The sequence below is a fragment of the Capnocytophaga bilenii genome (genome assembly GCF_017565765.1).
Classification (GTDB): Bacteria; Bacteroidota; Bacteroidia; order Flavobacteriales; family Flavobacteriaceae; genus Capnocytophaga; species Capnocytophaga bilenii.
Window position 1 is genome coordinate 36,606 of record NZ_JAGDYP010000004.1, and the last position, 115,343, is coordinate 151,948.

At 39.6% G+C, this 115,343-nt stretch carries 93 protein-coding genes, 2 tRNA genes, 2 rRNA genes, 1 pseudogene and 1 other annotated feature (1 of these 99 only partly in view); of the genes and pseudogenes, 70 read left to right on the forward strand and 28 right to left on the reverse strand.

Features of this window, described 5'->3' with window-relative positions; all coding sequences use genetic code 11:
• The first annotated feature begins 35 nt into the window (after nt 1-35).
• Nucleotides 36-670: a sequence feature (16S ribosomal RNA rRNA prediction is too short), on the forward strand.
• A gap of 87 nt (nt 671-757) precedes the next feature.
• The 4 genes from J4N46_RS06105 to rrf all read left to right on the forward strand — a co-directional run bounded on the left by J4N46_RS06105 (nt 758) and on the right by rrf (nt 4,276).
• A tRNA-Ile gene (locus tag J4N46_RS06105) sits at nt 758-831 on the forward strand.
• Between the two features lie 105 nt (nt 832-936).
• Nucleotides 937-1,010, forward strand: a tRNA-Ala gene (locus J4N46_RS06110).
• A 207-nt stretch (nt 1,011-1,217) separates the two neighbouring features.
• Nucleotides 1,218-4,061 (forward strand): 23S ribosomal RNA (locus J4N46_RS06115).
• 105 nt (nt 4,062-4,166) lie between these two features.
• Nucleotides 4,167-4,276 (forward strand): 5S ribosomal RNA (gene rrf, locus J4N46_RS06120).
• A gap of 413 nt (nt 4,277-4,689) precedes the next feature.
• Here rrf and J4N46_RS06125 read toward each other — a convergent pair.
• Nucleotides 4,690-6,966: a TonB-dependent receptor gene (locus J4N46_RS06125; RefSeq protein ID WP_208058568.1), complete on the reverse strand. Its 2,277-nt coding sequence runs from the start codon at nt 6,964-6,966 to the stop codon at nt 4,690-4,692.
• Between the two features lie 338 nt (nt 6,967-7,304).
• Between J4N46_RS06125 and dtd the strand changes: the two genes are divergently transcribed.
• Nucleotides 7,305-7,757 (forward strand): D-aminoacyl-tRNA deacylase, encoded by a 453-nt coding sequence (gene dtd, locus J4N46_RS06130; RefSeq protein ID WP_208058569.1) that lies wholly within the window; start codon nt 7,305-7,307, stop codon nt 7,755-7,757.
• A gap of 37 nt (nt 7,758-7,794) precedes the next feature.
• Here the strand turns inward: dtd and J4N46_RS06135 are convergent, their stop codons facing one another.
• From J4N46_RS06135 to J4N46_RS06155, 5 genes are all read right to left on the reverse strand, one after another.
• Nucleotides 7,795-8,235, reverse strand: a complete 441-nt coding sequence (locus J4N46_RS06135) for a septal ring lytic transglycosylase RlpA family protein (RefSeq protein ID WP_208058570.1) — start codon at nt 8,233-8,235, stop codon at nt 7,795-7,797.
• Nucleotides 8,236-8,261: 26 nt separating this feature from the next.
• Entirely contained in the window at nt 8,262-9,668 is a 1,407-nt protein-coding gene (locus J4N46_RS06140) for a PorP/SprF family type IX secretion system membrane protein (protein ID WP_208058571.1), read from the reverse strand.
• A gap of 9 nt (nt 9,669-9,677) precedes the next feature.
• Nucleotides 9,678-12,893, reverse strand: a complete 3,216-nt coding sequence (locus J4N46_RS06145; protein WP_236013856.1) for a T9SS type B sorting domain-containing protein — start codon at nt 12,891-12,893, stop codon at nt 9,678-9,680.
• A gap of 324 nt (nt 12,894-13,217) precedes the next feature.
• Nucleotides 13,218-14,342 carry a beta-ketoacyl synthase N-terminal-like domain-containing protein gene (locus J4N46_RS06150; RefSeq protein ID WP_208058573.1) on the reverse strand — a complete coding sequence of 375 codons (1,125 nt, stop codon included), beginning with the start codon at nt 14,340-14,342 and terminating at the stop codon, nt 13,218-13,220.
• 46 nt (nt 14,343-14,388) lie between these two features.
• On the reverse strand, nt 14,389-14,598 hold the full coding sequence (locus tag J4N46_RS06155) for a hypothetical protein (RefSeq protein ID WP_208058574.1): 210 nt from the start codon (nt 14,596-14,598) through the stop codon (nt 14,389-14,391).
• 135 nt (nt 14,599-14,733) lie between these two features.
• On the opposite strand from J4N46_RS06155, the gene J4N46_RS06160 reads away from it, so the two are divergent.
• From J4N46_RS06160 to J4N46_RS06235, 16 genes are all read left to right on the forward strand, one after another.
• Nucleotides 14,734-15,066, forward strand: coding sequence for a PadR family transcriptional regulator (locus J4N46_RS06160; protein WP_009414953.1), 333 nt, complete (start codon nt 14,734-14,736; stop codon nt 15,064-15,066).
• Between the two features lie 6 nt (nt 15,067-15,072).
• Nucleotides 15,073-16,563 carry a PspC domain-containing protein gene (locus tag J4N46_RS06165; protein ID WP_208058575.1) on the forward strand — a complete coding sequence of 497 codons (1,491 nt, stop codon included), beginning with the start codon at nt 15,073-15,075 and terminating at the stop codon, nt 16,561-16,563.
• A 757-nt stretch (nt 16,564-17,320) separates the two neighbouring features.
• Entirely contained in the window at nt 17,321-17,950 is a 630-nt protein-coding gene (locus tag J4N46_RS06170) for an NAD(P)H-dependent oxidoreductase (RefSeq protein WP_208058576.1), read from the forward strand.
• 8 nt (nt 17,951-17,958) lie between these two features.
• A complete protein-coding gene (locus J4N46_RS06175) occupies nt 17,959-18,318 on the forward strand; it encodes a DUF1016 N-terminal domain-containing protein (protein ID WP_236013858.1) in 360 nt (119 codons plus the stop codon).
• 946 nt (nt 18,319-19,264) lie between these two features.
• Complete coding sequence (rpoC, locus tag J4N46_RS06180) at nt 19,265-23,551, forward strand: DNA-directed RNA polymerase subunit beta' (protein WP_208058577.1); 4,287 nt, start codon at nt 19,265-19,267, stop codon at nt 23,549-23,551.
• A gap of 3 nt (nt 23,552-23,554) precedes the next feature.
• Entirely contained in the window at nt 23,555-23,866 is a 312-nt protein-coding gene (locus J4N46_RS06185; RefSeq protein ID WP_208058578.1) for a DUF3467 domain-containing protein, read from the forward strand.
• Nucleotides 23,867-23,940: 74 nt separating this feature from the next.
• A complete protein-coding gene (gene metF / locus J4N46_RS06190) occupies nt 23,941-24,894 on the forward strand; it encodes a methylenetetrahydrofolate reductase [NAD(P)H] (protein WP_208058579.1) in 954 nt (317 codons plus the stop codon).
• A 41-nt stretch (nt 24,895-24,935) separates the two neighbouring features.
• The gene (locus J4N46_RS06195; RefSeq protein WP_236013859.1) at nt 24,936-25,724 is read left to right on the forward strand and encodes a carboxypeptidase-like regulatory domain-containing protein; all 789 of its coding nucleotides are present in this window, start codon (nt 24,936-24,938) and stop codon (nt 25,722-25,724) included.
• 115 nt (nt 25,725-25,839) lie between these two features.
• A complete protein-coding gene (locus tag J4N46_RS06200; protein WP_009414943.1) occupies nt 25,840-26,592 on the forward strand; it encodes an alpha/beta fold hydrolase in 753 nt (250 codons plus the stop codon).
• 10 nt (nt 26,593-26,602) lie between these two features.
• The gene (gene yihA / locus J4N46_RS06205; protein ID WP_208058581.1) at nt 26,603-27,205 is read left to right on the forward strand and encodes a ribosome biogenesis GTP-binding protein YihA/YsxC; all 603 of its coding nucleotides are present in this window, start codon (nt 26,603-26,605) and stop codon (nt 27,203-27,205) included.
• 62 nt (nt 27,206-27,267) lie between these two features.
• Nucleotides 27,268-28,173, forward strand: coding sequence for an alpha/beta fold hydrolase (locus J4N46_RS06210; RefSeq protein ID WP_236013875.1), 906 nt, complete (start codon nt 27,268-27,270; stop codon nt 28,171-28,173).
• 30 nt (nt 28,174-28,203) lie between these two features.
• Nucleotides 28,204-29,478 carry an MFS transporter gene (locus J4N46_RS06215; RefSeq protein ID WP_208058583.1) on the forward strand — a complete coding sequence of 425 codons (1,275 nt, stop codon included), beginning with the start codon at nt 28,204-28,206 and terminating at the stop codon, nt 29,476-29,478.
• A 35-nt stretch (nt 29,479-29,513) separates the two neighbouring features.
• Entirely contained in the window at nt 29,514-30,308 is a 795-nt protein-coding gene (locus J4N46_RS06220) for a DUF5672 family protein (protein ID WP_208058584.1), read from the forward strand.
• Nucleotides 30,298-31,275 carry a hypothetical protein gene (locus tag J4N46_RS06225; RefSeq protein WP_208058585.1) on the forward strand — a complete coding sequence of 326 codons (978 nt, stop codon included), beginning with the start codon at nt 30,298-30,300 and terminating at the stop codon, nt 31,273-31,275. Before J4N46_RS06220 ends, J4N46_RS06225 begins: the two co-directional genes overlap by 11 nt.
• Nucleotides 31,272-32,237, forward strand: coding sequence for a hypothetical protein (locus J4N46_RS06230; protein WP_009414937.1), 966 nt, complete (start codon nt 31,272-31,274; stop codon nt 32,235-32,237). The genes J4N46_RS06225 and J4N46_RS06230 overlap by 4 nt, the downstream gene beginning before the upstream one ends.
• Nucleotides 32,224-33,267 (forward strand): glycosyltransferase, encoded by a 1,044-nt coding sequence (locus J4N46_RS06235; RefSeq protein ID WP_236013861.1) that lies wholly within the window; start codon nt 32,224-32,226, stop codon nt 33,265-33,267. Before J4N46_RS06230 ends, J4N46_RS06235 begins: the two co-directional genes overlap by 14 nt.
• Here J4N46_RS06235 and J4N46_RS06240 read toward each other — a convergent pair.
• The 4 genes from J4N46_RS06240 to J4N46_RS06255 form a co-directional block, all read right to left on the reverse strand.
• The gene (locus tag J4N46_RS06240) at nt 33,262-34,626 is read right to left on the reverse strand and encodes an O-antigen ligase family protein (RefSeq protein WP_236013863.1); all 1,365 of its coding nucleotides are present in this window, start codon (nt 34,624-34,626) and stop codon (nt 33,262-33,264) included. The two genes, J4N46_RS06235 and J4N46_RS06240, sit on opposite strands and share 6 nt — an antisense overlap.
• A gap of 99 nt (nt 34,627-34,725) precedes the next feature.
• Nucleotides 34,726-35,814: a DNA polymerase IV gene (dinB, locus tag J4N46_RS06245; RefSeq protein ID WP_262897138.1), complete on the reverse strand. Its 1,089-nt coding sequence runs from the start codon at nt 35,812-35,814 to the stop codon at nt 34,726-34,728.
• Between the two features lie 5 nt (nt 35,815-35,819).
• Nucleotides 35,820-36,914 (reverse strand): DNA-processing protein DprA, encoded by a 1,095-nt coding sequence (dprA, locus tag J4N46_RS06250; RefSeq protein WP_208058587.1) that lies wholly within the window; start codon nt 36,912-36,914, stop codon nt 35,820-35,822.
• Nucleotides 36,907-37,551: a DUF2461 domain-containing protein gene (locus J4N46_RS06255; protein WP_208058588.1), complete on the reverse strand. Its 645-nt coding sequence runs from the start codon at nt 37,549-37,551 to the stop codon at nt 36,907-36,909. The genes dprA and J4N46_RS06255 overlap by 8 nt, the downstream gene beginning before the upstream one ends.
• 144 nt (nt 37,552-37,695) lie before the next feature.
• On the opposite strand from J4N46_RS06255, the gene J4N46_RS06260 reads away from it, so the two are divergent.
• The 14 genes from J4N46_RS06260 to J4N46_RS06325 all read left to right on the forward strand — a co-directional run bounded on the left by J4N46_RS06260 (nt 37,696) and on the right by J4N46_RS06325 (nt 56,012).
• On the forward strand, nt 37,696-38,217 hold the full coding sequence (locus tag J4N46_RS06260) for an RNA polymerase sigma factor (protein WP_208058746.1): 522 nt from the start codon (nt 37,696-37,698) through the stop codon (nt 38,215-38,217).
• Complete coding sequence (locus J4N46_RS06265) at nt 38,204-38,869, forward strand: hypothetical protein (protein ID WP_208058589.1); 666 nt, start codon at nt 38,204-38,206, stop codon at nt 38,867-38,869. The genes J4N46_RS06260 and J4N46_RS06265 overlap by 14 nt, the downstream gene beginning before the upstream one ends.
• Before the next feature lie 45 nt (nt 38,870-38,914).
• Nucleotides 38,915-39,955 carry a TonB-dependent receptor gene (locus J4N46_RS06270; protein ID WP_208058590.1) on the forward strand — a complete coding sequence of 347 codons (1,041 nt, stop codon included), beginning with the start codon at nt 38,915-38,917 and terminating at the stop codon, nt 39,953-39,955.
• 167 nt (nt 39,956-40,122) lie between these two features.
• The gene (locus J4N46_RS06275) at nt 40,123-40,695 is read left to right on the forward strand and encodes a hypothetical protein (protein ID WP_208058591.1); all 573 of its coding nucleotides are present in this window, start codon (nt 40,123-40,125) and stop codon (nt 40,693-40,695) included.
• Nucleotides 40,696-40,792: 97 nt separating this feature from the next.
• The gene (glgP, locus tag J4N46_RS06280) at nt 40,793-45,031 is read left to right on the forward strand and encodes an alpha-glucan family phosphorylase (RefSeq protein ID WP_236013865.1); all 4,239 of its coding nucleotides are present in this window, start codon (nt 40,793-40,795) and stop codon (nt 45,029-45,031) included.
• A gap of 189 nt (nt 45,032-45,220) precedes the next feature.
• Nucleotides 45,221-46,585 carry an OmpA family protein gene (locus J4N46_RS06285; RefSeq protein WP_208058592.1) on the forward strand — a complete coding sequence of 455 codons (1,365 nt, stop codon included), beginning with the start codon at nt 45,221-45,223 and terminating at the stop codon, nt 46,583-46,585.
• 101 nt (nt 46,586-46,686) lie between these two features.
• Nucleotides 46,687-48,468, forward strand: coding sequence for an excinuclease ABC subunit UvrC (uvrC, locus tag J4N46_RS06290; RefSeq protein WP_208058593.1), 1,782 nt, complete (start codon nt 46,687-46,689; stop codon nt 48,466-48,468).
• A 44-nt stretch (nt 48,469-48,512) separates the two neighbouring features.
• Nucleotides 48,513-49,490 (forward strand): DUF438 domain-containing protein, encoded by a 978-nt coding sequence (locus J4N46_RS06295; protein ID WP_208058594.1) that lies wholly within the window; start codon nt 48,513-48,515, stop codon nt 49,488-49,490.
• Complete coding sequence (locus tag J4N46_RS06300; RefSeq protein WP_208058595.1) at nt 49,490-50,191, forward strand: class I SAM-dependent methyltransferase; 702 nt, start codon at nt 49,490-49,492, stop codon at nt 50,189-50,191. Before J4N46_RS06295 ends, J4N46_RS06300 begins: the two co-directional genes overlap by 1 nt.
• A 200-nt stretch (nt 50,192-50,391) precedes the next feature.
• Nucleotides 50,392-51,360 carry a tryptophan--tRNA ligase gene (trpS, locus tag J4N46_RS06305; protein ID WP_208058596.1) on the forward strand — a complete coding sequence of 323 codons (969 nt, stop codon included), beginning with the start codon at nt 50,392-50,394 and terminating at the stop codon, nt 51,358-51,360.
• 1 nt (nt 51,361) lies between these two features.
• Entirely contained in the window at nt 51,362-52,321 is a 960-nt protein-coding gene (locus J4N46_RS06310; RefSeq protein ID WP_208058597.1) for a Gfo/Idh/MocA family oxidoreductase, read from the forward strand.
• Nucleotides 52,318-53,733: an SPOR domain-containing protein gene (locus tag J4N46_RS06315; RefSeq protein ID WP_208058598.1), complete on the forward strand. Its 1,416-nt coding sequence runs from the start codon at nt 52,318-52,320 to the stop codon at nt 53,731-53,733. Before J4N46_RS06310 ends, J4N46_RS06315 begins: the two co-directional genes overlap by 4 nt.
• 5 nt (nt 53,734-53,738) lie before the next feature.
• Complete coding sequence (locus J4N46_RS06320) at nt 53,739-54,371, forward strand: 7-carboxy-7-deazaguanine synthase QueE (RefSeq protein WP_208058599.1); 633 nt, start codon at nt 53,739-53,741, stop codon at nt 54,369-54,371.
• A 21-nt stretch (nt 54,372-54,392) separates the two neighbouring features.
• Nucleotides 54,393-56,012: a S8 family peptidase gene (locus J4N46_RS06325; protein ID WP_009415246.1), complete on the forward strand. Its 1,620-nt coding sequence runs from the start codon at nt 54,393-54,395 to the stop codon at nt 56,010-56,012.
• A 5-nt stretch (nt 56,013-56,017) separates the two neighbouring features.
• On the opposite strand, the gene J4N46_RS06330 is transcribed toward J4N46_RS06325, so the two are convergent.
• Nucleotides 56,018-57,445 (reverse strand): ATP-dependent DNA helicase, encoded by a 1,428-nt coding sequence (locus J4N46_RS06330; protein ID WP_236013867.1) that lies wholly within the window; start codon nt 57,443-57,445, stop codon nt 56,018-56,020.
• Between the two features lie 120 nt (nt 57,446-57,565).
• On the opposite strand from J4N46_RS06330, the gene J4N46_RS06335 reads away from it, so the two are divergent.
• Genes J4N46_RS06335 through J4N46_RS06355 form a run of 5 tightly spaced genes read left to right on the forward strand, consistent with a single transcriptional unit; the run spans nt 57,566 to nt 62,014 of the window.
• Entirely contained in the window at nt 57,566-58,237 is a 672-nt protein-coding gene (locus tag J4N46_RS06335; protein ID WP_009415244.1) for a PDDEXK family nuclease, read from the forward strand.
• Nucleotides 58,212-59,054, forward strand: a complete 843-nt coding sequence (locus J4N46_RS06340) for a DUF3822 family protein (RefSeq protein ID WP_009415243.1) — start codon at nt 58,212-58,214, stop codon at nt 59,052-59,054. The genes J4N46_RS06335 and J4N46_RS06340 overlap by 26 nt, the downstream gene beginning before the upstream one ends.
• Before the next feature lie 20 nt (nt 59,055-59,074).
• Nucleotides 59,075-59,800, forward strand: a complete 726-nt coding sequence (locus J4N46_RS06345) for a glycerophosphoryl diester phosphodiesterase membrane domain-containing protein (RefSeq protein ID WP_009415242.1) — start codon at nt 59,075-59,077, stop codon at nt 59,798-59,800.
• 8 nt (nt 59,801-59,808) lie between these two features.
• Nucleotides 59,809-60,525, forward strand: a complete 717-nt coding sequence (locus tag J4N46_RS06350) for a DUF4197 domain-containing protein (protein WP_009415241.1) — start codon at nt 59,809-59,811, stop codon at nt 60,523-60,525.
• 28 nt (nt 60,526-60,553) lie between these two features.
• A complete protein-coding gene (locus J4N46_RS06355; protein WP_208058600.1) occupies nt 60,554-62,014 on the forward strand; it encodes an MFS transporter in 1,461 nt (486 codons plus the stop codon).
• Between the two features lie 47 nt (nt 62,015-62,061).
• Here J4N46_RS06355 and J4N46_RS06360 read toward each other — a convergent pair whose 3' ends face one another.
• The 3 genes from J4N46_RS06360 to J4N46_RS06370 form a co-directional block, all read right to left on the reverse strand.
• Nucleotides 62,062-62,598 carry an isochorismatase family protein gene (locus J4N46_RS06360; protein ID WP_208058749.1) on the reverse strand — a complete coding sequence of 179 codons (537 nt, stop codon included), beginning with the start codon at nt 62,596-62,598 and terminating at the stop codon, nt 62,062-62,064.
• A 10-nt stretch (nt 62,599-62,608) separates the two neighbouring features.
• The gene (thrA, locus tag J4N46_RS06365) at nt 62,609-65,023 is read right to left on the reverse strand and encodes a bifunctional aspartate kinase/homoserine dehydrogenase I (protein ID WP_208058601.1); all 2,415 of its coding nucleotides are present in this window, start codon (nt 65,021-65,023) and stop codon (nt 62,609-62,611) included.
• A gap of 206 nt (nt 65,024-65,229) precedes the next feature.
• Nucleotides 65,230-66,072, reverse strand: coding sequence for a hypothetical protein (locus J4N46_RS06370; protein ID WP_208058602.1), 843 nt, complete (start codon nt 66,070-66,072; stop codon nt 65,230-65,232).
• A gap of 331 nt (nt 66,073-66,403) precedes the next feature.
• Between J4N46_RS06370 and J4N46_RS06375 the strand changes: the two genes are divergently transcribed.
• The 14 genes from J4N46_RS06375 (at nt 66,404) to J4N46_RS06440 (ending at nt 76,886) form a co-directional block, all read left to right on the forward strand.
• A complete protein-coding gene (locus J4N46_RS06375; protein WP_208058603.1) occupies nt 66,404-68,458 on the forward strand; it encodes a M3 family metallopeptidase in 2,055 nt (684 codons plus the stop codon).
• Nucleotides 68,459-68,494: 36 nt separating this feature from the next.
• Nucleotides 68,495-68,914 carry a 2TM domain-containing protein gene (locus J4N46_RS06380; protein ID WP_208058750.1) on the forward strand — a complete coding sequence of 140 codons (420 nt, stop codon included), beginning with the start codon at nt 68,495-68,497 and terminating at the stop codon, nt 68,912-68,914.
• Nucleotides 68,911-69,402: a dihydrofolate reductase gene (locus J4N46_RS06385; RefSeq protein WP_208058604.1), complete on the forward strand. Its 492-nt coding sequence runs from the start codon at nt 68,911-68,913 to the stop codon at nt 69,400-69,402. The genes J4N46_RS06380 and J4N46_RS06385 overlap by 4 nt, the downstream gene beginning before the upstream one ends.
• A gap of 44 nt (nt 69,403-69,446) precedes the next feature.
• Complete coding sequence (locus J4N46_RS06390) at nt 69,447-70,235, forward strand: DUF2797 domain-containing protein (RefSeq protein WP_208058605.1); 789 nt, start codon at nt 69,447-69,449, stop codon at nt 70,233-70,235.
• A gap of 85 nt (nt 70,236-70,320) precedes the next feature.
• Complete coding sequence (locus J4N46_RS06395; protein ID WP_208058606.1) at nt 70,321-70,926, forward strand: superoxide dismutase; 606 nt, start codon at nt 70,321-70,323, stop codon at nt 70,924-70,926.
• A 152-nt stretch (nt 70,927-71,078) separates the two neighbouring features.
• Complete coding sequence (gene pncB, locus J4N46_RS06400) at nt 71,079-72,266, forward strand: nicotinate phosphoribosyltransferase (protein WP_208058607.1); 1,188 nt, start codon at nt 71,079-71,081, stop codon at nt 72,264-72,266.
• Complete coding sequence (locus J4N46_RS06405; RefSeq protein ID WP_009416515.1) at nt 72,263-72,424, forward strand: hypothetical protein; 162 nt, start codon at nt 72,263-72,265, stop codon at nt 72,422-72,424. The genes pncB and J4N46_RS06405 overlap by 4 nt, the downstream gene beginning before the upstream one ends.
• 30 nt (nt 72,425-72,454) lie before the next feature.
• The gene (locus tag J4N46_RS06410; RefSeq protein ID WP_208058608.1) at nt 72,455-73,000 is read left to right on the forward strand and encodes a Smr/MutS family protein; all 546 of its coding nucleotides are present in this window, start codon (nt 72,455-72,457) and stop codon (nt 72,998-73,000) included.
• A complete protein-coding gene (locus J4N46_RS06415; RefSeq protein WP_208058609.1) occupies nt 72,997-73,656 on the forward strand; it encodes an ABC transporter ATP-binding protein in 660 nt (219 codons plus the stop codon). The genes J4N46_RS06410 and J4N46_RS06415 overlap by 4 nt, the downstream gene beginning before the upstream one ends.
• A gap of 20 nt (nt 73,657-73,676) precedes the next feature.
• On the forward strand, nt 73,677-74,075 hold the full coding sequence (locus J4N46_RS06420; RefSeq protein ID WP_208058610.1) for a PepSY-like domain-containing protein: 399 nt from the start codon (nt 73,677-73,679) through the stop codon (nt 74,073-74,075).
• A gap of 74 nt (nt 74,076-74,149) precedes the next feature.
• Nucleotides 74,150-74,593: a PepSY-like domain-containing protein gene (locus J4N46_RS06425; RefSeq protein WP_208058611.1), complete on the forward strand. Its 444-nt coding sequence runs from the start codon at nt 74,150-74,152 to the stop codon at nt 74,591-74,593.
• Between the two features lies 1 nt (nt 74,594).
• On the forward strand, nt 74,595-75,029 hold the full coding sequence (locus J4N46_RS06430; RefSeq protein WP_208058612.1) for a PepSY-like domain-containing protein: 435 nt from the start codon (nt 74,595-74,597) through the stop codon (nt 75,027-75,029).
• Nucleotides 75,030-75,102: 73 nt separating this feature from the next.
• A complete protein-coding gene (locus J4N46_RS06435; protein ID WP_208058613.1) occupies nt 75,103-76,332 on the forward strand; it encodes a BaiN/RdsA family NAD(P)/FAD-dependent oxidoreductase in 1,230 nt (409 codons plus the stop codon).
• Between the two features lie 185 nt (nt 76,333-76,517).
• Nucleotides 76,518-76,886, forward strand: a complete 369-nt coding sequence (locus J4N46_RS06440) for a PUR family DNA/RNA-binding protein (protein ID WP_009416522.1) — start codon at nt 76,518-76,520, stop codon at nt 76,884-76,886.
• Nucleotides 76,887-76,965: 79 nt separating this feature from the next.
• Here the strand turns inward: J4N46_RS06440 and xerD are convergent, their stop codons facing one another.
• The 9 genes from xerD to J4N46_RS06485 all read right to left on the reverse strand — a co-directional run bounded on the left by xerD (nt 76,966) and on the right by J4N46_RS06485 (nt 88,042).
• Nucleotides 76,966-77,877, reverse strand: a complete 912-nt coding sequence (gene xerD, locus J4N46_RS06445; RefSeq protein ID WP_208058614.1) for a site-specific tyrosine recombinase XerD — start codon at nt 77,875-77,877, stop codon at nt 76,966-76,968.
• 272 nt (nt 77,878-78,149) lie between these two features.
• Entirely contained in the window at nt 78,150-79,223 is a 1,074-nt protein-coding gene (locus J4N46_RS06450) for a BT_3928 family protein (RefSeq protein WP_208058615.1), read from the reverse strand.
• Between the two features lie 93 nt (nt 79,224-79,316).
• Complete coding sequence (greA, locus tag J4N46_RS06455; RefSeq protein WP_034557550.1) at nt 79,317-79,790, reverse strand: transcription elongation factor GreA; 474 nt, start codon at nt 79,788-79,790, stop codon at nt 79,317-79,319.
• A 320-nt stretch (nt 79,791-80,110) separates the two neighbouring features.
• Nucleotides 80,111-80,863: a murein L,D-transpeptidase catalytic domain family protein gene (locus J4N46_RS06460; RefSeq protein WP_208058616.1), complete on the reverse strand. Its 753-nt coding sequence runs from the start codon at nt 80,861-80,863 to the stop codon at nt 80,111-80,113.
• Nucleotides 80,864-80,993: 130 nt separating this feature from the next.
• Entirely contained in the window at nt 80,994-83,108 is a 2,115-nt protein-coding gene (locus J4N46_RS06465; RefSeq protein ID WP_208058617.1) for a TonB-dependent receptor, read from the reverse strand.
• Nucleotides 83,105-84,634, reverse strand: a complete 1,530-nt coding sequence (locus tag J4N46_RS06470) for an LptF/LptG family permease (protein WP_208058618.1) — start codon at nt 84,632-84,634, stop codon at nt 83,105-83,107. The genes J4N46_RS06465 and J4N46_RS06470 overlap by 4 nt, the downstream gene beginning before the upstream one ends.
• A 19-nt stretch (nt 84,635-84,653) precedes the next feature.
• Nucleotides 84,654-85,295 carry a LolA family protein gene (locus J4N46_RS06475; protein WP_208058619.1) on the reverse strand — a complete coding sequence of 214 codons (642 nt, stop codon included), beginning with the start codon at nt 85,293-85,295 and terminating at the stop codon, nt 84,654-84,656.
• 426 nt (nt 85,296-85,721) lie between these two features.
• Nucleotides 85,722-86,969, reverse strand: coding sequence for a glutamyl-tRNA reductase (hemA, locus tag J4N46_RS06480; RefSeq protein WP_208058620.1), 1,248 nt, complete (start codon nt 86,967-86,969; stop codon nt 85,722-85,724).
• Between the two features lie 158 nt (nt 86,970-87,127).
• Nucleotides 87,128-88,042, reverse strand: coding sequence for a dimethylarginine dimethylaminohydrolase family protein (locus J4N46_RS06485; RefSeq protein ID WP_208058621.1), 915 nt, complete (start codon nt 88,040-88,042; stop codon nt 87,128-87,130).
• A gap of 576 nt (nt 88,043-88,618) precedes the next feature.
• On the opposite strand from J4N46_RS06485, the gene J4N46_RS06490 reads away from it, so the two are divergent.
• The 10 genes and pseudogenes from J4N46_RS06490 to J4N46_RS06535 all read left to right on the forward strand — a co-directional run bounded on the left by J4N46_RS06490 (nt 88,619) and on the right by J4N46_RS06535 (nt 98,589).
• Complete coding sequence (locus tag J4N46_RS06490; protein ID WP_208058622.1) at nt 88,619-90,166, forward strand: PSP1 domain-containing protein; 1,548 nt, start codon at nt 88,619-88,621, stop codon at nt 90,164-90,166.
• A complete protein-coding gene (locus J4N46_RS06495; protein WP_208058623.1) occupies nt 90,163-90,642 on the forward strand; it encodes a gliding motility lipoprotein GldH in 480 nt (159 codons plus the stop codon). Before J4N46_RS06490 ends, J4N46_RS06495 begins: the two co-directional genes overlap by 4 nt.
• Nucleotides 90,643-90,657: 15 nt before the next feature.
• The gene (locus J4N46_RS06500) at nt 90,658-92,967 is read left to right on the forward strand and encodes a penicillin-binding protein 1A (protein WP_208058624.1); all 2,310 of its coding nucleotides are present in this window, start codon (nt 90,658-90,660) and stop codon (nt 92,965-92,967) included.
• 144 nt (nt 92,968-93,111) lie between these two features.
• Nucleotides 93,112-94,464 carry a cytochrome ubiquinol oxidase subunit I gene (locus J4N46_RS06505; RefSeq protein WP_208058625.1) on the forward strand — a complete coding sequence of 451 codons (1,353 nt, stop codon included), beginning with the start codon at nt 93,112-93,114 and terminating at the stop codon, nt 94,462-94,464.
• Nucleotides 94,465-94,476: 12 nt separating this feature from the next.
• The gene (gene cydB, locus J4N46_RS06510; RefSeq protein ID WP_208058626.1) at nt 94,477-95,514 is read left to right on the forward strand and encodes a cytochrome d ubiquinol oxidase subunit II; all 1,038 of its coding nucleotides are present in this window, start codon (nt 94,477-94,479) and stop codon (nt 95,512-95,514) included.
• 94 nt (nt 95,515-95,608) lie between these two features.
• Nucleotides 95,609-95,914: pseudogene (gene rplU, locus J4N46_RS06515) on the forward strand (50S ribosomal protein L21); the annotation flags it as partial.
• Nucleotides 95,915-95,948: 34 nt separating this feature from the next.
• Nucleotides 95,949-96,209: a 50S ribosomal protein L27 gene (gene rpmA / locus J4N46_RS06520; RefSeq protein ID WP_208058627.1), complete on the forward strand. Its 261-nt coding sequence runs from the start codon at nt 95,949-95,951 to the stop codon at nt 96,207-96,209.
• A gap of 205 nt (nt 96,210-96,414) precedes the next feature.
• Nucleotides 96,415-96,957 (forward strand): DUF1599 domain-containing protein, encoded by a 543-nt coding sequence (locus J4N46_RS06525; RefSeq protein ID WP_034557574.1) that lies wholly within the window; start codon nt 96,415-96,417, stop codon nt 96,955-96,957.
• A gap of 40 nt (nt 96,958-96,997) precedes the next feature.
• Complete coding sequence (locus J4N46_RS06530) at nt 96,998-97,993, forward strand: NAD(P)H-dependent glycerol-3-phosphate dehydrogenase (protein ID WP_208058628.1); 996 nt, start codon at nt 96,998-97,000, stop codon at nt 97,991-97,993.
• Nucleotides 97,994-98,004: 11 nt separating this feature from the next.
• Nucleotides 98,005-98,589, forward strand: a complete 585-nt coding sequence (locus J4N46_RS06535; RefSeq protein ID WP_208058629.1) for a riboflavin synthase — start codon at nt 98,005-98,007, stop codon at nt 98,587-98,589.
• Here the strand turns inward: J4N46_RS06535 and J4N46_RS06540 are convergent.
• The 4 genes from J4N46_RS06540 to J4N46_RS06555 form a co-directional block, all read right to left on the reverse strand.
• Nucleotides 98,552-99,313, reverse strand: a complete 762-nt coding sequence (locus J4N46_RS06540; RefSeq protein ID WP_208058630.1) for a lysophospholipid acyltransferase family protein — start codon at nt 99,311-99,313, stop codon at nt 98,552-98,554. The genes J4N46_RS06535 and J4N46_RS06540 overlap by 38 nt on opposite strands.
• A 4-nt stretch (nt 99,314-99,317) precedes the next feature.
• Complete coding sequence (locus tag J4N46_RS06545) at nt 99,318-99,761, reverse strand: hypothetical protein (protein WP_208058631.1); 444 nt, start codon at nt 99,759-99,761, stop codon at nt 99,318-99,320.
• Nucleotides 99,762-99,885: 124 nt separating this feature from the next.
• Entirely contained in the window at nt 99,886-102,099 is a 2,214-nt protein-coding gene (locus J4N46_RS06550; protein ID WP_208058632.1) for an NADP-dependent isocitrate dehydrogenase, read from the reverse strand.
• Between the two features lie 99 nt (nt 102,100-102,198).
• The gene (locus J4N46_RS06555) at nt 102,199-102,369 is read right to left on the reverse strand and encodes a hypothetical protein (protein WP_208058633.1); all 171 of its coding nucleotides are present in this window, start codon (nt 102,367-102,369) and stop codon (nt 102,199-102,201) included.
• Nucleotides 102,370-102,621: 252 nt separating this feature from the next.
• On the opposite strand from J4N46_RS06555, the gene J4N46_RS06560 reads away from it, so the two are divergent.
• Nucleotides 102,622-104,793, forward strand: coding sequence for a TonB-dependent receptor (locus J4N46_RS06560; protein ID WP_208058634.1), 2,172 nt, complete (start codon nt 102,622-102,624; stop codon nt 104,791-104,793).
• Between the two features lie 149 nt (nt 104,794-104,942).
• On the opposite strand, the gene J4N46_RS06565 is transcribed toward J4N46_RS06560, so the two are convergent.
• Nucleotides 104,943-105,449, reverse strand: a complete 507-nt coding sequence (locus tag J4N46_RS06565) for a hypothetical protein (RefSeq protein WP_208058635.1) — start codon at nt 105,447-105,449, stop codon at nt 104,943-104,945.
• Nucleotides 105,450-105,813: 364 nt separating this feature from the next.
• On the opposite strand from J4N46_RS06565, the gene J4N46_RS06570 reads away from it, so the two are divergent.
• The 5 genes from J4N46_RS06570 to J4N46_RS06590 all read left to right on the forward strand — a co-directional run.
• On the forward strand, nt 105,814-108,429 hold the full coding sequence (locus tag J4N46_RS06570; RefSeq protein ID WP_208058636.1) for a DNA gyrase/topoisomerase IV subunit A: 2,616 nt from the start codon (nt 105,814-105,816) through the stop codon (nt 108,427-108,429).
• Between the two features lie 27 nt (nt 108,430-108,456).
• Complete coding sequence (locus J4N46_RS06575; protein WP_208058637.1) at nt 108,457-109,782, forward strand: ATP-binding protein; 1,326 nt, start codon at nt 108,457-108,459, stop codon at nt 109,780-109,782.
• A 152-nt stretch (nt 109,783-109,934) separates the two neighbouring features.
• Nucleotides 109,935-111,566 (forward strand): DUF6377 domain-containing protein, encoded by a 1,632-nt coding sequence (locus tag J4N46_RS06580; RefSeq protein WP_208058638.1) that lies wholly within the window; start codon nt 109,935-109,937, stop codon nt 111,564-111,566.
• 154 nt (nt 111,567-111,720) lie between these two features.
• A complete protein-coding gene (locus J4N46_RS06585; protein ID WP_208058639.1) occupies nt 111,721-114,702 on the forward strand; it encodes a SusC/RagA family TonB-linked outer membrane protein in 2,982 nt (993 codons plus the stop codon).
• Nucleotides 114,703-114,713: 11 nt separating this feature from the next.
• On the forward strand, nt 114,714-115,343 hold the 5' end (the start) of the coding sequence (locus J4N46_RS06590; RefSeq protein ID WP_208058640.1) for a RagB/SusD family nutrient uptake outer membrane protein. Its footprint extends 861 nt past the window's final position; the window shows 630 of its 1,491 coding nt (coding positions 1-630); it begins with the start codon at nt 114,714-114,716; its stop codon lies off the right edge, out of view.

Consider the following 115,343-nt stretch of genomic DNA (forward strand, 5'->3'; position numbering starts at 1 on the left):
TTGAGTGGCTAAGCGAAAGTGATAAGTATCCCACCTGGGGAGTACGCACGCAAGTGTGAAACTCAAAGGAATTGACGGGGGCCCGCACAAGCGGTGGAGCATGTGGTTTAATTCGATGATACGCGAGGAACCTTACCAAGGTTTAAATGGTGACTGACGTACTTAGAGATAGGTATTTCTTCGGACAGTTATCAAGGTGCTGCATGGTTGTCGTCAGCTCGTGCCGTGAGGTGTCAGGTTAAGTCCTATAACGAGCGCAACCCCTGCCATTAGTTGCTAGCGAGTAAAGTCGAGCACTCTAGTGGGACTGCCGGTGCAAACCGTGAGGAAGGTGGGGATGACGTCAAATCATCACGGCCCTTACATCTTGGGCTACACACGTGCTACAATGGTCGTTACAGAGAGCAGCCACTGCGTGAGCAGGCGCGAATCTATAAAGACGATCACAGTTCGGATCGGAGTCTGCAACTCGACTCCGTGAAGCTGGAATCGCTAGTAATCGGATATCAGCCATGATCCGGTGAATACGTTCCCGGGCCTTGTACACACCGCCCGTCAAGCCATGGAAGCTGGGGGTACCTGAAGACGGTTACCGCGAGGAGCTGTTTAGGGTAAAACTAGTGACTGGGGCTAAGTCGTAACAAGGTAGCCGTACCGGAAGGTGCGGCTGGAACACCTCCTTTCTAGAGAATAACCGAAATTGATGGAGAGTTAACTTATTCTTTAAATCTTGCTGGACAACAAAAAAAAGAAAAGCAGTCTCATAGCTCAGCTGGTTAGAGCGCTACACTGATAATGTAGAGGTCGGCAGTTCGAGTCTGCCTGGGACTACAAAAAAGGAAATTCTAGAAGCTGGGATTAATTATGAATTTTGGATTGAGGATTCTAAATTAATTCATAATTCATAATTCACCATTGAGGATTTAGAATTAAAAGGGGGAATTAGCTCAGCTGGCTAGAGCACCTGCCTTGCACGCAGGGGGTCAAGGGTTCGAATCCCTTATTCTCCACAACAATTCCCCTACAAGTACTTCTCCAAAAGAGAAGGTTAGGGTGAGGAAACAGTACATTGACATATTGGGATAAAGAGCATAAGAGATCAATAATAGATTATTGATAATCTAACGAAAAATATTAAAAAGAATCAAAGAGAACGAGGTACTTTTTTAATTTAGGATTCAGAATTTAGAATTTAGAATTAAAAGAGACTACAAGCGCGAAAAGTTATGTAAGGGCGTATGGGGGATGCCTAGGCTCTCAGAGGCGAAGAAGGACGTGATAAGCTGCGAAAAGTTGCGGGGATTGGCACATACGAGTTGATCCGCAAATATCCGAATGGGGCAACCCAGTACATTGAAGATGTACTACACCGATAGGTGGGCAAACCTGCTGAACTGAAACATCTTAGTAGGCAGAGGAGAAGAAAACAAAAGTGATTCCCAGAGTAGTGGCGAGCGAAATGGGAGCAGCCCAAACCCATATTGTTACGGCAATATGGGGGTTGTAGGACCCAGATATAGGTTGTAAAGCTGGATTAGAAGTGTTTGGAAAGGCACACCGTAGAGAGTGAAAGTCTCGTATAGGTACAGCTTTATAAATCTTATGGGTATCCTGAGTAGGTCGGGGCACGTGGAACCTTGACTGAATTAGCCGGGACCATCCGGTAAGGCTAAATACTCCTGAGAGACCGATAGTGAACTAGTACCGTGAGGGAAAGGTGAAAAGAACCGTGAATAACGGAGTGAAAAAGACCCTGAAACCATACGCTTACAAGCGGTCGGAGCGGCTTTTAGCCGTAACGGCGTGCCTTTTGCATAATGAGCCTACGAGTTACTGTTACCAGCGAGGATAAGTATTTCAGATACGCATTCGCAGCGAAAGCGAGTCTTAATAGGGCGGCAATAGTTGGTAGTAGTAGACGCGAAACCTGGTGATCTACCCTTGGGCAGGTTGAAGCGCTGGTAACACAGCGTGGAGGACCGAACTGGTTGTCGTTGAAAAGACTTCGGATGACCTGAGGGTAGGGGTGAAAGGCCAATCAAACTGGGAAATAGCTCGTACTCCCCGAAATGCATTTAGGTGCAGCGTTGATAAAAAGTTTAATAGAGGTAGAGCTACTGATTGGATGCGGGGGTTTCATCGCCTACCAATTCCTGACAAACTCCGAATGCTATTAAATGTTCATCAGCAGTGAGGGTATGGGTGCTAAGGTCCATATCCGAGAGGGAAAGAACCCGGACCATCAGCTAAGGTCCCCAAATATATGCTAAGTTGACCAAACGCGGTCTGACTGCACTGACAGCTAGGATGTTGGCTTGGAAGCAGCCATACATTTAAAGAGTGCGTAACAGCTCACTAGTCGAGCGGTTGGGCATGGATAATAAACGGGCATAAGCATATTACCGAAGCTATGGGGTTATACGATGTATATACCGGTAGGGGAGCATTCTATTGGCGTAGAAGCTAAAGGCGTGAGCCGTGGTGGAGCCTAATAGAAAAGAAAATGTAGGCATAAGTAACGATAAGGCAGGTGAGAAACCTGCCCGCCGAAAGATCAAGGTTTCCTCAGCTATGCTAATCAGCTGAGGGTTAGTCGGGGACTAACGCGAACCCGAGAAGGGGTAGTGGATGTACAACGGGTTAATATTCCCGTACCATTGGTTAGAATAAAGTGACGGAATGAGGTATCTACCGCGCAGAGACGGAATACTGCGTTTAAGGTGTTGTTATGGCACTAAAAGTACACTGAGGTTTCGGCTGAAGTGAGAGTAGAGATAACGTTTCCAAGAAAAGCGATAACTAATGCCCGTACCGTAAACCGACACAGGTGATTGGGAAGAGAATTCTAAGGCGCTCGAGAGATTCATGGCTAAGGAACTAGGCAAAATAGACCTGTAACTTCGGGAGAAAGGTCGCCTATCTTATGATAGGCCGCAGTGAAAAGGTCCAAGCGACTGTTTATCAAAAACACAGGACTCTGCAAAATCGAAAGATGAGGTATAGGGTCTGACACCTGCCCGGTGCTGGAAGGTTAAGAGGAGAGCTTAGTGGTAACACGAAGGTTTGAATTGAAGCCCCAGTAAACGGCGGCCGTAACTATAACGGTCCTAAGGTAGCGAAATTCCTTGTCGGGTAAGTTCCGACCTGCACGAATGGTGTAACGATTTGGACACTGTCTCGGCCATGAGCTCGGTGAAATTGTAGTATCGGTGAAGATGCCGATTACCCGCAGTGGGACGAAAAGACCCTGTGCACCTTTACTATATCTTCGTATTGGTCTTGGATAAGTGATGCGTAGGATAGGTGGGAGACTTAGAAGCGGCTATTCTGGTAGTTGTGGAGTCGTTGTTGAAATACCACCCTTTGCTTATCTGAGGTCTAACTTTGCATAGCGCAAAGGACAATTCGTGGAGGGTAGTTTGACTGGGGTGGTCGCCTCCAAAAGTGTAACGGAGGCTTCTAAAGGTTCCCTCAGCACGCTTGGTAACCGTGCGTAGAGTGCAATGGCATAAGGGGGCTTGACTGAGAGACTTACAAGTCGATCAGGTACGAAAGTAGAGCATAGTGATCCGGTGGTTCCGTATGGAAGGGCCATCGCTCAAAGGATAAAAGGTACGCCGGGGATAACAGGCTGATCTCCCCCAAGAGCTCACATCGACGGGGGGGTTTGGCACCTCGATGTCGGCTCGTCACATCCTGGGGCTGGAGAAGGTCCCAAGGGTTGGGCTGTTCGCCCATTAAAGTGGCACGCGAGCTGGGTTCAGAACGTCGTGAGACAGTTCGGTCTCTATCTACTGTGGGCGTTAGAAATTTGCGTGGTACTGACTCTAGTACGAGAGGACCGAGTTGGACGCACCACTGGTGTATCTGTTGTCTTGCCAAGGGCATCGCAGAGTAGCTAAGTGCGGATGGGATAAGTGCTGAAAGCATATAAGTACGAAACCCGCCACAAGATTAGATTTCTTTTAAGGGTCGTGGGAGATGACCACGTTGATAGGTTACAGGTGTAACGGTGGTAACATCATAGCCGAGTAATACTAATAACCCGTAGACTTTTTGCGCAGCCTTCTTTTTAAGAGGAGTAGTTAGTTAAAGATATGCTTTTTATCCTTGTATGTTAAAATATTATGGGCTATTGATTAATATAAAATATAGTCTAAAAGATTTAAGGTGGTTATAGTCAAAGGTCTCACCTCTTACCATTCCGAACAGAGCAGTTAAACCTTTTAGCGCAGATGGTACTACGGTTACGTGGGAGAGTATGTCGCCGCCTTCTTATAAAAGAGCAATTCAGTAATGAGTTGCTCTTTTTTTATTTGTGAATGGTGAGTGCTGAATTTTAAATTGAGGTCAGCCGTGCTTTACTGCAAAAACCTTTTAAATTACTTCTTTAGGAGCATTTGTAGCAAAGTATTAAACAGCGTGTTTTTAGGCTGTAAAATTGCGGTTATTTTATCGTCAAATAGAGGGCTTTATAACACGTTAAAAATTAAGAGAGATATAATTCAATTTTTCACTCACATAAGCTTACCAACATCAAACTCTGTTTCACTCTCTATAGATTTATAATCGAGCTTGTGTAGCAAATATTTTTAGTCATTATGCTCTAGATTCTTTATTTAGTGCAATAAAAAAATGAGGCTATCTTTTCAAAAGACAGCCTCATTTTTTTTGTTTATTACTATAAGGTTAGAACTGGTAGCCCACCCCACCTAATACGCTGATAGTAGCAGCTGGCATAATACCACCCCAAGCATTATGGCGTGTAGTGAAGTATTTGCGGTTGAGCAAGTTCAGAGCATTAAGGTTGAAGTTCCACTGCTTGTAGCTGTAATTAGTTGTAGCGTTAAGCAAGAAAAACTTCGGAATCAAACCTACATTGCCGTTAGCAGAACTCAAAGTATTTGCAAGGTCTGAATATTGCGAACTCACAAAGTTGCCATATACATTGGTAGTAAGAGTACCTTCGCCTACTCCACATTGGTATTTAGCTCCTGCCGTAGCGGTGTAGCGAGGTGCGTAAGGAATGCGGTTTCCTTTGTACATACCATACTCTATGGTAGCCCTTTGTATTGCACCATTACCATAGAGTTTTAATCCCGATACAGGATAAATAGCAGCACTTACTTCTATCCCTTTGTGTAGTGCTTTTCCTCCGTTGTTTAGCAAACCACTTTCGCGGAATAATTTATGGTTGAAATCTAATATATAAGCAGCCAATTCTACTTCTAACCATTGTGCAGGCTGCGAGCGTAGCCCTATTTCGTAATTGTTAGAAGTTTCAGCATCAAGGTCGCCATTAGTTTCAAAAGCCGAACGTATTTGCGGCATTTTATAACCTTTAGAGTAAGTAGCATAAGCACGATACTGCTCAGAGAATTTGTAGAACAAACCTAATGAGTAGATAAAAGCATCTTCATTGCGATTATCCCAATTATTTTTGAAATAATCTTCTTTGTCGTAATTTACAAAAGTATATCGCACACCAGGGTTGATATTCAGCTTGTCAGTCAAGCGAAACTCATCAAACACATATCCCTCTACTACTGCCACAGTGTTGGCAGAGTTAGCCGTAGTTTTACCCCCTTTTTTGCCCATTTCAGTACCCTCTACCGATACCTCGTGAGTAATATCCGTATGCAGACGAATACCTGCCAAAAACTTATTTTTCTTGCCAAAAAGGTCGTTTGTACGTTCGTAGTCAGAGAATAAGCCCACCGTAGGAATATCGCGCAAAGCAGCTATAAATTTGCGTTTAGCAGCATTAGTATTGCGGTTGTCCAACCACCAATCCCTTTTTAGATAACTTCCATATATAGAAGTCGTCAGGCTATTTGTTTCGTCAAAACTACGCTTGTACGAAATAGCCGTACTAAAACGCCTTGCCTCAAAAAAGTCATTTGGATTTACCGACTGTTCAGGGTCTTGTTCCCATTGTGCTTGGCTGAGTCCACCCGGAGTCTCAGAGTATTCAGTAAAGCCATTCAAGAAGAAACGCCATTCGTTTTTCTCACCCACCTTAGCCGTTACGTTAGCCGTAAGGTCATTCACATTGTAGCGGCTACGCGATTTTCTAAAGCCATCACCTTGTCGGCGGTGGAAGCCAGCGTAATAATTCATAGCCCCTTCATTACTATTTCCTACCGTTTCTATCCCAACATTCAGCGCGTTGTGATTACCATATTGTAAGTTAACACCTGTATAAGGACGAGCGGCCCCTTTTTTAGTGATGATATTTACCACTCCACCTATACTACCACTTCCGTATAGTGCAGGCGAAGCCCCTTTTATTACCTCTACACTTTCAATAGCACCTACAGGCATCATATAATAGCCCCCCATATCCGAATAACTCTGTCCGATAGGTATTTTACCATCAATTACCACCAAAGTATTGCCATTGCGGCTAGGGTCTATACCGCGCAATCCTATACCAGGGCGCAACCCACGACCATCTTCATCTATATAGTTCACACCAGGCATAAAGCGTACCGCATCACCCACCGCAGGAATAGCCAATTCTTTTATTTGCGAAGCCGAAATAACATTTACAGTTCCCGCAAAATCTTTTATCTCCCGTTTGATACCAGTAGAAGTGATTGTTACTTCGCCCAACTCTTGTGCAGAAATCTTCATCTGTACACTGATAGACGAACGCCCGTTTAGAGCAATCTCTTGAGTTTGGTAACCCAAAAAGCGAAATACAAGTACCGCATTAGCTTCAGCTTTCAGTACAAAACGCCCCTCTTCATCAGTGATAACCCCACGGTGAGTACCTTTTACAGCCACACTTACCCCCAGCATAGGACTACCATCGGTATCAAGCACCTGCCCTTTTACCTCTATTTCTTCCTGCTGAAAGCGCGTTACGCTTTTGTTTTCAGTTGCCGAAGTCTTAGCTTCCGCCACCTGAGAGGTCATCATTGCTAATAGCAGACCGCCCAAAAATAGTGATTTGTTTTTCATAAAACAATATTTATAAATTACTTTTAGGGCGCAAAAATAAAAATTTTCTAAATAAAAACAATTATTTATATAGATTTTTTTTAAATAAGAAGACGTTATCATCTTAATATATCTCTTTTCTACCCCCAACAATAACCCAACGATAAAAGCCCGTGCACCTTCCACTGAAAGAAAAGTCCGCGAGCTGGCGCAGCGGAGTATGTGTTAAGGGGGGATGTTAATAATCAGTTAGTTACATAAATATTCTATTTATTACTAAGCTTGTTTTAAGCTAAAATAAAACTTTTCAGACAACCTCATCAAAAAAATAACTATATTTGCCTAAAAATAGGCATATTATGAGAACAGTCATTCAGAAAGTAACACAAGCTTCGGTAGTTATTGAAAATCAAATCGTAGCCTCTATTAATAAAGGATTATTAGTACTAGTAGGTATAGAAGACACCGACACCAATGACGATATAGCGTGGCTATCGGCTAAGATAGTAAATTTACGCGTTTTTGAAGATGATAAAGGAGTGATGAATCTCTCAGTAAAAGACGTTGATGGTCAGGTGCTTATTGTCTCGCAATTCACCCTCCACGCCGCTACTAAAAAAGGCAATCGCCCCAGCTATATTAGGGCAGCCCGTCCAGAAGTAGCTATCCCTATCTACGAAGCCTTTATAAAGCATACCGAGACACTCTTGGGCAAGCCCATTCCTACAGGGCAATTCGGAGCAATGATGCAAGTAAACCTATCTAATGACGGTCCCGTAACTATCCTGATAGACACTAAAAATAAAGAATAAAAAAATCCCTCTGAACGCATCGTCAGAGGGATTTTCCCTATTTTAGAATTTCTATATCTACCTGTAAGACCCCTTGGTTTTTATGTTCGCTAATTTCCATAAAAGCCTTTTTGCTCAAGTCTATTTCACGATCTTTGGTAAAAGGTCCTCGGTCATTAATCGTTACAATTATCGATTTTCCATTAGTACGATTCGTAACCTTTACTTCAGTACCAAAAGGCAGTGAGCGGTGTGCCGCTGTGAGCTTATAGTTGCTAAAAATAGCCCCGCTAGCAGTTTTGCGCCCGTTAAATTTGTCGTGATAATACGAAGCTGCCACATTGGTTTTATAAGTCCCAGCTTCTGCTGCAGCCTTGTGGGTAGCTGCTTTATAGCTTTTTGCCTTTGTGGGGTAGTGGTGAGGGCTGGCTGTTGTGCACGACTGCAACAACAGCACCCCCGCTACCGATAATATATTACGTATTATCTTCCTTTTCATTATTTCTACTTTTAAGTTTAAGTTTTTTATTTACCTACCTTTAGCACCCATACTTTAGAGTTTTTAAAGTTAGGGCGTTGTAGCAAGTTAATCATAGCTTCACCTGCTTCACCTCGTGTGGCATATGGTTTTTCTATATACACATAAGTCATATCATTTTCAGGGTGTTTAAATGTCAAAGCATTGATACCCAAATTTTTGATATTTCTAAGCATTTCAAAAGCTCCTCTTGGGTTTTTATACACACCCACTACCACATAGTGTCCTTCAGGAATACCCCAACCAGCAATTTTATCCACTACCAATGTCATACGCTCGTTTAGCTGTTGCGTAAGTGTTTTAGGTTTCTTAGGCGTTGCAGGTGGTGCAGGAGGTTCTGTAGTTGCCGTCTTAGTTTCTGCCACAGGTGTTACAGGTTTAGGCGCAGGAGCAGGAGGCGGAGTAGGTTTCGGAGGCTCTGCTTTAGGCGGTTTTATATGGTGTTTTCCACCAAATTGGTACGAGAGCATCACATCATAGCTCCCTCCCAGTTCAGCCACATAGTTAGCCACTGTTTGCTCGTAGCCAAAACCAATGCTAAAGTGATTAGCAATATTAAAACCTAAGCCACCAAAAATCCCATATTTTCGGTCATAGCCCACGTAACCCCAGCCCATTTTAGCATCCAGCATCGCGTGAGCCCCATATTGGAAGTTATCGTTGCTCTTTTTGCCTTTCCCCATAAGGGTAAGTACAGCATCTTCCAAAAAGTCACTATTGCTATCCAAAGCGTTGCGATACATAACGTGAGCCGTAAGCGATTTTTCATTGAAAGGTACTGCCATTTCACCGGTAGAAAAAGCGTAATCCAACAAGTTTTCAGCAGTAATACCAAAGTGAATTTCACCAAAGTTCATATCAAAACCTGGCTGAATATTGATGATATTAGCCCCCTTGCTATTCTCTATCAAAGGGTCGCTCACATTGCTGCGCACTTTGCTTTTATCAATACTTGTACGCGAAAAAGCTGCGTTGATACCCAAGCGCAAAAAGCTTTCATCGCCTATTTCCATTTGGTGTACAAAGTTACCCAAAATACCCGTATTGGCAAATATAGAAGCCGTACGTTGGAACAATAAGCCGTGAGCCATATCGTTTCCGTCATCGTGTACGTTCCTTTTACCAGCATCGCCCCCCCATTTGCGACCATAGGATAGCCCAAAGGTACTAAATTTATCATCTTTTACCCCCATCCATTGGCTGCGATAAAAGAGTGCCACTTGCGACTCGTTCTTGCCAAATATAGGAAAAGCAGGGTTCATCAGGTAAGTGTTATACTTCACAGCCGTATGCCCAGGCAGCTCATAAGGCAAATAATTTGCCGCATCTTGCCCCCACAACCACTGTGTGCAATATGCCAACACTACGATTGATATTTTACGAGTAATATTCATTTATATTTTTTATTTTAGTAGTGTAATCACACCTTTCTGTTTTTCACTGCCCCCTTCTATTACATAGATGAATTGCAATGAACGTTTGCCTAACTCCTTATAAGTATTTTCATCAGGCCAATTGTTTTGATAGTTGGCAGATGAGAACACCTCTTTGCCCTCTTGCGTATAGATAGTTACCGTTACATCAGGTTTGCAATACGCATCAGGAATTGTCCAAGTGTCGTTTACCCCATCACCATTGGGGGTTACTATATTAGGGATAATGGTAACTTCAAAAACATTCAGTTCAAAAGGCAGTTCATTTTTCCCTGCCGAAGGGCACGATTGTTCTTTTAGCGTATAGTTCCCTGCCATATTTTTAGAGTCTATGTTTAGCCTATTGCCATATATAGTAGTACCATTAGGCTTTGTCCATACAAAGTTGTTACCCCCTTCAGCGATGAGGTATTGCCCCACATTCACATCTATGTGGCGTTCGCGGTCAGAACTGTGTTGTGTAATTTCCTTACCGCGGTTGCCGGTAGCACTATATTGTACAATTTTCAGGTTGCCAGTGCGGTAATTTTCTATCTTGATGTGCGCACGCTTAGGGCAGCCTCCGTTATTAATTTCTAAGTAATATTCTCCCGTTGCCGATACAATAGCTGTAGGCAATTCGCTATTGATAGGCGTATCACTGCGGTAGTTAGCACTCGTTACTTTATACCATTTGTAAGAGAAACTATCCGCTGCCGATGAGGTAGGGTTAAAGCTTGTAGCCGCAACGGTAAGCGTAAGCGAACCACCAGTGCATAAGTAAGCCCTACCTTTAGTGCCTTCCGAAGTGCTGATTTCAAAATCAGGAATAGGCGTAAAAGCTATAATTTTAGAATCTGATACCTTGATGATACTTGTGTTGTAAGTTACGCGCACAGCATAGCGAGCCGAATCAGAATTACCACTGCGGTTTACCACCAATTGTGAGCGTGTTTCGCCAGCGATATTGTTGCCGTCTTTTGTCCATTGGAAGTTGAAGTACTGAAAGTCAGCTCTTTTTATCACTATCTCATTACCTGCACTACTTTTAGTAACAATTTGTTGTACTTCTAAAGTTGTCTGTGTGCGTGTTTCACAATTAGTCGTTGCCAAGGTGCCTACACGTATAGATTTAATGTCGGCTATTGTTTCAAAGTACACAGGAGTAAGCGTAATTTCGGTACCACAACCTCCCGTATCAGTAAGTTTCACTTGGTATATATCCACCCCCACAGGCGCACTGCTAATGGTAAGCCTTGCCGAAGTTTCACCAGGAATTACTACCCCGTTCTTTTTCCACTCAATAGTAGGAGTTACCATATTGTGTGATACTTGTAGCACGTTGGTCTTTCCGTTGTAATAAATTTCGTGGTCGTTAGTATCTACCCAATGTGCGGTTACCGTATTTTTTTTCACTACAATAGCTGCCGAAGTAGCAGGACAGCCCCCTGCATTAGCTGCCATATTTGCGTAGAATACCCCCGAAGAGTTCGCTACGTATTCCGTTTTTCCCTTGCCTTGTGCCACCTGCACATTGTCTTTAAACCAAGTGTAGATAGTATTGCTGTTAGCTCCCGTAGTAATGGTAAGGGTAGCTGTATCGCTACAATATTCCAATGATGAAGCTCCGCCGTTTATTTTTAGTGCATTAGCATCTTTCAGCTTTATATTTAACTCGTTAGAAGTCGGGATACTTGTATAGTTAGGCGCGGTAGTTTTTACGCGGTATTTGCCATTTTCAGCAGCACTGCTCAGGGTAATTTCAGTAGTATTAGTACCCACATTCGCGTAAGAGCCCGTTGTATTGCCTTCCCATTGGAAAGTAAAGAAAGAATAGTCCGAAGGGTCTACGCTAAGCTCTTGGCTACCCACCTGTGCCGTAATTTTATCAATGGTAAGCGTCATACGGTCGTAAGTACAATCCTGATAAGCCGATTTGTGTTTTACACTCACCTTGAAGTTAGTAGGCTGTGTAAGGTCAATTTCATTGGTAGTAATCGTAACAGGGCAACTACCTGTTTGGGTTACTTCCACCTTATATTTGCCCGCTGTTGTAGCCGAATAGGTGGCTGCTGTAACTCCCGCAATTTCGGTGCCGTCTTTAAACCATTTATAAGTAGGTGCTTGTGCCGTAGTACTCACCGTAAAGAGCCTTGTTTTACCAGGCATTAGTACGCCACCCCCGCTGCTTAGCAAGGTAGCCTGCACATTGTCTTTGCGGGTAATCTCAATTTCGTTAGAGCGCACATCGCAGCTTCCACCGCTACCCATTTGCACGTAGTATTTGCCCGCTTTATTGTTAGGAGCGGTAAAAGAATAGTTGTTATCCCCTTGTGTTTCACCCACTTTGGTGCCGTTATAGAACCAAGTGTATTTGCTACTGCTATTGGCAGGGGTAGCCGTAAGGGTAAAAGATTCGGTAGTACACACCGCTGCCGATGAAGTAGTGAGCGTAACTACTTGGTTGCCCGATACGTCTACTGTGGCGTTGTTAGAGCGTGCATTCACAGCCCCCGAACATTCACCATAGTCTATGATAGCGTAATACTTACCAGCAGTAGTAACGGTATAGGTAGTGCCAGCATCCGAAGCCAAAAGGGTGTCGTTACCTGGGGCACCTGGGTCTTTCATTTTATACCATTTGTAGCGGTAGTTAGTAGGTGTTTTACCACCAGGTAAGGCAGAAACTTTTATAGCTTGTGTATGCCCAGGGCAAAGTGTAACAGCCGCAGGCGATATGGTAAAAATACTAGTAACATCTTGAAAATGTACTTCAAATTCTTCACCTGTTTCTTTTTGTCCGTTGGGTAGGGGTATTTCCCATTGGGCAACCTTCTCTTGGGCAGGACTCGTACTTCTCACCCGCAATTTAAATTTCTTCCCTTGGGTAGTAGTAGGAAACTGAATATTGGTAACCACTTCACTACGTCCATTTTTGTTTTTAACACGTTGAAGCTCAACAGCATTCGTAAAATCACCATTAGCATCCGATAGCTCAATAATGTATTGGTTATCACCATTAGGGAATGGAGGCTGCCAAGCTATCGTTACTTTAAACGAGTTGAAAGTAGCACGAGGACAAGCGTATTTAGAAAAACCTAATTTCACTGATTTCAGCGTCCCTTGCGTTTGCCCATAAGCTACGCCCAGTACGCTAAAACAGCAAAATAGTACCAAAAAATAAGTTACGTAATTTTTTACTCTCATCTTTTCCTTTGTGTAATTTAAAAACATTGTTAAATGATATAAGGTATATTTGTCTACTATAATCGCACAAAAGTACAAAAAAAATATCATATAAAAAAATACACCTCTTTTTGTGCAAACCTATAATAGGCACTTTGCACTACACAAAAATAATGCCATACTGTTTTCTACTCTATTCTAATCAATTGTATATAAGTTGTTTAAAAAAATTATACTCAATACCTAAAACACACAAAGACACGCTACCTGCCTAAAAAACAGATAGAAAACTTATGTTTTTTTTAAATATAATTTATGAAATCTTTAAGAATAAAAAGGCTGTTTCTATTTTTTAACTTTTTGTCCCGCTTGGCAAATGATACTGATAGCGTTTCCCCCAAAGCCAACAGCGTTCAGCATAATGTATTCCAGTTTTTCGGGCACTTGTGCTGGTGCAGCAAGGTAAGGCACCCCCTTGAAGCTATCGGTTTGCAGCATCTCAATAGCCATTGCCAAACTCAAAGCACCACTTGCTCCATAGGTATGTCCGTGCTGCCATTTGTTGTTGGTAAGCAGCGGCATTTCAGCCCCAAAAACTGCCCCAATAGCATTGGTTTCGGCAATATCACCTTTAATGGTGCCAGTAGCGTGAGTGATAATCACATCAATACGGGGAAAACCAGCACTTTCCAAAGCCCGCCGCATTGCCTCCTGCAAGCAATACCCTTCAGCCGAAAGCGATACACTATGGGTAAGAGTTTCCGTAGCAAAGCCTATCCCCACGATATATGCCAAAGCCTCCTCACGCGCTTCAGCCTCTAAACCAAAACAAGCAGCTCCTTCGCCCAATACCATTGTATTTTGTTTTTTGTTCATATCCAAAGGGCGACAAGGGTAGGGTAGGGGCAAAGAGCTATATATTTTCAGAGCCTTCACCTGTGCAATCGTAAAAGGCGTAAGGGGTGCTTCACTACCGCCTACTAAAAATTTCCGTTCCATACCACTTTGCAACCACGCTGCCGCATTAGCCACCCCGTGTAAGGCTGTAGAACAAGTAATAGAATGCGACATACTAAAGCCTCCACAGTTTAAATCTTGAGCCACCCAGCTACTCACATTGCCCAAAGTAGTAGTAGGCGAAGCTAAGGTTTGGCAGTAGCCATTAGTAAGAAAATCAGAATGATGCAGTTCAAAAAGAGAAGTAGCCCCCCGTGACGAACCAATATTTACCCCAAAGCGTTCGCCCTGCTGCCATCCCGCTTTAGCCACAGCCATCCGTGCAGTGTGTAAGGCGTAGAGTACCGAAGGGTCTAAAGACTCATAAACCTTTTTAGAGAAGCGCAAAGCCTCGATAGTTTCTTTATCGCTAGCAGCGAGCGCCCCCACAGCAGTAGGAGTATCGCAAAGCGTATTGTTAAGACTTATACAAGGTGCCGCCAAGCGGTGATAACCCATTATAGAGATTTTCATAATCAGTTTAAAATTTTGCAGCAAAGATACGAAATAATGATGAATGCTAAATGCCCCCCAATTCACAATTCAAAATCTGCCAAACCTTCAGCGAAGGTTCAGCGAAGGATAAGCGAAGGATAAGCGAAGGATAAGCGAAGGATAAGCGAAGGATAAGCGAAGGAAAGTCGGCGAGCTGGCGCAGCGAGTATATGACAAAGATAAGGGGAATATAAGGGAAAGATAAGCGTTTTTTTACCCCCAATTCAAAATTCATAATTCACAATTTATAATTGATAATCAACTGCTTAAAAAAAACTTTACTATAACAACTAAAATTTTAACAGTACTATGTATTGCATAATACTATTTTTTACCTATATTTGCAGCAAATTTATAAATCCCTTTTACTATGGAAGAAATCAATACCGAAAAAATTAAGACCCAAATGCGAAAAGGCATCTTAGAAATGTGTATTCTTTCAGTCATTGATAAAAGCAAAGAAGCCTACGTATCCGACCTTATCGAAACGATGAAAAACGCAGATATGATAGTAGTGGAAGGCACACTCTATCCGCTACTCACCCGACTGAAAAACAGCGGCTTACTCAATTACCAATGGAAAGAATCACCCACGGGACCTCCCCGTAAATACTACGTACTTACCGACAGCGGCAAACTTTTCTTAAGCGAAACCCTAAAAGCGTGGAGCGAATTACAAACAATGATTAACAAAATAATTTAAAACACTATGGACAAAATCAAAAATATCAGCTTAGGAGGCTTTTCTTTTCTTATCGAAGAAAATGCCTATACCGCACTCAGTCAATACCTTGCTCAGGTGCGCCAACATTTGTTACACAACCCCGATCGCGATGAAATCATCTTTGATGTAGAACAACGTATGGCTGAGCTTCTCAAAGACCGCACCGCCAATCGTGAAGTGGTTATGCACCACGATGTGCTATACCTGATAGAAGTATTAGGCAAACCCGAACAATATGTGGAAGAAGAAGAACAGCAACAACCCGATAGCTCTGCTAATGCTACTTCGCAAACCTTTTCGGCTACCAAACCACTCTATCGCGACATAGACGACCGAAAAATAGGAGGCGTATTATCAGGCATTGCACATTATTTCAGCATCAACCCAACTAAATTGCGCATCGCCTTTGCGATACTTTTCGCACTTTTCTTTACCTCTGGAGGGCGATGGTTCTTACCTTTCCACTCAGTTAGTTTTGTTATGTTAGTCTTATATCTCATCTTTTGGATCGTTGTACCCGCAGCAGTTACTACCGCACAAAAGTTAGAGATGCAGGGCACAGCCGTTACCCTCGATTCCCTCGCTACTTATAAGGCAAACACTCCTCCGGCAACCCCTTCCAACAGCACCACTCCCAAACGCAATTCGCTGTTGCTTACAATCATTTTTGCCGTGTTGGCTCTGCCTTTGCTTTTCACCCTTGTAGCAGTAATTATGGGTATATTTGGGCTCACCTCTGCCAGCGGACTCTCGCTCTTGGTGCTTAACGATTACCTCCCTTTCCTGATAAGCAACTATACCCAGCGCATTATGCTCTATGGCAGCGTGTTTTTGCTGTTATTAGTACCTATTTCGTTGCTTATCCTTGTAATCGTTAGGCTCAGTTATAAGCGCTTTCGCAGCACACGTTTGTGGGGTATCCTCACGCTAGCAGCCTTCATCGGCGGACTTATAGGCTTGGGTATCAGCGGGACAACTATCGCCAAAAGTTTTTTAGTTCAGAATCACATCCAGCGCAAAATCAGTATCCCCACCACTGCCGATACGCTCTATCTCAGCATCAAAACCAAGCACGGCAATAGTTTAGCCCTAACGGTTGATACCGATACACTCTTAGTGCAACACGAGTCGTACCTACGCAGTATTTTGCCCACTAACGAAGCCGAACCCTACTTGCTATGCAATCAAACCGCTATGGGCAAAACACATAGCCAAGCCGCTCAAAACGCTAAGAATATTCGTATTCCGTTAGATATTAAGGATAACCATATTGCTATACCAGATTATTACGAGATTATTAGGGGCAACACCTACCGTGGTCAGAGCGTACACTACCAGTTATACCTTCCCGTAGGCAAGTATATAAAAAGTGCTAAAAAAGGCGAACAACCCTATACCAAATCCCCGCATCTCCTCCTCGAAGACGGTCTTTACCAAATGACTAAAGACTCACTACGATTAGTCAATAAGAAGTAAGACGCTCAAAAAAGCACATTACGCACAGAGGGTGTTAACATCCCCCCTTAACACATACTCCACTGCGCCAGCTCGCGGACTTCCTTCAAAAGGGGGGGAGATGCCGAAGTAGTACTTTTAAAGACTTTTTGGATAGCTTCAGTGGTAGGTGTGAGTAGGTACGAGCTACAAGCTCGCACTAGCGTGGAAGAAAAAAAAACTATACAATTTGTATTGTTTTTTTCGTGAAAAAGTTGTATATTTGCAGAGGTTTTTTTAAGTAAGTGTACATAGCTTAAAAATAACTGGGTCAGGGATTGTTTATTCTAGTTTTTTTGCTTATGAAAATAATACTTTTTGCTATAGTAAGTTTTTTGACAGCTTTTTTAGGGGTGTTTGTAAAAATAAACAACAAAGAGTTTAATACTCTTGCGAATATATCCCTATTAGTAAGCGTTGCAACTTTTTACTATGCTATCTATTTATTCCTTAAATATGTAAATAGTAAAAAGAGGGCTTGAGATAAGGTATTGGTAAACCTCATACCCCGTTAGCGCAAGCAGCAAGCTTGTGTCTTTCGCACACAGAGGCTGTCCGAAAAGTTTTGTTTTGTGAGGGCGATTGGCTGCAAGCTCGCACTAGCGGTGGATTTCTTGCTTCTGATTACCCACCCCGCACGCGAAATAACTACTATCATTGAAGACGACTACAAGCGTGCAGTAGCTCAGCAAAGCTATATTACGCGCATCAGGAAGTTGCGATACTTAAGATTCTTATTATGAAACCTTTAAAAAACATTTATCTGCTATTATTTTTCGTAGGATTTCCTTTTATACTGCTTTCGCAGCCTAAAAGAACTCATAAAATATTTTCGCAAGAAAGTAAGATTTTGGTCATCTCGGGACATCCTGATTTAGAAAAATCTAATGCTAATAAAATTATTCTGGAAAAATTGGAACAACACTACGGCAACCAAATTAGCATCCGACTATTAGATAAACTTTATCCTGATTATCAAATTGATATAAATGCGGAACAAGAGGCTATAAAAAACGCTGACTTCATCATCTTACAGTTTCCTTTCTATTGGTATAGCACGCCTGCTATCCTCAAAAAATGGATAGACGATGTGCTATATGATTATTTCCCTGGCAATAAGCTTTCGGGCGAATTTAAAGATAAGGTGCTCATTGCTTCTGTAACTATAGGTGGTTCTGAAAAAAGATATTCTTCGCCATACAAAACGGTGGAAACTTATCTTATTCCTTTACAAGAAACTTTTGAAATCATTGGCGCACAATGGGTTTCTCCTGTGTATTCATTTGGTACTGTTCCCTCCAACAAAAAACTATCGGAAACTGCTGAAAAGCATTTTGTAAAACTTACTAATTTAATAATGAGGCAATAACAGGTATAATGAACAATAGTCCAACTTTTTATACCTTTGCTGCTACGCAGATAAAAGAGGCTATACTGAGCAGTCAGTACACTGCTGCCAAACAAGTAAACGCTGTACAACTCTCGTTGTATTATGGTGTGGGGCGGTATGTGTCCCAAAATACTCGTGAAGGGGTATGGGGAACTGGAGCTATAAAAGCTATTTCTGACCAGCTTCATAAAGAATTACCAGGACTTCGTGGTTTCAGTGAACGTAATATCAAAAATATGCGAGCTTTTTATGAGGCTTGGCAGGAGCTGGATACTAATTCGGCAGCTACGGCTTCCGAATTACAAATAGCTGATAACAAAAGTCTTATCAATTCTCCAAGCATTTAAAAAGTGCTAAAAAAGGCGAACAGCCCAATACCAAATCCCCACATCTCCTCCTCGAAGACGGTCTTTACCAAATGACTAAAGACTCACTACGATTAGTCAATAAAAAATAAGACGCTCAAAAAAAGCACATTACACACAGAGGGTGTTAACATCCCCCCTTCAAAAGGGGGGAGATGCCGAAGTAGTACTTTTAAAGACTTTTTGGATAGCTTCAGTGGTAGGTGTGAGTAGGTACGAGCTGCAAGCTCGCACCAGCGGTTTTTTTTCTATAAGTATCTGATTTTAGTAAAAGTTTTTAAAGCTTTATATATCTGAAAAACAGTATGTTAAGTTGTTTTGAAAAAAAGTTTGAAAAAAAATATACAATTTGTATTGTTTTTTCGCAAAAAAGTTGTATATTTGCAGAGGTTTTTTTAAGTAAGTGTACATAGCTTAGAAATAACTGGGTCAGGGATTGTTTATTCTAATTTTTTGCTTATGAAAATAATACTTTTTGCTATAGTAAGTTTTTTGACAGCTTTTTTAGGGGTGTTTGTAAAAATAAACAACAAAGAGTTTAATACTCTTGCGAATATATCCCTATTAGTAAGCGTTGCAACTTTTTACTATGCTATCTATTTATTCCTTAAATATGTAAATAGTAAAAAGAGGGCTTGAGATAAGGTATTGGTAAACCTCATACCCCGTTAGCGCAAGCAGCAAGCTTGTGTCTTTCGCACACACTTTGGCAAACTTTCAAAGTTTGCCAAAGTTTTTTTTACTCCTAATTCAGAATTCAGAATTCAAAATTCACAATTCAAAAATCTCCTCTTTACAAAAAAAAATCATTAAAAAATTTGCAGATTAAAAAAATAGTCGTACTTTTGCACGATATTTTCTAATTAGGCGTTGTCAGCAACCAAAGGCTGGTAGCGTCATATAACTTATTTATTCTCCATTCATTAATATGGCAAAAGAAAAAAATACAGCTGTTCCTAAATTTGATAAGATTTCAATCGGTTTGGCTTCGCCTGAGTCTATTTTAGCAGTCTCTCGCGGTGAGGTTACTAAACCCGAAACTATCAACTATCGCACTCACAAGCCCGAACGTGACGGGTTGTTCTGTGAGCGTATTTTTGGTCCGGTAAAAGACTATGAATGTGCTTGCGGTAAGTATAAGCGCATACGATACAAAGGCATCGTTTGCGACCGCTGTGGCGTGGAAGTTACCGAGAAAAAAGTAAGACGTGAAAGAGTAGGGCACATCAATCTTGTTGTTCCTATTGCTCACATCTGGTATTTCCGCTCTTTGCCTAATAAAATAGGTTATCTATTGGGGTTACCCTCTAAAAAATTGGATATGATTATATACTACGAACGCTACGTAGTTATCCAACCTGGGATTGCTAAAAACCCTGATGGCGAACCTTTACAGTACTTAGACTTCCTTTCTGAAGACGAATATATAAAAATTATAGAAAATCTTCCTGTAGAAAACCAATACTTGGAAGATTCTGACCCTAATAAGTTTGTAGCTAAAATGGGGGCTGAGTGCCTTTTGGAACTCCTTGAGCGCCTTGACCTTGACGAACTTTCATACGAATTGCGCCATAAAGCCAATAACGAAAGTTCTAAACAACGCAAAACTGAAGCTCTCAAACGCTTACAAGTAGTGGAAGCTTTCCGCGAATCAAAGAAAAGTCGCGAAAATAAACCTGAATGGATGATTATGAAGGTGATACCTGTTATCCCACCCGAATTGCGTCCGTTGGTACCACTCGATGGGGGTCGTTTTGCTACTTCTGACCTAAACGACCTTTACCGCCGTGTTATTATCCGCAATAACCGCCTCAAACGATTGTTGGAAATCAAAGCTCCTGATGTAATCTTGCGCAACGAAAAACGTATGCTACAAGAAGCGGTAGACTCGCTATTTGACAATACTCGCAAATCATCGGCTGTAAAAACAGAATCTAACCGTCCGCTAAAATCTCTTTCTGATTCATTGAAAGGAAAACAAGGACGTTTCCGTCAGAACCTATTAGGTAAACGTGTAGATTACTCTGCGCGTTCGGTAATTGTCGTTGGTCCTGAACTAAAAATGTACGAATGCGGTTTGCCTAAAAATATGGCTGCCGAACTTTATAAGCCATTCATTATCCGTAAGCTCATCGAGCGCGGTATCGTGAAAACTGTAAAATCAGCAAAACGCATTATTGATAAAAAAGAGCCTGTAGTGTGGGACATCTTAGAAAACGTGATTAAAGGGCACCCAGTGCTTCTAAACCGTGCCCCCACTTTGCACAGGCTTGGTATACAAGCCTTCCAGCCTAAACTGATAGAAGGTAAGGCGATACAGCTACACCCATTGGTATGTACGGCTTTCAACGCCGACTTTGATGGTGACCAAATGGCGGTACACTTGCCATTAGGTCCTGAAGCGATATTAGAAGCGCAACTATTGATGTTGGCATCGCACAATATCCTTAACCCTGCTAATGGTTCGCCTATTACGGTGCCTTCACAAGATATGGTACTCGGTTTGTACTATATTACCAAAGGACGCCGTTCTACCCCCGAACACCCTATCAAAGGAGAAGGACTTACTTTCTATTCTCCTGAAGAGGTGAATATTGCTTACAACGAGCAAAAGTTAGACCTTAATGCCTTTATAAAGGTACGCGTACGCGACCTTGATGAAAATGGCAATGTATATTATCCTATCGTAGAAACTACTACAGGGCGTGTACTATTCAACGAGTTAGTACCTTTAGAAGTAGGCTATGTAAATGAATTGCTTACCAAAAAATCATTGCGCGATATTATCGGGCGTATTTTGAAAGCTACAAGTATCCCTGTAACTGGTGATTTCTTGGATAAGATTAAAAATATGGGTTACCGCTTCGCTTTTGAAGGGGGCTTGTCGTTCAGCTTGGGCGATATCATCATTCCTCAAGAAAAAGCCGATATGATTGCCGAAGCTAACGGATTGGTAGATGGTATTATGATGAACTATAATATGGGTCTCATTACCAACAACGAGCGTTATAATCAGGTGATTGACGTATGGACATCTACTAATGCACAGCTTACAGAATTGGCTATGAAACGCATCAGTACCGACCAGCAAGGGTTCAACTCTGTATATATGATGCTGGACTCTGGAGCGCGTGGTTCTAAAGAGCAGATACGTCAGCTTACAGGTATGCGTGGTTTGATGGCTAAACCTAAAAAATCAAGTGTAGGTGGGGGCGAAATCATTGAAAACCCTATTCTTTCTAACTTTAAAGAAGGGCTATCAATCCTTGAGTACTTTATCTCTACACACGGGGCTCGTAAAGGTCTTGCCGATACGGCGCTAAAAACTGCCGATGCAGGTTACCTTACCCGCCGCTTGGTAGACGTTTCACAAGATGTAATCATCAATACCGAAGATTGCGGTACCTTGCGAGGTGTAGAAGTGCGTGCCCTTAAAAAGAACGAAGAGGTAGTAGAAACCCTTGGCGAACGTATCTTGGGACGTGTGGCATTGCAAGATGTATACAACCCACTTACCGAAGAACTATTAGTAGCTGCAGGTGAAGAAATTACCGAAAAAGTAGTAGATAAAATAGAAGCTGCACCTATAGATATGGTAGAAGTGCGCTCGGCACTTACCTGCGAGGCTAAACACGGTATTTGTGCTAAATGTTACGGGCGAAACCTTTCTACAGGGCGTATGGTACAAAAAGGTGAGGCTGTAGGGGTAGTAGCAGCTCAGTCTATCGGTGAGCCTGGTACTCAGCTTACTTTGCGTACGTTCCACGCCGGAGGGGTTGCGGGTAACGTTTCTGAAGAAAATAAAACTGAAGCTCGCTTTGACGGTATCCTTGAAATGGAAGACCTACGCGTAGTGCGCGGTAAAGATAACGAACAAAACCCTGTAGATGTGGTAATTCGTTCATCGGAACTCCGTGTGCTTGACCCTACTACCAAAATGGTACTCCAAACACACGATATTCCTTACGGGGCTCACATATTCGTAAAAGATAAAGAACAAGTTAAAAAAGGTACATTGTTATTCCAATGGGATCCTTATAACGCGGTAATTATCTCTGAATTCTCAGGTAAAATAGCCTACGAAGATATTGAACAAGGGGTTACTTACCAAGTGGAAATAGACGAGCAAACAGGATTCCAAGAAAAAGTAATAGTAGAATCACGTAACAAAAAGCTGATACCTACCTTGCTAATCGTTGATAAAAACGGCGATACACTCCGCTCTTACAACTTGCCTGTGGGCGCCCATATAATGGTGGATAACAACAGCAAGATTGAAGAAGGTAAGGTATTGGTGAAAATACCACGTAGCTCTGCCAAAGCAGGGGATATTACAGGGGGTCTGCCTCGTGTAACCGAGTTGTTTGAAGCTCGTAACCCTTCTAACCCAGCTATCGTTTCTGAAATTGACGGGGTAGTATCATTTGGTAAAATAAAACGCGGTAATAAAGAAGTTATCGTAACTTCCCGTTTGGGCGAAGAGCGCAAATACTTGGTGAAACTCTCTAGCCAAATCTTGGTGCAAGAAAACGACTTTGTGCGTGCTGGGAAACCTCTATCAGACGGTTCTATTACCCCTGATGATATCTTGCGTATCAAGGGGCCTTCGGCTGTACAACAGTACTTGGTGAACGAGGTGCAAGAAGTATACCGCTTGCAAGGGGTGAAGATAAACGACAAGCACTTTGAGGTTATTGTACGACAAATGATGCGTAAAGTTGAAATACAAGACCCAGGTGATACTCTTTACCTTGAAGGTCAGCTAGTACATAAAGACGACTTTATGGAAGAAAACGACCGCTTGTTTAGCAAAAAAGTAGTAGAAGATGCGGGCGACTCTGAAAATCTAAAACCAGGACAGATAGTGAGCTTGCGCGAATTGCGTGATGAAAACTCATTGCTAAAACGCTCTGACAAAAACCTTGTGGTAGCTCGTGATATTATCCCTGCTACGGCTATGCCTGTACTACAAGGTATTACACGCGCTTCGTTGCAAACCAAATCGTTCATCTCGGCAGCATCGTTCCAAGAAACTACTAAGGTGCTAAATGAAGCAGCGGTAAGCGGTAAAACAGATAGCCTTGACGGACTAAAAGAAAACGTAATTGTAGGTCATCGTATTCCTGCTGGTACCGGATTGAAAGAGTACGAACGAATCATTGTAGGCTCTAAAGCCGATTTGGAACCTGTTGTAGAAAAGAAAAAATCACGATAAACAATGGACGAAATAGAAAAAGAAGACGGACAATTGAGTATTGAGCTGAGCGAAAAAACAGCTCAAGGCATATACTCCAATTTGGCAGTTATCAATCACTCGGCAACTGAGTTTGTTGTAGATTTTGTGAGCGTAATGCCTGGTATGCCCAAAGGGAAAGTGCGTAGCCGTATTATCCTTACTCCCGAGCACGCCAAGCGCCTCCTGATAGCGTTGGATGAGAATATTCATAAGTTTGAAAATGCTTACGGCAACATCACTAATAAAGATGAACACCAAACGATACCACTATTTGGAGTTACAGGACAAGCTTAAGTAATACAATAATGCAATAAGAACAAACAGCCGCGCGACTAATTGTTGGGCGGCTGTTTGACAAAAATAACACTATGAAAATAACAGAACACATACAAAAAGCTAAAGGGAAAACACTTTTCTCGTTTGAAGTGATACCTCCTAAAAAAGGAAATAGCATAGAAGAACTATATAAGAATATAGACCCTCTAATGGAATTCCAGCCGCCGTTTATAGATGTTACTACCTCACGAGAGGAGTATTATTATATAGAACACCCCAACGGCTTGCTCGAAAAAAAACTAACACGTATGCGCCCCGGTACGGTGGGCATCTGTGCGGCTATTCAGCATAAATACAAGGTGGACACAGTACCCCACGTGCTGTGTGGCGGATTCTCTAAAGAAGAAACCGAATACTTATTGGTAGATTGCTTTTATTTAGGTATCGATAATGTGATGGCATTGCGTGGCGATGCAATGAAAGAGCAACGCTATTTTCAGCCTACTTCGGGAGGACATACCTATGCTTCGGATTTGGTAACCCAAATACACAACCTCAATAAAGGGGTATACCTTAATGGCATTGCTGCCGACCAAAAAGCGGACTTCTGTATAGGGGTAGCAGGATACCCCGAAAAACACTTAGAAGCACCCTCATTGGCTTCGGACTTGCAGCGCCTGAAAGAAAAAATTGAATGTGGTGCTGACTATGTGGTTACTCAAATGTTTTTTGACAATCAAAAATACTTTGAGTTTGTAGATAAAGCACGACAAATGGGTATCAACGTGCCTATTATCCCAGGTATTAAGCCTATAGCTATAAAAAAACACTTAAACTTGCTATCACAAGCCTTCAAAATAGACTTCCCCGAAGCGTTGATAAAGGCAGTAGAGGCTTGCAAAAATAACAATGAGGTGAAACAGGTGGGCATAGAATGGGCTGTACAACAAAGCAAAGAATTGAAGGCAGCAGGAGTACCTGTATTGCACTACTATTCTATGGGAAAATCAGATAATATTGTAAAAGTAATATCGGAGGTGTTTTAATGAAAGATTTTTTGATAAAATGCTTCTTTCTGCTCTTTACAATGGCTACAATGGCTCAAACAAAAATTGTAAATAGTGAAGGAACTGCTATTGAATACGTAAATATAGGGATTGTTGGTACTCATAAGGGCTTAATTGGTGATGAAAATGGTGTTTTTTCATTGCAAAAATTAGCACCTAACAGCACCGATAGTATCTACTTTTCGCATATTAGCTATAAAAAGGCAATATTCTTGGCTAAAGACATACAAGACAAGATTGTATTGGAAAAAGCAGATATACAACTACCTGAAGCGACTATAAAAATAAGAACACCCAAAATACAAACACTAAAAAGCAAAGGGATACCCACGATAGTAACGATAGAATCAAAATTTGAGACTGACGGAGCCGAAAGTGAGGGAATAGTGGAAGAAATAGGTGATTTTATTACGCTTTCTAAAGATGCAATGCTTACAGAATTTGAGCTTAGTGTTGCAAAAAACACTTACAAAAAAGCAATATTCAGGGTAGAATTATACCAAAGTAATAAAGAACATACTGTTTTTACACCTCTTACTGAAAAACCAATTTATGTAGAAGTCCCTTATTCGCAGGAAAAACAACATATACAGCAAAAAATAGCTGTTTTTGCACCTAAAGGGGTGCTATGGATAGGAGTGCGATGGGTAGATGCTGAAGGTGAAAAAGATGCAAAACTAACTTTTAGAGCAACAGGCAGCTTTGGCTGGATACGTACCGATGATGGAAAAACAAATGAGGTAGAGCGAATACCTTTGGCGTTAAGTATTCCTTTTTCGCTAAAGGGGGCTTTGATAAATAACGATTAAAAGTGGGTGGTATAAGCACTTTCTGTAATATTTTTAAAAAAAAGTTATGGTTGTAGTGTGTAATTAGAAATAATATATTACCTTTGTACCTCAAAAAAACTTTTGATAAAAAACAATGACAGTAGAAGTAAAAAAAGAAGGTAAATTTTCGTACATTGAACAAGGAGAGGGAACGCCTATTATCGTACTACACGGCTTGATGGGTGGGCTTAGTAACTTTGAAGATGTGATTTCTTTTTTTTCAAATAAATATAAGGTAGTAGTACCAGAACTTCCGCTATATACAATGCCGCTGCTCACTACTTCGGTAAAGACTTTGGCTAAATACTTGCACAAATTTATTAAGCACAAAGGCTTTGAACAGGTGATACTTTTAGGCAATTCCTTAGGAGGGCACGTAGGCTTGTTATATGCGAAACTGCATCCTAAAAATGTGCTAAAACTGATACTTACAGGAAGTTCGGGCTTATATGAAGCGGCAATGACCAATGGCTACCCCCGTCGTGGCGACTATAGCTACGTAAAGAAAAAATGCGAAGAGGTGTTTTACGACCCCGCAGTGGCTACCCCTCAAATTGTTGATGAGGTATTTGCTAACGTATCTGACCGCACCAAACTGATAAAAACATTGGCACTTGCCAAAAGTGCTATTAGGCATAATATGGCTAAAGATTTGCCTAAAATGGATTTGCCCGTATGCCTTATATGGGGCAAAAATGACATCGTAACTCCTCCTAAAGTGGCAGAAGAATTTCACGAGCTGCTACCCAATTCCGAACTACATTGGATAGATAAATGCGGACACGCCCCAATGATGGAACACCCTGCGGAGTTCAACGAAATTATGAACCGTTGGCTGGAAAAATAAGTAGTTGTAAATGATAAAAAAAGCTGAATTTGTGATGAGTAATTCGCAGGTAGCAAAATGCCCTAAAGAGCCGCTGCCTGAGTATGCATTTATAGGACGCTCCAACGTAGGAAAGTCGTCTTTAATTAATATGCTTACCAATCAGAAGAATTTGGCTAAAACATCAGCCCGCCCAGGGAAAACACAACTTATCAATCATTTTAAAATAAATGACCAATGGTTTTTGGTGGATTTACCAGGGTATGGCTATGCAAGAGTTTCAAAAACGACAAAAAAAACATTTCAGAAATTTATTACTAACTACTTTGAACAACGAAAGCAATTGGTATGTGCTTTTGTACTGGTAGATATACGGCACGAACCCCAAAAAATAGATTTGGAATTTATGCAATGGTTGGGCGAAAACGCTGTACCTTTTGCTATTGTTTTTACTAAAGCCGATAAGCTGAAACCTTTGGCTATAGAACGCAATATTGCTACTTACCAAGAAATACTTTTGAAAAGCTGGGAGGCTATGCCGCCTTACTTTATCACTTCGGCTGAAAATTATGTAGGTAAAGAAGAGTTGGTGGGCTATATAGAGGATATCAACAAGACACTAAAAAATAATTAGAAAAAGTGGGATTGTTTGTCATTGAAGATTTTACGACTTCGTGTGGGGTACGAGTACCTGCGATGAGGGTTTATTACCAAACGTTTGGTCTGCCATTAGGCAGTGCCCCCGTAGTGGTAGTAAATCACGCTTTTACAGGCAACTCTGAAGTAGCTGGCGAAAAAGGCTGGTGGGGGGCTGCTATTGGCGACCATAAGGTTATTGATACCCTGAAATATACAGTAATAGCTTTCAATATTCCTGGTAATGGCTATATGGGCACCGAAGCCGATATGATTACTAACTATCAGCATTGGGAAGCAATAGATGTAGCCCGCATATTCAACTATGGGCTGCAAGAGCATTTTCAGCTTCAGCAAATATTTGCCTTAGTAGGTTGTTCGTTGGGAGGGGGAATAGCTTGGGAAATGGCTGCCTTAGCTCCTGAATTGTTTCAGCACCTCGTTATAGTAGCTGCGGACTGGAAAGCAACCGACTGGATAATAGGCAATTGCTTGCTACAGGAACAAATACTGAAAAACTCTAACAATCCGCTGCACGATGCGCGTTTGCACGCTATGTTGTGCTATCGCACGCCCTTGTCGCTGAAAATGAAATTTGAGCGTACCACGCACGCAGTGTCGCAATTGTACAACGTAGAAAGCTGGCTACTGCACCACGGCGAAAAGCTTCATAAGCGTTTTTCGCTTACAGCCTACAAACTGATGAACCAATTGGTAAAAACAATTGATATTTCACGAGAAAGAGGTAGTTTTGCAGCTGCGGTGGCACCTATAACGGCTAAAATTACAATTATCAGCACGGACTCTGATTTGTATTTTGTGCCACAAGAAAACCGCGATACGGTGGCTGAACTGCAAGAATTGGGTAAGGAGGTAAATTATTACGAGATACATTCGGTACACGGGCACGATGCTTTCCTGATAGAACACCCTCAATTGGAGTATTTTTTTAGAAATATATTTTAACTTATATAACTAACTAACAAATAAACTAAAATGAAAGAAAAAAAGAAAAATCCTATTACTTGGGTGCCTACCACTTATTTTGCAATGGGACTACCATTTGTGATGCTTTCACTGGTATCACCTATTATCTTTAAAGATTTGGGAATTGCTAATGACAAAATTGCTTTTTGGACATCGCTTCTTATTCTTCCTTGGTCGCTAAAGCCTATTATCAGTGTGATAATGGAGCTTTATGGCACTAAAAAACAATACATTGTAATTACCGAACTGCTATCGGCTGCTTTGTTTGGCTGGGTGGTGTTTGCACTGGCGCTGCCTAACTTCTTCACTCTTGCCCTTGCCCTAATGGGTGCTATAGCACTTAGTGGCTCTACTCACGATATTGCGGGCGATGGGATGTATATGCACCAGTTGGATGCGCCTACACAAAGTCTTTATTCGGGCTGGCAAGGTGCGTTTTACAATTTGGCAAAAGTGCTCGCCAATGGGGGGCTTATCTTCTTAGCGGGCTGGTTGGTAAATGAAAAAGGATTGAGTATTGTAGCTTCGTGGCAGCTGATACTATCTATTTGCGCTATTATATTGGGCTTAGTAGGCTTGTATCACTTTTATGCCTTGCCTAATGACCACAAACCTGCTACAGCAGCAGACTTTTCGCAGAAATCGCAGGAACTATGGCGCATATTTGCTGATTTTTTTAGTAAAAAGCATATATTCTTCTATCTTTTCTTTATATTTTTATATCGTTTTGCAGAAGGATTGGCGATGAAAATAGCTCCTTTATTCTTAAAAGATGAGGTGGCTATAGGAGGCTTAGGGCTTAGCAATGAGCAATATGGCTTGGTGTATGGCACGGCAGGTACGGCAGCTTTTATACTTGGTTCAATAACAGCAGGGTATTTTGTAGCTCGTGTAGGATTGAAAAAAGCTCTTTTCACGCTGGCTTGCGCGTTTAATATTCCTTTTGCAGTCTACCTGCTTTTTGCTTATTTACAGCCTGCAAGTTTGATAATTATAGGAGGGGGTATTGTTGCTGAATATTTTGGCTATGGATTTGGCTTTGTGGGGCTTACACTTTTTATGATGCAGCAAATAGCCCCTGGTAAATACCAAATGGCTCATTATGCTTTTGCTAATAGCTTGATGAACTTAGGGGTAATGATACCTGGTATGATAAGTGGCTACTTAAGTAAATATTTGGGCTACGAACACTTCTTTTTATTAGTGATGATTTGTACTATCCCCGCCCTGCTCACTACTTGGTATGTTCCTTTTACTCATCAAGATAAAAAAGAAGAGGAGTAAAAATAATTTTATATATTTGCTGAAAAAGATAAGTAATGGTTGATATTGTCATTCCTATTTACAAGCCTATACCTAATAGTGATGAAATATGTGCTCTGCGACAAGGTTTTAAGTTGTTGGCGCACTATGGCATTACCTTTGTATGTCCGGAAAGCTTGGATGTGGCTGCTTATAAGAGCTTTGGTGAAGCTCAGTTTAAGCGTTTTGATGATAAATACTTCAAAGGGATTTATGGCTATAATCAACTGATGCTAAGCGTAGATTTTTACAAGGCATTCTCTCAAAAATATATATTGATTTACCAAACAGATGCTTATGTGTTTGCCGATACATTGCGTGAATGGTGTGATAAAGATTACGACTACATAGGGGCGCCTTGGTTGCGTAGTAGAGAAAGCATTCCTTTGCTGAAAAAAATATGGGACAATACGCTTTGCTTTGTTAAGCAATGCACTAACTATAGAGGGAATCATAACACGCAAAAGAATAAAATACTACTTTATAACGAGGTAGGAAACGGAGGTTTTTCGCTTCGGAAAAGAGAAAAGTTTATAGAGGTATTACAAAGTCTGCATACAGAAGTAGGCATTTACCTAAAGCCTATAAACCAAAGTAACTTTTATGCTGAAGATGTGTTTTTTAGTATAGAACCTCAGCGCAAGGGATTGTCTTTTGCTAAACCTTCGTATAAAGAGGCGTGCGCTTTTGCTATTGAAAATAAACCTGCGAAAGCATTAGCTTATAACAACGGAAAGTTACCTATGGGCTGCCACCGCTGGAATAAAGAAAATAGAGGTTTTTGGAAATCATATATAGATTATGAAGTGTAATTATTTTGAGGGCAAAACAATACTATTGGCAATGCCCAATCATTTTGGGCTACCCCAGCGATTTAAAGAAAACTTAGAGCACTTGGGCTTCAAGGTTTTCTTACTCCAAAGTACTACAACTTCAATACCATTGAAAGATAAAATTATTCACGGATATAAAAAAATCTTTTTAAATGATAGAACGCATAAACCTACTATTAAAAATAAAATATCAGCAAGAGCGCATTTACAACAGATAGAGGCTATTCCTGCAGTAGATTATGCTCTATTTATTCGTCCCGATTTGTTTGATATAGAGGTAGTAAAACGAGCTAAACAAATAGCAGGGAAAGTTGTTGCCTACCAATGGGACGGCTTGAGGCGTTATCCTTTGGCACAACAATACATCAGCTTATTTGACGATTTTTACGTTTTTGATAAAACAGACCTTTCTATCAGTTCTCAACTAAAACATACAACTAATTTCTACTTTGATGATATTAGTTCTGAAGCTCCTATAATCCCTAATTCGGTGTTTTTTGTGGGAACTTATATGAAAGATAGGATACCATTACTGCACAAAATTATAACTCAAATAGAAAAGAATGGTTTGGTACCTAATATGTTTTTAGTATCAGATAAAAAAAGAGATTTGCCTAATGGTATTACATTGCTTAGTGAGGGTTTTTCATTCAAAGAAAGCATAATCAAGATGCAAGCAGCTCATTATGTATTAGATTTGCATAATCCTATCCATAATGGACTTTCGTTTAGAACTTTTGAAAGCATTGGTTACCAAAAAAAGCTAATAACGAATAATATTTTAGTAAAAGAATACGATTTTTATAATCCGAAGAACGTTTATGTAATAGAGGGTGCTAGTTTTGAAGGGTTTGAAACCTTTGTAAAAACGCCCTATGAGCCAATAGAGGCTACTATAAGAGAAAAATATAGTTTTTCGGGTTGGATAGATGAAATACTTAAATGAAAAAAAAACTACTATTTATAGCTCCCGATTATTATGATTTTGATAAAGTTGTACTTGATGGCTTATTAGCTTATAGTGGATATGAGGTAATGAGCTTAACTTCAAATTTTAAGTATCGTTATAAGAACTTTACTGAAAAAATATATAACTTTTTTTTGAAAACTTTCCTGCGGAAGAACTTAAAAAGAGAAAGAACAGAACGTTATATATTAGAAAAGCTTGATCAGGCTGAAAGTTATGACGTTTTGTTGGTAAATGCGCCTTATTTGCTAACGCCTCACCAACTGGATATTGCACTAAAAAAAAGTAAACAATCAATAGTTATTTTTTGGGATAGTATTAAGAAAATACCAATGCAGGAGGATTATATAAATAAATTTGATGTAGTTTATAGTTTTGAACCTGAAGATTGTAAGCGTTATGGGTTGAAAAAAATTACTAATTTTTATTTTTCCGAAGAAAAGTCCTTGTCTCAATGTTATGATGTATGTTATTTAGCTACTTATGATGATAGAATAGGGGTAGCAGAACGTATTTTTGATTACTTTAAAACGCATAGTATTAAAGCAAAAGGTAGAATATTTGTTAGTAAAGCTCACAAGAAAGTACCTTTACTACCACAAAATATAGAAGTTGTTACTTCTATAATGCCATTTACTACAGCTTATAAATATTATTTGGATAGCAAAATTATCTTAGACATTGCACATCCTCATCAGAAAGGTTTGTCATTTCGTCCTTATGAAGCAATAGGCTTCAGAAAAAAGTTAATTACTACGAATAAAGATATACGGAATTACGACTTTTACAACCCTCATAATATCTTTGTAATAGATGATGTAAATGATTTTGTAATTCCAGAAACATTTTTTAATACTGATTATTGTGAGCTTCCTTCTGCGTTAAAAGAAAAATATCACATTAAAAATTGGATAAAACATATATTAGATGATGAACACTAAAATATACTTTCTATGCCCTAACAATAGCTTTATCAGTGGGGGGGTTAAACAAATATATAGACAAGTAGAAATCTTAAATAATAATGGCATTCAGGCTGCGGTATTATTGCAAGGCGAGAGTAAACAAAAATGGTTTCATACTACGGCTCCTATCGTTTATAGTCCTTATCTGTTTAAGATACTCAAATATACACTTCAAAATAGAAAAATATCGCTTAGAAAAAAAATGAAGCTATACTTTTTAAAGCAAAAAAGTGTAGCTTTAGACGAAAATACGATATTGGTGATTCCTGAAATTTATGGTGATAAAATAGATAAAATAGCAGTGGGTATAAAAAAAGTAATTTTTAACCAAAACTGTTATTACACATTCAATCAATACGATATTAATACTGACTATCCTCAAACTCCTTATACCCATCCTGATGTATTGGCTACTATAGTAGTTTCAGAAGATTCATTGGCTTATCTCAATTATACATTTGCTAAAGCCAAGGTGTATAGGTGCGTTTTAGGTATTAATAGTAAAATATTCTATTATTCACCCGAAAAACAACGCCAGATATGTTTTATGCCAAGAAAGTTAACTGATGATGTACGCCAAGTGTTACAAATTCTTAAGCAACGAGGCAGTTTGAAAGGATGGAAGCTAATGGCTATAGATGGTAAAAATGAACAAGAAGTAGCTCAAATAATGAGGGAAAGTACTTTCTTTTTGAGCTTTAACCATCGCGAAGGTTTCGGACTACCACCTGTAGAAGCAATGGCTTGTGGATGCTATGTAGTAGGATATGATGGTGAAGCTGGAAAAGAGTATTTTAAAGATGAGTTTTCGTCAGTCGTAAAAAGTGGTGATATTATAGCTTACGTAAAGAAAATAGAAGAATTACTTGCACTTTACGAAGCATCTCCTCAAGTTATTATACAAAAAGGAGAAAAAGCCTCCAACTTTGTGCTGCAAAACTATTCTATGGACAATGAAGAAAAATCTATTATAGCAATATGGAATAACCTACTGAAACAGCTATGATTGTACTATATTTTCGTCCTCTTTGAAAAAAATAAAGATTAGAAATGGGAATAGAATAAGAATTCCTGCAAAATAGTTAATAATTACATCGGTATTCATCAGTAGCAGAAAGACTATTATGGTAAAAGCAATACTATTGTCTTTTGCTAAAATAGATTTTTGGTAAGTAAAGAATAACCATAGTAATAGCAAAGACAATCCAATACCTCCTAAATCAATCATAATAGCTAAAAAATCATTGTGAATGTGCATTTGTCCAACTACTTCTCTTGATAACATTTTTTCAGTAGCACTTCCACTACCTATAATAGGGTGCTCAAATATATGCTGATAAGCACTACTTAACATCTTCTCGCGTATAGGATCAAAAAAATAGCTAATATGAGTTATTAGTAAATAAACACATAAAGAGACGATTAAAAGAATAAGCATTTCCGCAGATACGCGTTTTTTGTTGCTCCATTTTTTCGTAAAATGAAACCATAGTAATAAAAAAACACATAATGGCAACCCTATAATTACAATACGAGCTTGTACTATAAATGAAAAAAACAATAAAAGAATGCCATATAAAATGACTTCAAAAGAAGAAATATATTTACTATCTTTCCGATAACCTAATAGAACTCCTAATCCCCACACAAGTAACATCACCCAAGCTATAAAACTTGGATGGCGAAAAACAGACCACGATAAAACTTCTCTAGAAGGCATATACCCCTTGTTTAAAGTAAAAAAGCTAAAAAAAGGAATACCAATATTTTTACTTACCAATATATAGGTACATATGTTTAGTGTAAGTAAAAGCAAGAAAAGTTTGAAGCTAAGCACAACAAAAGTACGAGTTTCAGCCTTTTTTACCCGAAAAAACAAGCAAACAATAGGTGCTGCTAACAGCAAATAAAGCATATCATCAAACATATCATACCACGCAAACTCTTTGTACTCACTCCATAAAATACCTAAATACTTAAGAGCTATTAGAGCAAAAAAAGATAACATTACTTTATTAGGTTTTATATACTGTCGGTAAATAAGCCCATAGAGTGCACACAAAAACAGCAGTAATAAGTCTAAACGCAGTGTTATTTTATGTTTATAGGTCCATAAGAAGACAATCGCAACCCCTGTACATATAATTAAAGAACGAAGATATTCCCCTCGGGTAAATAATATTTTATGACGAAAGAACATCCATAAAGCTACGAGAAAAGGACAAAAATAAAAACCTATTTTGAAGAAAAGTAGACTAAAATTTTCTCTTGTCCATAGTTCAGGGTGGTAGTAACTGCCAATGAATGATAGCAATAAAGCGACTAATGAAAATATAGGAAAATAAAGATTAGTAATTTTATGCATTAGGTTTGTCATATAACATTAAATTTACATCAAAAGTAGTTGTGATGATTAATTACTCCCGCAAAAATACAAAAAAAATCCAAACCACCAACAAAAAAATCAATCTTCAGGAAACTCCAGTCGTAATTGTATGTACTGCGGCTTTTTAGGAGTGTCTTCCCGTTCTTCATTATTTAGGTGAGATATCGAAATCCCCAGCAAGCGTACAGATTCTTTCAAGCGTTCTTGGTAGAGCAATTCCCGAGCGTATAGTACAATTTCCTCTTGGCTACTGATAAATTCAGTCAGCGTTTTGCTACGTGTTTGCACTGTAAAATCACTATATTTTATTTTCAAGGTGATAGTGCGTCCGGCTACCTCTTGGCGTTGCAAGCGCCTCACAACATCTTCAGCAATAGCCGAGAGCGCCTCCTCCATATAAATTTCACTAGTAAAATTTTCTGCAAAAGTATGTTCTGCCCCTACCGATTTCCGTATTCTAAACGGCTGTACTTCAGCGCGGTGAATACCCCTTGATAGTTCATAAAAGTACAGCCCACTATTGCCAAAGTTGCGTTCTAAGAAAGCCAACGATTTTTCTCGCAAGTCCTTACCCTTAAAAATCCCCAGTTCGTACATTTTTTGAGCCGTTACCTTGCCAATGCCATAAAATTTTCGCACGTCCAATACGTCCAAAAAATCCTGTACCTCATCAACCGTTATGGTTGTTTGTCCGTTAGGTTTGCGAAAGTCGCTAGCTATTTTAGCTACAAATTTATTTACCGAGATACCCGCCGAAGCCGTAAGTCCCGTTTCTTCAAAAATCCGTTGTCTAATTTCTTGAGCGATAAGCGTAGCCGAAGGGTTATTTTTCTTGTTTGTAGTAACATCCAAATAAGCCTCATCTAGCGACAGCGGCTCTACAAGGTCAGTATAATCGTGAAAGATACTCCGTATTTGCAATGAAATTTCTTTATAACGCTCAAAGCGAGGAGGGACAAAAATCAGATGCGGACAGAGCCTCCGTGCTTGTGCACCGCTGATAGCACTGCGCACTCCATAGCGCCTTGCCTCGTAGCTTGCCGTAGCAACCACCCCACGCCGTTCAGCACCCCCTACAGCAATAGCTTTCCCGCGCAATTCAGGAAAATCCAACTGCTCTACCGAAGCAAAAAAAGCGTCCATATCTATATGAATAATCTTTCGCAAAACCCCTATTTTAGTTCAAAATATTTCCCAGGTAGCGGTTGGATAAGGTTTTTTATTTCCAGCTGAAACAGTAAGTTCGATACTTGGTAAATAGGCATTTGGCAGTCCAAGGCAAGCGCATCAAGCGATTGTTTTCCACCATTCAGCAGCGAGTCGTAAACAATCTGTTCATCAGCAGTAAGATCAATAAAAAGCTCCTGTTGCACCCCTTTTGGGGCAGGAGTATCCCATTTTAGCGTATTAATAATATCTTTTGCCGAAGTAACCATCAATGCTTTATTGCTGCGTATCAGTTCGTTGCAACCAATACTCATTGCATCAGTCGTCCTTCCTGGCAAAGCAAAAAGCTCCCGTTCATATGAGTAAGCAATATCAGCCGTTACCAAGCTCCCCCCTTTGTTCCCCGATTCTATCACCACAGTAGCTTCCGATAAGCCCGCGATAAGCCTATTCCTACTCAAAAAGTTCTTCCTATCAAATTTAGTTTCAGTACCAAAGTCCGTAATAAAACCACCATTTTCTTCCACCTCGTGGTTGTATTTGCTATGCGCAGCAGGGTAAGTGATGTTCAGTCCGTGCGCCAAGCAAGCCACTGTTTGCAACCGATGTTTTATAGCAGCCTTATGAGCCGTAATATCCACCCCATAGGCATAGCCACTTACGATTACCACGTCCAAGTAAGCCAAATCTTCTATCAGTTTTTCGCAAAAAGCACAACCATAAGCCGTAGCGTTGCGCGTACCCACGATGCTCAGCACGCGCTTGTTATGCAGGTTAATACGTCCCCTTTGGTAGTAGAGGATAGGGCTATCCACACATTGTCGCAATAAGGCAGGGTACTCCTTATCCGTATAAGTAATGATGCTAATATTGTTTTTTTCAGCGTAGCGCAATTCGTTTTCAGCCAAAAGCAAGTTCGGAACACACAGCAGCTGTTCAATAATTTTACTACCGATACCCCCCACACGTTCCAGCTGCTGTTTCTTTTGTGCAAATACATTTTCAGCGCTACCAAAGTAGTTTATTAGCTTTTTAGCAGTAATATCACCTACTAAAGGCGTGTTTTTTAGAGCGATAAGGTATAATAAGTCATTATTCATAATCGTTAAACAAAGCCTCTGTCATAAAATCATAAAACGGACGCATAGCCAAAAGCACATCAGCGGCACGAGCTACAAAATTGTCAGCTTCCACCTCAGCCCTACTAAAATCACGTTTCAGCAAAAATTGTTTTTTACGCAGATAAGCTATCATCGGGTCATTTTTGTCAAACCCTTTAGGAGCCGTTTTCACCTCATCGCCAAAGAGTTTCCCATCAAATTCACGTACGATACCCTCGCTTTCCATCACAGCTTTAAAGGCGTCAGCTTCAGCCGCAATTTCCTGCCTAATACGCAGCAAGTCCTCCTTATTCGGATTGAAAAAACCACCCCCTACAAAACACTCATTTATCCCCAAGTGCACGTAGTAACCACCCCTATATTGTGGTTGTTGTCGCTGAAAGTAAAGACCAAAGTGCGTTTTATAAGGCGTTTTATCTTTTGAAAATCGCAAATCACGATAAATGCGATATATTTTCATATCACTCACATAGTCCTGAGCCGCCACGCGGTTGTAAATTTCATTGAATATATGAGTAGCCTCTTCTTTAGCAAGAAGAAAAAGATCCTGATGAGAGTCAAACCACTCCTTATTATTGTTTTTTGAAAGTTCCTCCAGAAAATTAAAAATATGCATAATAAAAGTTTAATTCTTATTTAATAACGACTAGCGACTAAAGACTAATCCCTCCTGCAAAAGTACAAAAATAATTTAATACATTTGCCCACACTTTACAACCTTTCTGTTTTTTTTTCGTTTTATATAATAAACAATAGTAATATCCAAGATTCTGAGTTCATAAACAAACTAAAGTGCAATGACCCATTAGCACAAAAGCAACTGTACGACCGTTATGCAGCTGCCCTGCTAAGCGTATGCCGTCTGTATATCAAAGATGCCCATTTTGCCGAAGATGCCCTACTCAAAGCCTTCTACAAAATATTCACCCATATACAGCAATACAAGCCACAACAAAAACTATACGCTTGGATGCGCCGTATTACCGTCAATGAGTGCATTGATTTTTTGCGCAGCAAGCAGCAAAAACTCATCTATAGCGATTGGAACGACAATTACGATACCATTGACGATAGTGCCTTAGACGAAGCCACCTATCAAGAAGCACAAATACAAGCCTTTATCAATCAGCTTCCCGAAGGCAGTCGTATGGTTTTCAACCTTTATGTGTTTGAAGACTACACACACAAGCAGATAGCCCAAACACTTGGTATTAGCGAAGGAACCTCAAAATCCCAATTAGCGTATGCTAAAAAAATGCTTAAAAAATATGTGGAAAGATAAAATAAAAAACCTATTTGCTCATCGTCAGTTACCACCATCACCCGATTTGTGGACTCGATTAGAGCAACAATTAACTGCCGAAACCCGCAAAGCAGCCCCCGTGCCCACTAAAAAAATACGTTGGTACTACTATGCCGCTGCCGCAGCTGTGCTCATCGCCATAAGTATTTGCAGTCTCAATGAGCGGCAAGTAACCGATGTATCCCAAGAAATAGTATTTCAGCAGCAAAATATTAATAATGTTTGCAAAACCAACACACCAAGCCCTTTGCCTACAAGCAACCCCACCCCACCCCCCAATTTCAACAAACCCCATAGCAATATTGTCAAAGCCAATAGCCAAGTCCATACCCCCCCAAGCAACCCCATTCCCCCAATAGCCACCGCTATCCCTCCAATAGATAGCGCAGAACCCACTACCGACCCTACCCCCCATAATACCAATTTTTCAGATGAAAATACACACTTAGTAGCCAGTTTAGATACCAGCCTTCTCACCGAAGAAGAGCTAGTAGAAATCGTAGCTACCAATCTCAATAATTCACAGCCAACTAATACCCCCGTACCCCCCACACAAATAACCCATCTCAAAGCCTATTTCAAAAAATACTTAGAAGAAAAATATAACAAATGGTTAGCCCTTACTCGTTAGCAAGCCATTTGTTATACATTGTTAAACATATAAATTAATTAAAATATGAAATCTTATTTATTTTTGGCATTACTCTTTACAATAGGAGTCGCCTCAGCACAAAAAAACTATTATCAGCAGATAGAACAATCCAAAAAAGTGATAGATTCTATCGTAAAAACCGAAAAAAAAGCCCTATCAATCGAGCTAAAAACACTCGATGAGCAGTTCGCAGATAAAAAAATATCAGAAGAGCAGCTCCAAACCCTCAAAAAAGAAGCCACCAACCAATCAAAAATTCGTATTGCCGACAAAACCAAAGAGGAAACCGACAAACTTTCAGAACTCGTACGGCAGCAGCTGCTCAGTCACGATACAGAGCCTACCCCCCCTACCTCCTCACACGAACCCTGCATAATTAAGCGTATCGATAGCTGGCTAAGCGTCACCTCCGATAGTCTTAGCAAGCCACAGCGCACCACCAGTTATCCCGTCTATTCATTAGGGTTTCACAATCTCAAGCAAGGCAACCATTTCAGCAACAACTATTTCAGGACAAACTATTCCAACTCCTTAGAAATAGGCTTTTTAATGAACACCCGTTTGCTGAAAAACAACAACTTATTGCATCTCACCTATGGTACCTCACTTTTAGTGAATACCCTACGAATGAAAGGAAACACCTATTACGTAATTGATGACAATATTACTAAAATAATGCCCTATCCCAAAGAAGTAACTCTATCCAAGTTCAAAACACATTATATGATAGTCCCCCTAAATTTAGAATTTGATTTTACCAAGCCAGTCGAAAAGAAAGGAAAAACCTATTATCCTTTTGCCGAAAGTTTCCGTTTCGGAGTAGGAGGCTATATAGGCGTATTATGGACAGCCAAGCAAAAAATAAAGTATAACGAGCAAGGCGGCAAAGTAAAAGATGTAGCCTTCAAGAACTTCAATGTCAATGAGTTGATATACGGCGTATCCGCACACATAGGCTACAAATCGTGCCTGCTTTACGCCCGTTACAATTTAGTACCCCTATTTAAGAGCAATCCCATCAACGAATACCCTTATAGTATAGGTATCAGGTTCGAGGTATTTTAATAAAGCTACCGAACCCCAAAAACATAGTGCGAGCTCACAGACCTAATTTCCTGTGCAGCTCGCACTCCTATCAATTCAAAATTCATAATTCTTCCCAGCGAAGGTTGAGCGAAGGATAAGCGAAGGATAAGCGAAGGATAATATTGACTTAATTCCTATAATTCAAAATGAAGAATAAGCCCCTATATTTACTTATATTTTTATATAATGCGTTACTTTATTCCCAACAAGATACTATCACTGTACAAGAAAATGATATTATTACTGTTGAAAAAGATATATACACTCACAATCCAAGAACAGGAGTTTACAGTACAAAATATTATGCTTTAAAAGGGAGTGTAGATTCTTTAAAAGGATTTTATAAAATAGTTAAAGATAACAACCATTTTTATACTTGCTATTTTGAAAAAGGTATAAAATCTTTAAATAAAGAACCCTTTTATAATGTTGTAAAATATTATGAAAAGGATAAAGATTCTTCTGCTTATAAAGTCTATAAGATAGATGTATATTTTCCTTATTTTCTTTCTAATAGTATTTATTACACAACAGATACTTTTGATTGTAAGGCAAAAAAAATTATAATCAATCAAATTGATATTTGGTCAAATCAAATAATGAGAACTTTCTATGTGAAACAAAGAATAAAAAAAAATAGTTTAGAATGGATTTTTAAAGGAAAATCATCAGGAACTATTTCTTTTCCTAAGAAGGGAATTTGTGAACCTTTTAAATAGATATGCCAATTTATTTTTTAGATAAAATAGTACCAATTCAAAAAATAATTGTATCTTTGTCGCTGATTTTACTAACTAACAACTAAACTAACAAATAATGAGCGAAAAAAAATTAAACCCCGACTATGTATTCGAAACCAGTTGGGAAGTTTGCAACAAGGTTGGTGGCATTTATACAGTTATAGCTACCAAAGTGCCAAGCATTGCCAAAAAATTTAGGAGCAAATACATCCTCATAGGTCCCGATATTTGGCAGCACACCGAAAATAAAGAATTTGTAGAAAATCCAAACCTCTTTAAGTCTTGGCGAGCTAAAGCCGCTGCCGAAGGATTACGCATACGCGTAGGTAATTGGAAAATCGAAGGAGAACCCATCGTTATATTAGTAGATTTCTCACACTACGTGAGCAATAAAAACGAAATACTACGATTCTATTGGGACGCCTACAAGCTCGACTCTTTCGGTAGTTCTTGGGATTATGTAGAGTCTATGCTATTCGGTTACGCTGCAGGTAAAGTAATCGAAAGCTTCGTCAAATTCAATACTGCTTCTCGCGAAAACGTCATTTGCCACTTCCACGAGTGGATGACCGCCAGCGGATTGCTATACCTTGAAAATACAATGCCCAAAATAGGTTCCGTATTCACCACCCACGCTACCGTATTGGGGCGCGCTATCGCTGGTAACGGATACCCCCTATATAACGAAATCAAAAACTACAACCCCAAAGATATGGCTTATAAGCTTGGCGTACAACACAAGCATTTTGTAGAACGACAAGCAGCCAAAACAGCCGACTGTTTTACTACCGTTAGCGAAATTACAGCTCAAGAAGCCTACCACTTCCTCGGCAGAAGAACAGATATGATTACCCCCAACGGCTTCGACGATAAAATAATACCTGCTCCCAAAGAGCTTGCTAAAAAACGTACAGAAGCCAAAAGCAAACTCATTGCAGTAGCCGAAGCACTTATCGCCGAACCCATAGCTCAAAACACCAAAATAGTAGCTATCAGTGGCAGGTACGAGTTCCACAACAAAGGAATCGATGCTTTTATTGATGCTTTGGGCGTGCTAAACCGCAATACCAAAAACAAAGAAAATCTTCTGGCTTATATCCTAATCCCTACAGGGCACGATGCCCCACACCAAGGATTGCTAAATAACCTCGCCAATCTAGAACAAAAAATAGCAAACGAGCAAAAACACCTTACTCACATATTGCCCGATGTATATCACGACCAAATAATGAACCGTATATACGAGCAAAAACTCTTCAACGGCAAAAATGACAAGGTAAAAGTAGTTTTCTGCCCAAGCTATCTCAACGGAAACGATGGCGTGTTCAACCTATCCTATTACGACCTACTCACAGGGATAGACGGCACCGTATTCCCTTCTTATTACGAGCCTTGGGGCTATACACCATTAGAAAGCTTAGCCTTCTCAGTACCCACTATCACCACCTCATTAGCAGGCTTTGGCAAATGGGTCAATAGCTATTACCCCAGCGAGCAAAACGCTATTCAAGTAGTAGAACGCAACGACAGCAACTATGGCGATGTAGTAGCAGCCATAGTTAAAAATATTACCGACCTGCTAGCCATTAGCAACGCCGATTTAGATAAGCAACGCAAGCAAGCAAACGAGGTATCGCAAATAGCACTCTGGAAAAACCTAGTGCAACATTACATCAAAGCATACGAATTAACGTTAGAAAATATAGAAGACAGAGTAGAAAAACTGCCATTTGTGCAACCAGATGGCTTAGCCTATTTAGAGAAAATGAAGGTAGTAAACACCCCAAATTGGCGTAGTGTGATTATACATCGCGCTATCCCTGAAGCCCTACAACCGCTTGAAGAATTATCAAAAAACCTTTGGTGGTGCTGGAATGATGAGGCTTACGAAGTATTCAAATATGTAGATAGCGAAAAATGGATAGAAGTACGCAAAAACCCTATCGCATTGCTCGACAGTATCTCACTAAAACGCTATAAAGAGCTCGAACAAGACAGCACCTTTATGCGAAACTTGTCAAAAGTATATGCCGATTTCCAAGCATATATGGCTAAAAAAGCCGAAATGACAAGCCCTTCTGTATCCTATTTTAGTATGGAATACGGCTTGCATTCATCACTGAAAATCTATTCAGGTGGTTTAGGTATCCTTGCAGGCGATTACCTCAAAGAAGCCAGCGACAAAGCTACTAAAATTACAGGGGTAGGTCTCTTGTATCGTTACGGATACTTTACACAAAAATTATCATCTGCTGGTAACCAAGAAGCCGATTACGAAGCACAAGACTTCTCCAAAATCCCCGTTTCACCAGTGTTTGATGCCGAAGGAAAATGGATTATCGTATCCTTACCTTTGCCACACCGCACTCTTTACGCTCGCGTATGGCGCGTGGATGTAGGACGTATCGAGCTCTACTTGTTGGATACCGATTTTGAAAACAACCGCGAAGACGACCGCTCTATCACTCACCACCTCTATGGAGGTAACTGGGAAAACCGCCTAAAACAAGAAATGCTACTCGGCTTAGGAGGTATCCAAATGTTGCGCAAATTAGGCATCAATAGCGATGTATATCACTGCAACGAAGGGCACGCTGCCTTTATAGGATTAGAACGCCTTAGCGAATATATAGAAAAAGACCATCTTTCATTCTCCGAAGCTATGGAGGTAGTACGCGCTTCATCGCTATTCACCACCCACACCCCTGTACCTGCAGGGCACGATGCTTTTGAAGAAGGACTATTACGCGCCTACCTCGGTAATTATACCGAAAGATTGCACGTGAATTGGGAACAAATATTGGCTTTAGGAAAAATAAACCTCGCCGACCCTCACGAAAAATTCTCAATGAGCAACTTGGCTGCCAACCTATCACAAGAGGTTAATGGCGTAAGCTGGCTACACGGCGAAGTAAGCAAAGATATCCTCAAAGACCTATGGCCTGGCTATATGCCCGAAGAACTACACATTAGCTATGTAACCAATGGCGTACACCAGCCCACTTGGACAGCTGGCTTGTGGAAAGATGTAGAAAACGAAGTCTTTGGTAAAGACTATCAAACACACCATTACGACCCTAAAGGATTTGAAGGTATTTACAAAGTATCCGACAAACGCGTATGGGAAATCAAAAATGCTTTGCGCTCAAAACTATTGCGCCGCATAGAGCAAAAATTGAGATTAGAGAAAAATACACCTTATTTTTCACCTCGACAATTAGTTGAAATTAAAGAAAACCTACGCGAAGACATCCTTACAATTGGTTTTGCAAGACGTTTCGCTACCTACAAACGCGCTCACTTGCTATTCACCAATATAGAGCGTTTAGATAGAATTGTCAACAACCCCGAGCGCCCCGTACAATTCGTATTCGCGGGTAAAGCTCACCCCGCCGACAAAGCAGGACAAGACCTTATCAAAAATATTGTTGAAATATCAAAACTACCTCAGTTTTTAGGTAAAATCCTCTTTATTCCAAACTACGATATGGAGCTCGCTCGCCATATGGTACAAGGAGTAGACGTTTGGATGAATACCCCAACCCGTCCACTCGAAGCCTCTGGTACTAGTGGTGAAAAAGCTGCAATGAATGGTGTAATGCACTTTAGCGTGTTAGACGGATGGTGGGTAGAAGGTTATCGCGAAGACGCAGGTTGGGCACTCCCTATGGAACGCGCTTACGAAAACCAACAATATCAAAACGAAATGGATGCCGAAATGATTTACAACATCATAGAAGATGAGATTGCTCCTATCTTCTACGACAAAAACAAAGAAGGTATCTCAACACGTTGGTGTGCACTTATCAAAAATACAATTGCCAAAGTAGCTGTTAATTTTACAACTACTCGTATGCTCACCGATTATGAAAACCAATATTATTACCCAATGACTGAGCGCGTAAACAAACTGAAAGACAACAAGTTTGCTATCGCTATACAGTTGGCAGATTGGAAACGCAAGGTAACCCAAGAATGGGATAATATCAAAGTATTGGATATCAGAGTGCCTAATCGCAACGAACAACTCATCTCTATTGGTAAAACCTACAAAGGTGAAGTTGATTTGGAAGTTGGCGAATTGAGCCCTGAAGATGTAGGCGTAGAATTGGTAGTTGCCGAACACAAAGACGATAAGCTCAAAGTACTTTCAAAAACAGAGTTCCCATTAGTACATACAGAGGGCAACAAAGGTACTTATCGCTTAGAAATTGCTTCAGAATACCCTGGAGCTTTGCAGTTGGCTATTCGTATTTTCCCTAAAAATAGTTTATTGCCTCACCGTCAGGATTTCGCCTTAGTAAAATGGTTGTAGTATAGTAATGTATTTATTATCAGCGAAATAGATAGAAAAAGGGGGGTAGCAATACCCCCTTTGCAAAAGGTAGTATAAGGCAATAATAATATTGTTAATAAAAAAAATAATGTTAAAATAGCAGTAGGTATAAAAATATTGACTATATTTGCCGCAAATTTTAAATAGTAATTAAATTCATTTTTAAGTATGAAGAAAATCAAAGTAACTTTATTTGCTTTGGCTGCTGCTTTCACAGTAGGAGCACAAGCACAGGATGAAAACAATCCTTGGCAGATAGGATTTGGAGTAAATGCTGTGGACGTTCGTACTCCAATGGATTTTGGAGATGTATTGAAAGACTGGGCAGGCCCTTCTGACTGGAATATCCTTCCTGCAGTTTCTCGTCTTTCAGTAGGACGCCACCTTGGTAAAGGTTTCTCTCTTGAGTTAGCTGGGTCTTTAAACAAAATCGAAAAAGGTTTTGGTTACAACAAAGATCTTGGTAACAAAGTAGACAAATCTTTCTGGGCTGTAGATTTAGGCGTACAATACCACCTAAATACTCTTTGGAGCGGTGCAAGATGGTTCGACCCTTACGCTCAAGTAGGTGGTGGTTATGGTGCAATCGATAACGAAGGTAAATTCCGCGTTCTTGCTGGAGGTGGTGTTAACTTCTGGTTTACCGAAAATATCGGTATCAACTTGCAATCAGCTTATCACCCAACAATGAAAAGCAAATCTCAAGAAAACTACTTCCAACATTCAGCTGGTATCACTATCAAATTTGGTAAAAAAGATAGCGACAAAGATGGTATCGCTGATAAAGATGATGCTTGTCCAGATGTAGCTGGTCTTAAAGAATTCAATGGTTGCCCTGATACTGATGGTGATGGTGTGCCAGATAAAGATGACCAATGCCCAGATGTAGCTGGTCTTAAAGAATTCAACGGTTGCCCTGATACTGACGGTGATGGTATTCAAGATAAAGACGATGAGTGCCCTGAAGTAGCTGGTCTTAAAGAATTTAATGGTTGCCCTGACACTGATGGTGATGGTGTAGCTGATAAAGATGACAAATGTCCAGATGAAAAAGGTCCTAAAGAAAATAACGGTTGCCCTTGGCCAGATAGAGATAGTGACGGTGTTCTTGACAAAGATGACGAATGTCCAGACCAAAAAGGTACCGTAGCTAACAATGGTTGCCCTGAAGTAACTAAAGAAGACCAAAAGAAATTGAACGAATTTGCTAAAGCTATCTTGTTCGATCTTGGTAAAGCTACTATCAAACCACAATCAGCAGAAACTCTAGATAACATCGTTAAGGTTCTTAACGACTTCAAAAATGCTAAGTTCTCTGTAGAAGGTTATACTGATAGCACTGGTAACAAAGCTAAAAATATAAAATTATCTGAAGAAAGAGCTTACTCAGTTAAGGCTTACTTAGTAGAGAAAGGTATCAATCCTGCTCGTCTTTCTGCTAAAGGTTTTGGTCCTGAAAATCCAATCGCAGACAACAAAACTAAGAAAGGTAGAGAACTTAATCGCCGCGTTGAAATCAACTTGGTAAAATAATTTATGATGTGATGATTCCTTAATAATCATATACAAAAGGATTTTTTTATTGCGAAAGGTTACCACAGCGGTAACCTTTCGTTTTTCTAAAATCATAAGCATTGAGCATAGATATTCAACTCCAAACACTACCAACCTCACCAGGGGTATATCAATTTTATGATGATACCAATACGCTTATATATGTAGGAAAGGCTATCAACCTGAAAAAACGGGTGTCTTCCTATTTTCATAAAGAGCATACCAATGCCAAAACTCGCGTATTGGTAAAGAAAATTGTGCGTATAGAGCATATTGTAGTAAATACCGAAAGCGATGCGCTATTGTTAGAAAATAACCTCATAAAAAAATACCAACCTCGCTATAATATACTGCTGAAAGACGATAAAAGTTACCCTTGGATATGTGTCAAAAAGGAACGTTTTCCTCGTGTGTTCTCAACAAGAAGAGTTATCAAAGATGGGTCGCTCTACTTTGGTCCTTACACCAATATGAAAACAGTGCATACTCTTTTAGAGCTTATAAAAGAACTATTCCCTCTGCGCAATTGTACTTACGACTTATCGCCCCAAAATATAGCCAATCACAGGTTTAAAGTCTGTTTAGAATACCACCTGAAAAACTGCAAAGGTGCTTGTGAAGGATTGCAAACTGAAGAAGATTACAATGCAAATATACAGCAGATAGTAGAAATTCTTAAAGGGAATTTTAAAGATACTCTAAAAAGCTTTAGAGAAGAAATGATGCAGTATGCCGCCGATATGCGCTTTGAAGAGGCACAACTCATCAAGAAAAAGATAGAAAGCTTAGAACATTATCAGGCTAAATCTACTATTGTCAGTAGCAAAATTAGCAATGTAGATGTTTTTTCAATTGTTTCTGATGAAGAATATGGTTATGTAAACTTCTTGCAGGTGGCATATGGTGCTATAGTACGGGCTCATACTATTGAAATAAAGAAAAAATTGGAAGAAACTGATAGAGAACTGCTCGAAATGGCAATTGTAGAACTCCGCGAGCGTTTCTTTTCTACTTCCAAAGAAATTATATTACCCTTTGAAGTTACCTTGCAAGAGGGATTGCAAGCCACAGTACCTAAATTGGGGGAAAAGAAACAACTCTTAGACCTTTCCGAACGCAATGCAAAACACTTCAGGCAAGACCGTTTCAAACAAGAAAAAATCATAGACCCCGAAAGGCATACCAATCGTATCCTGACGCAAATGCAACGCGATTTGCACCTATCAGTGCCCCCAGTGCATATAGAGTGTTTTGATAACTCTAACATTCAGGGTACAAACCCTGTATCGGCTTGTGTGGTGTTTAAGAATGCTAAACCAAGCAAGAAAGATTATAGGCACTTCAATGTAAAAACAGTAGAGGGGCCTAACGATTTTGCCTCAATGGAGGAAGCGGTTTTTAGGCGCTATAGGCGTATGCTGGACGAGCAACAGTCACTACCACAACTTATCATTATAGATGGGGGCAAAGGACAATTGTCATCAGCACTTAAGGCGTTGGAACAATTAGAGTTACGAGGCAAAATAGCTATCATTGGCATCGCAAAGCGTTTAGAAGAAATTTACTTTCCCGAAGATAGTGTACCACTCTATTTAGACAAACGCTCCGAAACGCTCCGCATCATTCAGCAGCTGCGCGATGAGGCTCACCGCTTTGGGATTACATTCCACAGGCAAAAACGCAGCAAATCGGCTATTACTTCTGAACTGGATAATGTAGAAGGGATAGGCAGTAAAACAAAAGAATCATTGTTACAGCACTTTAAATCGGTAAAACGAATACAAGAAGCCTCATTAGAGGAGCTACAACAGGTAGCTGGCTTTAGGGGCAAAAAGGTATATGAATATTTTCATAATGCCTAATTTATAATTATTTTGTATATTTGCACTTTAAAAATAAAAGTTTAATGGAACAAACATTACCTATAGGGCACCCAGTGCATACCTATATGCTTGAGGCTGAACTCATCTACGACCTTATGGACGAGTTACTAAGCATAGACCCTCACACTGATTATCAAAAATTTTACAACGTATTCAATCACTTATCAACAGTTGAAAAACACTTTGCTCGCAAAGAAAATCAGCTATTTCCCTTCTTAGAATTGCGTGGCTGGACAAACCCTTCGCAAAATATGTGGTCATTTCACGACACTATTCGCGATATATTCCGCTTAGTGCGTAAAAATTTGGAGGAAAAAGATTATGACCAAGCACAAATAAATGTTCGTTATATACAGGACAACTTAGGGCGTTTGCTGAATGTAGAAGCTAATATCTTGTTTCCCAATGCTCTAAAAATTCTTACTGAAGAGGATTGGATAGAGATGCGCAAAGGAGAGGAAGAAATAGGATGGATGCTAAAAGAAGCACCAGCTCCTTATCCTAATAATGAAGCAGGGGCAGAAGGAGCTCCTGCCTACGTGCACCCTTCAATGGACACTGAGCGCCGTACCGATGTAACTTTTGACGAAAAAGCGGCTCATTACGATGAGGGCTATATGACGGTAGAACAAGTAAATTTGCTACTGAAAACCTTACCTATAGATATTACTTTTGTAGATGAACACGACCGTGTAATTTTCTACAATAGGGGAGAGGAACGTGTTTTCCCACGTAGTGCAGGTATCATAGGGCGCGAGGTGAAGTTTTGCCACCCGCCAAAAAGCGTAGGAACTGTATTGAAAATAGTGGAAAATTTCCGCGCAGGTACTCAAAACGAGGCTAATTTCTGGTTCAACTATCGCGGTAGGCTTATCTATGTTCGTTACTTTGCGGTGCGCGACAAAGATAAAAACTACAAGGGTGTGATAGAAATGTCGCAAGATATTACCGATATTAAAACCATTGAAGGTGAACGAAGACTCTTGGAATGGGATAACTAATGAAAGATTTATTCGGACAAGCTATATTAGATTATCAGCAGGGGCAATATACTGAAGACCTGAAAACCGAAACGAGTATTTCGGAAGAAGATGTATTGCCCTTGCCTTATCTGTTTCGCGATTATGCACAAATGCCCCCATTAGAACAACAAGCGCTACAAATGGCTTGTGGCAGGGTATTAGATGTAGGCTGCGGGGCAGGTTCGCACGCTCTTTATTTGCAAAATGAGCGAGGTTTGGAAGTAACAGCTATTGATTTATCGGCAAAAGCTATAGAAGTTTGTCAGTTGCGTGGCATCCGCTCAGCAAGGGTGCAAAATGTATTAGATACTTCTGAAAAATACGATACGCTATTGCTGCTGATGAATGGTGCAGGAATGTGTGGCAGATTAAAAAAGATGCCTGCCTTCTTTGCCCACCTCAAAACTTTGTTGAATGAAGGCGGACAAATACTTACTGATTCGTCTGATATTATTTATATGTTTGACCAAAACCCTGATGGCAGCTATGATGTGCCTTTATACGGCGATTACTACGGCGAATTGGAATATACAGTGAAGTACAAAGGCAAACGCGAAAAACCTTTCAATTGGCTTTATGTAGATTACAACACGTTGCAAAACGTAGCCCACGCAGTTGGGTTACAATGCGAATTAGTAGCGCAAGGGGAGCATTACGACTATTTGGCACGCTTGTTTTAGAATAAAAAACTTGTGTGTTATGCTCTTTGGTAAAGTGCAAGATTTGCCAAAGAGGAAAAATATCATTAATCTTCAACTCTTAATGAAATGTTAATTGTTGGTTGTAGATTGTAGAATGGCAAAAAAATTGTATTTTTGCAGTTGATAGGGGGAGTATTCCTCAATCATTAATAATACATTAAATATAAAAAACAGAGGTAATGGCAAGAATATTAACAGGCATACAGAGTACAGGAACACCTCATTTGGGAAATATATTGGGGGCAATACGCCCAGCAGTGCAAATGGCAAGCGACCCTGCCAATGAGTCGTTTTTGTTTATAGCTGATATGCACTCACTTACGCAAATAAAAGACGGCGACTTGTTGCGCACAAATACTTATAGCGTAGCTGCTACGTGGTTGGCTTTAGGTATAGACCCTAATAAAGTAACTTTTTATAGGCAAAGCGATGTGCCACAGGTAACTGAACTCAATTGGTATTTGAGCTGTTTCTTTCCTTACCAACGACTTACGTTAGCCCACTCGTTTAAAGATAAAATGGACTATCTGCAAGATGTGAATGCGGGGCTTTTTACTTACCCAATGCTAATGGCTGCCGATATATTGCTATACGATGCCGAAGTGGTGCCTGTAGGTAAAGACCAATTGCAACACCTTGAAATTACACGTGATGTAGCGGCACGTTTCAATCACCAAATGGGCGAAACATTTGTGCTTCCGCAGGCTAAAATAGAGGAAAACGTGATGATTATACCTGGTACTGACGGTGAGAAAATGAGCAAATCTCGCAATAATTTCATCAATATATTCTTACCCGAGAAGCAATTGCGTAAGCAAATAATGGCAATACAAACTGATAGTACACCACTAGAAGCTCCTAAAGACCCTGATACTTGTAATGTATTGCGATTGTATAGACTATTGGCTACTAACGAGCAGGTAAAAACTATAGAAGATGCTTACCGAGCAGGAGGATATGGCTTTGGAAATGCTAAACAGGCTCTTTACGAACTGATTTTAGAACAATTTGCTACAGCGCGTGAGCGTTATCATTACTATATGAATAATTTGGGTGAGCTTGATGAAATCCTCAAAGAGGGTGCCGCTAAAGCTCAAACTGTGGCAAGCAAAACTTTACGCCGTGTGCGTACCAAATTGGGATACTAATATGAAACTGAAAGCTGGCGTTTTAGGCGCAGGACATTTAGGAAAAATACATCTTCGGTTATTGGCTCAATCGGAGAAATACGAATTGGTGGGCTTTTACGATAGCGATGCCGACAATGCTCAACAAGTGAGTGAAACTTTTGGCTATCATAGGTTTGACACGATGGAAGATCTCATTGCGGCTTGTGATGTAGTAGATGTGGTAACCCCCACACTACACCATTACGAATGTGCCGAAAAGATTATCAAGGCAGGCAAGCATCTGTTTATTGAAAAACCTATTGCTACTACCGTAGAAGAAGCCGAGAAAATGATAGCGCTTGCTGAGGCTTATGGTGTGCTTGGGCAGGTAGGGCACGTAGAGCGTTTCAACCCTGCTTTTACAGCGGTGAAAGACCTCATTCACCAGCCTATGTTTATAGAAGCGCACCGGTTGGCAGAATTTAACCCTCGTGGTACGGATGTGCCTGTAGTGCTCGACCTAATGATACACGATATAGATGTTATATTGAGCGTAGTGAAAAGCCCTGTGAAACATATTGCTGCCAGCAGTGCAATGGTCATCAGCCATTCGCCTGATATTACCAACGCTCGCTTGGAGTTTGAAAATGGTTGTGTAGCAAACATAACAGCGAGCCGTATATCAATGAAAAATATGCGAAAAACGCGATTTTTCCAAAAAGATGCTTACATATCGGTAGATTATTTAGAGAAAAAAGTAGAAGTAGTAAAAATGAAAGAGGCGCCTGCAGTACCTAGCGACTTTGATATGGTGCTGCAAAATGCAGAAGGAGAACGCCGACAGATTTATTTTGAGTATCCTGAAGTGCTATCTAACAATGCTATTTTAGACGAGCTTGAGAGCTTTGCCGATGCTATTAATAACGATACAGTTCCAAAAGTTACAATGCAGCAAGGCACTGAGGCTCTTAGAATAGCCAAAAAAATATTGAGTTTATGAAACAGTTATTAACATTATTGGCAATTGCCCTGTTGGTAACAATACCTCTGAAAGCTCAGAACAACACTGAGTTTAAAATTAGATATGAGACGTTTATCAAAGGGGATATAAAAATCATTGGTAATAATACTTTGAACCGCAAAGAAAAAGGTGCAAGCCCCAATGTGCCCTATAACGATCGTACCCAAAAAGCGAAATTGAACGATGAGTTTGATATGCAGTACATTGACATAGATAATGACCCTACTACATTCTCATCGAGTAGTGCAAATTTTAGCTTTGATGGTACCGGAGGGAAGGTTGCTTATGCAGGCTTGTACTGGTCGGCTACTTATCCTTACAATAGTGGTGTACTGCGCGGGACTAAAAATGTAGCTACTGACGCTACCCGCGACAACGCATCGATGGTAAAACTAAAAACTCCTGATAGCAATAGTTATGTAACGGTGGATGGCGAATTGATATTTGACGGTATTAATGACCCTCAGCTTAAAAATTCGGCTCCGTATGTGTATTATGCGAATGTTACTACACTATTGGCTAATTCTAATCACGTAACAGGCGACTATACAGTGGCAAATGTAAAAGCTGCCTTGGGGCAGGTGGAAGGAGGTTCTACTGCAGGATGGGCTTTGGTAATTGTGTATGAAAACCCCGATAGCAATGTAAAGAAAATTATTACTTACGATGGGTTCTCGGCAATTACGAATGAGGCTTCAAAAACTTTCTCCTTCAAAGGATTTAAAACTCCTGAAGAGGGTGATTTTAAAACCCGTATAATGGGGGTTACCCTTGAGGGCGACTTCAATATGATGGGCGATAACGTATCGATTACAATTCCTGAAAGTGGTAAAACAACATCATTGGAGTGCAAATTACGCCCTGCACAAAACTTTTTTAACAGTACAATCAATATCAATGATGATTTTGTAACAGGACGTACTCCTGCGAGTGAAAATACGCTGGGTTTTGATATTTTTAGATTGGATATTAAAAATCCAAATCAAGAGTTGATACCTAATAATGCTACTTCATTGGATTTGAACTATACGCGCAGCCGCGACCGTTATTATTTGTACTTAACAGCTTTGGAGATAGAGAACAACCCCAAAGAAATTACGCAGTTATACCGAAGCACGCGTGTAACAAAACTTACAGCTAAGGATACCGAAAAGGGGTATTATGTGATTGTAGGGGTGTTCTTAAATATCAATAATGTGGAAAAACGGGTGGAAGAGATGAAAAACTGGGGCTATGAAGCTAAAGTGTATTACAATAAAGACCAAGTACTGAACTTTATATACGTGGATAGGTTTGAAAAGTATGAAGATGCAATGAAAAAAGTAGATGAAATACGACAAAATACCGAAATTCCCGACCCTTGGATATTGGATGTAGCAAATTATGAATAGAGCTGATGTTGGATAAAAATACTCAAACAGCCTTACATAAAGGAGAGTTACTTCCGCTTATGGAGGCTTTTTACAGTTTGCAAGGAGAGGGGTTTTATAAAGGAACAGCTGCCTATTTTATTAGGCTGGGAGGTTGTGATGTGGGTTGCCACTGGTGCGATGTAAAAGAGAGCTGGGAGGCAGAGCGACACCCTTTAGTACAAGCACAAGCAATAGCAGATGAGGCACTTGCCCATTCTAAAACGATAATTATTACGGGGGGCGAGCCGCTGATGTGGAACCTAAACCTACTCACCCAAAGGCTAAAAGCAGGCGGGGCACGAACTCATATAGAAACCTCAGGGGCGCATCCGCTATCGGGCGAGTGGAACTGGATATGCTTATCGCCTAAGAAAATAAAACGCCCTGTGGGTGATGTGCTACGGCGTGCCAACGAATTGAAAATGGTGATTTATAACAATAACGATTTTCTCTTTGCAGAAGAAATGGCAGCTGAGGTAAATCAAGAATGTTTGCTATATTTGCAGCCTGAATGGAGCAAACGCGATAAGGTAATCCCTAAAATAGTAGATTACGTGCTGGCACACCCGCAGTGGAAGGCATCGCTACAGATGCATAAATATTTGGATATAAGATAAAAGCTAATAAATAAATAAGTGATGAACAAACCAATTTTAATGGTTGCTTTGGCAGCCTCTTTATTGATAGGTTGTGGTACTCAGAATTTGGAGAAAGTACCTCAAAAACTTACACCATTAACTACCAAATACTCTGAAGAGACACTTAAAAAGTGGCCTCACGAGGGCTTTAAACAAGGATTTCCTGGTTTGGATTTGGCTGAAGCCTATAAATTACTTCAAAACTTAAAACCTACCAATGTGATTGTGGGGATTGTAGATTCTGGAGTGGATATCAATCACGAAGACCTAAAAGCTGTGATTTGGACAAACCCTAATGAAATACCTAATAATGGTATTGACGATGATAAAAATGGCTATGTAGACGATGTGCACGGCTGGAACTTCTTGGGTAATATAGCACAAGCAAATACCGAAATGACGCGTATTGTAAGAGCTAAGGATACTAAAAGCCCTATGTATAAAAAAGCTAAAGAGGCTTATGAAAAAGAGGTGAAAACAGCTGAAAAGAGCATAGAAGGTTATGAAAAACTCATAGAAATGGTAAATGTAAGCGATAAGCAGTTGCGCAAAATAGTAGGCAAAGAGGTGTATAATGCTGAAGACCTTGAAGCGGCTACTAAAGGCAAAAACTTTGACGAATTTACTACTCAAATCATATCTTTTATGAAAGAGATTTTGGCTGATGTAGAAGACTCTAAAGAATTGAAAGAAGAATTGCCTAAAGCGATAGAACACTTTAATACTCAGCTTAAATATCACTTAAATACTGAGTTTGACCCTCGCAAGCAAATACTGAAAGATGACGAAAACGATTGGAATAACAAGCACTACGGCAATGGCAACGTAATAGGTCCTGACCCCGAAGAGGCTTTGCACGGTACACACGTGGCAGGAATCGTAGCAGCAGTACGCGATAATGGTATAGGAATGAATGGTGTAGCCAATGCGGCTATTATTATGCCTGTACGCGCAGTACCCGATGGTGATGAATACGATAAAGATATTGCTTTGGCTATAAGATATGCAGTTGATAATGGGGCTAAGGTAATCAATACAAGCTTTGGGAAGGCATATTCTCCTCATAAAGAATGGGTGTATGAGGCTATAAAATATGCGGCATCTAAAGATGTTCTTATTGTAAATGCTGCTGGTAACGACTCTGAAGATATAGATGTAAAAGAAACTTTCCCTAACGATGAAGTAGATGGTAAAGAAATTGCTGATAACTTCCTAACAGTAGGGGCTTTGAATTACCAATACAATGAAAAATTGGTAGCTTCGTTTTCTAACTACGGTAAGCGCAATGTAGATGTATTTGCGCCAGGTGTGAAAATATATGCTACTACACCAGGTAATAAATATGAGTTTTTGCAAGGAACTTCGATGGCATCGCCTGAAGTAGCTGGTTTGGCAGCCTTGTTGCGCTCGTATTTCCCTACACTTACAGCAGCTCAGGTGAAAGAAGTTATAATGAAATCGGGGATACGTATACCTTTGAAAGTATATGTGGGCGACCGCGATGAAACAGGCAAACAACCTATGAAAAAATTTAGTGAGCTATCTACCACAGGTACTATAGTGAATGCTAAAAATGCGGTGCTATTGGCTGCTAAAAAAGCAAACGTAAAACTAAAATAGGCTTGCTAATAGGCGAAATCATCGTCATTGAAACCTATTAAAAATACTTGCTGTTTGGCACGAGTGAGGGCAGTGTAAAGCCATCGGTAATAACTTTGGTCTATCACATAATCGGGTGGTAGATAGGGTTTTTCAATAAAGACGGCTTCCCACTGCCCTCCTTGACTTTTATGACAGGTGATAGCATAAGAAAACTTTACTTGTAGGGCGTTGTAATACGGGTCTTCCTTTAGTTTTTGGTAACGACTGTAAAGGGTAGGCTCGTTGGCGTACTCATCGAGGACGGATTGGTAAAGCTCTTGATTTTGAGTAGGGGTAAGGGCTGCGGCATCACTATAGAGTGTATCGAGAATAATGACGGTATCGAAGGGAGGTATAGTAGGGTAATCTACCAACTGTGCACTGATTTCGGCAAAACGGAAACCGTAATATTCACGTATGTGGTGTATATTGATAATTTCTATAGTATCGCCATTGGCAATAAAATTTAATGCAGGATTGTCTTTTAGCCAATAGTAATTGTTCTTTACAACCATTAATAGGTCGCCTGCTTCTACCTCGTCTTGAGCATCTAATATAGAGCGGCGTATTTGGGTATTCCAATCTACGGCACGCTTATTGGCACGCACTATGAGGGTGGTTTCTTCAGAACCATAATTGTCATAAGCTTCGCTAATGGCTTCTTGTACTTCGTATCCTGAGGTGAGTTGTATCAAATCGGGTGAGTTGCGGAGCTTGAAGGCAAAGGTGTTGTGGGGGTTATTGCTAAAAATTATTTTTCGCAGAGCGGTGGCATTGCGCAAAATAGCTGAACGGCTACGCTGGCGTACAACTTCGGTGAGTGTGGTTGTAATAACTTCTTTGTGAAAATTATAGCTGAGGTATTCGGGATTGAGTGCTGGGCTAAGGGTTGTATGCACAGGGGGTAATTGGGCTTCGTCCCCTATGAGTAGGAGTTTACAATTATTGCCTTCGTATACGAATTGGATAAGGTCGTTTAGCAATGATCTGCTTCCAAAAACGGCATCATTGTCGGCAATCATAGAGGCTTCATCAACTATGAATAGGGTATTTTGAGATTTATTTTTTCGGAGGGTAAAAATAAGGTCTTTGGTATTATTTTTGTGGTAGTAAATATACTTGTGAATGGTGAAAGCTTGTTTTCTAGTAAAAGCAGTCATTACCTTAGCAGCGCGTCCTGTAGGGGCAAGCAAAATAGCATAGTGTTGTATGAGGGGGAGACATTGTATGATACAGTTTGTAATGGCAGTTTTTCCTGTACCTGCAAATCCTTTTAGCAAGAAGAGTTTTTCGGAAGCATTTTCACTGAGGAGATATTCGCTAATGAGCTTTAAAGCTACTGATTGTGATGGAGTAGGGGTGTGGGCAAAAGAAGTTGTAAGTGATTGAAATAAAGATTCTTGTGATATCATAGATAGAAAATTTGAGTACAAAAATACAAAAAATCTTAAAATAATTTTTTAGTTTCAAAAAAAGATTGTAGTTTTGCAAGACGAGTTGGAGAAAAAATAATTAACTATAGCATTAAAACGATGAATAGAAAAATTTTAACTATTGGATTTTGGGCATTAGGATTAGTGTTTTGCTACCTAATATATAGGTCAATAACAGGGCCTATAGAATTTAATAAAATTAAGACTGAGCGTTATACTGAGGTGATAAAAAAGCTGAAAGATATACGTGCTGCTCAGAACGCTTATTTTAAAATTAATGGAAAGTATGCTGATAATTTTGATCAGCTTACAGATTTTATAGAGAACGCTCAGTTCACCATCACTTCAGTACGTGATACAAGCTGGACAGAATTTGACAAAAACTTCAATATAGAGGTAATGCGCCAAGGAACACGTACAGATATATTGGGACACGTGAAAGTGAAGGATTCTCTATTTAAAAATGATGATCGTTATAAAAACTTACGCTATGTGCCTAAATTTAGCAAAAACGACCCTACTGTACTCTTTACAATGAAAACAGGAGTTATCACTGATAAGAAAAATGAAGTAAATTCATCGGTATTTGAAGTTTATGTGCCTAAAAAAGATGTATTAAGAGGACTTGATCAAGATTTGGTATCGCGTGAATTGGTAAAAACATCGGTAGAAGATGTAAAAGGTGATAAAATAAAAGTAGGTTCACTTGATGAACTTACTGATAATGGTAACTGGCCAACTTCTTATGATGCAAAAATCGCAAAACAATAATGATTTAGATATCAACTTTAAAGAATTGTCCATTCAAATAAACTTGGATGGACTTTCTTTTTGTGTCTTTAATCCAGTAGAAAATCATATAGAGGCGATTTATAATTTTCCTATAAATTTTAGTTATAAAACACAAGAGGAGATAGGACTCCAGATACAAGCAGTTATCGAAGCACAAGATGACTTGCGACAAGATTTTAGTACTATAAGGGTACTTCATAATACACCTTCATTTGCCCTGATACCTCAATCACTTTGCGGGAAGAAAGAAGATATGCTTTCTTATCTGAAATACAGCATTGATGTAACAGAAGTTACGGTGAATGCTGTAGAGGTAGATAAAATTGCTTCAATAGAAACAATAATTACTTATTTGCCTAATAATATGGTGAATAATTCATTGCTTTCATACTATGGGCGTTTTGATTATCAGCATTTTGCGACTTCGCTTCTCAAGATGTTTTTAAAACATTACGTAAGTCACGCCTATGAAGTGATGTATATTTACGCCGAACAAGGTTCGTTTTATTTTGTAACTTTTAAGGATAAAAAGTTGCACTATTTTAATAGGTTTAGTTATGAAACTATTGAGGATTTCTTGTATTATATTCTTTTTTCAATAGAACAATTGAATATTAACACAGAATGCGTACCCTTGTATATTATAGGTGAAACAGAGCCTACTGCATTGTTTTATCGTAAGGTGCGTATGTATGTAAAATATATCTACCTACTAAAATACCACAAAGAGCACTTTGCCAAAGGTATGGACGAAGACCTCATCAGGCGTAATTTTGTGCTCACACAGTCGTTTTAACAATAAAAATTATTATAATTATGTCAGTATCAAGTATTTTTAATTTTTCAGGAGATTTGTATAAGAAAGCCTTAGGAGTGAATGCTTTTGGGGTGTTTCTTTTCCTTTTTATTTTTTTAGTGTTTTATGTACTGTTAATTCCTTTTATATTTGGGCTTGGTTATGAGGAATTAGCACGTTGGGGTAGTACAAGTATAGAGTCGTTGATGTATACGCCTTCTGTACAGATACGTAATGCACTTGCTATGGTGGCTGTTAACTGTGTAACAACGCCTTTGGTGGCTGGTTTTTACAAGAATTGCGAAGTAGTAAGCAAAGGCGAAGGTGCTACAATGGGGAATTTGTTTATATACTACAATTCTACTTACACAGTGCGTTTGTTGGTATGTGCGCTTATATCTACAGTAATAACTTCTGTAGTATCGCTTCCGTTTCAATTTTTTGATATTCCGTTGGTAGGTAGTTTATTATCTATGTTTGTGAATATATTGCTGTCGTTTGTTATTCCTATCATTATTTTTGAAAATAAAGAGCTTGCAGAAGCTTTTAAGGAGAGTGTAGAACGTGTTGTAGCAAATTTTGGCACGATTTTAGGGGCGTTTATTCTTGGAGGTATTATAGGCTCTTTAGGGATAATAGCTTGTGGTATAGGTGTTATCTTTACCCTTCCTTTTGCCTATGCTACTATTTATGCGGCTTATGCACTACAAAAGCCCAATGGAAATGAAAAAGTAAAATTTTATTAATAAAGAAAATGAAAAAAGTAGTTTTGTTAGGGCTCGTGGCTATGGGCTCACTTACGTTGAACAGCTGCAATGAGTTGCAACAGGTATTGGCAAGCACACAAAATGGCAGTTCGTCTGGATTCAACATAGCTTCTGGGCTAAAGCAAGCATTGGAATTGGGGGTAAGTAATGGTGTAGATTTGCTTAGCAAAGACGGAGGTTATTTCAAAGACCAAGCGGTACGCATTTTGCTACCAGAAGAGTTGCAAAAGGTAGATAAAGCATTGCGCTCTATAGGGCTTAGCTCGCTTGCCGACCAAGGACTAAAGGTGATAAACGAGGCTGCTGAAAGTGCGGTTTCACAAGCTAAACCTATATTTTTATCGGCAATACAGAATATGACCTTTAGCGATGCAATGAACATTCTAAAAGGTGATAATACTGCGGCAACAACCTACTTAAAAAACAGTACTTCTACAGCTTTGGAAGCTGCTTTTGCTCCTAAAGTTCAGGAATCATTGGCTAAAGTAGGTGCTGATAAAGTATGGACAGACCTTATCAATAAATATAACCAAATTCCTTTGGTAAAACCTGTAGAGGCAGACCTTACAAAATATGTAACACAACAGGCTATCAATGGGCTTTTTGTGAAAGTGGGTGATAAGGAAAAGGAAATACGTACAAATGTAGCGGCACGCACTACGCCTTTGTTGCAATCGGTATTTGCGTTGCAGGATAATAAATAGAGTATTAGTGTGCTAATAATTGTGGATTATGTCAGAAAATAAAAGAAGCTTTATACAAACATTAACAGCCTTTAAGTTCAACTTCTGGATAGCAAGCTTTTTGCAGCTAATGGAACGCTGGGCTTTTTATGGCATATTTGCGCCTTTGGGGCTTTATTTAGTAGCCTCTACTGATGAGGGAGGTGTAGGTTTTTCTCATATAGAAAAAGGTACTATTATGGGGAATGTTACGGCTATACAGTACTTTTTACCATTGATTTTTGGTGTTATAGCCGACCGCATAGGGTACAAACTCTCATTGGTTATCTCGTGTAGCATTATGGCTATAGGCTATTACTTAATGGGTGAGGTGAATAGCTATTGGGCAGTGTATATGGTTTTCTTGTTTGCCGCAGTAGGGGGCGGTTTCTTCAAGCCTGTTATCAACGGAACGGTAGCACGCAATACTGATGATACTACAAGCACAATGGGCTTCGGTATTTTTTATATGATGGTGAATATAGGCGGCTTTTTAGGACCTGCTATGTCATCGCATTTGCGTACTGCTCTTGGCTGGCGAATTATATTTTTACAGGCTACCGTTGTAATGGTTATCAACCTGCTGGTAGTGCTCTTCTTCTATAAAGAGCCCAAAGTAGTAGAACGCGACAAAAAGCCTATTCTTGCCGAAATTAAACACTCATTGATGAATATTGTAGAGGCACTGAAAGATAAACGCCTTACAATCCTACTGATACTAATGGTAGGTTTTTGGACGATGTTCAATCAGTTGTTTTACACATTGCCCAATTTTATTGAAGATTGGGTAGATTCTTCTTCAATAAGTGCGTGGATAAGCAATAATCTTCCTTTCCTAAAAACTACACTTATAGACGAGAGCGGACAGGTAAAACCTGAATGGTTTGTGAATATCGATGCTTTTATGATTATCTTCTTGCAGGTATTGGTGTCGTATTTTGTAACCAAAATGACTCACGTGAGTGCTATGATTAGGGGTACTATCATAGGCACTATAGGGGTTACCCTTACTTTCATATTCAATAATGTATGGTTTACGATTATAGGTACAGTAATCTTTTCGGTGGGTGAAATGGCAGCAAGCCCTACGCTTTCGGCTTTTATTGCGCAAATTACACCTAAGGGAAAAGAGGCGCTTTATCAAGGTACTTTCTTTTTGCCAGTGGCTTTGGGTAATTATCTTACAGGTTTCATTTCTGGGAATTTATACGGACAGTGGTCTGATAAATATACCCTACTACAAACCGAAATGGCAAAACGACAAATAGAAATGCCAGAGGGGCTTACCAAAAAAGAATACTTCAATTTAGCAAGTGAAAAACTACAACTTTCACAAAGCCAAATAACTGACTTGCTATGGAATACTTATGAGCCTAACAAGTTGTGGTATGTGGTGTGTGCTATTGGTATTTTTGCAGCACTTTCCCTTTATGTATATAGCAAGGTAATGGTACGCCGGGAGGCTAAATAATAGTATAATACAAGAAAAAGAAAAGAGGCTCATTGAAGCCTCTTTTTTTATTTCACCAATTTAGCTATTTCTTTAAATTTAGGGTGGGTAGCGTCTCCTAAAAGCTTAAACAGTAAGCCTTCGGTACTGAAGAGCTTAGCTCCTGCTTGTTGTAGCATTGTAAGCCCTATGGCTTTATTGCTTTCGGTGCGTGAAGATACCGCATCGGTCAGGACAAGCACTTCGTAGCCTAAGGCTATTAAATCTACCGCAGTTTGATAAATGCAAATATGCGTTTCTATCCCTATCAAAATCACCTGCTTGTTATTGTTGTTCCTTACCGCTTCGGCAATAGAGGGCGTTCTCATTGCCGAGAAGCTACTTTTGCTAAGCGGTGTTATTCCGCTCAGGGCGTTAGCCACATCGGGGTGGGTAGCTCCTAATTTTTCGGGCAACTGCTCTACCCACACTATAGGAATATCCAGAGTGCGACATCCGTTGATAGCTATACAACTATTGCGTATCACCTCTTCGTGCTGGTGCACTATTTGCGCCAGCTTTCCTTGTATATCAAGTACAATTAGCTGAGACTTCATAGATATTATTTTTGTTTAATTAATGTATTGATTTTTCGGCAAGGCGCAAGATGTCGCCAAATACCCCACGTGCCGTTACCGATGCCCCAGCACCTGCACCTTGTATTACGATAGGATTATCGCCGTAAGACTCGGTGTAGATTTCAAAAATAGAATCCGCACCTTTCACTTGCCCTAACGCACTATTGCGAGGTACAGATACCAGCGATACATCAAGCTGTACAGTATCAGTCGAAGCCAAGTTGCCGTGCAAATCGCCTACATAGCGCAATACGTGGTCGGGGGCTTGTTGTTTTTTGATAGCCTCATAAGGAGCGTTAAACTCATCTAAACGACTTAAAAAATCACTAACAGACCCCTCACGAAGGTTCTCAGGGATAAGGTTTTGTATTTTTACATCCGTAAATTCGTTGCCAAGGTCAAGTTCGCGCGCTAATATCAGTAATTTCCTTCCTACATCGTTACCGCAAAGGTCTTCACGAGGGTCAGGTTCGGTATAACCGCTGTTGATAGCGTGTTGTAATACTTCGCTAAAAGGTTTATTTTCAGCAGAAAAAGTATTGAATAGGTAGCTCAGCGTACCAGAAAATATTCCTTTGATACGAGTGATGTTTTCGCCCGAATGGTGCAGCAAGCGTATCGTATCTATCAGCGGTAGCCCAGCCCCCACATTAGTTTCGTAGAGGTACGTTTTTTGATGTTGTTTGAGAGCCTCGCGCAGTTCTTGGTAGAAGCTGTAGTCAATCGTATTGGCAATTTTGTTAGCAGAAACAAGGTCGTAACCACTCTTTATCAGCGGGATATAGTTTTCTACAAACGTTTTGCTTGCAGTAACATCCACAGCTATAAGGTTTTCTAAATGATGTTCCGATACGAATGCCTGTAACGTTTCTAAGCTATAAGGCACAGCTTGGGCGGCAAAATCCTCTTTCCATTGAGCCCCTATACCTTTGGCGTTGGTGAGAATATTGTGAGAATCAGCAATCGCCACAATGCGCAAGCTAATATTTTTGCGTTGTAAGATATTGTTGTGAGCTTCAATTACTTGGTTGATGAGTGTTCCCCCCACAGTACCCTTACCAAAGATAACCAAGTTGATACGGCGCGATACCCCAAATATTTCGCCGTGTATTACGTTTAGTGCTTTGTGCAGTAGCTCCGTTTTCAGCACCAAACTCACGTTTTTGCCCGTAACAGCGTTGTTGATGAGCAAAGGCACAATCTGGTTGCGGATAAGCGCATTATAAGGGTGATGGAAGGTAGAAAGCGGTTGCCCTACAATAGAAACTACCGACACGTTATCGATGATAGAAACTTCGCTTACGTCATTGGTATAGAAGTCGTGAGAAAACTCTTCATCAAGGGCAGCTTTAGCCAGTTGGGCATCTTTAGAAGCCACCACAAGTCCCACACCGCGTTCCGATGAACCTTGTGAGATAATACTTACACTGATTTGCTTTTGAGCCAATGCCCTAAAAATACGAGCATCAACACCCACTTCGCCTAATAGTCCACGACCTTCCAACACAATAAGAGCATTGTTTTTCAGTACCGAAATAGATTTGATACCCTCTTGTGTATTTTCGTTGTTGATAAGCGTTCCAGCATCTTCAGCATTGAAAGTGTTTTTGATACGCAGAGGAATATTTTTTTCAATGAGAGGGATAATCGTTTTGGCGTGCAGTATCGAGGCACCAAAGTTAGCCAGCTCATTAGCCTCTTCAAAAGATAAATTTCTAATAATTTTAGCCTCAGGTACTAATTCAGGGTTAGCCGTAAAAATACCATCTACGTGAGTATAGTTCTGCAGTTCGTTAGCGTTTAGGTAATTGGCAAGTAGCGCAGCCGAGTAGTTACTGCCATTTCTGCCCAAAGTAGTAGTGTCGCCCTTTTCGGTAGCAGCAATAAAGCCCGTAACAATAGCCACCGTATCGGCAGGGATAGTAGCAAATAGTGCCCTTGTTTTAGCTTCCGATACCTCGTTGATAATTTGCGCATTACCCACCACCGCATCAGTTTTAAAAATCTCACGACTATCTACAAAGCGGCTCTTTACCCCCTTGCGTTGCAATAGAGCGCTTACTATTTTTGCCGACATTAGTTCGCCTTGTGCCAATACTAAATCTTTAGTTTTAGGGCTGTAATCTTTCAGCAGCGACACCCCCTCCAAGAGTTTTTCCAGCAGTTGTAGCTCGCTCTCCAATGATACCTCAAAGTTATAGTTTTGTTCTTCTTTAAACTTTTCAAAATAAGGCAGATAATCATTGCCATTTGCAGCCTTTTCCAACAGCATTTCCAGTTCATCAGTAGTATTGGCACGCGCCGATACTACCACAGCTATAGGTTCTTGTTGCAGTGTAGTAATAATAATATTGATAACTTTATCTATACCATTGTTAGCAAGTGATTTTCCACCAAATTTTAGTATTTTCATCTTCTTAAAATTAACGATTTTTATAAGCAGCCGCAAATATACAATTTTTTTTTGAATAACAAATATTAGCAGTCATAGGGGCAATTTGCCAATCACCCCCACATTCAAAATTCAAAATTCAAAATTCAGAATTCAAAATTCAGAATCATACAGGCGATTTTGTCAATCACCCCCACATTCAAAATTCAGAATTCAAAATTCAGAATTTAAAACTGTATCCCAAATGAAAAAGGATACTGGCTACCACCATTAGCAAAGAGAGGCATTACAGCATAACGCACATACACCGCTACATCTTTATAGCCCAAATATGCCGACCCTCCCCACGACAATTGGTTGATACCTAAATCCTTACGAGTAACACTCTTATACTGCACATTATCTTCGCTGTACTTCATCTTCTGGCTGCTGTCCAGCGACAAACTTCCGTAAACACCTATCCCCAGTTTAATCCTATCTCTATAGTTATAGTAGTGCATATTACTGTTAGGATAAAGGTTAAACTCTATATGCAGAGGCAATACAAGGTTGTGCATACGAAGTTTAGATACCGAAGTATCATTAGCATAAGAAGCCAACAGCGTTTGGTTATTATTGATCACAAAATGCTGATTATTCTTGATAGACAAGCTGTTAAACTGCCACAATAGCGCGTAATTAAATCTCAAACTATTCTTTTTGTTGATGTAATGAGCTATTTTAAAACCCAATTCAAAATTGTAAGAACCCATAAAGTAATACTTACTATTACCCCCACTGAGGTTGTAAAAGCCTATAGCAGTGTGACTAAGCAAGTCTTCTTTCAACGAAAAAGGCTTCCTATAAGCAGGAACATACCTATGCAAAGGCGTATCAGGTTCAGGAGGTTCAGGAGCTTCCTGAATCTCAGCAGGAGGTGGAGGCGCAGGAACATCAAACTTTTCTGAAGGAAAAGGCTCCTCATAAGGAGTATCAGGAAGGCTATCTTTAGCCTCAGGCACGGTAGGTTCTTGAGCAGCTGCCATCACAACCCAAAAGAACAAAGACGATAAAAGAAAAAAATGCTTCATTGTTATTTAGATTTTTAAGTTTTTTTATTCCGTTTCTCCACCCCACCCCGAGCGAACCTTCAGCGAAGGATGAGCGAAGGATGAGCGAAGGATAGTCAACCCCTCCAACTCTCAATACCGCAAAATTACAAAAAAAAACGAACAAAAACGCTAAAATGTTATATTTTTTTGTCAGGTTCAAAAAAATATAGTAATTTTGCACCCTAAAAAATTGATATGAAATTATATAACGAAGATTTGCACTTAAAAATACTTTAGGGGCACATCTTTCTATTTTTTGAAATTCTAAACCCAATACTTAGCAATTTCATACTCAAAAAGCAAAATACTTATGAAATATCAAACTAAAAAATTAGGACAAGCAAACGTCTTCGGTACCGAATATGATGCCGTCCCTTTTTCCCGATTCACAACCTTAGATTACAAACCTGCTATTGAAGAAGCTATTAAGGAAAGTTTAGACGAAATAGACGCCGTTAGTAAAAATTACAAACCCGCTACTTTTGAAAACACCATTATCCCATTAGCTTATAGCACCGCTCGTTTAGACCGATTTACAGCGATGCTTTTCAACCTCAATAGTGCCGAAACATCAGTCAATTTACAAGCGCAAGCCCAGCTGGTATCCCCCCTGCTTACCGATTATCACAACGATGTCTATCTGAACGCCCTCCTGTTCAAGCGCGTAAAATCTATTTATAGGCAACGCGACAAAATGTCTCTTTCCCCCGAACAGCTCGTCTTGATAGAAAAAATACACAACGCTTTCCTGCGCAATGGTGCCGCCTTACGACAACGCAAAAACCGCTTACGCGAGATAGACCGTGAGCTCTCCAGCCTTACTCTCTTATTTTCAGAAAATATACTAAACGAAACCAACCAATACGTACTACATATTACCGAGCCCGCAATGCTCAGCGGCATCCCCAATGAAGTATTAGCATTGGCAGAAGCCGAAGCCCAAAAAAGAGAGTTGAAAGGCTGGTGTTTCAATCTCAGCGCACCGGTCTACCTGCCAGTGATGAAGTATGCCGATAGCAGGCTGTTACGCCGCGAATTGTTTTTAGCTTATGAATCGCGTTGCTCACATAGCAATTTCAATAACAACGAAGATTGCTTGCAACGCATCGCTTCTTTGCGCCGTGAGCGCGCACGCTTGTTAGGCTATGAAAATCACGCCGCTTTTGTGCTCGAACATCGTATGGCAGAAAATACTGATAAGGTAATGAACTTCCTCCACACGCTGCTCGAAGAAGCGCTACCTCGCGCCCAAGCCGAGATTACTATGCTCAAAAACTTCGCAGGAAACTATTGGGAAGAAGATGGCGACAAAAATTTCTATATGTACGATTTTTATTATTATGCCGAAAAACTAAAACAAAAATTGTATAATATAGACGACCAGCAGCTGCGCCCCTACCTTTCATTAGACAATGCCGTAAAAGGCGCTTTCGCTATAGCTAATAAATTATATGGCATTCATTTTCAGGAAATTGATACCATAGAAAAATACAACCCCGAAGTGCAAACCTATAAAGTTACCGATAAAGACGGCTCTTACCTCGGTTTGCTATACGCCGATTTCTTTCCACGCGAAGGAAAACGCGCAGGAGCTTGGATGACAGTATTTAAAAACCAATATATAGACGAAGACGGCAACAACTCACGCCCACACGTGGCTATTGTGTGCAACTTTACACGCCCTACAGAAAATACCCCATCACTGCTCAGCTTTGATATGCTCCGCACACTTTTCCACGAGTTTGGGCACGCCTTGCACGCCTTGCTCTCCAACGTTACTTACCCCGAACTGAGCGGTACTCACGTAGCTCGTGATTTTGTAGAACTACCCAGCCAAATAATGGAAAATTGGTGCTATGAAGAAGAAGCTTTGCGCTTGTTTGCAACGCATTACCAAACAGGCGAACCTTTGCCTATGGAATGGGTAGAACAGATAAAAAAAGCAGCTCACTTTATGGAAGGAGTACTCACCGTGCGCCAGCTCGATTTCGCTTTTATAGATATGTCTTGGCACACCCCCAAATACAACGATGAGTTTAGAACTGCCAAAAACGTAGAACACAGCGTAGGAGTATTAGGCAATGTAGTAACTATCCCCAAAGAACGCTGCATTTCTACTTCGTTTTCTCATATCTTTAGCGGAGGCTATGCCGCAGGCTATTACAGCTATAAATGGTCGGAAGTATTAGATGCTGATGCTTTTGAAGCTTTTAAAGAAAAAGGAATATTCAATACCGAAACAGCTGAGCGCTTTAGAAATGAAATACTTAGCAAAGGCGGTAGCGATAAAGAAATGACACTGTATAAGAACTTTAGAGGCAAAGAACCAAGCTTAGAGCCCCTGTTAAAACGATTAATAAATTAATAGCCATAGGGCACCAAATCATCAAATCATATGAATATAACAAAACAACAACTGACACCAGAGCAGTACGAGCTTTTCAAAAATGCCGAAATGCGTATAAAACAAAAACGCTTGCTCTACATTCACTTTTTTGTGATGTTGTTAGGCTGCGCCTTCTTTTGGGTAGCTAACAAATTGTTAGATTACTTGCCCGAATACAATTGGTGGCAGCTATTATCCGCTTTATGGCTCTTCTTGTGGCTATGGCACGCAGTAAATGTTTTCTTCTTTAGTAAATTCTTAGGAAAACAATGGCGCGAAAAACAACGCGAACAACTCATAGCAGCACAACAAAAGAAAATTATCAAAATGGAAGCAGCTATAGAACGTGATTTTGAACAACAAAAACAACAAGCTCAACGCGAATTGGCAGCTACAGAAAAAGCTCAACAAAATAACAATTCACAAGCAGTATGATAACTATCATTGCTGCCGTAGGAAATAATAACGAATTGGGCAAAGGAGCAGACCTACTATGGCACTTGCCAAACGACTTTAAACACTTCAAAGCGCTTACCACAGGGCATTGTATCATTATGGGGCGAAAAACTTTTGAAACGTTTAAAAAGCCGTTGCCTAATCGCAAGCATATTGTGGTAACTCGTCAGGCTGATTACTACAAAGAAGGGGCTATAGTGGTACATTCGCTGGAAGAGGGTATCGCTTTGGCTTTATGTACCGACCCCGACCCTTATATCATCGGCGGAGGAGAGATTTATGCACAAGCACTTCCTCTTGCCAACCGCATTGTGCTTACGCGGGTACATCATCATTTTGCAGAAGCTAATGTTTTCTTCCCCAAAATAGACTATAAAAAGTGGAAACTTGTAGAGGTAGAGCATTTTAAGGCAGATGAGAAACACGCCTATGATTATAGTATTGAATATTTAGTGCTTAATGATTAGAAGGCAACACCCACTAACTACTAATGACTAACGCCTAACGACCAATGTTTACAGGAGTATTACAAAAAATGCTTACAGAATGGGCAGACCCCATAAGGTATTACCTACCTATGGAAAGTGATTTTGTAGCGATGAACCAGCTGATAGGACAGCATATAAGTCTGCAATTCAAACACTTCCAATGTTTGAATTGTGGTGAGAACAAGCCTATATTCAGACAAGGATACTGCAAAGAGTGTTTTTTTGCAGTACCACAAACAGCAGATTGGATTATGCATCCTGAACTGAGCAAAGCCCACTTGAATATAGAAGAGCGTGATTTAAACTACGAACAGCAAATGCAATTGCAGCCTCATTATGTGTATTTAGCCAATACAAGCGAGGTGAAAGTGGGGGTAACCCGCAAAAGCCAAGCTCCTACCCGCTGGATAGACCAAGGCGCTCACGAGGCACTCGTAATTGCCGAAGTGCCTAATAGGTATTTGGCAGGAATAGCCGAAGTCGCTCTAAAACAACATATTGCCGATAAAACCAATTGGCGTAAAATGCTCACCAATCAATTCACTTCTGTAGATTTAGAAGCCGTAAAAGCACAGTTACGCCCTTTTATCCCCCAAGAAGTACAACCGTATATTGCAGAAGAAACAGCCTTGTGGCATCTGCACTTTCCGGTGTTGCAATACCCTGCACAGGTACGTTCGCTACAGCTGCTACAAACACCACATTATGAAGGTAAATTAGTGGGTATCAAAGGGCAGTATCTTATTTTTGAAGACAATACAGTTTTTAATATAAGAGGCAACGAAGGGCTCGTAGTGGCGTTGGCGTTATAACACTATCAATAAAAGTGATTGTAATTGTGGTATTTGTTGAATAAGATTCTTTATCTTTGCATCAAAAACTAAAATACCTAATATTATGGCTTTTACATTACCTAAATTACCTTATGCTTACGATGCGCTTGAACCTTATATAGACGCTCGTACTATGGAAATACACCATACCAAGCACCACAACGCTTATACTACAAACTTGAACGCTGCTATTGCAGGTACCGACTTAGACAACCAGTCTATCGAAACCATACTCACTACGCTGGATATGAACAACGCCGCAGTGCGAAACAACGCTGGTGGCTATTACAATCACAATCTTTTTTGGGAAATAATGGCTCCTAAAGCTGGCGGACAGCCTACAGGTGAGCTTGCTAAGGCTATAAACGATGCTTTTGGTAGTTTTGATAATTTTAAAACTGCGTTTAGCAAGGCAGCCGCTACCCGCTTTGGCTCTGGTTGGGCGTGGCTTTGTGTTCATAAAGGTGGTAAAGTAGAGGTGTGCTCTACAGCCAACCAAGATAACCCGCTAATGCCTACTATGCAATGCGGTTTCCCTATCTTAGGGCTTGATGTCTGGGAACACGCATACTACCTAAACTATCAAAATCGCCGTCCCGATTATATAGAAGCGTTCTTCAATATTATCAATTGGGATAAAGTAGCCGAATTATACAATAATAACAAATAATACCTGAAGTTAAATTACTCATATCTTACTTTGCCAAAAGTCGTAGCTCAACAAACTACCCACTTTTGGCAAAGTTTTTTATTTGTTATTTATCATTATTTTTGTATCTTTGCCCGCAATATGGTATAATTACTAATAATTTACTGAAAACTATGACAGTAGAGAACAAAGCTATTTTAGGGTCATTATTAGATAATGACTTCTATAAATTTACAATGCAGTGCGCCGTAGTGCAGTTATTCCCAAGAACTAAAGCACGTTATACGTTTATCAACCGCGGAAAACACTCTTTCCCTGCAGGTTTTGCCGATGCAATGCGCGAAACGGTAAAAGCTATGAGCCAGTTACAACTTAGCAAAGAGGAAAAAGAGTTTTTACGCATAAATTGCCCCTATTTAAGTCCGCTATACTTAGATTTTTTAGAAGGCTATAAGTATGACCCTTCCGAAGTGAAAATTGCACAAAACGGAGATGATTTGCAAGTAACAGTAGAAGGCTATTGGTATCGCACAATATTGTGGGAAGTGCCTTTGCTCGCAGTAATTAGTGAATTGTACTATAAAATGACGGGTGCAATAGGTTGGACAGATGCCCAAATAGAAGCCAATACACGTGAAAAAGAAAACTTTTACAAAGATTGGGGGGTAGTATTTGCCGAATTTGGTACGCGTAGGCGTCATTCATATCACGTGCACGATATCGTAATGCGTACCCTAATGCAAGGCTACAACAGCTCTTTTATAGGCTCAAGCAATGTGCATTTCGCAATGAAATACAAAGTGAAACCCATAGGAACTCACGCCCACGAATGGTTTATGTTTCACGCTGCCGAATATAGTTACAAAATGTCAAATGCACTGTCATTAGAGCATTGGGTAGATGTGTTTAGAGGTGATTTGGGGGTTGCCCTTTCCGATACTTATACTACCGATGTGTTCTTCAAACAATTTGATAAGAAATTTAGTAAATTGTTTGACGGAGTGCGACACGATAGTGGTGACCCTATAGAATTTGCCGAAAAAACTATTGCCCATTATAAAAAAATGGGTGTCAACCCGCTAAGCAAATACATTATCTTCTCTGACGGGCTAAATACCGAAAAAGTACGTGCTATTACCGAGGCTTGCAAAGGAAAAATAGGAATCTCTTTTGGGATAGGTACTAATTTAACTAACGATGTAGGATTACGCCCGATGAACATTGTAATGAAACTTACCGAAGTGCTTACAAGTGATAATGAATGGGTACCTACCGTTAAACTATCAGATGAGCCTAACAAGCATACGGGCGCCCCTAAGATGATACAATTGGTAAAAGAGGTTCTATCTATAAAACAATGAAATATACACTGATAATATTAGGGGCTGCAGTAGCTTTATCGCGCTACTGGTTTGCCCAATACGACCAGCTATTGCTTATAGTAGGCGTTTCGCTGTTGATGATAGGTATTTATATGATATCGCGTTCTATACCTCCTAAAAATGAAGAAAACGATTAGTGGGGTATTAACTAAAAGTTGGATAAAAAGATGAATATTGGCGATTATATTGAGGCGATAGATGATACGATACGAGGGCACGTAATAAGGCTTACAGCACGCGAGGTTACAATGCTCACCGAAGAGGGGTTTGAACTTACATTAGGGCGCGATGAGGTGATTGTTCTGAAAGAAGAACTGCCGCACAACGTATTTACAGCCATTGACGAGGAGAGTTTGCAAAAAGATTCGATAGTGAAAAAGAAGCGTCCTGTGGCTTTGAGCAAAAAAGACAAACTAATCCCCCCAATGGAAGTAGATTTACACATAGAAAAATTGGTGAATAATCCGCGCCATATGACTAACTATGAGATGCTCACCTTGCAAATAGAAACAGCCCGTAGGCAGTTGGAATTTGCCATAGCCCAACGCCGCCAACGCGTTGTTTTTATTCACGGAGTGGGCGAGGGAGTACTGCGAATTGAGTTGGAAACACTCTTAGGAAGGTATAACAATATTACTTTTTACGATGCTGAATACGCCAAATATGGCATAGGGGCAACTGAGGTGTATATCTATCAAAATGCAAAAGAATGATAAGAGCACAACATATTCACAAAACCTATAAAGATTTAGAGGTACTCAAAGGGGTATCTGTAATGGTAGAAAAGGGCGAGGTGGTTTCTATAGTAGGAGCATCGGGGGCTGGCAAAACTACCTTGTTGCACATATTGGGTACTTTGGATAGAGCTGATAACCGCACAGATACATCATTGTTTATCAATAATACCGATATAAGCGGGCTTTCTGATAAACTTTTAGCAAAGTTTAGAAATGAACATATAGGCTTTATCTTTCAGTTTCACCAATTGTTGCCAGAATTTACGGCTTTAGAAAATATCTGTATACCTGCACTCATCAAGGGGGAAAACAAACGCGATGCCGAGCGGCGTGCTATGGAGTTGTTGTCGTTTTTGCAGTTGGAAGCGAGGGCTCATCATAAGCCCAATGCACTATCAGGGGGTGAGCAGCAACGGGTGTCAGTAGCCAGAGCACTTATCAATAATCCTGCCGTAGTATTCGCCGATGAGCCAAGTGGTAATTTAGATTCGGAAAGTGCCGAAAATTTGCATAAGCTCTTCTTCCAGCTGCGTGATGAATTTCAGCAAACATTTGTAATCGTAACACATAATGAGGAGCTTGCAGCTATGGCAGATAGAAAATTAGTGATGATAGACGGAAGAATACAATAATAACAAATAATATAAATATTATGAGAAAAATAGTACTATTAATAGGAGCACTCGCATTGCTACAGTCTTGCGGACCTTCGTTGCCCAAACCTGCGAATGAGTTTATAAAAACGTACTTTCCGCAAGCAAAAGTGCAGGAGGTAGAAAAAGAAGACCACAATGGGGGCTTTGAAGCTAAACTAAGCGATAAAACAGAAATAAAGTTTGACCAAGCAGGGAATTGGACAGAAGTGGACGGTGAAGATGGAAATACAATACCTACAGGCTTCTTTCCTCAGTCTATTGACGACTATGTACGCCAAAAAGGCTTCCTGATAGAGGGAATTAAAAAGACTAATACGGGCTACAAGGTAGATTTGATAGGATCGCACACAGATTTGTACTTCAACCACAACGGCGACCTTATAGGAAATTACTAATAAATAGTAAAAACAGTTTGGCACATTAGGTATTTTTATATATCTTTGTGCCCAAAATAAAAAATATCAATAAGATGAATACAGTAAAAAAACTTACAATGGTAGCCTTTTCATTGGCAGCTTTTGGGGTGGCACAAGCACAAGATGGGCTGGTGCCTGTGCAATCATTGCCTTCTAAGGCTCAAGGCTTTATCAAACAACACTTTTCGTTGGAAGGAGTGGTATCGGTGTGGCAAGACATCGAGCGCGGCAAAGTGGAGGACTACACCGTACTTTTTGCCGATGGCAACGAGGTAGAATTTGACGCTAAAGGAGAATGGGAAGAGGTGAAATCACGCAATGGTGCAGTTTCAGATAAGATTGTGCCTGCGAAAATCGCTAAATATGTGAAGAGTAACTACCCTAATGCGCTCATCAAAAAGATTAGCAAAAATAGCTACAAGTATGAGGTAGAACTATCCAACGATTTGGAGTTGGAATTTAAACTAAACGGTAAATTTGTAAAAGTAGATGACTAATATGAAAAAAATATTATTTGCTATCTTAGCTGCTTTTTCTCTACAAGTAGCTACAGCACAAGATAAAAAAGTAGATTTTAACGAGCTGCCTGCCGATGCAATTAACTTCGTACGCCAACACTTTTTGGTAGGTGACATCACTTCGGTATGGAAAGATGTTGATTATAAAGACGAAGAATATTCTGTTATCTTCAAAGATGGGCTTGAAATAGAGTTTAACGGCGAAGGTGATTGGAAAGAGATAAAAGTACATACAGGAAAGGTGCCTGATCACGTAGTTCCTGAGAAAATATTAGCTCACGTAACTGCTACTTTCCCCTTTGAATCTATCAAAGAAATATCACACAGTATCAACAAAAAAACTTACAAAGTAAAAGTTACTGATGGACAAAAACTAAAGTTTGACGATAATTTTAACTTTATAAAACTAAAGTAATTTTTTTGAACAGGCTTTGCCAAAGTGTTTTTTTAGGAAAGACTTTGGCAAAGTTTCTTTTTATTAATTATTTATGTATGACCTTTTAATTATAGGTGGGGGAGCTGCTGGTTTTTTTACGGCTATTAACTGTGCTGAGGAGCACCCTAAACTGAAAATAGCAATACTTGAAAAAAACAAAGAGGTGCTGCAAAAAGTACGCATTTCGGGGGGCGGGCGTTGCAACCTTACCAATGCAACTTTTACTCCAGCCGAATTGGTGCGTAACTATCCACGTGGTCATAAAGAACTCCTCAGTCCGTTTCACAGGTTTATGTGTGGCGATGTGATGGCGTGGTTTGAAGCTCACGGGGTGGCACTCAAAATAGAGGAAGATGGGCGTGTGTTTCCTGCCTCAAATACTTCGGAAACAATTGTTAATTGCTTTCTTCAGCAATTGAAAACTAATGATATAGATTTATTTACAGAGCAAAATGTTAAAGAGATAACTTTTGCCGAGGGCGTTTGGAGGGTAGCTACACCTACGGCTACTTTTACCAGTCGTAATCTTGTAATTACTACGGGGAGCAATCCTAAGATGTGGCAGCTATTAGAGGGCTTGGGGCATAGTATTGTACCGCCAGTACCTTCGCTATTTACTTTTCAAACGCCTATAATGTGGGTAAAAGAGCTGCAAGGGATAGCGGTAACTGCCGAGGTATCACTACTTGATACGAATCGTAAGCCTCTAAGAATCAATGAAACAGCACCATTGTTATTCACGCATAAGGGCTTTAGTGGTCCTGCTATATTGCGAGCTTCGGCGTGGGGGGCACGTCTGCTTGCTGAGCTAAACTACCGATGCGTGTTGTCTATCAACTTCACTGCCAACATAGGTGCTTCTTTATCTTTTAATTCTACTTTTGAAGCATTGCAGCACTTCAAGCAACAAAATGGACGTAAGTCGGTAGCTTCTTATCCGCTTTATGATCTTCCTAAGCGGTTATGGTTGGCTTTATTGGCTGCGGTGTGTATTCCTACCCAAACTTTATGGGCAGAGCTTAACAAGCAACAACAGAAAGATTTGGCACTTGCCTTGTCGCATACTGAAGTGCCTATTGATGGCAAAGCAACCTTTAAAGATGAATTTGTAACCGCAGGAGGGGTGAAATTATCAGAGGTTAATTTTAAAAGCTATGAGAGCAAGTTGCACAAAGGATTGTACTTGGCGGGCGAAGTATTAGATATAGATGCCATAACAGGAGGGTTCAATTTTCAGAATGCTTGGACAGGAGGCTATATTATAGCGCAAAGTATTACATAAAATTATAGTCTTTCATTCGGTTTAAATTTTAATAAATTTAGGATTACTTCTTCTTCTTCATAATATATAAATCTTAAAATTATAATAAAATAATTATTCTTTAATAAAAAAGTTACTGAAAAAGTTGCTTTATTGTAGCTTTTTAAAGAATTTTGTACTCTAATAATTTAATACACGTACGAACAATGGAAGAAAAAGATTTTTTAGACAACGAGGAGATTTTCTCGAAAGTCTTAAGAGCCGGCAGGCGTACTTACTTTTTTGATGTGAGGGCAACACGCGCAAATGATTATTACCTTACCATCACAGAAAGTAAGAAGTTTACTCACGATGATGGGTCGTTTCACTACAAAAAACACAAAATCTATCTTTACAAAGAAGATTTTGAGTTGTTCAAAGGAATTTTGGACGAGATGACAAGCTATGTGTTTGATGAAAGAGGAGAAGAAGTGATATCAGAACGTCATCAGAAGGACTTTAAACGTGATTATTACGAAACACGTATAAACGAGAACCCTAACGGGTACAAACATCTCGATTTTGAGGATATTTAACCAACATTATTACTATTACACTTGCGATAAGATGAGACTTCACTCAAAAAATTGTTTAATGAGTGATGACGAAAAGGGCTTATTGGGTAAAGCTCATCTTTTGGCGAGGGTGAAATTTCTCTAACACCTCTCTCAAATAACCTCTTTCTACGTGTATATAAATTTCAGTAGTAGTAATATTTTCGTGTCCTAGCATCATTTGTATGGCACGTAAATTGGCTCCGTTTTCTAACAAATGAGTAGCAAACGAATGCCTAAAAGTATGAGGGCTTATTTTCTTCTGCAAGCCTACACATTCGGCAGTACGCCGCACTATAGTAAAAATCATTGCCCTTGTAAGTTGCTGCCCTCGGCGGTTTAAGAATACATAATCTTCGTGTCCTTTTGCTATTTTTAAATATTTTCGTTGATTATCAATATAATTTTTCACTTGCCTTTGGGTGTATTTCTCAATAGGTACAAGTCGCTGTTTGCTCCCTTTTCCTACAATACGTATGAAATCTTCTTCAAAGAAAAGGTCAGAGAGGCGTAGGTTCACTAATTCAGATACGCGTAAGCCACAAGCGTATAGTATTTCAATAATAGCTTTATTCCGGTGTCCTTCATCGGTGCTGAGGTCAATAGAGTTCAGCAGCGTGTCTATTTCTTGTAAAGAGAGCGTATCGGGGAGTTTTAAGCCTATTTTGGGGCTGTCTATAAGGTTCATAGGAAAATCTTCACGTCCTTTTTCGTACATCATAAATTTGAAAAAGCCCTTTAAAGAGGATATTAATCGGGCTTGAGAACGCGCATTGAGTAGTTTTCCTTCTTGGTAAATGAATTGTCGTAAGGTATCTTCAGTAATATTGTCGGGAGTTTCGGTTATGTGGTATTTTTGTAGGTAATTTATCAGCTTTTCAATGTCCAATCCGTAAGATGTTACGGTGTTTTGTGATAATCCACGTTGGAATCGCAAATAGTGTTGAAAATCAGTATTGGCACTTTGCCACATATTATACGTTTTTTAAAGGTAATAAAAGTTTTAAGAGGCTGTCCAAAAAGTTTTTAAAAGTACTACTTCGGCATCTCCCCCCTTTTGAAGGAAGTCCGCGAGCTGGCGCAGTGGAGTATGTGTTAAGGGGGGATGTTAATAATACACACTTTGACAAACTTTCAAAGTTTGTCAAAGTTTATAGCTGATAATCAATCACTTTTATTAACATTGTAGGGGCGATTGGCAAATCGCCCTCACAAAACAAAACCTTTTGGACACCCTTATTTCAATTATAAAGAATTGTAGTGTTTTTTATCAACGATAGTTCCTTTATTCAGCCATACTACACCTGGGTTAGCGCGTATCATTGTTTTTAGGGTTGTGCCATCATTGAAATAGAAATCAAAGTTCAGTTCGTATTTTTTGATGATATTTTGTGCCAAATCCAGCTGTGAGGTAAGCCCTATAACAGTGTAGCCCTCTTTCATAGCCTTATCGGTCAGTTCTTTTATTTTTGAAAAAGCAGCTTCATCGGTACGGTCAATGCGGTAAGCAACTACCAAGATGAGCTTTTCCTTGTCCATAAATTCATCAAAATAGCTATTGCGGTCTTTATCTTCTATATAAAAATCGTGCATTAAAGGTTTAGGAGTTTCTGATGTCATTTTGATAACTTCAGCATACTCTCCATTACTATTTTTAGGAATCTGACCTGTATTGTTGGTAATATTAGTTTCTTTACCGTCTAAAACTACCGTCATATGGTAAGTTATTTTTCCTGAGGGTTGTAATAATCCTTGTGGGATATTAGCACCTATTTTGTAAGGGCGAAAGTCCACTACAGGCAGGTAGTTATACACATAATATACAAAGATACCACAGCCTACCACTGATAAAATAGTAAGGCAGAGTAGTGTTCTTTCTTTAGCAAGTGGTTTGATGTACGCTTGTCCCCAGAAGAAAAGTACTAAGGCTACGGCTAAAAGTACCATATCTTTGGTAAATGACTGCCAAGGAGTGAATTTTATAGCATCACCAAAGCATCCGCAGTCCGTAACTTTGTTGTAATAAGCCGAATAGAATGTTAAGAAACCGAAGAATACAAGCATAGCCAATAGTAGCCACAAGGTGAGTTTCTTTTTATAGCCTAAAAGCAAAGTAACACCTAAAACTATTTCAGCTATACATACCAAGATAGCCAACGCCAGAGCATAAGGCTCTAAAAAAGTGAGGTTTAGCACATTAGGAGCAAAGTAGTCTTCCAATTTGAAGGCAAAACCCATAGGGTCGTTGAGTTTTATCATTCCACTGATGATAAAGGTTACACCAAGGAAAAAGCGTAGTAAGTGTATTAAATATTTCATTTTTTTCTTATGATTGATAATTTAGGCAAAGATACAAAAAAAACTTTGTTATTGCAAAGAGCATTAACAAAGTTTGTTGTAAGTTGTTTTGTATTAACGTGTGATTTCTAATATTTCCATTTTTAGGGTACCATTAGGTACTTTTATTTCGGCAATTTCACCCACTTCTTTACCAAGTAGTCCTTTTCCTATGGGTGAGCTTACTGATATTTTTCCTGCTTTCAGGTCGGCTTCACTTTCGGCTACGAGGGTGTAGGTAAGTACAGCTTTATTGGCTAAATTTTTGATTTTAACAGTAGAAAGTACAAGTACCTTGTTCACGTCCAACTGAGATTCGTCAATAAGGCGAGCGTTAGCCACAAGTTTTTCAAGTTTGGCAATTTTCATTTCTAAGAGCCCTTGTGCTTCTTTAGCAGCGTCATATTCCGCATTTTCCGATAGGTCTCCTTTATCGCGAGCTTCCGCGATAGCTTGTGAGGCGCGAGGTCTTTCAACGTCTTTCAGCTGATTGAGCTCATCGCGTAATTTTTTTAATCCTTCAGCAGTGTAGTATGATACTTTTTCCATATTTTTTCTTCTTATAAATTTTAAAAAAATAAAAATCCTCTGAAGTTGGTTTTCCTGAGGATTTACGGGTGCAAAGATAATACATTTTTTTGAATGCAGCAAATTTATTTTTATAGTTGGTAGTTTTGCCTATTCCAATAGTAAGTGCTATTGGCAAATCACCGCTATAATATACCCAAAACTATTTGATTTTCAGAAAGATAAGCTTTTAAAAATGATTATAGAAAAAGGCTGACAGCAGTACATACAATACATTTTAGGCAGCCTTTTTCTATAAAAAATAGTAAGTAGTAAAAAAATAAAGATTTAAATATGAGATTTTAAAATACCGATTCGCTTTCAGCCTCTTCTATAAGTTTTAAAGCATTCAGGTATTTAGATGTTTTCAAATATTTAGGATCGTTGTAGTAAGCAAAAATCATTGTTTTTTCTTTAATAGTATTGATTACCTCAGTGTTGATATTCTCAGGCAATGCAGGGCAGCCCAAGCTCCTTCCCATACGTCCATTGCGTGCTATATAATCTTCATTGGCATAATCTGCAGCGTGAATAACTACCGAGCGTTTAGCCAAATTGCTGTTATAGCCCTTTTCATCACCATGAAGCATTAGGCTATAGCCATTACTGCCATTATAAGTACTTCCTGTGATATAAAAACCAATACTACTCTTGTTAGATTCTATTACATCCGAAAATGAATTAGGCACTCGCTCGCCACTCTTTTTGCCGTGAGCCACATAAGTGTAAAACACTATCTTCATTTTTTGTAAATCTATTGTGTAAAAACGTTTGCTATTGCAGTCTTTTGTAAAATCAATAATAGAGAAGAGTTCTTTTTCATTCAGCCTATGCTGTTTTTTAAGAGTTTGATACCCTATATAGGCATAGCGGAAGGCAGTAAAGCTAAGGTCGTACTGCGCAGCATTCAGTTCGTTATAAAGTCCTTTAATATTAAGTTCTGCCTTTTTCAGAGCTAATTGTCGCTCTTTGCTCAAATTGCTTTGTGCATTCACAAAATATAAAAAAGTACTTAATATAAACACAAGTATCAAGAATATATACCTCTTATTCATAGTGCTGTTCGTGTTTTATAGAGAAACAATTATTAAAGTTTATTGCTGTGAGTAATATTCAGGCGCAAAGATAGTATAATTTCCCTATACAGTGTGAAAAAATTGTATTTTTAACATTAACTTTAACATTTTAAGGCAATTGGTCTATAATTTCGCTACTTCTATCCTTCCCTATACTGATAAACCACCCCACCAAGAACGACCGCTTATAAGGTAGTGTTATAGGCAATCTGTAACTACCATCGTTTGAGTAACGGTAGCTAAAAATAGGCTCATAACCCGTAATGTTATTTACCGAGAAAACTATCGTATTAAACGTATGTTTCCCCTTGCGTAATAAAGCAATATTAGCATTCAGATTGTAATATACAGGAGTCCTATCCGATAAAAATGAGCTGTTGTTAGGATTCTCATAAGCTCTTCCACTACTCACCGAGTACGACCCTCCTACAAACAGCCCAAGTTGTTCAAAAAAATACTTGGCTACTATGTGTGCCGTATGCGGCATTGCAAAAGAAGGCTGTGCCATTATAGGATAGTGTAAAAATTGCCGTTGGGTATCCAAAAAGCTATATGATAGCCAATAGTCAAAGCCTTTTAGCGTTTTAGAGTCACGCCAAAATATATCTATACCTTTAGCATAACCCCTACCGCTTGCCGTAGGCAGATGCCCATTGGCATACGATAGCAGTCGCTGGTAATCTTTGTAATAAGCCTCTACTCTAAAGATGCGCCTATCATAAGTATATTGATAATTAGCTATATAGTGTGCCGATTTAGCAAAAGCTAAGTCTCGGTAAATAGGCAAAAAGCTCTCAGTAGGTTTTTGGCTGTATAGCCCTGCCGAAACACTCAGCTGGTGCAGTTTTCCCGTACGATAATTTAGTGCCATACGCGGCAACACATCCGCTTGGTGTAGCTGGTTGCTATACTCTGTGCGTATCCCTGCTTGCAGGTATAGCTTGCGTTGCAAAGGCAGTGATGCATTTGCCCATAAAGCCGTTGTGTAATCATTGCCATAATTGCCGTTATAGGCAAACAGCTCTGTTCCCACTTCAGTATGCCAATTGTCAATAGGTGTTCCTGCAGCTACCGCTCTAAATTGATGTTGGGTAGCATATTTGTGTTCATAATTATTCCAGTCAGTAATTTTATCACGGTTATAGTTAAACCCATAGCCCGTATAAAGTTCCCAATGTGTGTTCAGCTCTTGTGTATAAGTGAGTATAGATACTGCATTTACGTTTTTAGATTCGTAAGGATGTTTTTCCCCTCGCAATTCCACTTGTGGCTGATTGATAGCCTGATCCATAGTATTGCAATAACCATACCACTTCAGCATCCCTTTTGAGGTGTTTTGCCTAAAAGTACCTGTAAGTATAAGACTTTCAGCAGGTTTTAGCCATTCTACGTGTTGTTTTACTAACTTGTGATAGGGTTTGAAGTTGAAATATCCCACATCAAAACCTCCTGAGCGAGTTTCTTTCTTACTCAAAAAATCGTATCCTCCTTGTATGCCATAGGGTAATATTGCAATTACGGTAGAAGGTTTATTAGGGTGGTCGTTAGTTTCTAATGAAAGCACCGAAGAAAGTGCATTGCCGTACTGCGGAGAATACCCCCCCGTATTGAAGATAATACCTTTGAAAATATGAGGAGAAAACCTATTGCGTTGCGCTACATCAGGTACACCCGAATAGAACGGATTAAGCACCTCCAGCCCATCAATAAGCACTTTAGTTTCTTCGCCGCTACCCCCCCGCACAAATAGCAGTCCGCTTTCGCCCACTTGCTGTGCCCCTGGCAGCACACTCAGCGTACTCACTATATCCCCATCGGCTCCTGGTGTGGTATCTATATCCATTGTGTTGAGGATTATAGCCCGTTTTTTATCCGTTATGCCCAAGCTGCTTTCCCGCCCCGTGAGGATTACCTCGTCCAGTGCAGCCTCTTTTTCAGTCATTGTAATGTGCAGGGCAGGCATATCGTCTTGCAAGGTAATAAGTTTGCTCGCATCATTCATCGCCAAATGCTTACACACTAATGTTGCACTGCCTTTTTGGTGGCTAACAAACTGAAAATTACCATTTTCGTCCGTACTTGCCCCCTCAATAGTACCTTGCAAGAAAACATTCACCCCCATTATAGGCTTGTTGTGGTCATCTACTACCTTGCCACGTAAGGTAGTTTGCCCATAGGCAAAAGCAGCGTATAAGTATACTAATATGGCAATAAAGTGTTTCATTTTAACAATCGGTTGTGTTTAGTAAATCGTTTCATACGTTTAAGTCGGTTTATTTTATGCAATTTGTGTTTCCTGCGTTGTTTTAAATTCTTGATTTTGTCCTCTATCCATCGCATTATTTTGTGCGATAGCGGAAAGTGAAATACCTCTTTATCAGTAGCCACACGAGCCGTGAGATACACCCCAAAAGGCAAGAGAATCAGTGCAGGAATCCAAGGGGCTAAGGCAGGGTTAATTGTATTGTTCTCAGCTACGTTTTTTACAAACAATCCTATAAAGTAATAAGCCAAGAACAACACCATTGCTACTACTAAAGGCAAGCCAATCCCCCCCTTTCTGATAAAAGCCCCCAGAGGAGCTGCCACAAAAAAGAGTACAAAACAAGCCACCGTGAGCGCAAATTTATCACTGAAATTTAATATGTGTAAATTCATCAGTTTGTAGTGATATTCCACCTCACTTTGTCTGTATTCTACATTGTCTACTTGTGATTGATTAGTATTTGCTGCCATTTCCAAGAGCGTAATCTTGTTATTATCAGGAAATTTAGCAAATACCTCCTGCAAACTTACTCCTTTTGTTGTTTTTTTAGGCAAATTATCCGCTTTTTGTTCAGGTAATTGAGCGTGAAAGCCTGTCCTTTTAAACATATTCACACCATAATCAGTAATACTCTGTTTAAAATCCGTGCGAAGTGAGTCAATAGCGTAATTTAGCTGCTTCACATTCATCATTCGGTACGTAGTAGCATCTGTTTTTTCGTTGAAATCAACGTTATTAAGGTGTGAAAGGTCTAAATTAATCACATATTGCTGAAAATGTACCTTAGCAAAAGGCAATCGCTCTTGTGATTCGTAAGTATTTGTTTTTACATCCTCGTAATAAGACCCATCTTTAAGAATCAGTTGTAAGAAATTATTCCGTTTGGTACTCCTCAGCTCCCCCTCTTTTGCCTTAATAACAATGCGATTCACACGGTCGGGAGTTTTTTTGTGAATCAGTACATTTTCCAAAAATTGGTCGTTATCACCGTGCTTTTTGTCTACTTTTATACTGATATCCTCACCTATGTTAGAAAATACCCCCTCACTGATAGCCATTGCAGGCTTCACTTTAGCAATATTGCCTCTAAGGGTATACACCTCGCGATAAGCTACAGGTATTACATTGTTTGCCAAAAAGAAAGTACCCAATGACAACAATGCCATTAGCACCACTAATGGTCGCATCACACGCAATAATGAGATACCCGATGCTTTCATTGCGGCAAATTCGTAACTCTCTGCAAACGAGCCAAACGTCATTACCGAAGCGATTACCACCGCAAGTGGCATAATGATAGGAATAAGCTGCGGAATAAAATAGATTAAAAATTTACCAATAATCCACAGTTCAAGACCACGACCAGCCAATTCATCTATATAAGTGAATATAGTATGAAATACAAAAATGAGCACTAATATAGAAAGTGCTCCTAAAAAGTTGGTAAGAAACTGTGTGAGTACGTATCGGTCTAAAATTTTCATCTAAAAAATACAATTGTCATTATAGTTCCAATATAGTATAGCCGTCTTTTTTGTATTTTTCACGGTCAAATTTAAAAATATTGTCCGATAATGGCTGATTTGTCTTAAAAGTATTGATAGTAATTGTAGTTTTAGTACCGTTTTTGCCTATTTCTATCAGGTTATAGATATGTTTTGTCTGAATATCAATCCCTAAAAGAATTTGTTTCACTTCCGAAGATTGTTTTTGAGGCTTAAGTTCCACATATTGAATTTTTCGCCCACGTATATTTTGCTGAATATCCCATTTGTATTTGTAGCCTTTTTTGTAAAAAGTAAGCATACGTGAAGGGGTAATAGCAGTCTCTTCGTTAGCGTTTTTTTCTATCGTAACCTCTTCGTTTTCAGGTACTATAGTATAAGTCTTGCTACCGTCATACATTTTCGTAGCTCCCAAATAGTTCAGCAAATACTTATCTTTAGCAATAGTTACATTGCCTTTAGTCTCTTGGTTAATATTCTCAGCCATATTATCCAAGTTGTATTTAAAGTCTATATAAATATTGTTGTAAGCCGACATTTTGCTATTCACCTCATCTAATAAGTTTTTAGCTTTATCAGCTTGTTGGGCATTAGCTATAGTCGCAATAATAAGCGTAGCTATTAAAAGTATTTTTTTCATCGTTAGTGTTTTTACTGTTTAGATAATGTAAGTAGCAATTATCATTCCAAACGCAGTGATTTGAGATATAAATTTAACAAGTTTAATTATTTATCTAAGTATCTAAGTGATTAGCGATAAACTCGTTTTCGTAGAGCTCATCAGGGTCTACTTTATTAAAAAAAATATCTATTTGCTCTTTTACATCTGAGAGTTTCATAATGCACCTCCTTTTGAGATTTTATAATTTGATTTTAATATCTCAATACAACTATCTATATCAGTTCCGTGATATCCTTTTATAATTTTTTTCATAATCATAATACGGTTTCACTTGGCAAAGATACATCATTTTTTGTAAATCACAAAGTTTTACTACAAAGGCTGTCCAAAAAAGTCTAAACAAAAACTTTCCTGAACAGCCTTTTATATAACAATTCCAGCTTTTTAGCTCGCTACTTCCAGCTGAAAAACCTCTTGTAACCAACTGATACTCTCGTCTAGCGAATTGGTATCTTTTAGGTGATTTACAAACTGTGTCGTTATCTTTTGTATAATGCGGTTGGCTATTTGTTCCGCTTGCTCTTCGTTGAAGTTAGCCAACTTTTTTCGTTGAAAATCTAATTCATTATCTTTTAAGTGTTCCAACTTCGTTTTAAGTGCTTTGATAGTAGGAGCAAACTTCCTATTGTCCAACCATTGTAAAAACTCCTCTTTTACTTCTTTAATAATTTGCAATGCCTCTGGGATAGCCTCTTTGCGGCGTTCTAAGGCTTCGTCTTTTCGTTTTGAAAGCTCGTCCATATGAATAACCGTAACGTTAGGCAGTGCTTTTACTGCTTCAGATACGTTTTTAGGGATAGATAAATCAAGAATAAGCAAAGGATTACTGCCTATGTGTTCTGGGTGTATAGTAGGAGTTGCTGCCCCTGTAGCTACAATAAGCACATCAGTATGAGCAAGCTCGGCAGTGAGCATTTCAAAATCTTTTACAATTACGTTGAATTTTCCTGCTACCTCTTCCGCCTTTTGCTTAGTACGGTTGATGAGGGTTATATGGTCGTTTTGGGTGTGCTTAATCAGGTTTTCGCAGGTATTGCGCCCTATTTCGCCTATTCCAAAAAGTAGAATATTTTTGTTAGAAACATCGGGGATGTGTTGCATAATATACTGCACTGCCGTAAAAGACACTGAGGCAGCTCCTGATGATAGCACCGTTTCGTTTTTAATGCGTTTGCTCGCATTGATAACGCTGTTCATCAGTCGCTCAAGGAAAGCATTAGCCAACCCCTTTTCACGAGAAAGAGCAAAGGCTTGTTTCATCTGCCCTATAATTTCAAAATCACCCAATATCTGGCTGTTGAGCCCTGTGCCTACCTCAAAAAGATGTTGTAATGCCTCTTTGCTTTTATACACATAACCCACTTTTTGGAACTCGTCAATAGTACCGTTAGAATAACTACACAACAATTGTATCAGCTGAAAAGGATTCTCAGCATAGCCATACAGCTCAGTGCGGTTGCAAGTAGAGATAAGCAATAACTCTTCAAACTGCAGCTCTTTAGCCCTTTGTAGCAATAATTCTTTATTTTCGGCGGATATACTGAAGATACCGCGTATGGTAGCATCAGCCTTCAGGTAGCTGAGCCCTATGCAATAAAAATTCTTGTTTTTGGTATTTGTATGGGGAGTCATAACGTTTTTTTGATTGTTATTCAATTCAAGCTGCAAAGTTAAAAAGTTCATTGTAAATAACAGATATTCACAACAAACTTTTAGAGAAAAAATAAAAATATATACCTAATCTAAATAGAATAATCCTTCACAAAGCTTTTGTCCCACTACCTTTGCTATCAGTCCCTTATCAAAGGAAGGGTAGAGCAGCGCAGCAAGCCTTCTTGTTTCGCAATTTCTGCATAAGGCACTTTTTCCACTGTAAAACCTTGTGCTTGTAACCACTCATTTAGGCGCGTAAAGTGCGCCTCAGATACTACTACTTCAGGCGAGATAGAAAATACATTACTGCACATTTGGTACATTTCATCACGTGTGATATGAAACAAGTTTTCAGTCCCAAAAAGAGTTGCCAAATACTCGTAATCAGCAGGATTGCGAAACCCTTCTTTATAAATAATACCCTTATTGGTGCCCACAGGCTGAAAGCAACAATCTAAGTGCAAGGCATTATCACGAGCCTCACTATCCGATTTTACAAGGTCAAATTCCTTTACTATCTTGTTAGGAAACAGTTGTTTAATAAAAGCTACCCCCGCCATATTAGTACGGGCAGTAATTTGTTGCGAGTAATCCTCGCCTTTGTACGTACCTATAAAAATATAGTTGTTATAAGGCATTACATCACCTCCCTCAATATGCACTTCCTTAGGCGGAGTGATTACTTTTTCAGGCGAAATTTGATTGATAATGTACTCTATCGCTTGCAGTTCTTCCCGTCGGTTAGGCAATATATTTGCCCTGATGAATGTATCTTCAATCACAAAGCCAATATCGCGACTAAATATTTGGTTACAATCATTGATAATTTCTGGGCGATATACCGTTACGTTATGTTTTTTGAGTACCGCATCAAAAGCCTCCATTTCGCTTACCATATCAGCTTCTATAGGGTAAGTACCCGCTTTGATATGCTCTGCCGACTTAGGGTCGTAGGCGTCCTCCAACTTGGGAGTTGCGCCATTGCTTTGAGCAGTACCTAAAATGACTGCTCGTAACTTGTTGGTTTCATTGGTGATATGTAATTTTATCATAAAATGTTTAGTTATTATCTGTTAGTTATTTCAAGGCAAATTTATGAAAAAAAATGAAATAAACAAATGCGCCACACACTTTGTCAAACTTTCAGAGTTTGACAAAGTTTTTTTGCCTCACTCCCAATGCCACACACTTTGGCAAACTTTCAAAGTTTGCCAAAGTTAATTGCTCTGATAATCAATCATTTTTATTCATATTGTAGAGGCGATTGGCAAATCGCCCTCACAAAACAAAACTTTTCGGACAACCTCTTTTTTTGCTTCACTCCCAATAGTCCCATCAATTCAAAATTCAGAATTACTCCTCCCTCTCGTCGCCGAAGCTTCACCGAAGGAAAGTCGGCGAGCTGGCGCAGCCGAGTATGTGACGAAGGATAAGCGAAGGATGAGCGAAGGTTGAGCGAAGGTTGAGCGAAGGATAAAAGCTTGTACGGCTCGCACCGAGCTGGCGCAACCGAGTATGTAACAAATATATTGCTCATTCAAAAAAATATACTATCTTTGCACATTCATACAGCGCACTTATAGCGCTATTACCTTAATTTTATAATTAATTAATTTATCCATTTTACAATGAGTTGCAATAATTGCACCTATAATAATAACCCCAATAATCCTTATTCAGATTGTACCAATAATGGTATTCATAGCTTTGGGAGTGTAAAACTCTCAGTATTCGATTGGCTTTCCAATACCCAATTACCTGGCGGTCAGGAGTATTTTGATTGTGTGGAGGTTCGTTTTAAAAATAGCCGAAAAGAATATTTTCGCAATACCAATAAATTACCACTACAAATAGGCGATGTAGTAGCTACAGCAGCACCTTCGGGGCACGATGTGGGGGTAGTAAGCCTTACAGGGGAATTGGTAAGGCTGCAAATGAAAAAACGCCGCATCGCTTGGGAAAATGCCGACCTGCCCATTGTCTATCGTAAAGCCAACCAGCACGATATAGACGTGTGGCAAGAGTCCCGTGCCAAAGAAGTAGAAGTACAAAAACGCTCTCGTGAGTTGGCTATCGCTTTAGGATTAGAAATGAAAATCTCTGATGTTGAGTTCCAAGGAGATGGCTCTAAAGCTACCTTTTATTATACCGCCGAAGGTCGTGTAGACTTTAGGCAACTGATAAAAGATATGGCAAAAGCTTTTTCAGTACGTATTGAAATGCGACAAATAGGATTCAGGCAAGAAGCAGCCCGCTTAGGAGGTGTCGGCTCTTGCGGAAGAGAACTCTGTTGCGCTACGTGGCTTACCGATTTTAGAAGTGTTTCTACTTCAGCTGCCCGATACCAACAACTCTCGCTGAACCCTCAAAAGTTAGCAGGACAATGCGGCAAACTAAAATGCTGCTTGAACTTTGAGCTCGACACCTACTTAGATGCCTTGCAAGACTTCCCTAGAACAGACACTAAAATACATACCGAACGCGGTACTGCTTCTTGCCAAAAGGTAGATATCTTTAAACGCCTAATGTGGTTTACCTATGACGAAAACCCAATGACTTGGTATAAACTATCAGTAGATAGCGTGAAAGAAATTATTGCCCTCAACAAGAACAACGAACGTATAGAAGAGCTAGAAGAATACGCCATAGTAAGCGATTTGCCTTCACATCGTAGTAGTGCCAATAGCGATATGGAACTTTTGCCTATTGAAGAAGACAGTATTACCCGTTTCGATACCCCTAAACGCCGCAAAAACAAACGAAAAAAATCAAATAAAGAGGCACAACCTAAAGAAATGCAGGCTAAAGAGGTGAAAAATACAAATACAGAGCCTAAATATGAGCAAAAAGCCGAGAATAAAGGTGAAAACAACAATAAAAACAATAAAAAACTAAATAAAGCTGCCGAACTGAAACGTACAGGCGAAGAGGTATTAAAAGCAAATAAAGAATTGAAGTTGCCTATAGAGCAACCCACACAACCCCCTATAAATACTAATCAGCCTCCTAAGAAAAATCCAGCTCCAGAGGCAAATACCAATAGTAAAAAATTACAACAAAAACAAAAAATAACCAACACTAAGCGACAACAAAATCCAAATGTGCGCCGCAACCTCGACCCTTTTGCTAATAAGGTAAATAAAACTAAATCATCTAATAACGATAAACAAGAATGAGAACGCTAATAAGTTTGTTATCTATAATATTGCTAACAGCTTGCAACAGTAAAGTAGAATACAGCCAATACGTATCATTGCCCAATGGCTGGGATGCTCACAAGCCCATAGTGTTTCAGTTTGACGAAAATGATACTCTTGCCAAGCGTAACCTATTTGTAATGTTGCGCAATGATGAGCGCTATCCTTTTAGCAACTTGTTTTTAATTACCAAATTGGAACTGCCCAATAGCGATACGATGGTGGTTGACACCTTAGAATACGAAATGGCTACCCCCGAAGGCAAATGGCTGGGCGAAGGCTTTTCGGCAGTGAAAGAAAGCAAGTTGTGGTACAAAGAAAATTACCAATTCCCTGCAAAAGGCAAGTATGTACTGAAAATAGAACAAGCAATGCGAAAAATAGGCGATAATGAAGGCATTATAACCTTACAAGGCATTACCGAAGTGGGCGTGAGAATTGAAAAAGCAAAATAGCAACACAAATATACAATGAATAAAACGGCAAATAAAAAAACAGAAAAACAGACCTTCAGCCCCATTGTAAAATGGTTCTGGGGGTTGTTTGCAGCAGGAGTAGTAAGCATTATATTACTATTCTTGTCAGCTTCGTGGGGATTGTTAGGCGATATGCCCGATTTTCAACACTTAGAAAACCCCGAAACAAATTTGGCTACCGAAATTGTTACCGCCGATGGCAAATCGTTAGGAAAGTTTTATTTAGATGAAAACCGTACTCCTATCAAGTTTAAAGATTTACCAAAACACTTAGTAGATGCTCTTATCGCTACCGAAGACGAACGTTTTTACGAACATTCGGGTATCGATTTGCGCGGTACAATTCGCGCAATGGCTTATTTGGGTAAAAAAGGAGGCGCTTCTACTATCTCACAACAGCTTGCCAAACAACTTTTTCATAAAGAAAAAACACGTGGCATAGAGCGTTACACCCAAAAAATAAAAGAATGGGTTATCGCTACAAGGCTTGAAAAACAGTACACCAAAGAGGAAATTTTGGCAATGTACTTCAATATTTACGACTTCAACAACAACGCCGATGGGATTCGCTCGGCTGCCAAAATATACTTTGACAAAGACCCTAAGCAACTCAAAATAGAAGAAGGGGCAATGCTCGTAGGTATGTTTAAAAACTCGGCACTTTACAACCCTATTCGCAACCCTCAAGGCGTAATCAATAGGCGTAATGTGGTGCTTGCACAAATGCTAAAAAACAACTACATTACCCAAGAGCAAAAAGACTCACTGCAACAACTGCCACTAAAGATTAAATTTACCCCCGAAAGTCACAACGATGGGATTGCTACTTATTTCCGTGAGTATCTGCGCTCGTATATGAAAAACTGGATAGCCCAAAACCCTAAAGCAGATGGTACAAAGCATAATTTGTACTTAGACGGCTTGAAAGTATATACTACCATAGATTCAAAAATGCAAACTTATGCCGAAACAGCTGTAAAAATGCATATGCGAGATCTGCAACGCGCTTTTGATGCCGAAAATAACCGCAAAAAGAATAGTACCTATCCTTTTGTGAAAGTAACCAAAGAGGAGTATAAAAACCTGATAGAAAAAGCGATGAAAAACTCCAACCGCTGGACGCATATGAAGTATTTAGGCTATTCCGAAGCCGAAATACGAGCATCGTTTGATAAAAAAATAGAAATGCGTGTGTTTAGCTGGCGCGGAGAGCGCGATACTATAATGTCTCCTCGCGATTCTATATTGTACTACAAGTCGTTTTTGCGTACAGGAATGATGTCTATGGAGCCTCAAACAGGGCATATAAAAGCTTGGGTAGGAGGTATCAACTACAAGCACTTCCAGTATGACCAAGTAATACAAGGCGCACGCCAAACAGGTTCTAGCTTCAAGCCTTTTGTGTATGCTACAGCCATAGACCAGCTGCATTACTCGCCTTGTATGGAATTGCCTGATATACAGACTTGTATAGAAGCAGGCAAATACGACAATGTTCAGCCTTGGTGCCCCCGAAACTCTACGGGTACATTTACTGGCAAACTGATGACACTAAAGGCAGCTTTGGCAAACTCTATCAACTCTATTACAGTAAATTTGATGGATAAGGTAGGACCTATACCTGTCATCAATTTAGTGAAGAAATTAGGCATCACTAGTGAGCTTCCCGAACTGCCCTCCATTGCCTTAGGAACCGCTGATGCTACCGTCTTTGAAATGGTTGCCGCTTATGGTACGTTTGCTAATGAAGGCGTGTATGTAAAACCCGTATTGGTAACCCGTATAGAAGATAAAAACGGTACCGTACTATTTGAAAACACTCCCGAAACCCACGATGTAGTAAATGCCGAAGTAGCTCGCGCTGTAGTAAATTTAATGGAAGGGGTAACCCGTTATGGCTCAGGCGCACGATTGCGCTCAAAAGGAGCTGATACCTACAACGCTGTATATAAAAATGTAATGACAGGCTATCCGTACCAATTTACAAACCCTATAGCAGGCAAAACAGGTACTACCCAAAACAACAGCGATGGTTGGTTTATAGCAATGGTGCCCAATTTGGTTACAGGAGTATGGGTAGGCGGTGAAGATCGCACTATTCACTTCCGCACAACAGCCTATGGGCAAGGAGCTACAATGGCGTTGCCCACTTGGGGATATTATATGAAAAAATGTTATGCCGATAAAGATTTAGCAGTTTCTAAATCTCCATTCCCAGCACCCCAAAACATACAAATACAGATAGACTGTAGCAAAGAAAAAGCTGATAACCAAATAGAAGACGAAGAAAAATTTGATTTTTAACGGTTGGTTGTAATGTAGGACTAATTACCAACTATAATTTAGAATCTTTATAAAATTAACGATTTTTTAACTTTTGCTTTTTTATATTAGCATTATGTTGTATCTTTGTCGTGTAAAAAAATAATAACTAAATCACTCATTCGTATGGAAACAGAAATTTTAGCAAGAATTCAGTTCGCACTGACGATTGCGTTCCATTACATTTATCCACCGCTAAGCATCGGTTTAGGACTATTAATGTCTGTTTTTAAAGGTATTTACCTTTTTACAGGCAAAAAAGAGTACGATACGCTTGCCCGCTTCTGGACGCGTATATTCTCACTTACCTTTGGTATAGGCGTGGCTACGGGTATTGTAATGGAATTTGAATTTGGTACCAACTGGGCTACTTATTCGCGCTATGTAGGCGATATTTTTGGTAGTGCATTGGCTGCTGAAGGAGTATTTGCTTTTGCGCTAGAAAGTACCTGCTTGGGTATTGTACTTTTTGGCTGGAACAAGGTAAAACCTGTGTGGCACTTTTTGGCTACTGTAGGTGTTTTCTTGGGCTCTATGTGTTCGGCTATCTGGATTGTCATTGCCAATAGCTGGCAACAAACCCCTGCAGGCTACGTGGTAGCTGGTGAAGGTATGCAAGCCAAAGCTGTAATTACCGACTTTTGGGCGATGGTCTTCAACCCCTCAAGTATAGATCGTATATGGCACGTGTGGCAAGGAGCTTTCCTTGCAGGTATCTTCTTAGTACTTAGTGTGCACGCTTGGTATCTGCTAAAAGGACGACACGTGGCTATCTCTAAAAAAGCATTCAGCACTACGCTGCTTATTGGTACTGCTTTTTGCTTGCTACAATTACTTTCAGGACACAGCTCTGCCGATGGAGTAGCTAAAAATCAACCCGAAAAATTGGCAGCTATGGAAGGACACTTCAAAACCGAAGCTGCCGACTTGTACCTCTTTGGTTGGGTAGATAAACAAAGTGAGGTGACTCACGGGCTGAAAATACCTGGTGGATTGTCGTTTATGCTTCATAACGACTTCGAAACACCTGTTACAGGTCTTGACCAATACGCTATGGATGACCGCCCAGGGCAGGTGAATGCTGTATTTCAATTCTATCATATGATGGTGGCTATAGGTGGCTTTCTCATTTTGCTCACACTTTATGCATCTTTCTTGCTATGGCGTGGTAAATTGTACGAAAAACGTTGGCTACTGCACGTATTTGTGTGGTCGGTACTTTTACCACAGATAGGAAACCAAGTGGGCTGGTTTGCTGCCGAAATGGGTAGACAGCCTTGGATAGTGTATAAACTCTTGCGCACTAGCGATGCACTCTCTAAAGCAGTTACCGCTAACCAAATACTCTTCGCTATTATTTTATTCTCCGTAATTTATACGATACTTTTTGCCCTATTTATCTACTTGCTTAATAAGAAAATCGTGCACGGAATAGATGAGCACGAGGGCGAAAATCAACCTCAATTACAAACAGCATAACAATTAGTTTATATGGAAACATTTTTAGGAATTGACTACCCTACGTGGTGGTTTATCGTGATAGGTTTTTTGATTACAGGCTATGCTATCTTAGACGGCTTCGACTTTGGAGCGGGGGCGTGGCACTTGTTTTTTGATAAAAAAGAGGAACGCCGTGTAGCGCTGAATGCTATAGGTCCTGTATGGGATGGTAACGAGGCGTGGCTGGTAATTGGTGGGGCTTCTATCTTTGCTGGCTTCCCCTTAATGTACGCTTCGCTGTTCTCAGCTATGAATACTCCTTTTATGCTTTTCTTAGCTTTTATCATTTTCCGTGCAGTGTCTATTGAGTTTCGCGGTAAAGAGGATAACCAAACGTGGCGTAACACTTGGGATATGGTGTATAGCGTGTGCAGTATCGTCTTACCTTTGCTCTTAGGGGTGGTAATAGGCAACTTGCTACAAGGGCTCCCTTTAGATGCCGATTTTGAATATCAAGGAGGGGCACTTTTCACTTTCCTTACGCCTTATCCACTATTGGTAGGCTTGATGACGGTAATGCTATTTGTAGTACACGGAGGCTTGTTCTTGATGATAAAAACACACGGGGCTATGCAAGAGCGTATTGCAAAACGTATCAATGTGGCTTATTTACTTTTTTTGGTGCTATTTGTAGCTGTGGCAGTATATACGTTCTTAACTCCTCATTTGATAGAAAATATTACCAATAGTACAGGGCTGAAAGTTATGCCTATTTTCTTGCTATTGAGTATTGTGGCTATACCAGTATTCATTAAGCAAAAGAACTACAAATGGGGCTTTGTGGGGAGTATACTCACCATAGCTTTCTTTATGGTGCTTGTAGCCTTGCAATTGCACGATCCTGCATTTTTGCGCACTACTTTAGAGGGTGGTAATAGTATTACTATATATAACGCTGCAGCAAGCCCTAAATCATTGGAAATAATGCTAACGATAGTGGCTATAGGCGCGCCGTTATTGCTGTTGTACACTTATTTTGCTTACAAAGTATTCTGGGGCAAAGTAACGATAGATGAGCATAGTTATTAAAAAAAATACTTTTTTTGTAAAAGATACTTGTTAATTAAAAAATAATTAGTACCTTTGCAGCCAATTTAAACAATTAATTTAAAACAGTAAAGCTATGTATGCAATTGTAGAGATAGCAGGGCAACAATTTAAAGTAAGTAAAGACCAAAAGTTGTTTGTACACCGTTTGCCAAACGAAGAAGGTGAAAAAGTAACGTTTGACCGCGTACTTCTTGTAGATAACAACGGAGCAATCACAGTAGGCGCCCCAGCTATAAGCGGAGCTTCAGTAGAAGCAAAAGTTTTAAAACACTTAAAAGGAGACAAGGTACTTGTTTTCAAAAAGAAAAGACGTAAAGGTTACAAAGTGAAGAACGGACACCGTCAGTATCTTACACAAGTAGTAATTGAAAACGTGGTTGTAAAATAATTGTTAAACTTAAAAATGTAAGAAAATGGCTCACAAAAAAGGTGTCGGTAGTTCAAAGAACGGTAGAGAGTCTCACTCAAAACGATTAGGAGTGAAGATATTTGGTGGTCAGGCTGCAATTGCAGGTAATATTATCGTGCGCCAACGTGGTACACAACACAATGCTGGCGAAAACGTATATATAGGTAAAGACCATACGCTACATGCTAAAGTGGATGGTATCGTAAAATTTGAAAAAAAGAAAAATAACAAATCTTACGTATCTGTAATAGCTGTAGAGGCATAAATTTAAAAAGTTAAACGACAAAAAAGGGGTAGGTTTTTGGATAAAAATCTATCCCTTTTTTGATTTTATAAATTATGAAAAGTATCGTATATAATAATGTTTTTCAATGTATTATACACTTTATGTGTAAGTGGAAATTTTAACAGAGTAATATGCTCAGGAATTAAAAAATGTTTTGTATATTTGTACCCTGATAATGGTAGAAATGGATAAAACAATAGAACAATATAACGGGGTGATAGAGCAGTGTAGGAATTTGTTTATCAATAAGATGAAAGACTACGGCTGTGCGTGGCGCATATTGCGATTGCCTTCCCTTACTGACCAGATTTTTATAAAAGCACAACGCATACGAGGACTACAAGAAAATGCTGTGCATAAAATAGATGAGGGTGAAGAACCTGAATTTATTGGGATTATTAATTATGCCCTAATGGCACTTATTCAGATAGAAAAAGGGGTAGCACCCCAACCTGATTTGGATACTGAAGAGGCTGTTTTGCTTTACAACCAAAAAGTAACTACTACTCGCAACCTGATGGAGGCAAAAAATCACGATTATGGTGAGGCGTGGCGCGATATGCGCGTGAGTTCTCTTACTGACCTTATACTACAAAAGCTGTTGCGTATCAAACAAATAGAGGATAACAATGGTAAGACTTTGGTGAGTGAGGGGATAGTGGCTAACTATCAGGATATTGTGAATTATGCGGTGTTTGCATTGATACATTTGCAGAATAAGCCGTAATAAAAATAAGAAAATCAAAATTTATAAATTAAGAATAGGTTTGGAAACAAGAATATCAGTAATAGGGGGGGGGAGCTGGGCAACAGCCCTAGTAAAAATCCTCACTGCCAACATTGATAAAGTGTGTTGGTATATGCGTAATGAGCAGGCCATAGAACATATTAGGGCTACAAAACACAATCCTAACTACTTGAGTGATGTGCATTTGAATGTTGCGAAGCTACACCTTACTAGTAGTTTGGACGAAGCGGTGGCTTTTAGTGATTATATCATTCTTTGTATTCCATCGGCTTTTTTGAGTGATGAGCTTGAGAAATTAACATTACCGCTTTCTGATAAGAATATATTTTCGGCTATTAAGGGTATTGAACCAAAAAGTGGTATGATAGTGGGCGAATACTTACAGAAGGTACATTGCGTTCCTGATAACCAAATAGGGGTAGTAGCAGGACCGTGCCACGCCGAAGAGGTAGCATTAGAACGCTTGTCATACCTTACAATTGCTTGTACTGATGAAGAAAAGGCGCGCTTTGTAGCTGATGCAATGACACGCCCTTTTGTGAAAACAAAGATATCGGATGATGTGATTGGAATAGAATATGGTGCTATGCTGAAGAATATTTATGCTTTAGCGGCTGGGATTGCTCACGGTTTGGGGTATGGTGATAACTTCCAGAGTGTACTGATGAGTAATGCTATTCGCGAGATGGAGCGTTATATTAAGCATATTTATAAAATAAAGCGCAATATCAACCATTCGGCTTATTTGGGCGATTTGCTGGTTACGGCTTACTCTCTTTTCAGTAGGAATCGTACTTTTGGTACTATGATAGGTAAAGGCTATACGGTGAAAAGTACTATGGCTGAAATGAATATGGTGGCAGAGGGGTATTACGCTACAAAAAGTGCGTATAACATCAACTTAAACCAGGAAAAACCGAGTAGAACGCCTATATTAAATGCGGTGTATAAGGTGCTTTATGAGAATAAGCGCGCTAAAACAGTATTTGCTGAATTGACAAATGAGCTTAATTAATATATAGAATTATGTTTACAGGGATTGTAGAAGAAATAGGTGAAGTGGTGCGTTTGGAACGTGAGAATGCTAATTTGCATCTTTATATAAGAAGTTCGTTTGCAAATGAACTAAAAATAGACCAAAGTGTGGCACATAATGGGGTATGCCTTACGGTAGTGGCTATTGAAGGAGATACTTACAAAGTAACTGCGATTGCCGAGACGCTTGCTAAGACGCATTTAGGGAGTTTGAAGGTAGGTGACGCAGTGAATTTGGAACGCGGTATGTTATTAAATACTCGCTTGGATGGGCATATTGTGCAGGGACATATAGACCAAACGGCTACTTGTGTACGGATACAAGAAGAGGCAGGAAGTACTCGTTTTAGTTTTGAATATGATGCATCATCTGGGAATGTAGTGATAGAAAAAGGCTCTATCACGGTGAATGGTGTGAGCCTTACTGTAGTGGATGCTGCTATGGATGGTTTTGGTGTGGCGGTAATTCCTTATACTTTGGCACATACTAACTTGCATTTGCTAAAGGTAGGTAGTGTTGTGAATGTAGAATTTGATGTTATTGGTAAATATGTGGCACGCTTGCTACAGCGGTAAGCTTCTGTAGGATAAGAGACCGCACTTCTTCACGGAGGGTGTCTTTATCATCAAATGTTTTTCCTTGAGTGGCGATGGCTGGGAGTATATCTACGCGCATACGCCCTATGCTTCCTGCAAAAAATCGGAAAGGGAAACGTTTTTTGGTATCGTGAAATACCATTGGGATAATGGGGATTTGACACTCTATAGCGATACGGAAAGCTCCATCTTTGAAGTTATCTAATACGATAGTTTCATCTTTTGGGACGCCTCCTTCGGGGAAAATGCAGATACTTTGCCCATCGTTGATGCGCTGCAAGGCTTGTATATAAACTTCTTTTCGGCTTTGAGGACTTCTTCTATCTACTAAAATAGCTACTTTTTTATAGAAATAACCAAATATAGGTAATTTAGCGAGCTCTGCTTTGCCTACAAATACAAAGGGCTGCTTGCTACAGTAGAACATTAGCATAATATCGGTCATACTGTAGTGATTGGCAACAAGCATTGTGCTGCCTATGTGTTGTACCTTATGCCCATACTTGATGTTTGGAAAGAACCCCATACCATATAATACTGGGGTAGCCCACAAGTGCCGTGCTACCCAATAGAAAGCGTTGTACCACTGCTTGTAGGCAGTGAGTAGTAGCAGAAAGGGTAGCAAGACAATAAGTAGTATGAAATTTAGGATATAAAACCAGCTCTTCCAGAGTATCCAAAAGATGTATTTGATGATAATCATAATTTTAGAAGTTCCACCAAAGTCGCCAAGGAATCATAGATAGTAAACAAACAAGGGCGATAGTGTAGAAGATAGCTATTTTACCAAACTTACCACGATTGGTAGTTTGTTTTTTGTGTTTTACCCAGCCTATGGTGATAAGCGTTACAGCAATGATATTCATCAAGGGGTGTTCTACTAAAAGCTGTCGCAAAAGGCTGTCTTTCATTACTATTTTAGCTCCCATTTGCCAAGCCATTAGGCGAGGTGTTACGGCATAAAGCAATAAACCTAACAATAATTGTATATGCGAAAAAATGAGTGTAAAGAGGCTTAGGCGTAAGTCTTTCACGGTGAATTCTTTTTTGGTAAAGAAGCCTGCTAAAGCATTGATGGTTGATAAAAATAGTACTATTAATACTATATAGGCACATAGAGAATGTACTGAATTGATGTACTGATACAACATAGTGTTTAAATTATTTAATTAGTTTGAGGAGGCAAAGGTACGAATTAATTTTAATATAAAAAAAAACTTGCCAAAGTTCATAGCACTTTGGCAAGGTAAGGGAGTATTTTACTTCTTTTTTTGTTTATAATCCTAAGATATTTTTTAGGGTAGCGCTTGGTTGCATCGCCTTGTAAACGATTTCCTCGCTGGGGTGATAGTAGCCTTGTAGATTGACTGGGGTGCCTTGCACTTGGTTTAGCTCATTTACAATTACTTGCTCGCTGTGGCGCAGTGCTTGAGCTATAGGCTTGAACTCATTGGCAAGGGTAACATCATCGGTTTGTGCGGCTAAGGCTTCTGCCCAATATAGCGCCAAATAAAAATGACTTCCTCTGTTATCTAATGTGCCTACTGCCGATTGTGGTGATTTGTTTTCTTCTAACACTTTAGCTGTTGCCTCATCGAGGGTTTGTGATAGCACCAATGCTTTGCGGTTGTTATTGGTGTTAGCAAAGTGTTCTAACGAAGCCCCCAATGCAAGAAACTCACCCAATGAATCCCAACGCAAGTGATTTTCGTTTAACAATTGTTCTACCAACTTAGGAGCTGAACCACCTGCACCGGTCTCGAACAATCCGCCGCCATTCATAAGGGGCACTATAGATAGTACTTTGGCACTGGTACCAAGTTCGAGGATAGGGAATAGGTCGGTGAGGTAGTCGCGCAATACATTGCCTGTAACGGAAATAGTATCTTCCCCATTTTTAGCGCGTTGCAACGACAGCAAAGTAGCAGCTTCAGGACTCAGTATACGTATGTCTAAACCTTCAGTGTCGTGGTTTTTCAGGTATTTATTTACCTTTTTTATCAGTTCGGCATCGTGGCTGCGGTGCTCGTCCAACCAAAATACGGTAGGGGTATGCGTAGCTTTGGCACGCGTAACCGCCAATTTTACCCAATCTTGTACAGGGGCATCTTTCACTTGGCACATACGCCATATATCGCCAGCTTCTACTTGGTGTGAAAGATAAACGGTTCCATTTTCGCCAATCACTTGCACCGTGCCGTCTTCTGCAATTTCAAAAGTTTTATCGTGTGAGCCGTATTCCTCTGCTTTTTGTGCCATTAGTCCTACATTGGGTACAGAGCCCATTGTAGAGGGATTGAAAGCTCCGTTTTCGCGACAGAAATCAATTACTACTTGGTAGACACCTGCATAGCTGCTGTCGGGGAGTACGGCAAGTGTATCTTGAGTTTTGCCTTCTGCATTCCACATTTTGCCCGAATTGCGTATCATTGCGGGCATTGAAGCATCTACAATTACATCGTTGGGGAAGTGCAGGTTGGTAATTCCTTTGTCGGAATTTACCATTGCGATGCTGGCAGCTTCGCTAAAGGCAGTATCTATGTCGTTTTTGATAGTTTGTTGTACCTCAGCAGGTAAAGCCGTGATTTTGGCTAATACATCTGAAAAACCATTGCGGGTATTAACTCCTACTTGTGCAAAATGTTGTGCGTGTTTTTCAAATACTGAAGCAAAGAAGGTTTCGACAGCATAGCCAAAGAGAATAGGGTCGGAGACTTTCATCATTGTAGCTTTTAGGTGCAATGAGAGGAGCAATCCTTTATCTTTGGCTTTGGCAAATTGTTCTTTGTAGAATGCCAACAGTGCTTTTTTGCTCATTACGGTAGCATCTATAATTTCTTCGGCTTGTAGCGGGAAAAAGTCTTTGAGTACTTCGGTTTTGCCATTATTACCTATCCAAACAATACGTACTTTATCGGGGTGGGTGAGGGTTACTGATTTTTCGTTGTGATAAAAGTCGCCTGCTTGCATAGTAGCTACGGCAGTTTTGGAGTCGCGGCTCCAAGCTCCCATACTATGGGGGTGTTTTCGGGCGTAGTTTTTGGCAGCTTTAGGGGCGCGGCGGTCGGAATTTCCTTCGCGCAGCACTGGGTTTACGGCACTACCCTTCACCTTGTCGTAACGCGCCTTGATCGCTTTTTCGCTATCGTTGGTAGGGGTTTCGGGGTAGGGGGGGAGCGCATAACCTTGCGCTTGCAGTTCGGCAATAGCAGCTTTCATTTGGGGTACAGAAGCACTGATATTTGGCAATTTGATAATGTTGGCTTCGGGCAGCAAAGCAAGTGCTCCTAATTCGGCAAGGGCATCGGTAGTGCGCTGAGTTTCATTGAGAAAATCGGGGAAAGCGGCAAGGATACGCCCCGCTAAGGAGATGTCTTTCAGCTCAAAATGCACGCCTGAAGAGCTGCAAAAGCGCTTGATAATGGGTAGTAATGAGTGCGTAGCCAAGAAAGGGGCTTCATCAGTAAGGGTGTAAATGATGTTTTTCATAATGAATATTTGTTAATTTGTTGATATTTAAAGAAAGAAAAGCAAACTTTGGCGCAAAGATAAGAAATAAAAACGAAAAAACAAAATAAAATTTAGTGGTTAATCTTTAGTCGTTAGATTGCGCCACACAAGGATAAGCGAAGGAAAGTCGGCGAGCTGGCGCAGCCGAGTATGTGACGAAGGATAAGTGAAGGAAAGTGGGCAGGCAGGCACAGCCGAGTATGTGACGAAGGATAAAAAAAAGCAATAACCATAAGAGAAATATTCCATCGTGAATTTTATAAAAAATAATTGTTAAAAAACTTGTAATTTATATTTTTTTTGTACCTTTGCGCCGTCTCATAAGGGGTGCTGTTACAAGCTGAGATCATACCCATTGAACTTGAGCGGGCAATGCTGCTGAAGGAATGAAACTTAATCTATCGGCTTGTATTTGCTTTTGGGTAGCAAAGACAAGCTTTATTTTTTAATAACCACACCAAATAATTGCCTCTTTTATTTGTGAAATACTCTCAAAACAAAATGAAAAATGTACTTATGTACAGTGCTATTTGCCTTACAACTACGGCTATAGCACAAACTCAATCACCTACACTACAGGTGACAGACACAATTCACAAAACTATTCAATTGGACGAGGTCTTGGTTTCGGCAGTTAGGGCTACTGAAAAGCATCCTGTAGCTTTTTCTAACCTCTCTAAAAACGAGATTAGAAACAAAAACAATGGGCAACAACTTCCTATGTTACTCAATAACCTTCCCAGCGTGGTTACTTATTCTGAAGACGGTTCGGGATTGGGTACAACTAAGATGTACGTGCGTGGTACTGACCTTGAACGTACTAACGTTACTATCAATGGTATTCCCCTAAACGATTCGGAATCGCAAGTGGTGTTCTTCTACAATCTTTCGGACTTTGCTTCTTCGGCTGAAAATATTCAATTACAACGTGGCGTAGGGACATCGTCTAACGGGGCAGGTGCTTTTGGCGCTAGCCTCAATATCCTTACCGATGCGGTGCAGGAAAAAGCAACGGGCGAGCTGGCTAACTACTACGGTAGCTACAACACTCATAAGCATAGTGTAAAAATTTCGACAGGCAAAATAAATGACCGCTTTGAGCTAAACGGGCGCTTTTCGGTAATAAAATCGGATGGATACCGCGACCGCGCTTCGTCTGACCTTAAATCCTACTTCTTGCAAGGGGCGTATGCTTATGGCAATACGCTTATCAAAGGACTTGTATTTGGTGGGAAGCAGAAAGTATATCTTACTTATCAAGGAGTTGACAAGCAGACTTTGGAGCGCGACAGGCGCTACAACCCTGTAGGTGCTTATACCGATGATGCGGGTAACAAACGTTTTTACGATGACGAAACTGACAACTATCAACAAGACCACGCTCAGCTGCATTGGACACAACGCTGGTCGCCTAATTGGAAAACTCAGCTTTCATTTCACTACACCAAAGGAAAAGGTTATTGGCAGGAATATAAAAGAAATAAGAAGGTCAATGAGTACTTTGGGTTACCCAAAGTATTGGACGGCAGCGGCAATGAAAAGAAAACTGATGGAATAAGAATATCTGGTTTGGACAACGACTTCTGGGGAACTACTTTTTCAGCTAACTACAACAAAGAGAATATACATATTTTATTAGGAGGCGCCCTAAACCGCTATGAGGGACGACACTTTAAAGAAGTGCCTTGGACACGCAGTGTGAATGCACCGCTGAATTACCGCTATAGTTATGAGGGGCCTAATACCAAAAACGAGATGGCTGGCTATGCTAAGCTAAATTACGACCTCGCTTCTCAATGGGATATTTTTGTAGATGTACAATTCCGCCGTGCTCATTATTATTCTGAAAAACAAAAAGTAGATGAAGGTATTAACGCTTTCAACCCTAAAGTGGGGGTTACTTATCATTTGAACAACTATAATCACCTTTATTTATCATATGGCAAGGCTACTAAAGAGCCTAATCGTGCTGATTATAAGAATTATAACGGATTAACTGACCCCAATGCCAAACGTCCGCTGCCAGAAAAACTAAACGATTTGGAATTGGGTTGGCGTTTTGCTTGTGAGCGTATGAGTCTTAATTTGAATGCTTACTATATGAGTTATATAGACCAGCTGGTGCTTACAGGCAAACTAAATGACACAGGTTACGCTATCCGTGAAAATGTGGACAACAGCCACCGCGCTGGGATAGAACTTGATGCACAATTAAAACTATCCGACAAATGGCAATGGCAGCCTAACTTGGCACTTAGCAGTAACAAAATTAAAAAATACCAAAACATTAGAGAAGATAACGCAGGAAATACTATAGTAGTAAATTTAGAAAATGTGCAATTATCCTATTCGCCTAATGTGATTGCAGGTAGTAGGCTTACTTTTGAGCCTATCAAAGGTTTTGCGGCAAGCTGGGAAGCTAAATATGTTGGCAAGCAATATGTGGATAACACAGAGCGCGATGAAGCTAAATTGGACGCTTACTTTGTGAATAACCTACAATTGCAATATGAGTTAACCCCGCACAAATGGTGCCGTTCGGTATTGTTTTCGGTGGCAGCGAATAACTTCTTAAATGCTAAATATGCGCCTTATGGCGATAATGGCTATGGAATGGTATATATACCTGCTGCTGAAGCTAACTTTTTGGGAGGGATAACTATAGGTTTTTAAGGTTGTAACACAATAGGTAATAAGTTTTAAGGCTGTCCGAAAAGTTTTGTTTTGTGAAGACGATTTGCAAATCTTTCTTACAAAAAAACTTTTTGGACAGCCTTAGCTATTAAGCCTAACCTTCATAGTTAATGGCTTTTTTGTAGACTTTATTTTTTCCACTTAAATAAGGTGGTTCTATTAAACATTGTTGTATCAATACATTGAAAATTAAAGCATTTTGATTCTGAATTTTTTGATTTTATTGTATAAATATACTTGTCATATTCTCTAAAAATTTCATCTTTTTTCAATACAAAATCATTCTCTTTGAAATCATTATTCCAACAACAACTTGTGCTTACCACTAATTCGACTTTTTGAAGTAAACTATCCTTAAATAGAAATCTTTTTTGAGATAATATTTTTATAAAACCTTCTTTTTCTTCAATTTCAGTAATATAAAGGCTATCATTATTCGGGAAAATTTCTAAGTCTTTGTAAATATTGAATTTTTTCTGAATATCTTTAATTGTAGATTCTCCTAATACAAACGATTTTTCATTGATAAATCCCTTACATAAATCTTTATGATATATTTTTATGTGCGATAAAAATATAAATGGAATAATCAATATACATATGAATATAATTATCTTTATATTTGAAATTTCCATTTTACGTTTTTTCTGGGTTGTACAACAATTTTAATAAGCCTATCCTTCAGAGCTCTTTTTCTAATACCGAAGTTGTTTAAACTTAAAATAAGAGTTCCTGAAAATTAGTAATTTTGTGTTTGTAAAAAAGAACACCAAAATTCAGGAACTTTAGGCAAAGATACAATAAATAATCGGATTATTCTCTTTATATAGATATGCGGCGTTTTTTTATTTATGGAAACTCTCTCGCATTTGATGATTTGGTGCAAAGAATGATAGAGCTACAGCAACGGTATAAGATAAATGGCAAAATAATTAACCATTAATCATTACCAATTAATAATTGTTTATTACCTTTGCAGCCTAAAAAATACTAATCCCGATGGAAGAAAATGAATCTAAAACTGATATTACACTAACTACCGACCTAATAGCACATCACGATACCATTATAAAAATTACAGGAATGTACCAAGACTGGTTCTTAGATTACGCCTCGTACGTAATCTTAGAACGGGCTGTACCTGCTATAGAAGATGGTTTTAAACCTGTACAACGCCGCATTATGCACTCGCTAAAAGAGTTGGATGACGGGCGCTACAACAAAGTAGCTAACGTAGTGGGTAATACAATGCAATACCACCCTCACGGCGATGCGAGTATAGCCGATGCGATAGTGCAAATAGGACAAAAAGAACTGCTGATAGATACGCAAGGTAACTGGGGGAATACCCTCACAGGAGCTGATGCTGCAGCACCACGTTATATAGAGGCTCGTCTTTCTAAGTTTGCATTGGATGTAGTTTTTAGTCCGAAAGTAACCGAATGGCAATCCAGCTATGACGGGCGCAAGCACGAGCCTATCAGCTTGCCTGTGAAGTTTCCGCTGCTCTTGGCACAAGGTACGGAGGGGATAGCGGTAGGGCTTTCTACCAAAATATTACCTCATAACTTTATAGAGCTTATAGATGCTTCGGTAGCTTACTTGCAAGGAAAACCTTTTGAGCTTTACCCCGATTTTCCTACGGCAGGTATCATTGATGTGAGTAATTACAACGATGGTGCAAGAGGCGGGCGCGTGAGAGTGCGCGCTAAGATTTCTCAAATAGATAAAACAACTCTTGCTATTACCGAAATTCCTTATACCACTACTACCAAGTCGCTCATTGAGTCGATACTTAAAGCTAATGATAAAGGTAGTATAAAAATCAAAAAAATAGATGATAATACGGCTGCCAATGTGGAAATATTGGTGTATCTGCCCAATGGTACTTCGCCCGATAAAACAATAGATGCACTTTATGCTTTTACGGCTTGCGAGACGGCTATTTCGCCTATTACTTGTGTGATTGAGGATAATAAGCCGCATTTTCTTACCATATCGGAGGTATTGCGCCGCAGTACCGACCGCACTATGGAGATACTTAAACAAGAATTGGAGGTACAATTAGAAGAACTCCATATGCAATGGCATAATGCTTCGTTAGAAAAAATCTTCATCAGGGAAGAAATGTATATCAACTTCAAGGATTACAAGAATAAAGAATCGCTATATGTTTATCTGTATAAGCGTTTTGAACCTTTTAAAAATGATTTGCTACGCGAAATTACCGATGATGATTTGGAACGCCTTACCAAAATACCAATGATTCGTATCACTAATTTTGATACTTATCGCGCCGAAGAACAAATGTTAAAAACAGAAGCGGATATAGAGAAGGTGCAGAACCACTTGGCTCATTTGGTAGATTATACTATTGCTCATTTTGAATATCTTAAGAAGACTTACAGCAAGAGGCGTGAACGCAAAACCGAAATACGAGTGTTTGACAGTATTGAAGCTACCAAAGTGGTAGTACGCAATACTAAATTATATGTGAATAGGGCTGAGGGCTTTGTGGGTACGGGCTTGCGCAAAGATGAGTATGTGGATGACTGTAGCGACATTGATGATGTAATAGTATTTACAGAAAGTGGCTCGATGTACGTAATGAAGGTAACTGACAAACAGTATATAGAAAAAAATATCATACACGCTGCGGTATTTAAAAAAGACGACAAACGCACCATCTACAATATGATATACAAAGATGGGCAAACGGGCTTTTCGTACATCAAGCGTTTTAACGTAACGGGGATTACTCGCGACAAAAAATACGAGTTGATACCAGTGCATAAAGATTCACGGGTGCTTTACTTTACAGCAAATCCTAACGGCGAAGCCGAAGTGGTAACGGTGAATTTACGTCAGTTAGGTGCCTTGCGAAAATTACGATGGGATATAGACTTTGCCGATACTCTCATTAAAGGGCGAGGCGTGAGGGGTAACCTCGTGAGTAAATATGCTATCAAGCGTATTGAGCTGAAAGAGAAGGGGGTATCGACTCTTAAGCCACGCAAAATATGGTTTGACGACATAGTTAAACGCCTTAATACCGAAGAACGGGGTACGCTCTTGGGGGCTTTTAAAGGAGATGACCGCCTGCTACTCATCACCAAAGAGGGTATGGTGAAAACTATTATCCCCGACCTGAACTTGCATTTTGACAACAATATCCTGCTAATGGAAAAATGGGTGCCTGAAAAGCCTATTTCGGTGATTTACTACGATGGTGAGAAAGAACGTGTATTCGTAAAACGCTTTGTAATAGAGAACGAAAACCGCGAAGAGCTTGTGATTACTGAGCACCTTAAATCGCAATTGCTATTCGTTTCTGCCGACTGGCGACCTATCGCTGAGGTGGTATTTACCAAAGAAAAAGGCAAGGAGAAAGAAAACCTTACTGTCAATTTAGAAGAGTTTATCAGTGTAAAAGGTATAAAAGCTCTTGGAAACCAACTCACTACCGACAAGGTGAAAAACATTAATGCTCTTGAGTCTCTTCCTTATGAAGCCCCTCAAGAAGAGGAAGCGGTAGAGGATTTAGGCGATGAAGAGATAATAATCCCCTCTGCAGAGAACGGAAGCGATGGGACGCAAACAGAGCTGGAGTTTTAATTAGCTGAGAGATAAAGAAGTAAGAAAATGATACAAGAATCTCATAACATAGAATACAAATCTTCTTGGCGTGATGAATACCTAAAATGGATTTGTGGTTTTGCCAATGCACAAGGAGGAAAGCTCTATATAGGCAAAGATGATAATGGAAAAGTAATTGGAGAGCCTGATGCTAAACGCCTAATGGAAGATATTCCTAATAAAATCACTAATGTATTAGGAATAGTAGCAGATGTGAACTTACTCGAAACCTCCGAAGGTAATTGTATAGAAATTAGTGTAAGTCCGCAATCTAATCCGGTGAACTATAAAGGAGAATATCATTATCGTAGTGGTAGTACTAAGCAAGAACTCAAAGGCGCAGCCTTAGATAAATTCTTGTTAGGTAAGCAAGGAAAACATTGGGATAGTGTGCTTTATCCTAATGTTTCTGTTGCTGAACTGAAAGTAGATACTTTTAACTTCTTTCGTAAAAGAGGTATAAAAGCAAGACGTTTAGATGATGATACCCTTTCAGATAGTAACGAATTGTTATTAAACAACTTAAAACTTACAGAAAATGGACAGCTAAAACGAGCTGCTCTTTTGCTTTTTCACCCCGACCCTGAAAAGTATGTCACTAATGCTTATGTGAAAATAGGCTATTTTAGCGATGACGATAGTGATTTACTATTTCAAGATGAGGTACACGGCAATTTGTTTGAGCAAGTAGAAAAGACAATGGAATTACTCTTTACTAAGTATATCAAGGCTATAATTAGCTATGAGGGTATTTACCGAGTAGAGACCTATGAGTATCCACAAGAAGCCGTTCGCGAAGCTGTTCATAATGCTATTGCTCATAAAGATTACAGTGGTGCGACTCCAATACAAATCAGTGTTTATAAAGATAAAATAATGATTTGGAATTATGGTCAATTGCCTGAAAATTGGACGATAGATACTTTGCAAGAAAAACATTCATCTGTACCCTATAATCCAGGTATTTCTAATGCGTTCTTTCGTATAGGTTATATAGAAGCTTGGGGACGTGGCATCAGAAAAATGAATGAGCAGTGTGCTAAAGCAGGATTACCTAACCCATTGTATTATTACGCTTCTTCAGGATTTTGGGTAGTATTCCACAAAGATATTTATAATGAAACTGATTTACGAGAAAAAGGACTTAATGAAAGACAGATAAAAGCAATATTATATCTCAAAGAGAGAGGAAAAATAACAAATAGCGAATACCAAGAACTAAATAATATTTCTAAGAGAACCACAAGTAATGATTTAACTGATTTAGTAGAGAAATATAATTTGCTTAGACAACTTGGAGCAAGTGTAAGCACTTATTATGAACTAAAATAAAAGCGGGCAAAAAGCGGGCAATGCGGGCAAAAAGCGGGCAATGCGGGCAAAAAGCGGGGAATATATTAGAAATTTATTATAGTAATTGAGCAATACCTTTGCGGCTTGTCCCCCTTCGGGGGTTCGGGGGCTTTAATATAAAAACAAACCTTATGAAAAACTATATCACACTCTTTATCATATTGTTGTTCGGAAGGAATGCAGCGGTGGCACAAGAGAACAAAGAAGCTGTACTCCACCAACTCAACCAAACGATTGAGCAAAAAGCTACTTATATACAAGCCAAAGAACAACGTATCGCTTCTTTGGAAAAGGCTCTTAAAAAAGCCTCTCAACCAGCAGAAAAATACCATTTACACAAGCAACTTTATGCAGAATATCAAAAGTTTAAAGTAGATTCGGCAGTGAGCTATTTGCTAAAGAACGAACAAATAGCTCTTATGCTGAACGATATCGCAAAACAAGACGAAACACATATATCCTTATCAAAACTATACTCGGCTAAAGGGATGTATGTTGAGTCGTTGCAATTATTATTATCTGTTGATAAGCAGCGTTTGAGCAATACCTTACTATGCGATTATTACGATACCTATCATTCTTTTTATAGCAGATACGGGCAAAGTACTAATAATTTGCATTATTTTAAACTATCAGATAGCTATCGCGATTCACTATTACAATGTTTAGCTACTGATAGTATGCTTTTTAAAATAAACGATGCTATTAGAGAATTTTATTTAGCTGATAAAGAGCAAGCTACCCAAAAATTTCTTCAACTACTCAATCAAACTCCTATTACCGACCCTAAGCGCGCTGTTATAGCTTATTACTTGGGCCTTTCTGAGCAAGAAAAAGGAAATACCCAACAACAAGAGTATTATTTTGCTCTTTCAGCAATTGCCGATATACAGAATGCTATTAAAGATAACGCCTCTTTACAAAGTTTAGCCCTTACGTATTACAAAAGAGGGGATATAAGCAAAGCATACGAATTTATAAAACTAGCCATTGATGATGCTAATTTCTGCAATGTTCGCCATCGGGCTGAGGAAGGAGCTACATTTTATTCTATTATCAATACTGCCTACCAGCAAAGAGAAGCAAAACAAAAAAGAGAGTTGCAATACTATTTAGCACTTATCAGCGTGTTATCGGTAGCACTTATTATAGCGTTGGTGTATGTTTATAAGCAAATACAACGCCTTGTGAAAGCTCGTAAGCAATTATCGTACAGCAATGAACAATTAGAAAAACTCAATACCGACCTACAAATAATGAATCAGCATCTTGAAGAGGCAAACCTCAACCTTGAAGAAGCAAATCTAATCAAAGAAGAATATATAGCTCATTTCTTTAACCTATGCTCTGCCTATATAGATAAAATAGAAAACTACAGAAAACTGCTTTATAAGAAGGCAACCCAAAACGACTACGCTACCCTTACCAAGATACTCAAATCTACTACTGTAGTGGAAGAAGAACTTGAAGAGCTATACAAGAATTTTGATACAATTTTCCTAAACATATATCCTAATTTTGTAACTCACTTCAATGCACTCTTGGAAGAAGACGAGCCTATACGCCCCAAGAAAGGTGAGCTTCTTAATACAGAGCTACGCATATTTGCACTTATCCGTTTGGGAATTACAGATAGTAATAAGATAGCTGAGTTTTTGCGTTATTCTTTGCGTACGGTTTATAACTATCGTACTAAAGTGCGCAACAAAGCGAAAGGAGAACGAGATACTTTTGAGGAAAAAGTGAAACAAATACGTAACTAAAAGACGAAAAATAAGTACTTTTTTTGAGGGTAATATTTGTGTAATAATTTGTTAATCAGTGTTGTATGTTTTGAACTTACTACTTTTGTAATACCTGTTATAGCATACTTGTTTTTTTGTAATACATTTGCTGCAGTCAAACAAAAAAACGTTTATGAAAGTTCTAAAAAAACAATTAATGCTGACAGTTACCTTATTATGTTATAGCCTTATTGGCTGGGCTCAAAGCCAGTTTGGTAATCTATCAGGTACTGTAACCGATGAAAGCGGAATGCCACTTGTAGGCGTTTCGGTAGTGATTAAAGGCACTAATAAAGGAGTAGCTACTGATTTTGATGGTAAATACTCGCTTACAGATGTCCCTAAAGGGGCAGTTTTGCAATTTTCATCAGTAGGATATCAAACTACCGATGTAAAAGCTAATAATTCTCAGCTAAATATAAAGTTAGCTGAGGCTACTCAAAACCTTGATGAAGTAGTAGTGGTGGGGTATGGAACACAGAAGAAAGGCGATGTAACTACCGCAATCACTTCAGTAAAGACGAAAGATCTTGAGCAACGTCCTGTTATTTCGGCAGCGCAAGCCATACAAGGGCGAGCAGCGGGTATTCAGGTGGTACAACCCAACGGAGCCCCTGGTGCAGGATTAGCGGTACGCATTCGTGGTAATACTTCTATTAGTGCTTCTAACGACCCATTGTATGTAGTAGATGGTATTCCGGTGCAAGACATCAGCAGTATAGCACCTAACGATATTGAATCTATGCAAGTGCTTAAAGATGCTTCTTCTGCAGCTATCTATGGTTCTCGCGCTGCTAATGGTGTAGTGCTTATCACCACTAAACAAGGTAAGCGCAACGAACCTAAAGTTTCGGTAAATACCTACATAGGAGTTTCAGAAATAGCTAAAAAAATACCTTCGCTAAATACGCAGCAATATTATGAGCTGATGAACGAAACAAAAGCAGTAGCAACAGCTACTTTGGCAGGGCTTACTGATAAAACAGATTGGTATAAAGAAACCTTCCGTGCTGGATTTACTCAAAACACTCAGCTATCAGTATCTAATGCAAGTGATAATACCAAGTATTACCTTTCGGCAGGACATACCAAAGAAGACGGTATTATTCGTAGCTCATTCTTTGAACGTTATAATGTTCGTTTGAACTTAGAAGCCAAAATGCGACAATGGCTTACTTTTGAAACTAACTTGTCTTATGCCGACTATGAGTCTAATGGTATTATTTCAGGTTTGGGAGCTAATCGTGCAGGGGTAGTACTTTCAGTAATCAATACACCTCACTATGCACCTATTTGGAGCGAGAAAACAGGCGAAGAAGGTTGGTATTATTACGATTTCAAAGGGGCGAACCTTTCACACCCTGTAGAGAACATCTCTCGCCGTGCTGATAACCTTTTGAAAAACAATCGTTTTGTAGGTAGTGGTTCGGCTATTGTACAGCTAATGAAAGGCTTGCGTTACAAATCAACATTAGCTATCGACCGCTTGTCAAGCAAAGAAAACCGCTTTACCGACCCTAAACTTACTTCTTATGGGCGTAGAAACTACGGAGAAGCTGCCGATATACGCAAGAACAACACTCTTCTTACTTTTGATAACATTCTTACTTTTGACAAGACTTTCAGCAAACACAATCTTTCATTATTGGGAGGTACTTCTTTCACCAATGCAAAGATGGATGCAAGTGAAATGTATGCAACACACTTTTTGACTTCGGATATTAAAACCCTCAATGCAGCCAATAAAATAGGGCAAGGAAGTATCACTAATGCTGAAGAATGGAGTATGATGTCTTACTTAGGTCGCCTTTCGTACAATTACGACAGCAAATACCTGCTTACTGCAAACTTTCGTGCCGATGGTTCTTCTAAATTAGCACCAGGGAAGCGTTGGGGATATTTTCCTTCAGTATCTGTAGGCTGGCGATTGTCACGCGAAAGTTTCCTCAGCAATATAGAATGGCTTAGCGAACTTAAATTGCGTGGAGGTTGGGGACAAACAGGTAACCAAGCGGGTATTTCATCTTACGCCTACTTACAACGCTATAAGATAGCACGCCAAAACTGGTGGGGCAATGGGGCTAATGCTAATGCAATGATTACCCTCACTCCCAACTCATTTTCGAACCCAAATCTTACTTGGGAAACTACAACCCAATCTAATATAGGGCTTGATGTAGCACTTTTCAAAAACCGCTTGGCTTTTGCAATAGATGCTTATATTAAAAACACCACTAATTTGCTAATGGAAGTACCACTGCCAGCTACTTCGCCTGTTCCTTCTATCTATCGCAATGAAGGCGAAATGACTAATAAAGGGATAGAGTTTTCAGTAGATAGTCGCAATCTTACAGGAGAATTGGAGTGGAATACTAATTTCAATATCTCATTGAACCGCAACAAACTCAATAAACTTAGCTTGCAAAAAGTTTATTACTATGCCAGCACTTCCGAAGCTACTTCTGAACAAGTAGTGCGCATTACTGAAGGACAGCCTTTAGGTAAGTTTTGGGGCTTAATTAGCGAAGGAGTAGACCCACAAACAGGTGATATCAAATACAAAGACCTCAATGGCGATGGTAGAATTACGGTATCTGATAAGACCTATATAGGCGACCCCAATCCTGATTTTACCTTTGGATTTACCAACGACTTCTCTTATAAGAATTTTACCCTAAGTGTCTTCTTTCAAGGATCTTACGGCAATGACATTTACAATGCTTCTCGTATAGAAACAGAAGGTATGTACGATGGTAAAAACCAATCTACTGCAGTACTAAACCGCTGGAAGAAAAGAGGTGATATTACCGATATACCACGTGCTGTTAAAGGTACTGACAATATCAAGGCATCATCGCGATGGGTAGAAGACGGCTCTTACTTACGCCTTAAAACACTTACTTTAGCCTACAATTTGCCTACACAAGCCCTACAACAATACGGCATTCGCAAAGTACAACCTTACCTGACAGCTCAAAACCTTTGGACACTTACCAACTACAAAGGATTTGACCCCGAAGTAAACGAAGGGCTATCAGGTCCTACTATGGGAATTGACTGGGGTACTTACCCACAAACCAAGTCATTCATATTTGGCTTAAATATTGAATTTTAATAGCTATAGCAATGAAAAAATACATATACCTTGCATTCTCGTTGGCTACGCTAACGGCTTGCAGCTTAGATAAAGACCCTATCTCGGATTTCAGCGAGAAGAATATGAACCAAAAAGGTGGTACAGCTATCGAAACCAAAGCACAAATGAAAGCCCGTTACGAAGCTATCTACACCTTTATACAAGGTAGCGCGCAAGAGTTTTGGACGCTCGACCTGCTGATGAATACCGAAGTGCGCGCCGATAATGCCTACGCAGGAGGTATTGATGCTCCTATCACAGCTATTGAGCAAAATAGCCAAGATTCCTCCAACAAAAACATCACTCGCGACTGGCAAAAGTATTTAGAAGGTATCAGCCTTGCCAATATAGTTATCTCTAATGTTGATAAAGTGACCGACCCTACACTTACTCCTGCCGAAAGAAAGCAGTGGAAAGCTGAGGCACGCATATTTAAAGCTTGGTTACTTTTTGATATGACACGCCTTTGGGGAGAAGTACCTATCGCTTCTGAAGAAATTCCAGTGATAACTTCTGATAATATTGAGCAAACTTATGCCAAACTATTTCCTCCACGAAGCTCGGTGCTTGATGTTTATAACACCATTAAGGAAAACTTAGAAGCAGCACTTCCTGATGCT

Coding starts and splice junctions, on each gene's coding strand:
- J4N46_RS06125 (WP_208058568.1), bottom strand. CDS start 6,966: ATGAAAAACAAATCACTATTTTTGGGCGGTCTGCTATTAGCAATGATG.
- dtd (WP_208058569.1), top strand. CDS start 7,305: ATGAGAACAGTCATTCAGAAAGTAACACAAGCTTCGGTAGTTATTGAA.
- J4N46_RS06135 (WP_208058570.1), bottom strand. CDS start 8,235: ATGAAAAGGAAGATAATACGTAATATATTATCGGTAGCGGGGGTGCTG.
- J4N46_RS06140 (WP_208058571.1), bottom strand. CDS start 9,668: ATGAATATTACTCGTAAAATATCAATCGTAGTGTTGGCATATTGCACA.
- J4N46_RS06145 (WP_236013856.1), bottom strand. CDS start 12,893: ATGAGAGTAAAAAATTACGTAACTTATTTTTTGGTACTATTTTGCTGT.
- J4N46_RS06150 (WP_208058573.1), bottom strand. CDS start 14,342: ATGAAAATCTCTATAATGGGTTATCACCGCTTGGCGGCACCTTGTATA.
- J4N46_RS06155 (WP_208058574.1), bottom strand. CDS start 14,598: ATGAATTTTGAATTGGGGGTAAAAAAACGCTTATCTTTCCCTTATATT.
- J4N46_RS06160 (WP_009414953.1), top strand. CDS start 14,734: ATGGAAGAAATCAATACCGAAAAAATTAAGACCCAAATGCGAAAAGGC.
- J4N46_RS06165 (WP_208058575.1), top strand. CDS start 15,073: ATGGACAAAATCAAAAATATCAGCTTAGGAGGCTTTTCTTTTCTTATC.
- J4N46_RS06170 (WP_208058576.1), top strand. CDS start 17,321: ATGAAACCTTTAAAAAACATTTATCTGCTATTATTTTTCGTAGGATTT.
- J4N46_RS06175 (WP_236013858.1), top strand. CDS start 17,959: ATGAACAATAGTCCAACTTTTTATACCTTTGCTGCTACGCAGATAAAA.
- rpoC (WP_208058577.1), top strand. CDS start 19,265: ATGGCAAAAGAAAAAAATACAGCTGTTCCTAAATTTGATAAGATTTCA.
- J4N46_RS06185 (WP_208058578.1), top strand. CDS start 23,555: ATGGACGAAATAGAAAAAGAAGACGGACAATTGAGTATTGAGCTGAGC.
- metF (WP_208058579.1), top strand. CDS start 23,941: ATGAAAATAACAGAACACATACAAAAAGCTAAAGGGAAAACACTTTTC.
- J4N46_RS06195 (WP_236013859.1), top strand. CDS start 24,936: ATGGCTACAATGGCTCAAACAAAAATTGTAAATAGTGAAGGAACTGCT.
- J4N46_RS06200 (WP_009414943.1), top strand. CDS start 25,840: ATGACAGTAGAAGTAAAAAAAGAAGGTAAATTTTCGTACATTGAACAA.
- yihA (WP_208058581.1), top strand. CDS start 26,603: ATGATAAAAAAAGCTGAATTTGTGATGAGTAATTCGCAGGTAGCAAAA.
- J4N46_RS06210 (WP_236013875.1), top strand. CDS start 27,268: ATGAGGGTTTATTACCAAACGTTTGGTCTGCCATTAGGCAGTGCCCCC.
- J4N46_RS06215 (WP_208058583.1), top strand. CDS start 28,204: ATGAAAGAAAAAAAGAAAAATCCTATTACTTGGGTGCCTACCACTTAT.
- J4N46_RS06220 (WP_208058584.1), top strand. CDS start 29,514: ATGGTTGATATTGTCATTCCTATTTACAAGCCTATACCTAATAGTGAT.
- J4N46_RS06225 (WP_208058585.1), top strand. CDS start 30,298: ATGAAGTGTAATTATTTTGAGGGCAAAACAATACTATTGGCAATGCCC.
- J4N46_RS06230 (WP_009414937.1), top strand. CDS start 31,272: ATGAAAAAAAAACTACTATTTATAGCTCCCGATTATTATGATTTTGAT.
- J4N46_RS06235 (WP_236013861.1), top strand. CDS start 32,224: ATGATGAACACTAAAATATACTTTCTATGCCCTAACAATAGCTTTATC.
- J4N46_RS06240 (WP_236013863.1), bottom strand. CDS start 34,626: ATGCATAAAATTACTAATCTTTATTTTCCTATATTTTCATTAGTCGCT.
- dprA (WP_208058587.1), bottom strand. CDS start 36,914: ATGAATAATGACTTATTATACCTTATCGCTCTAAAAAACACGCCTTTA.
- J4N46_RS06255 (WP_208058588.1), bottom strand. CDS start 37,551: ATGCATATTTTTAATTTTCTGGAGGAACTTTCAAAAAACAATAATAAG.
- J4N46_RS06265 (WP_208058589.1), top strand. CDS start 38,204: ATGTGGAAAGATAAAATAAAAAACCTATTTGCTCATCGTCAGTTACCA.
- J4N46_RS06270 (WP_208058590.1), top strand. CDS start 38,915: ATGAAATCTTATTTATTTTTGGCATTACTCTTTACAATAGGAGTCGCC.
- J4N46_RS06275 (WP_208058591.1), top strand. CDS start 40,123: ATGAAGAATAAGCCCCTATATTTACTTATATTTTTATATAATGCGTTA.
- glgP (WP_236013865.1), top strand. CDS start 40,793: ATGAGCGAAAAAAAATTAAACCCCGACTATGTATTCGAAACCAGTTGG.
- J4N46_RS06285 (WP_208058592.1), top strand. CDS start 45,221: ATGAAGAAAATCAAAGTAACTTTATTTGCTTTGGCTGCTGCTTTCACA.
- J4N46_RS06295 (WP_208058594.1), top strand. CDS start 48,513: ATGGAACAAACATTACCTATAGGGCACCCAGTGCATACCTATATGCTT.
- J4N46_RS06300 (WP_208058595.1), top strand. CDS start 49,490: ATGAAAGATTTATTCGGACAAGCTATATTAGATTATCAGCAGGGGCAA.
- trpS (WP_208058596.1), top strand. CDS start 50,392: ATGGCAAGAATATTAACAGGCATACAGAGTACAGGAACACCTCATTTG.
- J4N46_RS06310 (WP_208058597.1), top strand. CDS start 51,362: ATGAAACTGAAAGCTGGCGTTTTAGGCGCAGGACATTTAGGAAAAATA.
- J4N46_RS06315 (WP_208058598.1), top strand. CDS start 52,318: ATGAAACAGTTATTAACATTATTGGCAATTGCCCTGTTGGTAACAATA.
- J4N46_RS06320 (WP_208058599.1), top strand. CDS start 53,739: ATGTTGGATAAAAATACTCAAACAGCCTTACATAAAGGAGAGTTACTT.
- J4N46_RS06325 (WP_009415246.1), top strand. CDS start 54,393: ATGAACAAACCAATTTTAATGGTTGCTTTGGCAGCCTCTTTATTGATA.
- J4N46_RS06330 (WP_236013867.1), bottom strand. CDS start 57,445: ATGATATCACAAGAATCTTTATTTCAATCACTTACAACTTCTTTTGCC.
- J4N46_RS06335 (WP_009415244.1), top strand. CDS start 57,566: ATGAATAGAAAAATTTTAACTATTGGATTTTGGGCATTAGGATTAGTG.
- J4N46_RS06340 (WP_009415243.1), top strand. CDS start 58,212: ATGATGCAAAAATCGCAAAACAATAATGATTTAGATATCAACTTTAAA.
- J4N46_RS06345 (WP_009415242.1), top strand. CDS start 59,075: ATGTCAGTATCAAGTATTTTTAATTTTTCAGGAGATTTGTATAAGAAA.
- J4N46_RS06350 (WP_009415241.1), top strand. CDS start 59,809: ATGAAAAAAGTAGTTTTGTTAGGGCTCGTGGCTATGGGCTCACTTACG.
- J4N46_RS06355 (WP_208058600.1), top strand. CDS start 60,554: ATGTCAGAAAATAAAAGAAGCTTTATACAAACATTAACAGCCTTTAAG.
- thrA (WP_208058601.1), bottom strand. CDS start 65,023: ATGAAAATACTAAAATTTGGTGGAAAATCACTTGCTAACAATGGTATA.
- J4N46_RS06370 (WP_208058602.1), bottom strand. CDS start 66,072: ATGAAGCATTTTTTTCTTTTATCGTCTTTGTTCTTTTGGGTTGTGATG.
- J4N46_RS06375 (WP_208058603.1), top strand. CDS start 66,404: ATGAAATATCAAACTAAAAAATTAGGACAAGCAAACGTCTTCGGTACC.
- J4N46_RS06385 (WP_208058604.1), top strand. CDS start 68,911: ATGATAACTATCATTGCTGCCGTAGGAAATAATAACGAATTGGGCAAA.
- J4N46_RS06390 (WP_208058605.1), top strand. CDS start 69,447: ATGTTTACAGGAGTATTACAAAAAATGCTTACAGAATGGGCAGACCCC.
- J4N46_RS06395 (WP_208058606.1), top strand. CDS start 70,321: ATGGCTTTTACATTACCTAAATTACCTTATGCTTACGATGCGCTTGAA.
- pncB (WP_208058607.1), top strand. CDS start 71,079: ATGACAGTAGAGAACAAAGCTATTTTAGGGTCATTATTAGATAATGAC.
- J4N46_RS06405 (WP_009416515.1), top strand. CDS start 72,263: ATGAAATATACACTGATAATATTAGGGGCTGCAGTAGCTTTATCGCGC.
- J4N46_RS06410 (WP_208058608.1), top strand. CDS start 72,455: ATGAATATTGGCGATTATATTGAGGCGATAGATGATACGATACGAGGG.
- J4N46_RS06415 (WP_208058609.1), top strand. CDS start 72,997: ATGATAAGAGCACAACATATTCACAAAACCTATAAAGATTTAGAGGTA.
- J4N46_RS06420 (WP_208058610.1), top strand. CDS start 73,677: ATGAGAAAAATAGTACTATTAATAGGAGCACTCGCATTGCTACAGTCT.
- J4N46_RS06425 (WP_208058611.1), top strand. CDS start 74,150: ATGAATACAGTAAAAAAACTTACAATGGTAGCCTTTTCATTGGCAGCT.
- J4N46_RS06430 (WP_208058612.1), top strand. CDS start 74,595: ATGAAAAAAATATTATTTGCTATCTTAGCTGCTTTTTCTCTACAAGTA.
- J4N46_RS06435 (WP_208058613.1), top strand. CDS start 75,103: ATGTATGACCTTTTAATTATAGGTGGGGGAGCTGCTGGTTTTTTTACG.
- J4N46_RS06440 (WP_009416522.1), top strand. CDS start 76,518: ATGGAAGAAAAAGATTTTTTAGACAACGAGGAGATTTTCTCGAAAGTC.
- xerD (WP_208058614.1), bottom strand. CDS start 77,877: ATGTGGCAAAGTGCCAATACTGATTTTCAACACTATTTGCGATTCCAA.
- J4N46_RS06450 (WP_208058615.1), bottom strand. CDS start 79,223: ATGAAATATTTAATACACTTACTACGCTTTTTCCTTGGTGTAACCTTT.
- greA (WP_034557550.1), bottom strand. CDS start 79,790: ATGGAAAAAGTATCATACTACACTGCTGAAGGATTAAAAAAATTACGC.
- J4N46_RS06460 (WP_208058616.1), bottom strand. CDS start 80,863: ATGAATAAGAGGTATATATTCTTGATACTTGTGTTTATATTAAGTACT.
- J4N46_RS06465 (WP_208058617.1), bottom strand. CDS start 83,108: ATGAAACACTTTATTGCCATATTAGTATACTTATACGCTGCTTTTGCC.
- J4N46_RS06470 (WP_208058618.1), bottom strand. CDS start 84,634: ATGAAAATTTTAGACCGATACGTACTCACACAGTTTCTTACCAACTTT.
- J4N46_RS06475 (WP_208058619.1), bottom strand. CDS start 85,295: ATGAAAAAAATACTTTTAATAGCTACGCTTATTATTGCGACTATAGCT.
- hemA (WP_208058620.1), bottom strand. CDS start 86,969: ATGACTCCCCATACAAATACCAAAAACAAGAATTTTTATTGCATAGGG.
- J4N46_RS06485 (WP_208058621.1), bottom strand. CDS start 88,042: ATGATAAAATTACATATCACCAATGAAACCAACAAGTTACGAGCAGTC.
- J4N46_RS06490 (WP_208058622.1), top strand. CDS start 88,619: ATGAGTTGCAATAATTGCACCTATAATAATAACCCCAATAATCCTTAT.
- J4N46_RS06495 (WP_208058623.1), top strand. CDS start 90,163: ATGAGAACGCTAATAAGTTTGTTATCTATAATATTGCTAACAGCTTGC.
- J4N46_RS06500 (WP_208058624.1), top strand. CDS start 90,658: ATGAATAAAACGGCAAATAAAAAAACAGAAAAACAGACCTTCAGCCCC.
- J4N46_RS06505 (WP_208058625.1), top strand. CDS start 93,112: ATGGAAACAGAAATTTTAGCAAGAATTCAGTTCGCACTGACGATTGCG.
- cydB (WP_208058626.1), top strand. CDS start 94,477: ATGGAAACATTTTTAGGAATTGACTACCCTACGTGGTGGTTTATCGTG.
- rpmA (WP_208058627.1), top strand. CDS start 95,949: ATGGCTCACAAAAAAGGTGTCGGTAGTTCAAAGAACGGTAGAGAGTCT.
- J4N46_RS06525 (WP_034557574.1), top strand. CDS start 96,415: ATGGATAAAACAATAGAACAATATAACGGGGTGATAGAGCAGTGTAGG.
- J4N46_RS06535 (WP_208058629.1), top strand. CDS start 98,005: ATGTTTACAGGGATTGTAGAAGAAATAGGTGAAGTGGTGCGTTTGGAA.
- J4N46_RS06540 (WP_208058630.1), bottom strand. CDS start 99,313: ATGATTATCATCAAATACATCTTTTGGATACTCTGGAAGAGCTGGTTT.
- J4N46_RS06545 (WP_208058631.1), bottom strand. CDS start 99,761: ATGTTGTATCAGTACATCAATTCAGTACATTCTCTATGTGCCTATATA.
- J4N46_RS06550 (WP_208058632.1), bottom strand. CDS start 102,099: ATGAAAAACATCATTTACACCCTTACTGATGAAGCCCCTTTCTTGGCT.
- J4N46_RS06555 (WP_208058633.1), bottom strand. CDS start 102,369: ATGGAATATTTCTCTTATGGTTATTGCTTTTTTTTATCCTTCGTCACA.
- J4N46_RS06560 (WP_208058634.1), top strand. CDS start 102,622: ATGAAAAATGTACTTATGTACAGTGCTATTTGCCTTACAACTACGGCT.
- J4N46_RS06565 (WP_208058635.1), bottom strand. CDS start 105,449: ATGGAAATTTCAAATATAAAGATAATTATATTCATATGTATATTGATT.
- J4N46_RS06570 (WP_208058636.1), top strand. CDS start 105,814: ATGGAAGAAAATGAATCTAAAACTGATATTACACTAACTACCGACCTA.
- J4N46_RS06575 (WP_208058637.1), top strand. CDS start 108,457: ATGATACAAGAATCTCATAACATAGAATACAAATCTTCTTGGCGTGAT.
- J4N46_RS06580 (WP_208058638.1), top strand. CDS start 109,935: ATGAAAAACTATATCACACTCTTTATCATATTGTTGTTCGGAAGGAAT.
- J4N46_RS06585 (WP_208058639.1), top strand. CDS start 111,721: ATGAAAGTTCTAAAAAAACAATTAATGCTGACAGTTACCTTATTATGT.